This is a genomic window from Aquimarina sediminis (assembly GCF_002895435.1).
In the GTDB taxonomy this organism is placed as follows: domain Bacteria; phylum Bacteroidota; class Bacteroidia; order Flavobacteriales; family Flavobacteriaceae; genus Aquimarina; species Aquimarina sediminis.
Map to the genome: position 1 here is coordinate 1 of NZ_POYJ01000002.1, position 115,343 is coordinate 115,343.

Consider the following 115,343-nt stretch of genomic DNA (forward strand, 5'->3'; position numbering starts at 1 on the left):
CAGTAATTTTATCTTTAGAAATCATAAGCAGAATAATTTTAGTGAGTTGAAAATCAATGCCTTAATTTACTAAATATTCTGCTTTTTCTATGATTTAAAACTCAATTTCTTACGTCGAATTCAGGTTATAGGAACTTACATGGCTGTATTGATCTCTCTATTATCATTTATAAATACTAAGAGTACATATATTAGTTTCTTTGCTTTTTCCCTTACATTCTCAACTATAGCTTTTTTCTCATATTCAAGCTATAAATTGATAACCAATGTAAAATAAAAAACCCACAACATTTTACTGTTATGGGTTCTTCAGTGTTAATTTAATATTTACTCGTTATCGGGTATATATTCATACTCCTTTAACTCCTCTAACTCTTTGGCAATCTTTTCTTGCCATTTTTGCTGATTATCTTGTTTAACGACAACTTCAATATCATATAACTCATTCAATTCTCCGTTCGCTTTGAGGTTGTTATTAAACAAATCTTGATAACTTTTAAAGTCTGTCACTCCCTTTTCATTAAGTTCACAAAATGCCTTTCTAATTTTTCTTGCATGAAGTTCATAAATATCAAAATGTATTTGTTCGTGTACTAAGGACAAGGAATCTTTAGTCGATGTCCAAGAATCGAACTTGAGAAAATGACATCCTATTTCAAATCTTGGAACTCCATTAGACCAATACGTCTTGATAGTTTTTATTCTACCGTGAACTTCTGCAAGGGCATTTATCTTATCTTCTACAGGATCACCCTTAAAATCATCCCAAGTTAGTTGTCTATCCTTTTGCCATAAAATCAAACTATCATTTTCTATAACAACTTCTTGCGCAAAAGAACCACAAAAGACTAAAGATAGTATGACTATAAAAAATCGTATCATTGTTTAGGATTAATAATTCTAAAGTTTTGGGTATTTCTTCTGGTATTACCCTGTTTTCTTTTTTCAAAAATAACTTCTCCTTGTCTAGCTCTAACTCTATCAGGGCTAACCCCTCTACGTACTAAAAATTCAACTATCTTTCGACCTCTTTTGCTAGACTGACTTCTTGCTCGTTGTTCAAAATTAGGGTCATTTCGTAAAGAGTTCACCCCTGTATAATTTACATATACCTCTAATTTTACTTGTGGGTAATCTACCAAGGTCTTTATAATTGCATTTAAGGTACGTTTGGTCATAGCATCAATTGCAAGATCTGTGCCATCTCCTGTGAATTGAATATGCGTAGGCACATTTATTCTTGTTCTAAATTCTCTACCTTCAAATTGAGGGATAGCAGGTTGTCTAGGATTAGGTGTTTGTATATCAGGTAGCGATAATTGTGGTAACTCTAATGGCTGAGCTGCTATAGAAGCAGGATTAAAATTAAGATCATTCCCTGCTAAAATCGAGGTGTTCTTTGTTGGTAAGCCTAAAGGGTCAGGTCTATTTATCGTTCCTTTTTTCTTCTTTTCATTGTTTCTCCTATTCCCTGTGGCTCTTGAAAATTTCTTCTCCCGAGTACCATCAGGAAGTAGATTTTTTCCTCCGTATAGTAATCTGTTAATTGTTCTACACAACCATCCACATTTACCAAAACCAAAGTCGTCAACAAATTGTATTGGGTTGTTATTAGCTAATTGATAAGGGGATTGATTATTTATAAAATCTGCCATAGGATCAACGACCATAAATCTACCAATTGCAGGGTCATAGTGTCTTGCTCCTAAATCAAAAGTATTCAGATTTAAACTTTGCTCAAACTCCTTACCATTAAAAGTGTACGGATGCTCTCTACCAGTTATAGTATTATTGTAACCCTTGTGTTCAAGTCCAAAAGGATAATAATTCTTTTCCTCTACGATTTCACTTTGGGCTATAGAACCATTCTTATCAGCATCTTTGTAAGATAATCTAATATTACCAAGATGATCTTTGTATTGATAGATATACTTATACCCATCAGCTTCTTTTTCTACATAGCCTTCTGGATGGTTAAAGAACTCCAGATTACCATTTTTATAGACATAATTACCAGCATACTCTGTTTCTATTAAAGAACCTCCCTCTGTTACGATCTTTTTAAGTTTCGCTCCAGTGGCATCGTAAATATAGGTAATATTTCCGTTATGAGAAGTATTATTTATAGTTACTGTTTTAGGTAGATTTAAATGATTATAGGTAATCCCGGTAATCCCTTTGTTTTGATCTATAATTAAATTTCCATTTTCATCATACGCATAATCATTACCTGTTGTGTTTCCATCAATAAATCCCTTGGTTTTATCTCCCGCATCGGTAACTTTTAGTAATTTATTTCCTACTTCGTTATGACTGTAGTTATAGGTAAGTAAATCAAAAGCAGAGCCTTTACGTTTTAGAGATGTAATATTACCATTTTTATCATAAGATACTCCTCCTAAGCTATTGGTATCTGTATTTATCGCATAGGTAATTCGGTTTAGAGCATCATACTGATATCCATAGGCTCTTTTTACATTGTCATTGGCGGTTTTCCAGATTGTCTCAGAGATATTACCATTATATAAGACCGTTGCTCCCAAATTCTCGGTAGTGGTATTATAATTGATCTTAAAGGCAAATAAATCATTACCAAGATTATTTACATCATTAATTTGTTTTAACCACCCTCTAATGTTATAGGTATAATCTACGGTTTGTAATCCTCCTCCTGTTTGTTTGGATTCTAATTGCCCAAGGGCATCATAGGTATTAGTTACAATACTTTCTTGGGTCTGATTATTAATCTTTTGGGTTTGGCTAAGTAACCTTCCGGCATGGTCATAGGTAAAAGTATCCAATGTGATAATAGGAGAATTACTACCTTTAGTATGCGTTGTTTTTACTTGTATTGGTTTTCCTACAAAATCCAGTTCTGTTTCTACAACATCAATAGTGTTTAAATATTCATTTTTACTTACCACATAAATTGCTCTTCCTTTTTTATCATAGCCGGTAATGGTGGTGATCCAATCATTAGTGTCTAATACCCTAACTTTGGTACCGGTAATCAGCCCTTTGGTCTTTGCAGGGTCTGTGTTATCATAATTTATGATTTGTTGCCCAAAGCTTGTAACAGAGGGAAGATTAATCGATGCGTTATCAAAAGTATAATTATCATAATAATTGATGGTATGGATTTTATAAATGCTTCGACTATGGGGGTATCCTTGAATACTATAATATACTTTTGTACCTGCAATGGTAATCGGAGTTTCGGTTTTGGTTTCGTACTGAGGTAGCGTCGAAGAATTAGCCCTGTCTTGTATTACATTTCTAGTACTACCATTTAAAGCGGCTCCTGTATAAATAACTCTACCTAAAGCATCGTATCTGGTAAAAAGCCATTGATCCCAAAGTTTTCCTGAACCCTCCTTTCTTAGGATAGCATCTTGAGTAAGTATAGGTTGATCTAGTTTATTATATATGATATATTCCCAATCTTTACCTGGTATCTTTTTTTCAATCAGTCGGTTTTTAGAATCATATCTATATTGATAACAAAGTTCTGATAATTCGGTAATAGAAACTCCATCACTAGTAGCTACCTTAGGTGGGATCACATAGGCAAGGTTCCCATAATCATCATATACATAATGTGTATCATGTGCTACCCCTTGGTTATAGGTTCTTTTAAGGATCACTCTACCGAGTTTGTCTTTATACTCTTTGGTGGTATGATCATCTATATAGGTTTGATCGGGTTGCCAGTTCTCATCTTTGGTGATAGTTATGTATAATTCATTAGCTGGGTAATCAGTATTTCCTTTGTGCAATAAAGGTTTTTCAGGATCATTGTTTTCAAAGCTTACATAAAAGTAGTTAACTACTCCAGAGGTATTAGTTTCTTGATCAAATTTGATGGTATGATCAGTATCATTTAGTGGATTAACCGTCCAGGCTGCCCCAGGCGCTCCTTGTTTTTTTATTGTATTTAAAGGAGAAGATTCGAAAACTATTTCTGAATAAGGGTTACTGGTATTCTCATATTTTGGAGTAGTATAAAAAGATAAGGTTTCACTCTCAGCATTTGCATTAAAACTCCCGGGGGTATTCGCTATCGCATAAGGCAGATATTCCTTAGTTTTACGTCCATATTCATCATATCCTACATGGATAACTATATCATTTTTTACAGGAGATTGATCTATTTCTATTTGTTGTATCGCCCTACCTAATCCATCAAAATAGGTTACTTGCTGAAGTGAAGTGCTATCTTCAATAAATAGCTCCACTGGAGTTGTACTTTCTTTTTGATAGATACGGGTATATATATAATTCAAGTCGGTATTACACTGATTTATCTCAGATGTGACATCCGGGCATTGATCTGTATTATCACTTACATATCCTATTGGCTGGTTACAATCTAGTTTGGTATCATTAGGATCTCCCAATCCATCATTATCGGTATCCGCGTACCAGGTCAACTTTGGTGTAACATTTACTTTCACTAATGTGGTATATCTGATTTCTCCACAAGAATTTACTCCTCTCCTATACCACCTTGAGCTTGTAAGGCCACTAGGAGGGTTGTAATTTATAGCATTAGCCCCACTAATATTTTCCCAATGAGTATTACCATTATTAGAGTATTGCCATTGATAAGTATAGTTTCCATTACCTCCAGAAGGGGCTGAATTATTTGTTAAAACGCTAGGATCTTCACCTACACAAATATCTTGAGAGCCTTTAATGCTTCCTGGAGATACAACAGGATAAACATTTACTTTTACACTTCCTGTATATGAAGTATAACTACATGAAGTTACTTTTCTACGATACCATCTTGAAGTAGTAAGCCCACCGGGAGGGTTATAGTTTGCGGAGGTAGCGCCACTAATATTAGCCCAATTGCTACTACCATTGTTAGAATATTGCCATTGGTATGCATAATTACCATCTCCACCAGACGCAACAACACTATTGCTTAAAGTGCTAGGATCCCCATTGTAACAAACATTTTGTGAGCCGGTGATACTTCCGGGAGAGACAGAAGTATTAATAGTTACAATCACTGTATTCGAATATAAGGCTTGACCCATATACATAAACCGTCTACGATAAAAAGTAGTACTAGTAAGTACAGGAGGATTGTAGGAAGCTGCTGTTTGCTGAGGTATATCAATCCAGGCGCTAGTGCCGTAAGAATACTGCCATTGGTAACCCGCCCCACTAGAGCCAGTAGCATTAGAAATACTGCTAATCCTTTTAGGAACCTGTCCCGAACATGTTGGTCCACCACCAGTAATTGTTCCACCGGTAGGAGGAAAAACAGTAAGAAAATCAGCAATTTTCTCATCATTAGGTGTTCTATTGGTAGCATCAAATACTTCATTTACATATGTAGTATATATTGTTTCCTTGTCATTGGAAACAAAAGGAGCTAGTGATGGCGTTGCATCTATAACAGAGGAATGCAAAAAATAGATTCCTAATAGTAATATCTTTATATATGTTTTCATAATGTAATCTATTTTTTATAATGATATTTATTTTCTGATACCAGATTACCATCGGCATCTTTTACAGATTCCAGACGATTAGAACTATCATACTCATAGTACATCGTATATCCTTTGGGATCAGTCATACTGGTTACTCCCACTAATGGGTCATAGGTATAGGTAGCTACCTGAGCATTGGGTAGGCTATCTCTAAGGTTTTGCAAGGCTACTCTCAGGATTTGTTCTTTGCAGTTCACCGATCTGCAATTATCGGTATCAGCATCAGATTTTGTTTGTAGATCTGCAACATAAGTAGATACCTCTGCATAGGTTGCATTTTGGATCTTAGCGATAGGGTGTTGCTGCTGATATCCCCAGATATATACAATATGTGCTCCGTCTGCTTTTGAAATCTCTATAGGATTACCCTTAGTATCATAATTATAATATAGAATACGATCGGTTAGAGGGTTTGCAGTGGTAATAGCCCCCTTGGCTACTTGTATGCTTTTAGGGAAATAAGAATTAGCAACTGTTCCTTGTTTAAAAAGTGTACGCTGCGTAGATAGCAAAGTGCTACCTTTATACGCCTCGGTTTGTACAGGAGTTGCTATCCTATATTGCTGTTCTAATTGCGCATAGGTGTTTTTATCATCTATACTTAGATCAGCAAGGCTATTACGAGAATTAGGGTAAAATGTTTTGGTAGACATTACATCACCAAAACTGTTTTTTACAGTACTTTCAGTCAGGAAATGATTAGGATGATTATAGTTAAAGGTTTTTTCTGATACGACAGGGTTTTGCCCATTGGTATCATATGTTGTTTCTTTGGTTGTGGTTAAGAGTTTTTTACCTAAAGAAATATACCCTCTATTGTACATAAAAGTAGCATTGTAGTTATTACAAGGGAGGTCAATATCAAACATTTGTGTTTGTGTAGCCCAAGGTTGTACAGCGTAGATGTAATTTTTAAGTAAAGTGGTTTCGTTTCTCTCACTATATAAGTGCTCTATATCTCTAACCTTGGTGTAGGTATCATTTGCATTTCTTTTATAATATTTTTGCCTTTTTAAACTACCACTAGCCCAACTCTTAGTATAATAATTACTAAAATTACCATATCCCAAGGTTCTTATCGTATACAGCACAGACGATTCTGCATGAGGAACCTGTAATCCGGCACATGTACCTCCATAATATCCAGGATGAATAAACATCTTAAACTGAGAACCGGTACCAGCTCCGTTTCCAATAATACGATCAGAAGGAGTAAGCTCGTATTCATAAACTATTTTACCATTATCTTTTCCGGAGTGGTCATAGTTATATTCTGTAACCGTTTTATATTCTACAGCAGGGCCACCATTAATATTAAGAGCGTAAGAAGGAGTAGAGGAAACTGTATTCAGGAACCCTCCTGTCCATTGTAATGTTTGATAATCCTGATGGTTAATCGGGATTAGTTGTTTAGGGTTGCCGTATTCGAATTCTTTTTTTGTAGAAAATCCAGAACGTATGCCATCATAGCTTGTAATAGATTTGATCCTGAGTCCCCCCACTAGTCTTTCGACGACCTCAGAGCTATATCCTGTTAACTCTTGCCAGGTTACAGAAGCTGTAATAAAAGGACAACCGGCTGCTCCATTGGTTCCCACGCCATTCTCCCAGGCTTCGAGTGTATAGTTTTGGTTTTGACTTAATGTAATATCTTCATTATATGTTGTAGAAGGATATGGTAATGCATCGGTATGGGTTCTCCCATATCGTTTCCCTTTAAAACTAACATAGGATTCATACCCACCATTGCCTCCCAAAGCATCTGAGAAGGACACATTTATTTTTGCATTCAAAGGTACACCTGCCGGGCTAAAGGATACGGTTTGTTTTCCTGTCGCAGAGCACCAACTTTGCCCACTTCCCTGAGAGGATACACTTTTTCTGAACCCTTCATATATCGGAGACGAAACAGACTCATAATACTTGTTTGCCTCATACTCAAACACTGTATATCCACCAGTTGGGTAATGGATTTTTGTCAAAATCCCGGCTTTCATCTTGTTTTCATCTGCATTTCTGTTTCCGGTACCTACTGTGGCACTATATGAACCTACTCCATGCTCCCACAACCAATCTCCCGTATGATCCAAAAGATAGAAGGTAGCATTTCGCTGGTGAATATACCCTCCGGTATTCGCATTGGCATATCCCCAAAAATCTTGCTTTTTAGAATTTCTGGGAGGTAACTGCTGGCTGTTGTACTCAAAACGATATATTTCTGGTTGATTCATATGTGCATTGACAGTAACTTTATCCAGCATTAACCTACCATTGTAACTATAGGTAAATGATATTTGCTTTACCAAAGTATCTATACTGTTACTACTAGAATATACTTTTATAGTATTTAGTTTGGGAGAATCACTATCTGTTCTATCCAGGCTATACTCGAATAGCACATACCCATTATTGAAGTTAATTCTTCTTAATGTTTTTTCATACGAAGTATATGCTTTTGTACGAATCTCTGATGGTGGAGGAAGAGTGGTAACAGGAGTTCCTGAGCTAACACTTACTTGCTCTCCTATAATCTCAACATCTTTTTCGAATGTATGTTCATCATATAGGAAAGTAACATTATCAACCTTGTTGGATGATGTGATTTGAGTAAGAAAAGAAGCTGTTCTATATTCTCTATATCGTATGGGTAATTGATGATCCTGCCACTTATTCACTCTTTCGTGCGCTCCAAAATGAAGGTGTAATCCATTTTCTAACAGTGCCTCAAATGTATAGTTACCTGATCCGCTTGCGATAATTTTTACAGGTTTATAATCTTTAAACACAAACTTGGATTGCTGTTGGTTGTAAAAAAAGTTTCCTGATACTCCAGAATAGTTAAACAGATATTCATCTTGCTCATCATCGGCATGCCCTTTGGCTACATCTAGCATATAGTTATAATTGGTAAGGTTAAAATCAAAACTCCCCAAGTCGGGGATATCGGCAGTTCCCGGTTGTCCTTTTACATTTCTTACTATAGCACCTCCTGCATTAAGGGTCCATCCCAGACCAACCCAAGAGGCTTCTTCATTTACTCTAATTCCAGAGCTACCATTGTAACTAAGACTAATAGGGATTTCTATATCCCCTTGCTTAATGGTATAAAGAGGAACAGATATATTGGTAGTCCCCAAATTAGTATTTACAGGAAAGACTCCAAATTTACCTAAGCTTGCTGCTGTAGGTGATACAGGACTATAATTGTTAAGCTCCTGCCCAAAACTTATTCCTGCCAAGAGCAGAAAAAGATATATAACATGTTTTTTCATAAAAAGTAATTATAAAATATGTGACTGATTTGTTTTCATTGTAGTATGATACATTGTTTTCCTGATGCAATAATAAGGGTAGCCAGTTTCATTTTTCGGCATTGAGATTTTTTTTTGTTTTTTTTTGATTCCCGAAGTTGGGTGTCGAGTGGTCGGTGTTTGATGACAGAAGTTGTCTATCCCCAAATACTATTTATCGTTTTTCATTTAGTTTTTGTTATTAAAAATGAAGCAGAAGGTGTTCTGCTCCATTTTTACATTATTTTGTGGTCATTGGTGTCAATTTCCTACAATCACTCTTGCCGCCAAGTAACCGTTATAAAAAGTAGGGTCGGTTCGTTTGAAACGCTTTATTACTTTATCTAACTTGTTGGTAAGCAAGGTGGTGGTTTGATCAAAAAGATCTGACAGGTTGGTAGTAGCCTGTTTTTGAGCAATACGGTATTGTCGTGGTTCCCCGTTGAGAACCAAAAAACTATCAAAACTGGTTTTAAGATCGGTAACCTGATCCTCTGTCACTCCATAATCTCCAAGAGGAGCTACATTTTGATCCAATAGTTCGATGGTTTCGGTCATTACTGTTACAAAATCCTGATTGCGCAATTTATAAAGGTCGGTAAATGATTTTGCAGCTTTTTGCTCCAATACAGCATTACCTTCTACAGCAGCGTAGGCTTCTAGCGCATCGTTAAGGATATCTCCTTTTTCTGAGACAAAACGCTTTTGAGTGGTTTTATTATGACCCAAATACACTCTTGAAGCTTCTTGACTATCCTTGTTTTCATTTATCTGTATTAGTAACTCATCAAATTCATTTTTAAAATTTACTAATATTGGCACACTGTTCCAGATATTGGTATGGGTGTCCATAAACGTTTGTACTGCCTGATACATTTCTAATCGATTGATCTGTCTTTGATCCATAAAAATTGGTTTTTAAATGATTAATAATTTGTATGTCCCCATCTAATAGTTTATAGAATAGGTGTTTATATATGTAATGAGTTGAGATTATGTTACCGTTGATTATTGTTTTTTTTGAATAATCGATCATTTTTTTCTGCAGATGGTTCTTGCAATGATGTAAGGGTACATTTCTTTACCGTAGATCCTCATTTCTTTACTGTAAGCGTATATTTCTTTACTGTAGATGCTTATTTCTTGAACGTAAGCATACATTTCTTTACTGTAGATGCTCATTTCTTGAACGTAAGTGTATATTTCTTTACTGTAGATACTCATTTCTTAAACGTAAGTATACATTTCTTTATCGTAGATGCTTATTGCGCTAGTGTTGTCAAGGGGTTGAGTTTGGAAACCGAAGCTTGGTTGCGGACTACGTTTATTTATCGGATTTCAATTTTCTTATTCCACATCTTACCAACGTAAAATCACAATAAAGGCAAGACAAAACCCGATATAACTCCTTAAAAAATTGTATTTCAATACTATTTCAAATAGAGTCTCATTTACTTTCCTTTTCTTTGTCTTATGATCTCCAACAAAGCAAAAGCTCATATCGCTTTATTATGTGTTAATCTTATTTATGGCGCAAACTATCTTGTTGCCAAAGGATTAATGCCTAATAAAATAGAAGCTTCGGCCTTAGTATTTCTTCGAATTAGTGGTGCAGGAGCATTATTTTTGATTCTTAAGTTTTTTATTAAAGAAAAAGTCGAAAGAAAGGATATTCCTAAATTAGCATTATGTGGTTTTTTGGGGGTAGCAGTCAACCAATTTTTCTCGATGAATGGATTAAGCTTAACCTCTCCGGTTGATGCAGCTATTATTATTACTTCCCTTCCCATTTTTACTGTAATCATAAGTTATTTTTTGCTTAAAGAGCCCCTAACCCTGCAACGCATTTTAGGAATCTCTATTGGTGGTATCGGAGCTGTTTTATTGATTTATTTGGGGGATTCGGGCTTGGGAACAAGCTCATTATTAGGAAATATTTTTGTTTGTATTAACGCCTTGTCGTTTGCGTTTTATCTAGTGATTGTAAAATCTCTAATGATAAAATATCAACCGGTTACCGTAATTGTATGGACTTTTTTATTCGGGTTTATATCTATGTTCCCCTTTTGCATAGAAAAACTACTTCATACAGACTTCTCGTCTTTTGAAGTTTCAAACTGGATCTCTTTGTTTTATGTAGTGGTAGGTCCTACTTTTTTGGCCTATTTACTTAACATGTTCGCTTTACAATACGTAAAACCTACAGTATCGGGAAGCTACATATATCTGCAACCAGCCGTTGCCATGATACTGGTAGCTATTATATCTTATATAGTAGTAGATAGTCAATACAAAGGGGATCTTACTATTGCCAAACTATTATGTTGTATTTTAATTTTTGGAGGAGTATACTTAATCAGTAGCACTCCAATACGCTGGCTTAAAAACAAAAGATCATAAAATGTATTCCTATAGTAATAAGTGAATTATATATTCTTAAAAACAGGGATTCGATTAGTGGCATCCACAATCTGTACCTCCACAAGATTTTGATGATTTTTTCTTTGCTGAAGAAAGGGAAGATTTCCAAAAGAATTTTTTAATTAAAAATCCAACTGCAATAGCAAAAACTAAAATAACCAATATATTTTGTACAAGAATATTCATAATCTTTAAGGTCGTATAAAGATACTAAAACTAACTTTTACTTTAATACCTGATATGCAATTAATGCTACTCCATATGCAAAAATGCTCATAAAAACCAGTTGAGCCAATGGCCATTTCCAGCTATTCGTTTCTCGTTTTACAATTGCTAGGGTACTCATACATTGCATAGCAAAAGCATAAAATAATAACAAAGAAATACCACTCGCTAAGTTAAACAATGGACCTCCTGTTACAGGACTAATCTCTGCCGCCATTCTATTTTTTATGGTTTCTTCTTCATCACTCCCTACACTGTATATAGTTGCCAACGTACCAACAAAAACTTCTCTAGCTGCAAAAGAACTGATCAATCCAATTCCAATTTTCCAATCGTATCCCAAAGGAGCTACAACTGGCTCTATTGCTTTACCTGCATATCCAATAAAAGAATACTCGAGTTTATGAGAAGCAATCTTCTGATCTAACTCTTCATCAGATAAATTAGGGTATTCCTTATTAACAATCTCTTCTGCCATATCGAATTTCTCATTCGGACCAAAACTGGCTAGAACCCATAAAATGATCGAGATTGCCAAAATAATTTTTCCTGCTCCAAAAACAAAAGCTTTTGTTTTTTCGATGACATTGATGGCTACATTTTTGAATAACGGAATTTTATATCCTGGCATTTCAATTACAAAATACGATTTGCTTTTAATTTTAAGCAATTTATTAAGCACCCATGCCGATCCTACAGCCGTAGCAAATCCTAAAAAATATAACAACATTAATGTAAGACTTTGATAGCCAAATACCCAAAACACTTTCTCATCAGGAATCACCAATGCTATAATAATAAGATACACAGGTAATCTCGCCGCACAGGTAGTAAAAGGAACCACCAGAATAGTAATTAGTCTTTCTTTCCAGTTTTCAATATTTCTTGAAGCCATCACAGCAGGTATGGCACAAGCAGTACCGGATACCAAGGGAACAACACTTTTACCACTCAACCCAAACCGTCTCATCACCCTATCCATAAGAAAAACGACTCTACTCATGTAGCCACTTTCTTCTAATATTGAGATAAAAAGAAATAGAAACGCAATTTGAGGAATAAAAATCACAATTCCTCCTAACCCCGGAATAATCCCTTCGGTAATCAGATCTACAAATGGTCCTGATGGTAATGCTGCCTTTGCCGCCTCACTTGCCCAGGCAAAAGCCTCATCGATTAAATCCATTGGATAGGAAGACCAGTCATAAATGGCCTGAAATATCAGCAACAGAATCCCTAAGAAGATAAAATACCCCCAAAACTTATGAGTTAACACCCTATCCAACCTTGCTCTTAGACCGGTAGCTGATTTTTCATCAATACTCAGTCCATTTTTGAGCACATTATTAATAAACTGATATCGTTTGATTGTTTCTTTTTGTTGTAACCTCTTAAGTTCACTCTCAGATTTGATCTTAAAATCTGATGTAATAGATATATTCTGTTTATTTAATTTCCTAAAATTAACATCTTGTGTTATTACCAACCATAACTTATATAACGATTGATCCGGAAATGCTTTTTGCAGCCTCTCAAAATAATCCGAAGCGAAAGATAATGCATTTACACAAGGTTCTTTTGATAATACTCTATAGGATTCTATTAATCTTTTTAGTTCTTCTATACCTTCTCCTTTGCGAGCACTAATTAAGGCTATTTTTGTATTTAGTTCTTTTTCTAATAATGGAATATCTAATGAAATCCCTTTTCGGGTCATACGATCAGCCATATTGATTACCAAAATAACCGGGATTTCTAAATCTTTGATTTGAGTATAAAGAAGTAGATTTCGCTTAAGATTTTCTACATCACTCACTACCACTGCTACATCAGGGTAATCTTTATTGCTTTTATCCAGCAATAACTCAATAACTACATTTTCATCTAATGAAGAAGCATTAAGGCTATATGTCCCCGGTAAATCGAGAATATGAGCTTTTGTATCATTAGATAATTTACAGACTCCTACTTTTTTCTCTACCGTAATACCAGGGTAATTTCCTACTTTTTGATTAAGTCCAGTAAGTAAGTTAAAAACAGATGTTTTACCGGTATTTGGATTTCCGATAAGTGAAACTTTAATTTGCTCAGCCATAAATAGAATTGCTAATAAATAATTTGAACTTCAATTTGGGCTGCAATTTCTTTGCGGATCGCAAGATGACTACCATTTATATTAAGATACATAGGACATTGAAAAGGAGCTGTCTGTATTAATTCGACCTCATTTCCCGGTAAACATCCCATTTCTAATAACTTAAGTGGAATAGCATCTGAAGTAATCTCCTTAATCAAAGCACGTTGACCTCTCTTAAGTGTAGCAATTGTAGTATTCAAGGTTTATTTAGATTAATTTAAACTAAGCAAAAATAGTGTAAAAAAACGTATTGAAAAAGCCAAATTTTTAAAATCAACAATCAAAGCAAGTCCAAATCAGTTCTTACTTATCTTCTTTTTTTAAAACAGTGATATCCTCAATTAGTTGATCTATATCTTCGGAGTTAGTACCGTCATAAAATCCCCGAATACGTTTCTGTTTATCCACCAGGATAAAATTCTCTGTGTGCACCATATCATATGGTCCTCCATCACCATCAGATTTGGCTGCCAGATAAGATTTTCGTGCCAAATCATAAATCTGTTTTTTATCTCCAGTAACCAAATTCCACTTTTCGTCGTTTACTCCTTTCTCAATTGCATATTTTTTCAATCTTGCAACACTATCTATTTTCGGAGTTACCGAATGAGACAATAACAATACTTCATCATCATCTAATACCCGTTCCTGAATTTCTTTCATATGACCAGTCATAATTGGACATATCGTCTGGCAAGTGGTAAAAAAGAAATCTGCGACATAAATCTTATCCTTATAATCTTGTTGTGTTACCTCTTTCCCATTCTGATTTGTTAATCTGAAATCTGAAATCTTATGATACTTTCTAATATATTGTACCGTAGTATCCACCAATTCTGTATTTACCATATCGGGTTCATACACTGGTAACGTACGATTAGGTTTAAGAATCGAATATATTATAGAAATGATAATTGCTGATAGCACAAAAAGCACTACTGCAAAAAACTTATATTTTGAAAAAAACTGAAGCATAGCGATCTAATATGCTTGCAAAATTACAAGGATTATCCTTGATAAAAATGATGTTTTTCATTAAAAAAATACTAAATATTAGAACTGCATGGCAGATTTTTTTCAAATACTCTTCTAAAAGGTTACTTTTGCGTGATTTAATTTTGAAGAACGACCCATGAGTCCATTTTTTATAAAAGCTATACAACTACTATTAAGTTTATCTTTTCTTATCGTATTACACGAATTAGGGCATTTTATTCCTGCCAAATTATTTAAAACCAGAGTAGAAAAATTCTACTTATTTTTTGATGTCAAATTTTCTCTATTCAAGAAAAAGATAGGAGAAACGGTTTATGGGATCGGTTGGCTACCTCTGGGAGGATATGTGAAAATTGCTGGGATGATCGATGAAAGTATGGATACAGAACAAATGGCAGGACCACCACAACCCTGGGAATTTAGATCTAAACCAGCTTGGCAACGATTGATTATTATGCTAGGAGGTGTTACCGTAAACATCATTCTTGGTTTTTTAATTTATATGGCTATTATATTTACCTGGGGTACTAATTATGTAGGTTTTGATGATATGCCTAATGGATTTGCTATCGAAGATTCATTTAAAAAAATGGGCTTCAAAGATGGAGATCGAATTCTTAGTGTAAATGGCAAGCCTCTAGAAGATGTAACGCAAATTAATCACTATCTCTTTATGCGTGATGTAAAAGATATTAGTGTTTTGCACCAAGATGGAAGTAAAGAAACAATACAGATTCCTGAAGATATAGGAACAACCATGTTTGAAACAGGAGTATTACGACCTTTTGCCCCTATTATAGCACCAGTACTAGACAGTATTCAGGTTGGGTCTGCTGCAGATAAATCAGGACTTAAAAAAGGAGATAAGATATTAGCTCTTAATGGTCAAAAAGTTACATACTGGAGTGATTTTAACAGGTTAAAAATTGCTGATACTACCAAAAAGAAATTAGATATAAAGTATCTAAGAAATAATGTCGAAAATACTATAGAACTAACTCCAGATGAAGACGGGGTTGTTGGGGTATACCCTAAGGTAGATTACAAATACCAGCAAAAAGAATATTCTTTTGGCGAAAGCATCACCAAAGGATTTGATTTTGGATATTGGACACTACACGACTATATTGCCCAGTTCAAGTATGTATTTACCAAAAAAGGAGCCAGCCAGGTTGGTGGATTTGGAGCGATTGCAGGATTATTTCCTGATGCGTGGAATTGGAGAGCCTTTTGGGGAACCACTGCTTTTATATCTATTATATTAGCCTTTATGAATATATTACCAATCCCGGCATTAGATGGTGGTCATGTGATGTTTCTATTATATGAAATCATTGCGGGTAGAAAGCCAAATGACAAATTTATGGAATATGCACAACTAGCAGGTTTTATCCTTCTTATTGCTTTACTTCTATTTGCCAATGGTAATGATATCTATCGAGCTATTTTTAAGTAGCTATTGCTACTGTAGCATTTAAAAAAACAGTCGTCAAAAACTAATGTAGTTTTTGACGACTGTTTTTATTATAAATAGGTCACTTTACATTAGATTATTCTTTTTTCTCTACTGTAGTTATAATTTTAATCAAAATTATAATCCAATACGTTACTCTTGCTCAACGATGCACCTATCTTCTCATTTACAATAGGATAACACCTCATCTTTAAGAAACTATTATGTACTTAAAACATAGTATCTCAAGAATATATTGTAAAAATGATTAAAAAATTAAAAAAAACTTTTTGAGATCTAAAAAATAGTATATATTTGCACTCGCAAAAGGGAAAACACTCCATGTTTGCAGACATAAATTCCTCCTTAGCTCAGTTGGTTAGAGCATCTGACTGTTAATCAGAGGGTCCTTGGTTCGAGTCCAAGAGGGGGAGCAAAATGAAGCCTTAACTTTTAGTAGCTAAGGCTTTTTTGTTTTCTAAAACTATTTGCTTAGACTAAAAAAAGGGATCAAGACCAATTGTTGTGTTTATGCAAATATTCTAGTTAATCTAAAGAGAAAGAATTCTACATTTTTAAGTGTATACCCACTATTAGTAAGGTTTGAACATTTCCATTTTTATCCAATAACACGAGAAAGTCCCTAACACTCCCTTGTTTTATCAAATGATATTTTCAAAAATTTCACATTATCAAACAAACAATCTTGCTTAATCTAGTTCTAACAATAAGAATAAAATTACTTCAAAGAAGGTTTTCTTTTTAACTTGATGAAAATCTTAGGTTTCCAAACTTTCTTCTTAACCCCGAATCAGAGCCTCGAGGAATTCTATCGGTTAAATTGGTATAAATGGGAATTTTTTCCATTTTTTGGGAGTTTTTTCCATTTTTCGGCACAATAAATTGATGCAATTTTGTGATATAAAATTATTTAACACCATTTACAGCTTTGCTCTAGAAGATCATATAGAACGAATAAAGCCTAAACAAATTTTGTAAACCATTTCTAAAACTTAAAAATAAATTCACCCATTAAAAAAATACAGATGAAAAAATTAAATCATAAAAAAGCAATTATTACCGGTGGCGCAAGAGGATTAGGTAAAGCTACCGCAATCGCCTTTGCAAAAGAAGGTATAGATGTAGCCCTTACAGGTAGAAACGAAGAAGCACTTAAAACCACAATTGAGGAGTTAAAAACATACAATGTAGCGGCTATCTATACGGTTTTTGATGTTAGTGATTACCAAAGTGTTCAAAAAGGCATCAAAAAAATAATAGATGCTTGGGGCGATATTGATATTTTGGTAAACAATGCAGGTATAGCTGCCTTTGGGACGGTTAACGATATGGATGTAAATCTATGGACTCAAATTGTTACAACAAACCTTTTAGGGATGTATTATGTAACTAAAGAAGTATTACCTCATATGCTAAAAAAGAACGTAGGTGATATTTATAATGTTTCGTCAACAGCAGGTTTAAATGGAAACCCTACAACTTCTGCATATTCGGCATCCAAATTTGGTGTTATAGGCTTCTCCCAATCTTTAATGAAAGAAGTGCGTAAAAACAATATTAGAGTTTGCACCTTAACACCTAGTACAATTGTGTCTGATATGTCTCGCGATTTAGGCATTATAAACGAAGATACTCTAGAGCGCACACTACAACCAGAAGATTTTGCAGAATTAATTGTATCCAGTTTAAAACTACCAAGAAGAGCTATGTTAAAAGATGCAGCTTTGTGGTCTACTAACCCATAATTTAGATTAACACAAGTTTGGATTGTTATACCAAACTACAACTACCCCCTTTGCACTTTGGATTTTCTTATACAGTAAATTCAAAGCGCTAATAGTATCACTCATAAAACACAGTAAAATTATTACAAATGAAAAAAAATCTTTTAATACTAGCCATAGCCGCACTAGCATTTTCTTGCAAGTTTAACAATAATAAAACTGAAGCAAAACAAGAAACTAAACCCGTAAATACTAAAACCCACAAAGTGGGAACATTAGAAGTCATAGCAGAAATGGATATTAACCCTGGAAATGTTGCAGTTTCCAACGATGGTCGCATATTTACAACCATTCATCCATTAAGAGCTACAAACATACAACTGGTTGAAATCACCGGGAAGAACTCTTATAATCCTTTTCCGAACACTGAAATTCAATCAACAGCAGACACAAAATCTATTGATAAGTTTGATACACCATTAGGAATAATTTTTGACAATAAAAACAGATTATGGGTTATTGATCCGGGATTAAGCATTGGTAAAACACGTTTGTATGCCTTCGATATTACTTCGGAAAAAGAATTGTACCGATTTGATATTCCTTCAGATATTGCACCAAAAAATAGCTTTGTACAAGACTTAGCAATCGATGAAAAAAATGATCTTGTCTATCTAGCCGATTTTGGTAATCCAGGAATTATTGTAGTAGATATTAAGAAGAATACATGCAGAAAAATCACAGATCCATCTACCATGCAAGCAGAAGATATCGATATGGTAATTGATGGCAAAGTGCAACAATTTATGGGCAATCCTGCACGTATTGCTATAAACCCAATTACGCTTTCTACAGATAGGGAAACTCTATTTTTTGGAGCTATGAGCGGCACCAAATGGTATCAACTTCCAACAAAAAACATACGCAACAATGCTAATGACCAAACCATAATTTCGAGTATTACAACAGTTGGAGAAAAACCAATTTCTGACGGAATAGCCACAGACGAAAATGGAAATCACTATATTACCAATATTCAAAACAAGAGTATAGATGTACTTACTAAAGACGGAAAATTAAGCGTTTTAAAACAAGATGAATTATTAGATTGGCCAGACAATATACGTATCCATAAAGACTGGCTGTATATCTCAGTAAATCAACTACATAAATCACCTGCTTTTACAGGTGCTGAAGACATTGCAAAAGTACCCTATAGAATTTTAAAGTTGAAGTATCGTGATTAATTAAAACTATCTGAGCACAAGGCACCCTATGCGAAGTCCTTTTGGGTTAAATCGCTAGAATAGCAATCAACAGTTAGGGTATACATTTCAACTAGACGTACCTTTTGTTTCCTCGTTATGTTGTCAAAATTAAAAACTTTAAATAATCCTAACAAGATACAATTGCTCTTACGGATACAAATATACCGCAATATTTCCTTGACGTTATTTCCCAGGTTCTTCAGTATCACTTACAACACTAACAATAAAGCCATCCAAAAAATTAACATATATTGTATTCAAAACTAGGCATATGAGCGATCACAATAATCCCGTAAATAAAGAATATGATTTAATCTGTGTCGGAGGTGGAATTATGAGTGCTACTTTGGCTTTACTAACCAAGCTTTTACAACCCGAAATCAACATCCTTATTTTAGAGCGATTAGATCGAGTAGCCATGGAGAGCTCTGCAGCATGGAATAATGCCGGAACAGGGCATTCTGCTTTGTGTGAGTTAAACTATTGCCCAGAAAACGACGATAAATCGGTTGCTATTAAAAAGGCTATTTCTATCTGTGAGCAATTCGAAATCTCAAAACAATTCTGGACCTACCTTGTAAAAAAGGATCTGATCAAAGATCCTTCTACATTTATAAAAGCTGTACCCCATCACAGCTGGGTAACAGGAAAACAAAACAGCGATTATCTAGAAAATCGATATAAAGCCATGAAGGATCATTTTATGTTTAACACTATCGAGTTTACCCGAGATCATGAAAAAATGAAAGAATGGTTCCCTCTAATTATGGCAAACAGAACTGATGATGAGATCATGGCTGCCTCAAGGATTAAACGAGGTACAGAACTTAATTATGGTGAACTCACCAGGCAACTATACCATATTTTGGAAACAGAATTCAACACTCCTGTTCATTGTAATATGGAAGTGCAAGATATTGATCCCGATAAAGAAGCAGAATGGTCTGTAGAAGTAAAGAACTTAAAAACAAAAGAAAGACAGTACCTCGACGCACGACATGTATTTATTGGTGCCGGTGGTGGTAGCCTACTTCTTCTTCAAAAAGTTGAGATTGAAGAAAAAGAAGGCTATGGTGGTTTCCCGGTGAGTGGTGGATGGCTGGTATGCAAAAACGAAGATATTATTGCACAACACAACGCTAAGGTATATAGTAAAGCAGGTATAGGTGACCCTCCTATGTCTACACCTCATCTGGATACTCGTTATATCAATGGCAAAAAAGAGTTACTATTTGGTCCTTTTGCAGGGTTTAGCCCTAAATTTTTAAAAGAAGGATCCAATTTTGATTTAATAAAATCTATTAAATCCGATAATCTGGGCGCCATGCTAGGGGCTTTTTGGCACAATTTACCACTCACCAAATATCTAATCGAGCAAGTTTCGATGTCTTTTGAAGATCGTATGCAAAGTCTTAGAAAATTCATGAAAAATGCCCGAGATGAAGATTGGGAAATGATGGTAGCTGGTCAGCGAGTTCAGATCATTAAAAAAGATGAGTATGAAGGTGGTAAATTACAATTCGGCACCGAAGTCATAAGTAGTAAAGATGGGAGTATCACCTGTTTACTAGGAGCATCTCCTGGAGCATCAACCGCCACATCCATTATGATGCAAGTACTGGAACAAGCATTCCCCGAAATTTTGGAATCTGCAAACGGCAGCAAAAAACTTAAGGAAATCATCCCTATGTATACTACAGAAGTAAGCCCTGCTCTTTTTCAGAAATGCCTTGATAATGCAAAAGAAGTATTGAAACTATGATTAAATCCTGTTTTATTTTGAAATTGTATGTATAGAAATTGATGTTCTTTTTTTTACTAAAAATCAAAAAACTTTGGCAAGTACTATAATAAACAGGCTACCACTCTCTTATTTTTCCCTGATGCCAAAAAAAACCGCTTTTAGAACAACTATTTATCAAATTCTTAACATCTATTGCAACTTCAAAAGGAGCTCTTGAAGCTTCATTACCTCCCATATCTGTTTTAGTCCAACCAGGATCAATCGATGACACAATAATCCCTCGGCTTTCTAACCTTTTTGCCAATAGTTTTGTATACATATTTAATGAAGCTTTTGACATTTTATAATGAGGCTGGTATTTATCAAAGTTCTTTTCACTAAACGAACCCCAATCTGATGTAACATTGATAATATGTCCATTTTTATTTATAAATGGAAGCAACTTTTCTGTTAATTCAACCGTCCCAAAAAGATTGACATTAAAAGTCTCTCTTAATTGCTCTAAATTGATCTCTGAATCACTCCATTCTTCAAGTAAAACGGCTGCATTATTAACAAGAAAATCAATTTTTATATTCCCCAGATTATTGATAAAATCTGCTATCGACTGGCTATCGGCAAGATTTAGCTTGTTACCTTGAAAATCGACTCCAGAAATCGAATGCCTACCAGAAGTGGAGGTTCCAATAACTTTATACCCTTTACTTTCAGCAAATAATTTTGCTGTTGCCAATCCAATCCCTCTACTGCATCCAGTTATAATTCCTATTTTCATTTTTTTATAGTTTCTATATAAAATTGACGTTTTCTGTTTTCTCTATTTCTACTTCTAAGAGATACATAACAACTAACAGCTACTTCATTTTCATTCGTTCTTTAACGAGTCCATTTTTGCTTTAATCTCTATTATTTCCTGAGGAATCCAGTCAAAAGATTTATCCAGTTCATAAGCTTTTTGTTTTAACTCTAAGGCTTCTTTGTTTTTACCTAGTCGTAGCATTAGATCTGCTTTAGAATCGTAGGGATTACCATTTTTAGGCTCGCATCTTATGAAGTCGTCAAAAGCCTTGGCAGCCTTATTTAACTCACCATTATTCATATATGCATATCCTAAAATATTATATCCTGATCCATAGTTCTTATCTATTTCTACAGCTTTCTTACCTGCTTTGATAGCTAGATTAGGATTTTTTCTAAAAAGTAAAAAACAAATAGTATGGTGTAAATATTTATCATCAGGACATAGTTTAGCTAATTCGAATATTATTTCTTCTTTAGTATCTTCTGGATTATTTAACCTAAATTCTGTAGCATCAACCAACATTTGTTCTTCTTTAGAAACTAAGTGCTTATATTTCTTGGCTAGTTCGTGATTCAACTTTTTTATAGAATCGTGTGTTGAATAAATTGAAATATAATTATACATTCTTACAAAAGAGCTATCTAGTTCAATACCCTTTTTATAATGCTCTTCAGGGTTATTATTTAGCCCGTTTTGAACCAAAATCCGTGCTTCTTCAAAGTGTTCTTTCGCCTCTTCTGAGATCGTAGTTATCGGAATAGTTTTCAAAAGAGTTCCTTTTTCATTTATTTGATTGTTGTTTCCACAAGACAGCATTAATGATATAAGCAATAAAATGATTAGTCTCATATTTGGTATTTTAATTACTTAGCTTCAAATATATATTCACTAAAATCTGTATATATATATTCTACTCATATTTATTATTTCTTTAACATTAATCCTTCAGTTTCTACAATTTTATTTATCAAAGCTTTGGTTCATTTGGTTTTAAATACTTAAATTCATTAAGTATCTCATTAATCAAAATATTGTTGAACTTTTCTGGTTCTTCAAAAGCAGGGAAGTGAGCAGAGTTTTCAAATGTATAGAACTTCTTTTTTGGAGCATTCAGCTTATCATAATATTCTTTGGCAATAGAATAATTAGTGATAAAGTCTTTTTTGCCTTGTATAATGTATATCGGGATTTTAAAATCCCTAATTTCGGATATATTCGTTTTTAAAACTTCCAAAGTCATTTTTTTAAAAGGAGAGTTTAAAAAAGCTGATTTGCTATTACTCTTTACGATCTGCCACTTTTCTTTAATGGTATACTCATTACAATATAAGATCGGTTTTAAAAAGACCTCATTTGTTTTTTCAGAATCGGCTATAGCACCTCCAAAAACTGAAAGCAATACTCTTTGATAGTATAACCAATTTATGAAACCAATCTTTTCTATATTATGTTTAGAATAACTCCCAATTTCATCTAACTTGGTCAATGCTTTTTTATCATTTAGTCTTTGAGCGGTTTTTTTAATAAATTCATATGAAAGACTATCACTCTTAGGTTGATTTACCATTTGCCCTGTTCCAATAAATGCAAAGTAATCATCAGGAAATTCTGAAACTGTCTTAAGTCCCAGTAAGGATCCCCAGGAGTGTCCAAATAGAAATATTTTTTCTTTTTGATATTCTCTTTTGAGGTACTTTGTAAGTTCATGGGCATCAACGATAGATTGTTGAAGCGTGAAACTGTTTTCTAATATATCCGGACTTGTTGATTTACCTGCTCCTCTCTGATCCCAGTATGCAACGGTAAAATGGTTTTCCAAGACCCTGTTATGTTTTCTGAACATGGGAAGTTCTGGGGCACCTGGTCCTCCATGTAAGATCAACAACAAAGGGTTGTTTTTATTATTCCCTCTAATTAAGACAAATTGCTCCACACCACCAATGGTGATGTACTTCATTTCTGCAATACTATTTTTTATGACCCGTCCTTGCTCATCTTTGAATTGCGGAGTGGATTCTGTACTATTAAAATACAAGAAAGCGAATAAGATTGCGATAATGCCAATAACAATAAAACCTGTTACTTTCAAAAACTTTTTAATAACCTTCATTTTAATAATTTTACAAACAAGTTATAACTCTACCCATTGTGAATTTGTGCAACCTATGTTGGTTAACATTACAATAAGACAAGCTGTCTATTTATTCGTTTTTTGAAACCAATCGATTAACCTTTTATTAAAAAGTGCACTCTGTTCGTATTGTGGCGTGTGTCCACTTTCTTCAAACGAAAATATTGTTAGATCAGATAAATTAGCACATGATATATCCCAAAGTGTTGGTGGACCGATATAATCACTCTTCCCAAGTGCCACAAATATTGGGGTATCTAATTCTTCTTCGGATGAACACAGGTCATATTTCACAATACCATTATTACCAAATAGATGGTATAAAAAATGTAGATTGTAATTTATCCTTTTAAAGAAAGCTGTAGCATCCAAATTTGCATCATGCCACCTTTTTGGTCCAGAGGCTACAAGATTTTTAACAAAGGCTTCATTTGGATTTAGCTGAGTTAGTTTTTCTTCCTGCAATTGCTTTTGTTTTTCACTATACAATAACTTTCTTTTTTCGGGAGCTTTTTCCCAATATACTTTTACAGAGTCTCTATACGTGATGGTTCCATACGTTCTGGGAGTTCCCATCATTACAATATGAGAAACATATTCCGGGTGCTTTTTAGCATATTTATGGGCAATAGCTCCCATAACCGAGTGTCCTCCGATTATAAATTTTTTAATCCCTAAAACAGATCTTACAGTATCTATATCTTGAAGCAAATTATCAAATTCATACTTTGCTGTGTCAACAGGTTCGTACTTTTCAGCATTTAGCCTTGTTTCTATTGAGTAAACTTTGAAGTTATCATACAAATCTTTTGAGAAATATTCAGGATCAGATCCTATTACAAGAAAAGGTATCCCTTTTCCTTTAATTGAGTAATTCAAAGTAGTTCCCTCATCTACGGTAACACTTCCTGATTGATTATTATTATAAGCTATTTTTTTCTTATCCTCATTATTATTTTGACATGCTAAGAGGGGTAGAAAAAAAATTATACATAACTTTTTCATGTGGTTGTTTTTAATGTTGTATAGCAACTGTAGTATTTTCAAAAATCTACGGTCTTAATTTTTGCACACTCTACAATTGTAATATAACCTAATATTTCAACATCTTTTAATTGATCAAAACAGATTATCACCAATGCAATCAACTTTGTACGTTGATAAATTCTTCTCATTCAATATTCAGAAATCAAACATATATAGAAAACACTACACTCAAAAAAAAAGTTTCTTTCAATTTATGAATTGTAAGAAAATTGCCAGGATAAGATACCGCTAATAAGCTTATTACTTTTGACTTAACATTTTTTTTATATAATACGAAGGAGTAACACCTGTATTTTTTTTGAAAGCTCTATAAAAAGTATTACTTGAAGTAAAGCCCGATCTTTCTGCTATATCTTCTATGGTTAATTCTCTATAACTTGGGTTGACCTCTAATTTTCTTAAGGCAAATGATATTCTTAAGTCATTAATGAAGTTTGTAAATGATTTTCCGTGTTCTTCATTTATTATCTTAGACAAATAAGAAGTGTTTGTATCTCCTTCTTTAGCCATTTTTTGTAACGAAATTTCTTTATTTAAATAACCTTCGTTTTTAATAAAGACATTAATATGGTCAAGGATTCGTGTCTTGTCCAAAATCTCTGATGGTTGAATCCTATCATTTTTCTTATGCTCTTTACTACTTTCAATTTCCCCGACTAGTTGTCTATTTTTTAGATACAGTAAATGTTTTTGTCTATTCTGTTTTTTATAGAAATAAGTAATAAGGCTAATTGTGCATATTAATAAAACCAACAAAAGAGTCGATAATACAATTTGGTTCTTTTGATTTTTTATGACAGTTTTATTAAGAATATTTTTCTCTTTTAGATTATTAATTTTGAGTTGTTTTTTATCAGATTCAAACCGTTCAGTTATTTCTGCAATTTCTTGTTTAACCTTTAAATCATTAAGTGAATCATTTAATTTTAAAAACTTATCATTATAATACAATGCTAATTCGTATTGCTTTTTTTGCCTATTAAGTTCACTTAGATTTTTATAACTCTCCAACGTCTGTTCAGTGGAAGAAGAATACTTTAAAGCATTATTAAAATATTTACCAGCTTCATTGTAATTTCCTTTTAATTGATATGCTTTTCCTGCACTATTATTTAACCAGTCAAGTCTACAGTTCACATTATCTTTTAGCCCTTTCTTAGCAAAATAAATGGCACTATCTGCCATATTACTTTTTAAATAATACCGACTTAGCCCTGCAGAATAAGTAGGTAGCATAAGTTTCCAGTTGTTAGTTTCGGCTTCGTCCAAGGCATTTAGAGCATATTTTATAGCTTTACTTAAATCTTCTTTCTCTTCATATAATGATGAAATATCAAATAACAAAACACTTTTGATACTAGGATTAGGAGTAAATGGTAATGCCTTAATAAAATAATCTTCTGCATATTTATAATTCTTTAATCGTTGATTAATTTTACCAATACTAGCATAACAACTAAAAATTCTTGTATTTTTTTTTTGCCAATACGGAAGGCTAATCGCTTTCTCTTCAGCTTCTATAAAATGTTTTATTGCAGAAGTATAATCTTCTTCATAGCTATACACCTCTCCTAAGCATAAATTTATTAATACTTTGGTTGTATCGTTGACTCCCTCATGACAAACATAATGATTTAACTGTTTTTTTGCTTCAGTTATGTTAACTTGCCAGAATAAAGCTCTAGCATTGGCGGCAGTAACATATGCTACAAGGTTACTATCATTAGACTCTCTCGCCAATAGCATAGCTTTTTCTGAAAAGTATCCGGCACTGTCAAACTTTTTTTCAAGTCCATAACGATAGATTAAATCAACTTTTTTCTGTATATCTTTTTTTGTCTTCCCAATATGAGTACGAGTCACTTGAGCTATTGCAGACGACATATCATAAAACAGTACGAATACAGTAAACAAAAGGATGTAAAAATTTATATCTTTTTTTAATCTAAACATTATCGTTATTCGCTATCTAAATTTAAATGGTAGACTTAACTCTATAACTAAAATGGATCCTAGTTTTTTGAATATTCTCTAAATTAAACTAAAAAATGCTTCAAAGATATAGATCTGAAGCATTTTCAATACTTTGTTTTTATATTTAAATTAATAATTTGAAAGAATGCCCGACCTCTTTTCATAGTTCATAATTTACGACAAGAAGTATATAGACTAAAAGCTGACTCTTTCTATAATATACTCTTTCCATAATGTATCTTGATTGGGGTTATTTGGCAATAAAAAAGGTAAATAACTTTTTAAAACATATAGACCATCCTTTGTTAATGACATAGTTGTTGGAAAGCTGTTTTCAGCATCAAAACTCCCTATCACACTTCCATTTATCCAATTATCACTTGTAGAAATTCTATAAACCCTATCTAGTCCTTCACCTGCCCCATTACTTGCAACTGCAATTTCTGTACTACTTAAAATTTCGATACCATCAATTGTATTAACTGGCTCAGAAAGTTCTACCTTAATAATTTCATCGGGATTGGTAAAATTCTCAGGTATTTTATACAACGAACCCGAATCATAGTGTCCCACCAAAATATATCCATCTGGGTGATATACCAAACCATTAAGACCAAAACCTTGAATAGGGGTAAAACGTTCATCGACAACAAAAACTTCTGCTATTCGAGACCTTGGATCAATTTTATAAATTGCAGGAGTTACACTATTTGTTACATAGATATATCCATTACCTCCAACTACAGCATCATTTACTAAATTAGGGGTCTCTCCCTGCACCAAATCAGATAAATCGTAATCCGCCAACTTGTCTTTTGTATCTAAGTCGAAAATAAGAACATTAGCAAGTTTAAACAGTGTATTATCAGTAGAATTAACTCCAAAACCTGGATCCGTATTACAGACTATCAATCTCCTGTTTTGTTTGTCAATTGTTAGCCCGAGGGTTGATACCAATCCATTTTCGGTAATAAAATCGGTAGTTGTACCATCCAAAGCTACCTTACTTATTTTTCCTAAGTTTACAGAACTGGTGTAAAAAACTTTTTCTACATCATCATATACGATACCTTCTGGAAATAAACCTGAGCTGTTAATAGTAATACTTTGAGGAATTTCGATACTCGTAACGTTTTGGTCATCATCACTATTACAGCTAGATAAAGCTATTAATAATAACAAGACACTCCTATTAATAATTTTAGTCATCATTTATTTTCTTTTGATATAAATATTTCTAATTTTTCAAACGCTTTTTCTCTGTAAGGGAGTAAAAGATTGTATTCTTTAGATTTAAATATTTTATTAAAACTGTTGTCAGGGAACTCCATTATTGCTATAATATCTGGTCTTTCTTCACCTACTATCATTTCGTCAATAGAAAATTTATTTAGTAATGTTACATTGTTCTTTTCATAGTGCTTATTCATCTCAGATAGATAGTGATTCAACTCTAATTTTCCATCTGGTCGAATTTTTGCTACTATAATTACTGTGGTTTTTTTCTTCATAAAATTTCTTTTAATATTTATGAAGTAAAAGTATTTTGAAGTGTTTTAAATTCATTTGACAAATGTCAAATAAATCATCGTGCCCTAACCCGACTAAGTGTTTCTAATGAGATTCCAAGGTAAGATGCTATATGAGAAACTGGGGCTTTTTGAAGTACAACCGGGTTTTTTTCTTTGAGCAATGCAAAACGTTCTTTGGCTGTATAGAATTGTAATGCCGTTATGCGTTGTTGTAATCTTGTTAAGTGTTGAGTAGTTATTAATCTAAACCATTTTTCTATGGATGGGTGTTCTTTAGAAATTTCAGCTATTTTTTTTTTCGATATTTTACGAATTATAGTATCCTCAATGCCATGTATATATTGCTCACTCGGAAATCCGTTATAAAAGCTATGAATAGAAGTCATAAAAGTACCTTCAGTACCAAACCAATCGGTTACTTCTTTACCTTCTTTTAGATAGTATGCTCTTAGTAATCCTTTTTCTACAAACAACAAATCATTGCAATATTGACCTTCTTTTAAGAAAATTTCGTTTCGTTTTACAACCTGTTCATTAAAACGATTTTCTAAAGCTATTTTTGTTGTGTTATCTATTTCCTTTGATGACTCAATTACTTCTTTTAAAAGACTCATAGACATACTATTTTTATTGCTTCAATATACGGGATGTTTATAAACAAAAGCTTGATATATGTCAAATAATAATGCACCTCAACACGTATAACAAACTGTAATCCAACTACTAAATCAATTAAAGCTCTAATAATCTTAAGAACCTCATTTGCCCTTAATGAAGATAAAAAGTAGTCTAAATTAAAACAGAACCTAAACTATATTGAAAAACTCAATACCATAGGTATAATCAAAAAAAACACCTGTTTTCAATACAATTTTTATTTATTACATAGAAAAAAATTATGCTATTAGATGCGCAAAAATTATCATTAACACAATCTGATTACTGAATTTTCTTAAAACCCAATATCTTATAAGTATATTCAGCTCTTAAAAATTTTATATTTCTCAAACTATCACAACGATAGCTTTGTCGTTTGGCATTAAGAAAAAGTCCTGTCGTGTTTTCATATTTCATATTCTCGATATAGCTATATGTTGCTCCATGGTGAACCATATTACCAAGCAACTTATTAGTTTTAGCGTCAAAATAATACCACCAGGTATTTGTTTTCTCTCCACTATCGTCAAAATAATTAGCTTGTATAACATTTGCCCTTTTTTTACCAATGTTTTCCCTGCCAGCAAAACTAAGATTAACCTCTTTATCTAACAGCTTATAAGGCTGCCACAACACATAATTTGCTGCAATAATATCTTTGTAATACTTGTCTTGCAGAGCTCCTTCATTTTGAAGGGAATCTCCGTGAAAAACGGAAGTTTTATTCTCTGTATACACTACCCTTTTTTGAATTGAGTCTTCTAGCCACGACATCTCAGCAGAAAAGACAGGTTTAAATCTATTGATATGCTTTTGAGTAATTTTTTTCTCAACGTTTCCTAAACTATCATAAAGTATTGTAGTTTTTAGGTAAGAGATTTCTTTTGCGTTTTCCCAACTTTCTATACCACCGTGAGCTTCCAGAGATTTTAAAACTACCTGAACAGGTTCTAAATCAGTATTGCATGAGGACAAAAACGACATCAAACACAAAAACACTACTGACTTTTTATAAAAATGGTTCGTCATAAAACTAAGTATAGGATATAAATTTACATTTTTCAAGTATTTATCCCAAGAACATTATACCACCTATCTTCATATATACAGGGATAGATTCCTTTTTCAGAACAGAAATGCAAGGATAAGCGAATTACGTTAATACCTTAAAAAAAACAAGGTAATCATATATATGGGTTTGCTATATAACAACTAAATCACTAATTTAGCCCCGTCTAGCACTATACCATGTTCATTAGTAAGTAGGTATGTTCATATTTATAATGAGTACAGCGCTTAATCTCTTTTAAACCTGAAAAACCGAGAAAAATCTAACCTTCTCTAAAGTTACCCCTTAGTTTCCCCCGAAATGACCCTCCTGAGGTGTGGTTATTAGTTTTGAATATTATGTTTGATAATATTCATGTACTCTTTTGTATATGATATTCTTTTAGCATGATATGTAATAGATTAATTGTTTTAAATTATTTGTAGTTATGAAAAAACTATTACTCATTTGTTTAGTTTTCTTATTAGGAAATCAATTACTCTCGGCTCAGGCATCTTTTATAGATTGGGAGTTTAGAGGAGGGAAATTACTTGCAAATCCCGACGGAACCTCAACAGGTCCTGGTCCAGAACCTGCAGGGTTAGACATAGCAGCCATCCCCATCACGCCAATCTCTTATGGTCGACTTCCATCAGTTGTTTTGGCTGATCTCGACAACGATAATGATCTAGATTTTATTTCAGGAAGCCAAGGAGGAACAGTTCATTATTTTGAAAACAATGGTACTGTTACTGCACCCAACTGGGTATCGGCATCAATACCAACATTAGACACCATATGGATAGATAGAACCCGAACAAGTAGAAATCAAAATAGACCTCAGCTCGTGGATATCGATGATGATGGAGATTTAGATTTATTTATAGGATCACAATACAATTATGAAGGTCTAACTACCGATGATGTTCGTTTTTACAGAAATGTGGGCACCCCTGAAATCCCTGTTTTTTCATATGTCCCTGCCTGCATACCTGGACTTAAAGATCAGGATATTTCAGAATTTCCTGGTTTTGGATTTGCAGACCTAGATAATGATACCGATTTGGATCTGGTAGCACTCGGAAGTGATAAACTAACCTATTACAAAAATATTGGAACCAAAGAACTGCCAAATTTCGAACTACAATCAGAAGCAAATAGTCCATGGGCGGATGAAAATGAATATACTAATATGGATGTACCAATACCTGTATTTGAGGACTTTGATAAAGATGGAGATCTCGACATGTATTTTATGATTGATAGTGGTCATGTTCGCTGGATCGAAAACATTGGGACGGTTACAAATCCTAATTTTGTGTCTCCTCAAAAGACAATGAATGGAGAACTAACCAATGGAGATATGGGGAGTTTTCCTGTTGTAGATTTTGGTGACGTAAATGGTGACGGGCTAAAAGATGCTCTCTTAGCCAACTTCAACCCTCCCGCATTTGCCTGGTTTAGACAAGTCCCTGTTTGTGTATCTCCGACAATAACATCAGTTACGGCAACTCCAGTTACCTGTGAAGGAGAAACATCTACCATTACAATTACTGGAAACCTTAATATTGCCAGCACCTGGTCCATATACACTGATTCTTGTGGTGGCACTCTGGTCGGTTCTACAACTACATCTACATCAACTTTTACTGTTACCCCCAGTAGCCCGAGCACTACATACTATATAAGAGGTGAAGACGGAGCTATAACCTGTATAGATGAAACAACTGCTACTTGTACAACGGTTACGATTATTGCTCCACCTATAGATGATGCTAGTTTTAATTATTCGGCAGCTGCATATTGCACAAATGATACCGATCCTACACCAACCATTACAGGAACAATTGGTGGAAATTTCACTTACACACCACCAGGACTAAGTATGACTACCAGTTCTGGAGAAATTGACGTATCTACATCTACACCGGGCACCTATACAGTAACCTATACCACAACAGGAGCATGCCCTAACTCCAGTGATACTAGCATAACCATTAATGCACAGGACAACGCAAGTTTCAATTATGCTGCCTCTGCATATTGTGTAGACGATACGGATCCTACACCAACTATCACAGGAACAATTGGCGGAAGTTTTACCAGTACTCCTGCAGGATTAAGTATTACCGGTTCTGGAGAAATTGACGTATCTACATCTACACCGGGCACCTATACAGTAACCTATACTACTACAGGAATATGCCCTAACTCGAGTAACACTAGTATAACCATTAATGCACAGGACAACGCAAGTTTCAACTATGATGCCTCTGCATATTGTGTAGACGAGTCGGATCCTACACCAACTATCACAGGAACAATTGGCGGAAGTTTTACCAGCACTCCAACAGGATTAAGTATGACTGCCAGTTCTGGAGAAATTGATTTATCTTCATCTACACCTGGCACCTATACGGTAACCTATACTACAACAGGAACATGCCCTAATTCTGATAACATAAACATCATTGTTAATTCACTAGATGATGCTAATTTTGACTATGATCAATCATCTTATAGCATTGATGAGCCTGATCCTATCCCTACGATCGCAGGAGTAACAGGAGGTTCTTTTAGCAGCACTACAGGGTTAAGCATTAATACTACCAGTGGAGAGATAGATCTTTCTAATAGCGCTACAGGAACATATATTGTTACATATACAACAGCAGGAAACTGTGAAAACTCCACGGATCAATCTGTAAGTATTACTGATGCAACTGCAGAGCCAGAGCCCGTAAAAGCTAATATTTTGGTTCCCAAAGGGTTTTCTCCTAATGGAGATGGCATAAATGACACCTGGATAATAGAAGGAATTCATAAATTTCCCGATCACGAAATACAACTTTTTAATAGGTGGGGAAATGTTGTTTTCTCAGCAGTAAATTATCAAAATGACTGGAATGGAATCTCTAACGGAAAAAGAGTTCTAAGATCTAACCATAAGCTACCAACAGGACCATATTACTACATTATCGATACCGGAACAAAAACTACTCCTTTTTCTGGATGGATATACATAAACTACTAAATAATATATGATTTAAACAAGAAAGCGTTGCAAACTAAAAAACCACAAAACAACATGATTAAATTTTTACATTATATATTTTTTATACTCATATTGTTATCTGCAGTAAAGGTTCGTGCTCAACAAGATCCACATTTTAGCCTCTATAGATATAATATGAACGTTATAAATCCAGCCTATGCCGGAACCAACGGAAATCTTGAAGCTTTATTCGGGATCAGAAGTCAATGGTCTGGGATTCAAGATGGACCAGAAACACAAAATTTTAATATAAACTCTCCCTTAAATAAGAATATGGGAGCAGGATTTACTATCGTTAATGACGAGGTCTTTGTGCTAAAAGAAACTCATCTTTATGCTGATTTTTCTTATAAAATTCAGGTAGCAGAAGATCTAAATCTATATGCAGGAATCAAAGCAGGAGGAACATTTCTAAATATAAGCCTTAGTGGATTAGATATTGATAACGATCCACTATTCAATCAGAATGTAAGCAAATTTAACCCCAATGTAGGAGTTGGGTTTTATCTCAAAGCCGAAAATTACTATATAACCCTATCTGCTCCAGGGCTTATTTCTAATGACAGATTCGAAAAAGAGGGGGTAACACCTGTATCAGGAAATGAAAACTCTCATGTATTTCTTGGTGGCGGATACGATGTTGCGTTAAATGATGATTTTAAATTAAAACCCTCGATACTTAGTAAAATAGTTACAGGAGCTCCATTATCTATTGATCTAACCGCTTCAGCCATATATCGTGATCGATTAGAATTGGGTAGCAATTATAGATGGGATGAAAGCATTACATTCTTTATGATTGCAGGGTTCTCCAACAATGCCTTTAATTTTGGATATGCTTATGAGTCTACCACTACAGATATAAAAACGTACAACAATGGTACTCATGAAATCATTCTAAAATTTAGATTAAATTAGGTTCTCATTTTTTGATACAATAACTATTTTAATCTCAAATGATTCATCTTAAAAACCTAGTCTTTAGCTTAAAAAAAGTGCTCAAATCAAGTTATTCCTCACAGTATGATGTAGGAAAAATCCTCTAAAAATTGATTTTTTAGTGAAAACTTAGCCGTTTGCACTAAAGTTTTTCGTAAAAATTCTATGGTGTTGAAATCAATCTATTATCCTAAATTCGCCCCTAAACCAATCAATCTGCTTCGCCTTGAACATAAACTCTAATAATCTCAAAATCAAGCAGCCTAAAATTTCTTAAGCAAACAACATAGTGATCTCCACAAAGCCTTTGTTTAAGCCTGTTACAGAAGAATAGGCATATAGCTTGTCGAAGTAATACAAGTACTTTTCGATTTTTTAAACCTCGTATATTTTAAGTGATTTTTAGCAATATTATGCACAAGGCAACAAGCTATCAGGGTGCATAAAATATGATAATCCAAAAAAAACATATTAGTAATCAATGTTAATAATATTTTGTTAAAGAGAACGAAATTGTTAATTTGCGCCAAATTAGTATTATACCCGGTTCTTCACCAAATCCTCTTAATATGTGCAACAACTATAATACTATAACCCCTAAAACCTCAAAGAAAAAATATAAATTTCTTTCATATTACCCTATAACAGTCCCAAAAATACCCATTTGCAATGTAGTATAATTTAAAAACCCAAGTCTAAGTTATTTTCTATATAAAGAAGAGGAGATTAGAGAACAATAACTTTAAATTATTGCAATCATGAAAAAACTATTACTTATATATCTACTTATACTTTTAGGAAGCAAAATACTCTCCGCCCAAACCCCATTTATAGATTGGGAGTTTAGAGGGGGTCATCTTGTTTCTAACCCTGATGGTACCTCTATAGGACCTGGACCTGAACCTGCAGGATTAAATGGCGCATCAATCCCTGCTCCTAGTCGTCTTCCTTCTGCAGTATTTGGAGATTTAAATAATGACGGAAAATTAGATTTTATATCAGGAAGTAGAAGAGGTAGCGTACATTACTTTGAAAATACAGGCACAGTAACTGCCCCCAATTGGGTGATTGCTTCGATACCTACTTTGGACACTATAGACATTAGTACACTATCTAACAATCATGTTAGACCTCAATTAGTTGATATTGATGATGATGGAGATCTTGACTTGTTCCTTGGAAACAGATATAGTTATGAAAATACTACCACAGATGATATTAGATTCTACGAAAATGTAGGAACTCCAACTGTTCCAGAATTTTTGTATGTTGTTGCTGGATTGCCGGGACTTGAAGATCAAGATATTGCTCTATACAATGGATTGGGTTTTGCTGATCTAGATGATGATGATGATTTTGATTTAGTCGTTATGGGAAGTAATACCGCAGTATACTTCAAGAATACCGGGACCAAAGAAAACCCAGTTTTTGCAAGACAATCTGCAGCGAATAGCCCATGGGATCCCTCGGCAACTTTTCTTCCTACGTTTAATCCTATTCCTATTTTTGAAGATTTTGACAAAGATGGGGACTATGATATGTATTTTGCTATCGATAGTGGTCAGGCACGGTGGATTGAGAATGTAGGAACTCCTACTACTCCAGATTTTGCTCTGGCTCCTCAACAGACACTGAATGGGGAGTTAGAAAATGCAGATATAGGTGATTTCCCCAGTCTGGATTTTGGAGATGTGGATGGTGATGGTTTAAAAGATGCTATTATGGCAAATTTTAGTCCAGGTCAATTTGCATGGTTTAGACAGATTCCTGTTTGTGTAGCACCAGATGTACCTACGGTTACCGCAACACCTAATACATTATGTGTAGGTAACACATCTACGCTCACAATTTCAGGAAGCCTTAATAGTGCTGATGAATGGGTTATATATTCTGGTTCTTGTGGAGGTACCCTAGTTGGCACAACAACCTCTTCTTCTTTTGTAGTAACCCCAGGCTCACCAAGTACAACATATTACATAAGAGGTGAAGATGGTACCAAAACATGTATTGATGAGACTACAGCCACCTGTGGAACTGTTACTGTTACAGCCACCGCTCTAGATAATGCAAACTTTAATTATTCTGCTTCTGCTTATTGCGTAGATGATACCGATCCTACACCAACTATCACAGGAATATCAGGAGGAACATTCTCTAGTACCCCTACAGGATTAAGCATTACTATCGGCACCGGAGAAATCGATGTATCAACCTCAACACCGGGAGCTTATACCGTTACTTATACCACTACAGGAACATGCCCTAACTCCAGCGATACTAGTGTAACCATTAATGCACTAGACAATGCAGGTTTCAACTATGCTGCTTCTGCTTATTGTGTAGATGATACCGATCCCACACCTACTATCACAGGAATCTCAGGAGGAACGTTCTCAAGTACCCCTTCGGGCTTAGATATCACTACCGGATCAGGAGAAATTGATCTATCTACATCAACACCAGGAACATACACCGTAACCTATACCACGGCAGGAACATGCCCTAACTCTAGCAATACTAGCGTAACTATTAATGCACTAGATAATGCAGGTTTCAATTATGCTTCAGCCGCGTATTGTGTAGATGATACCGATCCTACACCAACTATCACCGGAATAACAGGTGGAAGCTTCTCTAGCACTCCTTCTGGATTAACTATAGCAGGTGGATCTGGAGAAATTGATCTATCAACATCAACACCAGGAACATACACCGTTACTTATACTACTACAGGAACATGCCCTAACTCTAGTAATACTAGTGTAACTATTAACGCATTAGACAATCCAAGTTTTAACTATGCTGCAACTGCGTATTGTATAGACGACACCGACCCTACACCAACAATCACAGGAATAACAGGAGGAAGTTTCTCTAGCACTCCTTCTGGATTAACTATAGCAGGTGGATCCGGAGAAATTGATCTATCGACATCAACACCAGGGATATATACCGTTACCTATACCACGGCAGGAACATGCCCTAACTCTAGCAATACTAGCGTAACTATTAACGCCCTTGACAATGCAGGTTTCAACTATGCTTCAGCCGCGTATTGTGTAGATGATACCGATCCTACACCAACCATTACAGGAATAGCAGGGGGAAGCTTCTCAAGTACTCCCACCGGATTAAGTATTATAACTGGGTCAGGAGAAATTGACCTATCTGCATCAACACCAGGAACTTATACCATTACCTATACCACAGTAGGAATATGCCCAAACACTAGTAATACCAGCATAACTATAAATGCTTTAGACAACGCAAATTTCAATTATTCTGCTCCTTCCTATTGTATAGAAGACTCTGATCCTACTCCGACCATTACAGGAATAAGTGGAGGAAATTTCTCAAGTACTCCTACTGGATTAAGTATTATTGCCAGTTCTGGCGAAATAGATGTATCCGCATCAACACCAGGAACATATACAGTAACCTATACCACTTCTGGAACATGCCCTAATTCTAGCAGCACTAATGTAACCATTAACACATTAGACAATGCGGATTTTGATTATGACACTGATACATTTTGTCAAAACGGGGCTGATCCTACCCCAATAATCATAGGCATAACCGGAGGAAGTTTCTCTAGCACTCCTACTGGGTTAATCCTAGATGCAAGCACAGGAAGTATTGATGTTTCTAATAGCGAAACAGGAACCTATACTATAACTTATACCACAATGACTTCTTGCTCTAATTCTAGTGATGTTACTATAGCCATTTCAGAAGCAGATGATGCTAGTTTTTCCTATAATGAGTCTGTTTACAATACTAATGAAACTGATCCAACTCCTGTCATCACAGGTTTAGAAGGAGGTTCTTTTAGTAGTGCTTCTGGATTAAGTATTAATACCTCTACCGGAGAAATTGACCTCTCTGATAGTGACCCAGGAACATATCCTATTACTTATACCACAGAAGGCAATTGCGAAAACTCCTCTATTCGATCTATAACCATAACAAAAACTCCTGATCCGGAACCTCCAATAACTAGTATTGTGATACCGGAAGGATTTTCTCCAAATGGAGATGGAATTAATGATACCTGGGTAATCGAGGGAATACAAAGATTTCCCAATCACAAAATACAAGTCTTTAATAGATGGGGAAATGTAGTGTTCTCGGATATAAACTATCAAAACAACTGGAACGGTGTATCTAATGGAAAAAGAGTACTACAATCAAGTGACAAACTCCCATCAGGGCCATATTACTACATCATTGACATAGGAACAAAAACCCTTCCTTTTTCGGGCTGGATATATATAAACTATTAAATGATAAAACTTTAAGTATGATAAGTACATAAGAGCATTATCGTAACGCTCTTACTAAAAAATATAAAAGAACATGGTTAGAAATTTACTATATGTATTTCTTGCATTACTGATATCGAATATAGCAAAAGTGAATGCGCAACAGGATCCGCATTTTAGCCTCTATAGATACAATATGAATGTTATCAATCCTGCATATGCTGGAACTAGCGAAAGCCTGGAAGCTTTACTAGGTTTCAGAAGTCAATGGTCTGGGATTCAGGATGGACCAGAAACACAAAATTTTAATATAAACGCTCCTATAAATAGAGATATGGGAATAGGGTTTACTATTGTTAATGACGAGGTTTTTGTATTAAAAGAAACTCATCTATACGCTGATTTCTCTTATAAACTTCAGGTAGGATATGATGTAAACCTATATGCCGGAATCAAAGCTGGAGGAACATTTCTAAACATCAACCTTAGTGGGTTAGATGTAGACAATGACCCACTATTTAATCAGGATGTAAGTAGGTTTAACCCCAATGTAGGTATTGGATTTTATCTCAAAGCTGAAAGCTACTACATAACCTTATCCGCTCCTGCTCTTATCTCTAACGATCGATTCGAAAAAGAAGGAGTAGTACCAGTGTCTGGTAGTGAAAACACCCATATATTTCTTGGAGGAGGATATGACATCGAATTAAATGATGATTTCATATTAAAACCTTCGGTATTAAGTAAAATTGTTACAGGTGCTCCTTTGTCAATTGACCTTACTTCATCTATCATTTACAATGACCGATTTGAGTTTGGCGGCAATTATAGATGGGATGAAAGTGTTACATTTTTTACCATTATAGGGTTTTCTGATAACTCTCTTAATTTTGGATATGCTTATGAATCAGCAACAACAGATATACAAACCTATAATAGTGGTACTCATGAAATAATTTTAAAATTTAGATTAAACTAAATTTTTACCTTACTTCAAAATAAGTTTAAAAAAACTTACTTAATGGCATCTTTTGCCCTTACCTTACTCACAAATTCTGGAGACAAATCCAGATATGATGCTATCATATATTGTGGGACTCTCTGTGCGAATACCGGATTAGAATGGATAAAGTCTTTGTACAATTTTTCTCCTGTAAAACTACGCGTATATTTTATTCTGTTTAAGTAAGCAATATGGGTTTTTTCCATAATTACTCTAAAAAAACGTTCTATTTTAGGAAGTTTTAGCAACAGCTCCTCAAAACAATCATTATGTAACTCTAACAATTCAGAATTTTCAATAGCCTGAATAAAGTTTTCTGATGGGTTCTGAGTTATCAAACTATTATAATTTGTAAACCACCACTTATCAATTCCAAAATCTAAAATTCTTTCTACTCCTTTTTCATCTATATAAAAGGAGCGTAGACATCCTTTTATGATAAAGTACCTAGCCTGACAGGTTCTGCCTTCGGTAAGTAAATATTCTTTCTTTTTAAGCTTTTTTACCCTTAAATATTTATAAAACAACTGCATCTCTTCATCAGAAATATCAATATAATTTCTAACATATGTCGCTAAAGTAGTAATCATAACCTTATACATTGTGAAATCTCAAAATACTACATCTGCAACATATTAGCAAGGAAAAAGAAGCTATCTAAAAAACCATGTTTAAAACCAAATATCAGTTTAAGCTTACTGAGGACTAATCGAATAGCCGCAGTATAAAAAATCAACAAACCGAGTTTAACAAAAAAACACTTTTTAGATAGCCTCTTATACATTTCAAAGATTAATATTTACTATAAAATAATCTTTAGTAAGGCATACAAGTCCCATAACCCCCATACGGAGATATAGAGCAATACCAATCCCATTCTCCTGTAGCTTCGAAACAATCTCTTTTGGTTCTACAGCCTATAGGATGTTGTATCCCTCCATTAATAGTTTCTTGTTGTTTTTTGTCCAATTGCTGAACATCTTTTAAATTTAGAATTTTTGATAACATAATTTGTTAGATTTAAAATGAATTATAAGACGTACCTACTCTATCAAAAGGTTTTCGGTTTCCCCTTTATCAAAATCTTCTTGTTAACAATACTTTGATTTTTATCCTAAGGTATTACCTAACAAAGGGATAGAAAAATACAACTCCCGTATATTAGACAAAATGAGGAGTAAGAAAACACTGTTAAGAACCTATAAAACCTAATTAAGTTTGGGATAGTTAAAAAAGGAGAACTAAAACACCCCTTGACCACTTTGGCAAACGCAATGACTCTCATGAGATCCTGTATCATCATCTGTAGGGTTACACTCTCCGCCTTTTACCATTCTCATAGTACTAAGATTAATTTTAGTAATAGTAATTTTTTTAAGACTGATTCTTTTGTTTTGATATTCTTTCATAATTGTTATAATTTAATATTTATGAAATAAGATACCTTCAATAAAATGTGGATCATAATTTGTTAACCGCATTTTAAATAAATTGCGGTAGAATTCGGACGATACTTATAAATAATATTACCCCAATTTTTCAATCTCCTTAATGTAGTAGGAAGGGTTTAAACCTGTTTTAGATTTAAAATGTTTTGTAAACGAGTTATCACTTTTATATCCAATTTCTAAAGCAATTGATTTAATCGAAAAAGACCTAAATTTCTTATCATTTTTCAATTTTTTTAATGCATATTCAATCCTTAAATCATTGATATAGTCATTAAAACTTTTTTCTTTATGTGTTTTGATAATTTTTGAAAGGTATGTGGTATTTGTTTTCACTTTTTTGGCCATTGTACTTAGACTACATTCAGATTTCAAAAAATATCCTTGCTTCTCTAGCCTGTTTAACCTTTTTAGTACATTATTGATTTTCTCATTATCAATTACAACCTCCTTAGTACCTCCTTTTGACTCTATTGTTTCTGTTTTTCGTTCAGACTCCAGATTGGATATCTTCATCATTAAATTATCAAATGTAGTTTTATTTATTTTTTGTTTTTTATAGAATAACCCTCCGATCATAAATAGCGATATTAATAAAGCCAATACTACTATTATACTATATTTTACTTCTTTTTGCTGTTTGCTTTCGAGTTTCTTTATGGTCTCTCCCAACTCCCGAGTATCCTTATTGTATATTTTATTAACAGTTTTATCCTTTTCATCCTGAAATTTCGCCTGAAGGACTGTGTGCTTATTAAGCCAGTATTTAGATTCTCTTTCATTTCCTATAGCGTCATTACAATCAGCCAATAATCGATACGCTTGCAAAACTCGATTATTCCTAGAATCTTTTTCTTCTAATAAACCTAATAAGCTATCCAAAGATGTGATTGCCTTTTTGTATGCTCCTTGTTTATAATAACAACGAGCAAGAAAATATTGAAGATTCATTATAGATTTTTTGTCTTTAATGTTATGAGTAAGCATAATGTTTTCTGCCAAATGCAAGTACTCAAATGCTTTAGGAATATTATTTCTATAATAAAATACTGCTCCCTTTTTAGTATTTAGATCAATAGCACCTATATGATAAGCTATAGGATCAGTGAGTCTCATTCCTATATCTGCATAATAAAGTACAGAATCGTACTTCTTTTGATCCAGATATATTTCACTAATAATCGTAATTAGGTTTACATGATTTTTGCCATTTTTGAAAGAAGAGTTTTCTGTTAATTTCAAGGAATGCTTACAGACCTCTAAGGCTTTATCTAATTGCTTCATTCTTCTACGAATCATAGTAATCCCAGAATTTGCTACAATTTCATGTTTTACATTACCATTTTTTTGCGCAATTTTCAAAGCACTGTAATAAGAGTCCAGCGCTTTTTGATTTTTCCAATCTTTGAGATAAGAATTACCAAGTTTTAGATAAATAACAGATAAAAACTGATCGTAATTCGCTTTTTTTGCCGCCTTTGCAGCATGATCAAAATAATATGCACTTCTTTCATATTTTCCTGTGTTGTAAAACGAAAGTGCTATATAATAATACTCATTAGTTTTTGCACTATCTTGGTTTTTGAGATTAGAAAGTGCTATTTCATATACTTTTGCCTCTTCGGGTGAAGATTTTTTTATAGATTCTCCTAATTCTTTAGATGATTTATTAATAAGGCTATCAGATATCTGTTTATTTTCTGTTTGAGCATATATTGCCATTGTTACGAAAACAGATAATCCTATTAAAAAAAACGGAGGTATTGGTAAAAGTCTTATTCGAAAAATCATTCTTCTGGATATAATGCACTCATCCAAATGTAATAATTCCTTTTTTAAGACTGCTTTTGAGCTAGATACTATAAAAAAATCCCCCAAAGAAAATTAAGGGGGAAAGTTATAATAGTTTAAACAAACTAAGTATATCTTAGAATGCACATACAGAAATCACTATGGGTCTGCCATTAATTATTTTTTCCACCCCACACATTCCTGAGCAACAATCACTATCATCAAGACATTTTCTTGCAATGTTTTGGCATCTGCCAGCACCACCATTAATTATCCTCTGATGATCTTTCTTTAAGAAAACGATACCTTTTATATCCAAAATATTATCAAACATAATTTCATGTATTATTACCTACTCTGTAATAAGGTTTTCGGTTACCCCTATAGACTTATATCTGATGTAAGGTCTTGCCAAAGCTAATACTTATTACTAGGCTAAACTATTTGATCATTTCATAGCAATGCCCAAATGAGCAATGACCCCCACAAAGTCTAAGACATTGATCTCCGTAGTAAACTCCGGCTTTAATTGATTTTTGTTCGTTTTTCTTTAGTGTAGTAACACCTTCCAAATCTAAAATGTTATTAAGCATAGTTTAAAGTTTTAATTACCTACTCTTTGTTAAGGTTTTCGGTTATCCCTTATAAAATCGACGATTAACAATATGTTAATTTTGAAACCAATGTAGGCAGGAATCAAGAGTAAGAAAAAAGATGCATCACCAGATTGAACAAAATAGGGATAAAAAACCCTACAAAGATTGCAGGGTTTTACACATAAACTTTTCAATCAGTGAACATCGTAACAAATACTATCTCCATATTCTTCAATTACAGATGGCTGTACCTGAGCAGTAGTAGGACGACTTGTTCCTCCTTTAATTTGATGTAGTAATTCTACGTTAATCCTTGCTATGGTTACTTTTTTAATGCTTAGATTTTTAGATTTGTGCTTCTTCATTGATTAGTAGTTTTGTAAATTTTTTATAGATTTTATAATCAATCTATATTCATATTTACGGTTAGAGTTTTTAAGATAATTTTTCAATAGAATTAATACTAAAAAAGCTACCCTATTTTGTTCAAAATAGGGTGTGTTTATATTGTTTTTTCCATGCTCTTCTCTTGTTTCTCAATATTTCTTATATAGTAGGATGGATTTAAGCCTGTTTTTGCTTTAAAATGTTTAGAAAAAGAATAATCACTTTTGTACCCAATCTCTGTTGCAATAGATTTAATAGAAAAAGATCTAAACTTTCTATCTACCTTAAGTCTCTTTACCACGTAGTCAATTCTTAGATCATTGATATAATCATTAAAGTTTTTCTCTTTATGCGTGTTAATAATTCTAGATAAATACGTGGCATTTGTTTTCACTTTTTTGGCTACTGCTCTTAGGTTACATTCTACTCTTAAAAAATATTCTTGGTTCTCTAACCCATCCAATTTCTTAAGAACCTCAATAACCTTGTCGTCATTAATCACCATATTTGTGGTTTGGGCAATACTTGATTTCTGTTCATGAGACTCTAAATGGTTTATCTTTTCCATCATATCATCAAATCGCCTTTTATTGTTTTTTTGCTTATAAAAGTACCAATACACCACACCTACTAAGATGACTAACAAGATAACAAACCCAACATATATATATCTTTTACTTTTTTCACTTGAAGCTTGTTCTCTTTTTAAATTCACAATTTCTCTTTCGAGTTTTTCGGCTTCTTTTTCATAAATTCTATTTATTGTTTTATCCTTATTCTTTTGATAATTCTCAGTTAATTTCACATATTCATTATTCCAATACAGAGCTTTTTCATAGTCTCTTTGTTCTACAAAGCAATTTGCAAGTAACAAATACGACTGAATCACCGGAGGTTTAATCAAATCTTTTTCTTCGAGAGAATTTATAGTCATAAACAATTGATCAATTGCTTTATCATACACCTCTTGTTCGTAATAACAGCTGGCTAAAAAGTAGTTGATATTTACAGTCGGAAAGAACCTATTCATAATATCATGATGAGTCATTATGTCCTTTGCCTCATAGAGGTATTTCAAGGATGTATCGTATTCTTTTTTATAATAGAATATCATCCCTTTTTTGATGTAGAAATCAACCAATCCTTCTTTGTAGTCAAGTACTATACTAAGTTCTATCCCTTTTTCAGAAAAAAGTAACACCGAGTCATACTGCTCTCTAGCCAGATATATATCACTAACAGTAGTCAGAACATTCACATGATTTTTAGTGTTTATAAAAGAGGTTTTATCAATTGATTTTATCATTTGTAAAGCAATCCTGTACGCTTTGTCCAACTGATTCATTCTCTTTAAAACAAGGATAAGTCCAGAATTAATCATCATTTCTCTATCCAAATCTTCTATTCGTTGTGAGATTGTTAATGCAGTATAGTAAGCGTCCAGTGCCTCCTTATTTTTTCCACTTAACATATAGGCATGCCCTTTTTTTGCATCGACAATACACATAAGTGTATCATTTTTTATGGTCTTTGCAATAGCTCTCGCCTTATCAAAATACACAATGCTTTTTTCATATTGATCTGCATCGTAAAAAGAATTCCCTTTTTGAATATACTGCTCTATTGTATCGATAGTAGTATCCTGACTAAAAACACTTATAGTGCTTAGTACAAATACAACAATCAATACAGAAATGTTTACGGATAGAGCTCGTGTAATAGAGTAAGTCATTCTATAGGATATCACATTATGATTTATCCAAAAATAAGAATTCCTCTCTAATTCAACTCGTTGGGAGTTTGAACGTAAGTTTTAACATATCTTATTAGTTGAGAATACTTATATAGCTCATCTTTTCTTACTACGTTTTGCCAAAGGATTAAAGTCCAAACACAATTGTATCCAATACTCCAGATCCTTATCGAGATCAAAACCATCGGGAGTAATAAAGACAAAACCCTTCATTGGTCTGCCAGTAAAGTCCATAGGTTGGCAGCCTTCTTTTTTCATTGCTTCTTCAGTAGCATCTACTCCAATTCTAGCCATCAATAAATCCATTTCTTTTTTCTTACTAAAATGAATACCGCAACACATCTTATCATCTACCATAAAACACAGACCTCCCATCATTTTTTTTTCATAAAAATTAGCTTTTCTTTCTTTAAAGATTCTCCGAATACGATCTGCTATATACTCATTATATGCCATGGTTATTGAATTACTTTTGATAAATAGTCATTAACTGGGCGCATAATCTCCCAATATTTTATAATTTCTTCAGCCAAAACTTGGCTATGTATTAAATCAGGAGCTTCTTCCCCAACAAAATAAAACTGTTTATTGGCTATTAAAGGCTCTTTTTTACAAGCTTCCTGCCATTCTTTCGGAATTCGCTTCATTTTATCACCTCTAATTTCACCAAATTTTTGAACAAAATCTTTATTATCCAATAACTTCTTAAATTCTTTAGGAGATTTCTTGACCGCCATTCTTATTTTATGCAACTGCTCTTTTGAAGGACCAAAGCACCCTCCCATTATTCCTATCATCTCTGGTGAAAAACGTAAAAACAAACCTGGTATGCTTTTGTCTTTACGCCCACCTTTAGATATAAAAGCTGTGTAGTGTAAATTATATGGCGATTTATCTTTAGAAAAACGAATATCTCTATTAATTCTTAATACACAATCTTTGGGTACTACATCTAAACTTGAATCCTGTTCTCTGATTTTTTCAATCATAGTTCCAACAAATATTTCAAAAGGTTTTTTAACACTACCTTCATATCTTTTTCTATTTTCATGAAACCATTCCTTATGATTGTTTTTTGAAAGCTCTTCAAAAAACGCCACAAAATCTTCAGTAAAATATTGCATTTATATGATTATTAGACATTAATACTAAGCGAATATTTTCTACCACATTGAGTGTTTAAAAATGGTTCAATGTGGTAAAAAACACAATACATTACTTCATAGAATGAAAAGCTACTCTATTTCCTTCAGTATCAAGAAAAATAGCCATATATCCATTTTCTCCTAGCGAAGTTTTTGGCATCAAAATTTTCCCTCCTGCCTTTTCTACTCGTGCTAAAGGAACAGATAAGTCATCTCCTCCATTAAGGTACGCAAACGTCCCTTCTTGAGAAGGCTTATTACCATTGCCATGAGTAACACAGCCTCCTACTCCTCCATCTTTATAAGGAAAGAAAGCCATTTTAAAATCCATTTCCATAGGCTGAAGTTCTGCCTCTAATAATTCATTATAAAATTTTACAGCTCTTTCAAAATTAGTACTAGGTATCTCAAACCAGCTAATCGCATTTGACATGATATATTATTTATTGATTACTAATATCTCAAAGGTAAGTGATCATATGAATCAAAAAAATTATATTTTTGAAAAAACATAGGTTTCTAAAATGAAGAAAAACGAGGAGTTATTTTATTTAATCAAATCATTATCTAAAAGCGAGAAGAGGCATTTCAAACTAAGTACACAAGGAAATGACTCTACAGAGTATCTCAATCTTTTTGAAGCAATCGAAGCTCAAAAAGAATATAACGAAACGCAAATAAAAGAGCTCTTCAAAGACAAAGCGTTTATAACCCAATTAACCACACTCAAAAACTATTTAAAACAACGCATCTTACAATCTTTGCGCAGTTATCACTCCAAAATTTCAAAAAATGCAGAACTTATGGATATCATTCGCAATATAGAAATTCTATATCACAAAGGGCAATATACTATTTGTCAAAGTGAAATAAAACGAGCAGAAAAGAAAGCTGAAAATTTCCAGCAAGATGTACTATTGTTTCATATCCATGACTGGAAAAGAAAAGTACACCAGGCATTACACCCTCAAGATTTTGATACTTTTAAAGCAATCATCCAGAAGCAAAAAAACGCACTAGAGTCTACCAATGAGTATATCGACCTTCTTCTTGCCAATATAAATCCCGCTCAATTCTCATTGTCTCACAAAAAAAGTGTCTCCCTACAAAACAGAACCCTAAAAACCCTTCACAAATACAGAAAACAACTGCTTACCAAAAACTCTGACAAAGCTAAATTTATCCTAGAAGAATTAATTAAAGAATGGGAACAGCATCCCGAATTACTAAAAGAATACTTCCCCATGTATTTCTCTATCAATAACAACCTTCTAGCATATCTGGTATTCAAAAAACAATATAAAGAAGCTTTTGTAAGAATACTACTTGTAAAACAAAAAGCACTTACTATCAGCACAGTATCCGCATCGTTAATCAAAGAAAAATTACGCCTTTACAACATAGAGCTCGAAATCCACAGAAACCTAAAAGACCTACACACCACTCACGAAGTCATTGATGAAATACAAGATTTTATCGAACACCACAAAACTCTTGTACCTAATAACTATTGGCTTTCTTTCAGATTTCAATTTGCAAATATTTATTTCTTAAAAAAAGACAACAAACAAGCCCTAAAGTGGATAAATGACATCCTAAACCACCAAACCAAAAAAGACAGGCAAGACCTGATTACCTATACCTATTGGCTAAACCTCCTTATTCATTACGAACTAGGCAACGGATTTACGCTACGATATCTAATAAACACTATGAAGAAACTGCTTAAAAAGCAAAAAAACATAGATTTCTATGAAAAAACTTTATTAAAGTTCTTATCAAAAACTGTTGAATATAGTATTTCTGAAAAAAGAAAAGCTTTCCTAACTATCAAAAAGCAACTCGAAGAAGATCCAATCCCCAATCAAGTTATTGGTTATGTTGATTTTAATGAATGGATTCTTAGAAATTGCTAGCATATGCATATTTTACTTATATTTCTAATAATCCTTGACATATGCTAAAGCGTCAGAATTACAGAATATATCTTAATTTTTAAAAACCATATAATTCGAGCAACAAAAACAGATGCCAATAGAAAACATACCTGAAATCTATATCAAAAAAAATAGCATAACTCCAGATGTGTTTGTTTTTGATTTTAAAATGACCAATGATGTCGTAAAAAGCAAGATTAATCTAAGTATGAATATGTTTAGCTTCTTACAAGTAGGCAAAAAACAGGTGCATTTTGCAGATACATCGGTAGCGGTAAATAAAAAACAATCTTTACTTATCAAAAAAGGAAACTGCCTTTGGACAGAATTACTAGACACAGAGGATATTTATTATTGTAAATTGTTATTTTTCTCAGAAAAAAAGCTCACCGAATTTTTAAATAAACATACTACTCATATACCATCAAGCAAGAATGAAACCCCCTACTTTATAATCGAAAACGACTCATACATCACTTCTTTCTTAAACTCATTATCCACAATCGGCAATGCTCCAGCAATTTTTATGGAAAATCTACTTTCTGTAAAATTTGAAGAAATAATGCTTTATCTTATCTATAAATACGGTCGCACTTTTGAATTATACCTACACTCCCTAATTGTAGAGGAAATCTCCCCATTCAAAAAAACTATAGAAAACAACATCTATTCTAACTTAAAGCTTGAAGAGATTGCATTTTTATGTAACATGAGCATTTCAACTTTTAAACGACACTTTATTACAGAGTATAATGTATCTCCCGGAAAATGGCTGCAAGATAAACGCCTTCAGAAAGCTAAAGAAATATTACAAAAAGGCAAGCAAACACCTTCAGACATCTATTTAGATTTTGGATATAATAACCTTTCTAATTTCAGTACTGCTTTTAAAAACAAATTTGGAATCAGCCCAAAAGAAATTATGTAATGCTCTTTCACCAGCTAACACCTTAGTTTTCTACATTTCGATTTCAGCTCCTAATTAATTCAATAAAAAAATGACCTTTTTTCATAAGTTTATGAACGGTATTAATAACACCGCAAAGGTCTAATAGCATTAAGTTTGCACTAAAACTAAAATAGTATGAATATTACATTATCACAAGCTGAAAAAATAATAGCAATAGCCAAAGAAAAATCTATTGCTTTAGACACAAAAATGAATATTGCTATTGTAGACGCAGGGGCAAACCTTGTAGCATTTGCACGTATGGATGGTGCATGGCTAGGTTCTTTAGACATTTCAATAAAAAAAGCAAAAACTGCCCGTTACTTTGATATGAATACCGGGATCATTGGAGAACTATCTCAACCCGGAGGCTCTTTATATAATATCGAACACTCTAACAATGGGCTGATCACTTTCCCTGGAGGCGTACCCATTAAAAATGCAGAAGGAGAAATTATTGGAGCAATTGGAGTAAGTGGAAGTTCTGTTGAAAATGACCATGCTGTAGCAGAAGCAGGAGCTATTTCCATCTAAAAACTAGTATTTACCCTGTATTTAAAAAAACAATACAGTAAAGTGAGAATTGATATCCAATGATATCAGATTAATATGTGGATTTAATAGCAGTTTGAGTAGTAACTTTGACTGCTATTTTTTATATTTTAGTAAATTACTCACTAAAATATAAATACTAATTCTCTATTATCAAGCTACACCAAAAATTCGCATGAAAATCAAATTTATTAGGGAATTATTTATAAGAAGCAACAAAATCCACATGGGTTAAATAGTCACATGAGAAAAATAATATTCATACTTTCCTTATCCCTAATAGTTGTTTCTTGCCAACAAAAGCAAGATCATAATCTAAAAATTGCTGTAGCAGCAAATATGCAATTTGCTATAAAAGAATTAGCAAAAAAATTCACTCTCCAGACAGGTATCAAATGTGATCTAATTATAAGCTCCTCTGGCAAGCTTACTGCACAAATTAAAGAAGGGGCCCCTTTTGATATATTTATATCTGCCGACATGAAATACCCTACAGAATTGTATAATGCAGGCTTCACAGCCGGGAAACCAAAAATTTATGGCTACGGAAAACTAGTATTATGGTCAATGATTGATACGCTAGAGCCATCTATCGATATTCTCAAAAACTCAAAGATACGTCATATTGCAATTGCTAACCCCAAGACAGCACCCTATGGCAAAGCTACCATAGAAACACTAAAACATTATGGTATTTACGAATCTGTTAAAGATAAATTGGTATATGGAGAAAGTATATCACAAACCAATCAATTTATTGTTTCAAAATCTGCAGGAATAGGTTTTACTTCAAAATCCGTAGTTTTATCTCCTCAAATAAAAGAAAAAGGAAAGTGGATCGCTATTAATGAAACGGTTCACACTTCAATCTCACAAGGAGTAATAATACTCAAAAGCAATGTGGTAAGAAAAAATGAAGCAAAAAAGTTTTATGATTTTATATCCTCTATAGCAGCAAGAAAAATTCTAAGAGATTTTGGTTATTCGGTAACATCAAATTAATTTATGAATATCCTTAAAGGAAAAATAAAAACTATAAAAAGCAGCGGTAGCTTATCATTGGTTACAATAGACATTCAGGGTATCTTTTTTAGTACCATTATATTAGAAACCCCAAGTACAGCCTCTTATTTAATACCTGAAAATCAAATTAAGGTGATTTTTAAAGAAACAGAAGTAATTATAGGTAAAGATATAGAGCACGCTATTAGTATTCAAAACAAAATAGCAGGAAAAATTCTTGAAATAAAAAAAGGCGACCTACTTAGCAAACTTACTATTGAGACAAGAATCGGACGACTAATTGCAGTGATTACTTCAGACATTCTCTATCAACTTCAATTAGAGATTAATGAAAATATAATTGCAATGGTCAAAACCACAGAAATAATGTTATCAGAATGATGGATTGGGAACCTTTACTACTAACATTTAAACTAGCGCTAGTAACCACCTTGTTGCTATTGGTTATCTCCATTCCTTTGGCATATTGGTTAGCGTATACGAAATCTCGAATCAAACCAGTATTAGAGACATTAGTAAGCATGCCTCTTGTTCTGCCTCCTACAGTTTTAGGGTTTTACCTACTAATTGCTTTTAGTCCTTCCAATACTTTTGGAAATTGGCTAAATGAATACTTTGGATTACAACTTATCTTTTCGTTTGAAGGGCTTGTTATTGCCTCTATTTTATATAGTTTACCATTCATGGTCCATCCAATACAGGCTGGTTTTTCAAACCTTTCTTCAACAATTATAGAAGCTTCCTATGTATTAGGAAAATCCAAAATCATAACTCTTTTCAAAGTATTACTTCCTAACATAAAACCTTCGTTGCTCACAGGAATTGTACTTGCTTTTGCCCATACTATTGGTGAGTTTGGTGTTGTACTAATGATTGGAGGTAACATGCCCGGAAAGACAAAAGTAGCCTCTATTGCAATTTATGATGAAGTTGAGTCTCTTAATTATGATGCCGCAAACTGGTATTCTCTTATTCTATTTATAATTACATTTAGCATCCTTCTAATTGTATATTTGGTTAATGGAGGTTATCTAAAAAGATTTTGGAAATGATACATATAGCTTTGCAAAAAAAACTAACTGCTGCAAATGGCACAATGTTACTTGACATCAACATCAATATTGAGCAAGGCAAATTAGTTACATTATATGGAGAATCCGGGGCAGGAAAAACTTCTATCTTTAGAATAATTGCAGGTTTGCTTCACGCAGATAAAGGGATAATTACTGTTCATCAAAATACTTGGCTTGATACAGATAAAGGAATTTGTTTGAAACCACAGCAAAGAAAAATCGGTTTTGTATTTCAGGAGTACGCCTTATTTCCTAATATGACCGTAAAAGAGAATCTTCTTTTTGCCCTTGAAAAAGGTCAGGATCGCCAAATCATAAAGGAGTTAATTGATATTATCGAACTAGGTGAACTACAAAATCGAAAACCCAAAAATCTATCTGGAGGGCAAAAACAAAGAGTTGCTTTGGCCAGAGCTATGGTGAGAAAACCAGAAATTTTGATGCTGGATGAACCCCTCTCTGCTCTGGACACAAAAATGCGGGCAAAACTGCAAGACTATATTCTTAAGATTCATAAACAATTTAACCTTACTACTCTTCTTATAAGCCACGAAATAGGTGAAGTTATAAAAATGTCTGATCACATATTTAGCATCAAAAATGGAAAAGTAGTCAAACAAGGAAAGCCAATCGACGTATTTAGCACCAAGCAAGTAAGTGGAAAATTTCAATTTTCGGGAGAAATAATCGAGATCAAAAAAGAAGACGTTATTTATGTAATTACTATCCTAATAGGAGCAAATTTTGTAAAAATAGTTGCAGATGAAACCGAAGCACAAACAATGGCTATTGGTGATAAAGTAATCGTTGCATCAAAAGCTTTTAATCCTTTACTCCAAAAAATCAATTAATCGCTATAAAGCCTCTAATCTTTTGCTCTATATGAGGTCGATAAACGTTAAGAACACGGTTCAGTAGCATTTTAATTACCGAAGATCAAAGATCTTTTTTGGTTGCAGTAATAAATACCCTATTTTTGAGTCCTTACAAAAAAATACAAAATGCGAATATTTCTTTTTTTAGGAATTATACTAGTTTGTTTTGCATGCCAAAGTGAAAAAACAACCAATACGCAGGAAAAAACACCTGTTATCAAACTCGACAGCCTATCTAAGGAAAAAAGCAAAGTAGAGCTTCTAAAACTTTCTCCAGAGGCAGAAAAAAGTCTTGAGAGCTTTGATGATTTTCAAAATGTAAGGAGCATGATTATATCTATGAATAATGCAAATCCTTTTTACATTAACAAGCATGCAGATAGCATTGATTTATTGATTGGTATTTTTTCGGAAAGCCTAACTGAGGATCTCAATACAAATACTATCAATTCAAGATTAAGTGTTCTGTCTACCGAAACAGGTTTACTAAAGTTAATGGCAGAAAAGAAAAACCCGGATCCTAAGGAAGTTATAAAAGGCAACATCAGGTTAATCAATGCCTACAATAGCCTAATCATTCAATTAAACGAGTTATCGTTGGCTATTCCAGAAAATATAGAAAAAGAATTATTGAGAGAATTAGACGACAAAGAAGATCAACCCTAGGACTTATGCAAAAAATAATCTTATCCATTGCGCTACTTATCTGCAACCTTACAGTTGCTCAACACAATATTGAAATCAACACGACTTTGGAACGATGGCACAAAGCAGCTGCAGACGCAGATTTTGATGCTTACTTTGGTCTTATGACCAAGGACGCTGTCTTTATAGGAACCGATCCTACAGAAAACTGGACTAATACAGAGTTTAGAACATTTGCCAAGCCTTATTTTGATAAAGGAAAAGCTTGGAGCTTTTCTACTTTAGAAAGAAATATCTTTGCTCAAGATAATGACAATACTGCCTGGTTTGACGAACTATTAGACACCCAAATGGGAATATGCCGAGGTAGTGGTATTATTAAAAAGATTAATGGAGACTGGAAAATAAAACACTACGTACTATCTATTGCCATACCAAATGAAAATGTAGCAGAAATTACTAAACTCAAAAAAACCTTTGACACAAATTTAATGCAAAAACTAAGAGCTAGTAAAGACTAATTAACGAATTCTTAAAATCCGTCAGGTTTGCAAAACAATTAGTAGCTCCATTTTCTACAAGGGTTGCTTTGTTATTATCGCCTATGCCCACAAAATCGAGAGATAGATTTTGTGCTGTTTTCAAATCCCAAATCCCATCACCCACAGATATAATCCTTTCAAAACCTTCTTTTTTGTAAAAAGTTTTTGCCCTCTCTATCGCATCCATTACAAAACCTTCTCTTGACTCATGTGTCTTTGAAGTTGCTAGTAATCTCTCATCATACCAAATATCACACTGATTGAGCTTAATTATAGCGGGTTTTGGCAATGCTCCAGTAGCGAAGCAAAAAGGAATCTGCTCATCTCTAAAAAATTGAATTAACGACTTAGCTCCCTCAATTTCTTTTACGGGATCGAATGTACTCATCTGATAGATCAAATTAGTTTCAAAATCATGTAATAATCTATCCGAGTATTCTTTTTTAAAATTGCGTTCATAGTTATAACGCAATGCATAACTATCTGTATGATGTTTATAGCTATTATAATCCGTATCAATATTAGAGATACCCATAGCCATCATCGATTTTGTAACCGAAATCAAATACATAGGCACACTATCTGTAAGCGTTCCATCTATATCGAATATAAATAATGTATTTTTCAAAAAAATAAAATCAATTAGATTAAACTATTTTAGAGCGTATATTTTAATGATACTATAAAATTTCTTCCTGCCGCGGCAATCCCAGAAGAATAAGGTCTATATCGCTGATCAGTAATGTTTTCTATAGAGAATATACTTCTTATTTTCTTAGTCACTTGATATTGGGTTCTTAGATTAAGCGTATACCAGGATGGCGAATATGGATTTCCATTTTTATCTACTGCGTACAAATAATCTTTGCTCTGCTCTGATGGAGATAGATCTTGGTAATCTAACCCACCATTATATAATGCAAATACATCTATTGTTAAGTTAGGCAACGTATAACTAACTTTTGTTGTTCCAAACTGCGGTGACACATGTCTAGATGGTTCAGAAGTACCATCATCAGACTTCTCTTTTCCACCAACAAAGGTATATTGGGAGATTAGCTTAGCATTTTTAGCAAATTTGTATTCCAGACCTGCTTCAAAACCATAAACTCTGGCATTTGCTGCATTCTGAATAGCCTGTACATTACTCAATTCACCTCCAAAATCAATTTGTGTTTCTCCATTCAAATTATAATCTCTTCGTATCAATGCATCATTAAGATATGTATAGTAGGTTGACAAATCCAGCGAAAAGTTCTTATCAAGATTTAATCTTACTCCTAATTCTCCATTATAGGCATATTCTGATTTGATATCTGGATTAGGCACAACAACAGACCCTGGTTCTGAATCAAAAATCTTACCTACATCGTCAATATTGGGTGCTCTAAACGCAGTAGAGAAATTCAATTTCCATTGGATTATGTCATTAGGCAACCAACTTAGACCAGCAGTTCCGGTAAGAGCATCAGTATCAATATTCGCTTCAGTAAACGGAAAGTTAAAAAAAGTGTTATCAAATTCTGAATACAGGATAATTCTATTGTATCGTAACCCTCCTTGAAATCTTAATTTTTCATTTAATTTGTGTTTTAGACTAGCATAAGCAGCAATAGATTGCCAGGTAGATCCATTTGGATATCTGGATGGAGCATCAACACTAATATCAGTTTCTATATCACGTTCAAATCCATCAGAGTATACTTGATTTAAAACATACTCGAGCCCATAATAGAAAACCGTTCTATCGCCATAATTTTTTTCAAAATCCCAATTAAACGAATAAGCATCTACCTGCTCTTGAGTTCTTGATAGCATTGTACTTCTAAAATCCCTGTCATTTCTACTTTCTTCAAAATATTGATAAGCTGCAGTTATCTTCATTTTATCATATAACTTACTACTAGATTTTTGAGATACTTGTAGATTCCCCATAAACCAGCGTTGCGGTCCATAAAACCACTCTGCAGATCTCAAATTTCCATCTCTAGGTCTTATCAAGCGGTCATATCTTGGGTAATCTGACGTTTCGGAATACATAAGGCTTGCATTAAAATCCCAATTTTCATTAGGCATAAAATAGACTTTCTGCAATAAGTTGATTTGATCATACCCTGTGAAAACCTGTTCTTTCGGGTCATCATTTTGAATAACAAAATCTTCTCCATTGACACTTCCTACATATTCATTTCTCAGATAATCCTTAGGACCATGACTCCCCATTTTTAGATTATCAAAATCTGTATAACTGGCACTGGTTAAAAAAGCCCACTTTTCTAGCCCAATGTTAAAATCAATATGCCCCGTCTTTTCATTACTGGCACTGGCATATCTAATTTGTGCATTACCACTCAACTTATCCTTACCACTTATAGCAAACTTTGGTTGTTTGGTATAAAAATTCATTACTCCTCCGACAGCATCACTACCATAAACAACAGAACCTGGTCCTAGTATTACCTCAGTTCTATCAACCGTAAAAGGGTCAACTGATATTACATTTTGAACATTTCCTCCTCTAAAGATAGCGGTATTCATACGCACTCCATCAATGGTCAATAGCAATCGATTTGTAGAAAAACCTCTAATTATGGGACTACCACCACCAAGTTGACTTTTTTGAATAAATACTTGCCCACCACTCTGTAAAAGATCCGCAGATGTCTGAGGAGTGGCTAATGCTATTTCGTTTGAAGAAATACTTACTATTTTTTGCGTAACATCTTCTTGCTCTTGCTCCCATTTGGAAACAGAAATAATAACTTCAGAAAGTTGGTTTTCTCCTGGTTCTAAATACACAGAATTTGATAGTAACACTTTAGATTTAAGCACACTAGTACTTGCATGTGAAATATGAACAAAATACAATTCTTCTGTATCAGAAAATACTGAAATATTGGCAACACCATCAAAATCAGTACTTGTACTTTTTGATCTGTCTTTATTAGAAATTGCTACATTAGGAATCGGCTTATTATTAGATGTACTGTAGACTATTATCTCTTGAGCGCTACTGGGTAACGCAAAAAGCATAACCAACAAAAAAAGTACAAATAACCGCATAATATTAATTAAAAATTTCGTTTAAAACAGATAGTGATTTTGGCTTCTTAAAACCGTGCAAATGTAGTTCAAAATATACTAATAGCATAGCAAGAATATCACTTCGTACGTTCTTTGATAACCCAATATCCATACTTTCCTCAAATGTTGTGCCTAAAAATCGTTTGAGTTGTACTACACGCTCACCATTTACACAATACGTATTATTACTTTGGGACTGAAAAACCCCATCCAGCATATTAAAATACTCTGATTCTATATTAGAAGTATCGGGATAACATCCTAAATATTGTGTAAGCTTGATCAAAAAAGCAATATGAAAATTTCTAACCACATTATGTGTATCCAACCACAATAAAGTCGTTTCGAGATATTCGAATAAAGCAGTGTTAGTTTCTTCTTCATGTATAGCATTTTTGAGCACTTCAGAAATAAAAAAAGCCAACGCACTTTTTACATAGTCTGTGTGAAGTGTTTTATACATCGTTTTTACTTTAGCTTCTTTAATCCTTTCTAACGACCCTTTATCTCTGTGAACTGCTTGTATCTCTAATATTGTCAGTGGCTGAAATAATGATGATCTAAGTTTTCCTCGTTTTGATTTCAAAATCCCTCGTAATAAATAAGATCGTAACCCGCTTGTCTTTGTAAACAAAGAAACAATTAAATCTGCTTCACTATATCGTAAAGAATGCACTACTATCGCTGGGGAGGTAATTATCATTATTGAGCAAAATTGGTGTAAATATTTCTATTTCCTTTTCTTTGGCGGATATTTACTTAACGATTTTTCTATAATTTTTTGAAAGAAACTTGTATGTGCTTCAGGAGAGGCATTAGGATAAAATCGTTTTTCGACAATTGCCTGCCACACTAATTCATCTCTTTCAACATCTACAAAATCAATAGTAAGTTCTAGATATGTCTCTGGCCCTCCTATAGGAATTGAACCTCCAATACCAATATTAACCCCGCGACCACCACTACCAACACCCACACCTATGCTATTACGAGAAGGTGTTCTACTCATAATTGTTTTAAAGTTTATATAAATATCAGGTGTATTAGATCTGGTAAGTCCTTTAGTATGCATTATTGTTTCTGTCACTTTCAATAATCTCTTCTGATTCAATTCATTAAGTTCGGAGCTCATTTCCGGATAGAAACCATAGGTTTTATACACTGAGAAATCCTGCTGTTCATCATAATCATATACCGTCGGCACAACACCACAAGAGATCAATACTATTAACATAACCAAAAGCACTACATACTTCATCAGAACAAGTTTAACTATAAAAATACACAACAAAAACCATATAAAGTCAAGTTCAATCCAATCATTTATTCTTAAAAGGTTCTTAAACAAGAAACAAATTGAGTTAAAAATTAAAGCCGTTTAGATATTTCTAAACGGCTTTTTATAAAAATAGTTTATATTATTGTTTGCCTTCCAGTCTAAAATTAAAATGCCATGGGTGATCAAACCAAACACCCCAATCTTCTAAACTTGTGTTATCTTTTTCCCTGGATTCTCCAGCCCAACCAATGGCACCGCAAACTCCAGAATCGCTATTTGCATTCCCTGATGAACCACTAGAAACTCCAAGCCTTTCCCCATCTACTAAGTACCAAGTAAAATTATAAGCCTTTCCCTTTTTAAGAAATATATTTAATGAAGACAAATCAAAATCTATCCAACCTCCATTAAATGGTCCGGATACAATTGTACTTATCGATTTTTCTATCCTTCCATCTGCATTTCTAATATTTAATTTTATCTCAAAATCACCAGAATAAATAATATTAGTTAAATCGCTCCTAAACGGATCCCTTAGAAAAAAACCAAATTTTGTTGGATAGGTATCCTTTTTCAAATTTATAGTTTGCCCAGTACCTACATTTCTAGGACCTATTTCAGGATAATCAGGTATTACTCTATCATCTCCACCAAACCATTTTGTCGCATTTCTAATATCACATTGTACAGAAAAATCTTCATTCATCAGCTGAAGCGCAACTCTATATTCCTTACTTTCTCCATTTTCTGCTGTAACCGTATACAAAACTGGATTTGTATAGTCAGAAATTGTTTTTGGATCAGGGCTTATTGTAGCTCTATCAGAAATTACTGCAATAGTTTCAATAGAAGTCAGTACGGTATTTGGAAGCACTGTTTGATTAATTGTCCCTGTTTCATTATCAATATCAGTATTTGCTTCAAAAAGAGCTGTTTTTATTTGAAAAGATACAATAGTATTTTCAGGGCTTAACTCCCTCTTTATATCTACCACATAATTCTTTTTTTCTCCATTCTCTGCTGTAACCATAAAATTAACAGGTTCTTTGATAGAAGTAATAGTACTTGGATCTGGCGTTATCGTTGCTTTATCAGAAATAGTAATTACCAATGTAATATCTAAATCATCAATTGTATAAGGAACTACACCATTTACTTCGTTATCTTTAATTTCAAAATCTTTTGTAAAATCTGCACTTGTTAGTTTAATTGATTCTATAATATTTTCAGAGCTTAATTCTCTCTTTATATCTACTACATAATTCCTTTTTTCTCCATTTTCTGCAGTAACAGTAAAATTAATGGGGTTTTTGATAGAGGTAATAGTCTTTGGATCTGGTGTTATCGTCGCTTTATCAGAGATAGTAATTGTCAGTGCAATATCAAAGTCATCAATCGTTGAAGGAACTACACCATTTACTTGGTTATCCTTAACTTCAAAATCTTTGGTAAAGCCTCCACTTGTTAACTTAACAGATGTAATAAAATTACTATTATTCAAAGCTAGTTCGTCGTCTTTATTACAAGAAGCATTAATCATTAAAATAAAAAGCATACACGCTCTCCCTAATACAATTAGTTTTTTTGTCATTCGTAAATCGGAATTTTAAATTGATTATTATTTAACGAGGGTAGGACTTTTCGTAAAATGACTGTAAAGATATTCATTTTTATTTAAAAAAAGCCGCCTAGAAATATCTAAACAGCTTTAATTTTATGTTAAAAAAATCTTGAAATACTTAGATCACTCCTTGCGCCAGCATAGCATCAGCTACTTTTACAAAGCCAGCAATATTTGCTCCTTTAACGTAATCTACATATCCATTACCATCGCTACCATACTCAAGGCAAGCAGAGTGGATATCTTCCATGATTTGTTTTAATTTGTTATCTACTTCTTCACGTGTCCAGTTATAACGTAAAGAATTTTGTGTCATTTCTAAACCAGATGTTGCTACCCCTCCTGCATTAGAGGCTTTACCTGGTGCAAAGAATATTTTAGCTTCATGAAAAGCTGATATAGCTTCTGGAGTACTTGGCATATTAGCTCCTTCACTAACACAAACACATCCATTGTCAATTAGTGTTTTTGCATCTTCTCCGTTTAACTCATTTTGAGTTGCACATGGTAGAGCAATATCACATTTTACTCCCCAAGGAGTTTCTCCTTTATGAAACTCTGCAGATGGATACTTATCGGCATACTCACTAATACGCCCTCTTTTTACATTCTTAAGCTCCATTACAAAAGCAAGTTTTTCTGCATCTACTCCATCTTTATCATATATATATCCAGATGAATCAGAAAGCGTAACTACTTTTGCTCCTAATTGAGTTGCTTTTTCGGCTGCATATTGGGCTACATTTCCTGAACCAGAAACGGTTACAATTTTACCTTCAAAAGAACCTCCTTTAGTTTCAAGCATGTTCTTTGCAAAATATACAGTACCATAACCTGTTGCTTCAGGACGAATTAACGACCCTCCCCATGTAAGTCCTTTTCCGGTAAGAACACCAGTAAATTCATTACGCATTTTACGATACATACCGAATAAGAATCCGATTTCACGTCCTCCTACTCCTATATCTCCTGCAGGAACATCGGTATCGGGACCAATATGTCTGAAAAGCTCACTCATAAAGCTATGGCAAAAACGCATAATCTCATCGTCAGATTTCCCTTTAGGGTCAAAATCAGACCCTCCTTTACCACCTCCCATAGGAAGTGTAGTTAAGCTGTTTTTGAAAACTTGTTCAAAAGCCAAAAACTTTAAAATACTTATGTTTACAGAAGGGTGAAAACGTAGTCCTCCTTTATATGGTCCTATTGCAGAATTCATCTGAATACGATATCCTCTATTCACATGAATCTCTCCTTTATCGTCTACCCATGGCACACGAAACATAATCGCTCTCTCAGGCTCAACCATTCTTAACAGGATATTTTTCCCGTTATAAATTTCTTTCGTAGCTATGTATGGAATCACAGTCTCGGCAACTTCTTGTACCGCCTGTAAGAATTCTGGCTCATGTGTATTACGAGTCTTCACTTCTTCCATGAATGCATCTATCTTTGCTTGCATATGTTAATTGAATTAATAGATTCTTATCTAAAGGTTGAAATATCATGTCAAATATATGATATTCCTAAAAAAACAAGTTTATTTTTTTGATTTAATAATAAAGTTATCCTATGGCTTGTTCTAGATCCGCAATTAGATCATCGACATCCTCTATTCCTACACTTAATCTAATCAGTGAATCCACCACTCCAGTTTTCTCTCGCTCTTGTTTTGGTATCGAAGCATGTGTCATACTTGCCGGATGCCCTGCAAGGCTTTCTACTCCGCCAAGGGATTCTGCCAAAGTAAAAATCTTTAGTTTCTCTACTATTTTTATTGCCTGATCATAATCATTCCCTTTTGTCACAAAAGAAATCATACCTCCAAATCCATCCATCTGAGACTTAGCAATTTCATGATTAGGGTGATCTTCAAAACCAGGCCAGTATACTTTCTCGATCTTAGGATGATTCTGTAAATACTTTGCAATAGCCTCTCCATTTTCGCAGTGTCGTTGCATACGTATATGCAATGTTTTGATTCCTCTAAGCACCAAAAAGCTATCCTGAGGACCACAAACAGCACCACTTGCATTCTGGATAAAATATAGTCGTTCTGCCAACTCAGAGTCTTTTACTATCAATGCTCCCATAACTACATCACTATGCCCTCCAAGGTATTTGGTTGCACTATGCATTACGATATCGGCACCAAGATCCAAAGGTCTTTGCAAATAAGGAGTTGCAAAAGTATTATCTACAGCTAATAAAAGATTGTGTTTCTTTGATACCGCAGCTACCGCTTTAATATCAATAATATTCATCATTGGATTGGTCGGTGTTTCAACCCATATCAGTTTGGTGTTTTCATTTACATAATCGGATATTTTATCCGCATTTTCCATCCCGATAAAGTGAAACTTGATTCCAAAACCTTCAAATATTTTGGTAAACAAACGATATGTCCCTCCATACAAATCATTTGTAGAGATTACCTCATCACCAGGTTGTAATAATTTTACAACGGCATCTATTGCTGCTAACCCTGACCCAAAGGCTAATCCAAATTTTCCATTCTCTATACTTGCAAAAGAATCTTCTAGTGCTTTTCTGGTAGGATTATGTGTTCTACTATATTCAAATCCTTTATGCCCGCCAGGTGTTGTCTGAGCATAGGTAGAAGTTTGATATATTGGAGGCATAACCGAACCATATGCTGGATCATGTTGCTGACCTCCATGAATTGTTTTTGTGTTAAATTTCATCTATTTATTAGTTTTTGACAAGAATAAATTAACTTGCTTGTTTTATGTTAAAAAACGTAGCAAATGTATGATTTAATTCGCTCTAATCATATTTCATTCAATACCTTTAGTAGATGATTAACACAAAAACTAACACTATCCCAAAATACATTTTTTTACTTGTCATTTTGTTGGGTTTATATAACTGTAAAGACAGAGAACTTTTTACTTTTGAAAAGAATAGTTTAACAACAGACATGTTATCGGATTGCAGAAATGAAGATTGCGCTCTATTAGAAATCAACCTACTAAAAATCATTGACGATAATCAAGTAGCACAAAGCATTAATAAAGAAATAGAACGCGTTGCCTGTGACATCCTAAATACTAGTGAATACGAATCAGCATTAACTATTGATAAAGCAATTACTCAATTCAATACTTCGTACCAAAGTATTTTGGAGGAATTTCCGGATGAAACTATCCCCTATGAAGCCAATATTGATTGCAAACTTGCTTTTCAATGTAAAGATCTGATCTCTGTAGCAATCGATTCATACATGTTTACAGGTGGTGCACATGGGTATGGAGGGGTCTCTTATATTAATATCGATACAGAAACAGGAAAACGTCTTCCTAACAAAATGCTATTTGAAAATTCTGATAAGTTTACTGATTATATCGAAAAAATATTTAGAGCTCAAAACAAAATCCCTTCAAATGAATCTATCAATAGTACAGGCTTTTTTTTTGAAGATGATGTTTTTAGCCTTCCAAAAAATATAGGGTTTACAGACAAAGAAGTGGTTCTACACTACAATCAATATGAAATCAGTTCATACGCAGATGGACCGATAGAGCTAAGAATTAAAAAAGAAGATGTCGCTTCCTTTTTTGCTTATACCATTTTATAATGATTTTTTGAGCGCTAGAATATACCCTAGATGAATTCCTTCATGAAAATTATTAAAATTCATTGCATCATCAACAGATTTTAAAACAAACCCCGTACTTGTTTCATAGTCGCTATAACTTTGAAATATGGCATCTCCCATATCTTTTTCTGTTTTATCTAATGTAGTAAACAACAACTCTTTTATCATTTTGACCTCTTCAATCGTAACTGGTCTTTCTGTTTTTGTACCTTTTTTATACAAATTAACCATTTCATCATCAATCATCATAGGTAATCCACTTAGCTTATACACCAATAATTGCTGAGTTACCACAACATGTGCTATATTCCAGATTAAGTTATTTTTGAACCCCTCAGGAACAATATTAAGTTGTTCTAAAGAATAATTATCCAGTATTTTTTCTAACATTTTTCTATTAACACGAGTAATTGTAAGAGAATTTTGCATGGTATTTATCTATTATTTTTTTTGCTTTTCAAAGGTGGGATAAAAATCGTCAATAATGATGTTGTTTAACAACAACTTTAGTTTTTTAATTCATTTCATAATTTTTAGCCAAAAGTATCAGTTTTAATTGTGAAATGATTTTCCTTTGCGGTGATTTTGAAACTAAAAAATAATCAGCTGTGAAAAAGATTTATCATTTATCTACCTGCGATACTTGTAAACGTATTTTAAAAGAATTAAACCCTCCTTCAGAATTTATTTTACAAGATATCAAAACCGAGGCAATTACTTCTGAGCAAATCGAAGAAATGCATAATCTATCAGGAAGCTATGAAGTTCTATTTAGCAAAAGAGCCCGATTATATAAAGAAAGAGATCTTAAAAATCAGAACCTATCTGAAAAGGATTATAAAGAGCTTATTCTTGAACATTACACATTTTTGAAACGCCCGGTTATTCTGATTGATAATCAAATTTTTATTGGTAATGCTAAAAAAACAGTAGAAGCGGCTAAATTGGAAATGTAATTAATGAGTAAAAGAACTTTAGCGTTTATCGCGGCAAGTTTTGTAGCCATATTTTATGGAGCAAATTATACCATTGCCAAAGATGTAATGCCTCACTACGTACAACCTTTTGGGTTTATAGTTCTTAGGATTCTAGGAGCTACTATTCTATTTTGGGGAATTAGTTTTTTTGGTCCAAAAGAAAAGATAGCTCGAAAAGATTTTACTAGAATCGCTGCTGCGGCACTATTTGGTGTAGGGATAAACATGCTAGCTTTTTTTGAAGGACTAAACCTTACTTCTCCTATTAGTGCATCGGTTTTGATGGTTACCTCGCCTATTATTGTACTAATTCTGGCGGTAGTTTTTCTAAAAGAAAAACTACGTATTTTAAAAGTACTAGGAGTCTTAATTGGGTTGTCTGGGGCTCTTCTTATTATTCTTTATGGGACAGGTAACTCAACGACCTCCACAAATCCAACTTTAGGAAATTTTTTAATCTTTATTAACGCCGCCTCATATGCGTGTTACATTATTATAGTGAAAAAAATTACACAAAAGTACCACCCATTTACTTTTATGAAATGGATGTATACTATCGGTTTTCTGTTTGTCTTGCCTTTTGGATATTCACAACTATTAGAAGTCCAACCTAGTTTGATCCCTCTAGAAGGATATTTAAAAATTGGTTACGTCGTCTTATTTGCCACTTTTGGCACTTATGTCCTAAATATTTTTGCTATTAAAGAACTAAAGCCTACGACTGTAGCTGTTTTTATCTATCTACAACCTCTGTTAGCATCTATATTTGCTATCGGTTTAGGAAAAGACACCTTGGATATTATTAAAGTTACGGCTACATTATTGATTTTTGCCGGAGTATATCTGGTAACAAAAAAACCAAAAACATTACACTAAATCGGTAGGAGTTTTAGCGAATTTCCTGGTATCTTCTTTGGTCAACACTTTAAAATCATCAGGGCGTTCTACCGTATCCATCAATTGATGTATTTCTTTAGGTAGTGCAATTAATTTTCGAGTGTTTAAATCCATCCAGGCACCCATCATCTCGCATTGGGCAAAATTTCTACCTTTATGATCATAGTAGTTATGTCTGAATTCAAAAAACTTACCATCTTCACTTAATCCCGAAATCTCTAAAGAAACTTTTACTGGTCTACCATAAAAAACTTCCTTAAAATAATAGATATGTTCATAAAACACTACTGGACCAATATTAAACTTACCTAATAAACGTTGATCAAAACCTTTTTCTGACAAAAATGACATTCTAGTATGCGCAGCAAATTCTATATATGCCTTATTTGCCAAATGACGATTCGCGTCAATATCATTCCATCTGATTTCGAAATCTTTTAAATACATGTTTCCTTTTTTTTGAAAAACAAAAATACAAAACATTCACTATGCGCGCATAATAGATAAAAATTAAATATATATCTTTAGCTATCCATAAACTATGTCGAGATCTATACCAAACTTCAAAATATGAGCGCCAATTAAGGTTTTGAAAATGTAATGGATCTTCATACTAAAAAAACAATTAATGTACATCAAACGAAATATTAGTTGGGGGCTTATTCTCAGGTTTGCCTGGAAGAATATTGTTTTCTTTACATTCTATACCGCAAGTATTTTTTCAATGTATCATTTTACCAGTTGGAAATTTATAGATATCCCTTTTCAACCTCTTACTGTAATAGGCGTTGCTGTTGCTTTTTATATTGGTTTCAAAAACAGTCAAAGTTATGATCGATTCTGGGAAGCCCGTAAAATATGGGGAGGAATTGTGAATTCTTCTAGAACTTGGGCTAATCAGGTGTTATGCTTGGTTGAAGATGATCAAAAAACAAAACAAATTCTTATTTATCGACATATAGCATGGATCAATGCATTAAGAATTCAACTTAGACAACCTTCATCTTTTAGTCTTAGGGAAAATAATGCTGTAGAAGGTCTTTTTAAAAAACATGGTGAACAAACTCCTGCATGTGATGCCAGTAAAAAGTTTATTTCTGAAGAAGAATATAATGACCTTTTGCTGCGAAAAAACCCTGCAACTCATTTAGTAAAAAATCAGGGACTACATCTAAAACAGCTTCTAAATCAAAATAAGCTCACAGAATTCGACAAACAGCTTTTTCATAATACATTAGAGGAGTTCTATACCTTACAAGGAAAATGTGAACGTATTAAAAACACTCCTTTTCCCAGACAATATGCGTATTTTAGCACACTGTTTACCTGGATTTTTCTTCTTTTACTACCTTTTGGGCTACTTAATGTTTTTGAAAGTAAGTTAAATGAAATAACAAGTGGTATTGAACAATGGTTTATTTTTTTAATGATACCCCTGTCTGTTCTAATAAGTTGGATTTTCTTTACTATGGAAAAAATTGGAAGCAATAGTGAAGATCCCTTTGAAGGCAGAATCAATGATGTTCCAATGACAGCTCTATGCAAAACAATAGAAATTGATCTGCGTGATATGCTAGAAGAAAAAGATTTGCCAGAAAAAGAACAACCAAAAGATAACATATTATATTAATGCCAATAATACAATCTCCCTACACCCCACCCTTTTTTTTCAGAAACGGTCATGTATCTACTATTTATCCAAATTTATTAAGAAAAGTAAAAGGGATATCCCAAAAAAGAGAACGAGTTGAACTAGATGATGGAGATTTTATAGATTTAGATTGGAGTTACTCTCCTGAATCTAAGACTAAAAAATTAGCAGTTATCATCCATGGACTCGAGGGAAATGGACAGCGACAATATGTTCTTGGGCTAGCAAAATATCTAAATTATAATCATTGGGATTCTGTGGCTATCAATCTTAGAAATTGCAGCGGAGAGGTAAATCGCCTTTATAAATCTTATAATGCAGGTGCAAGCGATGACTTAGATCTTATTATCAAACATGTCTTAGCAAAATATGACTACACCAACATTTCTATATGTGGGTTTAGTCTCGGAGGTAATTTATTACTAAAATACTTAGGAGAAGGCAGAACGATAGCCCCCGAAGTGAGAACCGCGATGGCTGTTTCTGTTCCTTGTGATTTGTATGACTCACTCGCTGAAATCAATAAACCTCAAAATTACATCTATCAAAAGCGTTTTCTTAGACACCTAAAGGCTAAATTATTTGATCGACAGTCATTATTTGCCGACATCATAAGCACCTCAGATATCAAAGCTTGTAAATCCCTTATAGATATCGACAATCTGTATACAAGCAGAGCTCATGGCTATAAAGATGCTATGGATTATTATTCTAAATGTAGTAGTAAACAATTCCTAAAAGAGATACAAGTTCCTACACTCGTTCTTAGTGCAAAAAATGATTCCTTCCTAGGAAATCTTTGCTACCCAATAGAAGAAGCCAAGGCTAATTCTAATCTATTTTTGGAAATTCCAAATTATGGTGGACATGTCGGGTTTTATCTTCCGTACCAAACCTATTATAATGAACAGAGAGCATTGGAGTTTTTTGAAGAAATGAGTTTATAGCATAAAACTAAAGACAGTTTTTTCTTACATAAGAATAATTCTAAACGAATGTAAAGCCCACGTTAAGTATTTGTTAATGTTTTATGACATGATTTTACACCACTTAATCGAAAAACTTTTTTTTATTGCGAATGTTTTAAGAATTTTGAGTGTTTTCTAATAATTTTTTAAGAAAACAAGGCTAACACTAACTCAAATATAACAAAAATGAAAAAAAGCTACCAAAGCCCAATTTCTTCATTGGGTTTTACTAGCAAAGTGGCTCCTGTAATGAGCACTTTTGCTTTTATCACTATGGTTCTGTTATCATCTGGTCTTTATGCTCAGAATGTTCAACAAAAACAAAAAATTTCACAACAAAGTAATCTAACAAAATTAAACCAATTGCAATCTGTATATGCAAACAAAGCTGCATTACAAAAACAGGAAGCAATACAAGCTGCCAAACAAAATGGATGGTCAGTTAAAATGAATTCTAATGGAAACTATTCTGAATTGCAAAAAGTAGTTACCTATGGCAATAAGAGCTATCCGATTTATTATACTACCAGCAATGTTGCTGCTGCAAAATCGACCAGAACAAATCACATTAATAGTGGTGGATCTTTAGGATTAAGCCTAGATGGTCAGAATATGACTGCATATGTCTGGGATGGGGGTCATGCCAGAGCATCCCATCAAGAGTATGATGGTCCAGGAGGAAGCAATAGAGTTACTATCGAAGATGCAGGTTCTGAAGGAGGTTTAGATCTTAATTTCCACGCTGCTCACGTAACAGGAACCATTATGGCTTCTGGAGTTCAAGCCAACGCCAAAGGAATGGCATCTCATGCAAAAGTTAAGGGGTATAAATGGAGCAACGATGCTGCAGAAGCTACTACAGCTGCTGCAAACGGAATGTTAATCTCTAACCACTCCTATGGGTTTAGAGGTGATTTGGTACCGGATCATTATTTTGGAGGGTATATTGACGAATCAAGAGCTTGGGACGAAATCATGTATAATGCTCCGTTCTATCTAATGGTAGTTGCTGCGGGTAATGATGGTAATCAAAACTCTTACAATGGGCAACCACTAGATGGAAACTCGTCTTATGATAAACTTACAGGGCATTCTACTTCTAAAAACAACTTGGTTGTTGCCAATGCTCAAGATGCTAATGTGAGTAGTAATGGTAATTTAAATAGTGTTACTATAAACAGTAGTAGTAGTGAAGGACCAACTGATGATTATAGAATCAAACCAGATATTACTGGTAATGGTACAGGTGTATACTCTACATATGCAAGTAGTGATACTGCATATAATAGTATTACTGGTACTTCTATGGCTTCTCCTAATGTAACAGGTTCTCTTTTATTATTACAACAACACTATAACAATATCAATTCAAACTTTATGAAGGCAGCTACCTTAAAAGGTGTAGCATTACATACTGCAGATGATATTGGACCTTCTGGACCAGATGTGGTTCACGGATGGGGGTTATTAAATGCTAAAGCTGCTGCAGAAGCAATTACTAATGCAGGAAGTGCTTCAAAAATAGAAGAGTTAACCCTAACTAGTGGTCAAACATATACTATTACAGTGGACTCTGATGGAACTAATCCGTTAATTGCTTCTATCTCATGGACAGACAGACCAGGTACTGCCAATACATTAGTTAATTCTAATACTCCAGTACTAGTAAATGACTTAGACATTAGAGTATCTAAAGGATCAACTGTTTACAGCCCTTATAAATTAACAAGTATTACTACTAATGCTACTGGAGACAATACTGTAGATCCATATGAAAGAGTTGACGTTGCCAATGCATCAGGAACTTATACAATTACAGTTACAAATAAAGGATCATTAACCGGAGGAAGTCAAAACTTCTCTCTTATTGTTACTGGATTAACAGGCACTACAACACCATGTGTGGCGACAGTACCAACTGGTGTAAATTCTTCTAATGTTGCAGCAACCTCTGCTACCATTGGATGGACTGCTGTTCCTTCTGCAACATATGATTTAAGATATCGTCAAACAGGAACTACCTCTTGGACAACGGTTTCTGTAAACGGAACTTCTCATAATATTACTGGATTATCAGCTAGCACCGGATACGAAGCTCAGGTAAGAAGTAAATGTACAGATGGTTCAACGTCTAACTATAGTGGTTCTGTAAACTTTACGACTACAAACGTCCAGTTAAACTATTGTGATTCTAACGGTAGAAATACCTCTGATGAATACATAAGTAAAGTTATGTTAGGAACTATAAATAACTCATCTACAGCTGGTACAGGTGGATATAGCGATTTTACTTCAAAATCTACTGATCTGGCAAAAGGAAGTTCGAATACAATTACCATAACACCTACATGGACAGGAACTGTTTATAATGAAGGGTATTCGGTATGGATTGATTATAACCAAGATGGTGATTTTGCTGATGCAGGAGAACAAGTTTGGACTAAAGCTGCATCAAAAACTACTCCGGTAAGTGGTAGTTTTACAGTACCCGCAACAGCAACAGACGGAAGTACAAGAATGAGAGTTTCTATGAAATATAATGGAATTCCTACTCCTTGTGAATCTTTCTCTTATGGTGAGGTAGAAGATTATACCGTAGTGATCGGTGGATCAGGTGGCGGAGACACTCAGGCACCTTCTGTACCTACAGGATTAGCTGCGTCAAATGTTGCACAAACTACATTAACCCTATCTTGGAACGCTTCTACAGATAATGTTGGAGTAACTGGATATGATGTATATCAAGGAAATACTAATCTTGGATCTGTTACAGGAACTACAACAAATATTACTGGTTTAACAGCTAGTACAGCATATCAATTTAGTGTAAAAGCTAAAGATGCTGCCGGGAACGAATCTGCTGCTAGTGCAACGTTAAATGTAACTACTGCAGGGATACCAAGTACTTTTGATGTTAAACTTCGTATTACATTTGATAGATACCCTGAAGAAACAAGCTGGGAGATCAAAAATTCTAACAATCAAGTAGTACACTCAGGAGGAACTTATGGATCTCAACCAGATAACTCTACTCTTAATATCACTAAGACACTAGATGCAGGTTGTTATACCTTAGTGTTTAAGGATTCATACGGAGATGGGATTTGCTGTAGATACGGTAATGGTTCTTATGAGTTAACCGACGTTGCTTCGGGTACTTCACTTGCTTCTGGAGGATCTTTTACAACACAAGACACTAAAAACTTCTGTGTTGGTACAAGCACTAATCAATTCAACAGTGTTAACAATGACACCAATGCAATAACAGATATAAGAAACTCTGAATTTGTTATCTACCCTAGTCCTGCAAAAAGTTTCATAATGATTCAAATGAATGATGCTAATAATTCTACATATAGAATCGTTAATCAAATTGGTCAGGAAGTAAGAAAAGGTAATGTTTCTGCAAACAAAATAGAATTAAATGAACTACCAGCTGGAATGTACTTTATTTCGGTTACGTCGGATCAAAAAACTCTGACAAAAAGGTTTATCAAACAATAAAACAAAATCAATAGATTTTATAAACCCCGAAACTAATTGTTTCGGGGTTTCTTTTTGAAATATATCTCCTTAAAAGCATATTCAAAACTAACTGTTCACTTATTCGAAAAAAATAGACCGGTTAAATTGAGTAAAACAGTTTCGATACTACACATATTTAAAAAAGTATTGTTACCTTGTTTTTAATATATTTATGAGAGTTCTTGCAATTAAATCTTCGTAATGGATTATTTCTTAATAGTAACTGTTTTAGTTTTTCTATCTGCTTTATTTGGCTATATAAATGTCCGCTTCGTGAAGCTTCCCAATAGCATCGGGTTAATGCTCATCACCATTATTTTCACTCTAGCGGTTTTTGCTTTAAGTTATTTTGACAACACCCTTTTGAATGCCGAAAAGTACATTATTACCCAAATAGATTTTAAGACATTATTACTAGATACCATGCTAAGCTTTTTGCTTTTTGCCGGTGCATTACACACTAATTTTGAGCAATTGAAAGTTCAAAGATGGCCAGTATTTTTGTTTTCAACTTTAGGGGTTTTAGTTTCCACTTTTCTAATAGGAACTATTTTATCATACATTTTACCTCTTATTGGTTTCAAAATCGATTATATCTATTGTTTACTATTTGGTGCATTAATTTCTCCAACAGATCCAATTGCCGTTTTAGGGATATTAAAAAAAGCAGGAGCTCCCAAAAAACTGGAAGCAAAAATTGTCGGAGAATCACTATTTAATGATGGTGTTGGTGTAGTGGTCTTTCTAACCATATTTCAAGTAGCATCCTTAGGAACAGAAACTCTAGAATTATCGCACGTTTTTAAGCTTTTTTTTGAAGAAGTAATAGGCGGCATAGGTTTAGGTCTTGTATTAGGGTGGCTTGCTTATCGACTAATGAAAAAAATAGATGACTATCAAATAGAAGTTATCATTACACTTGCCGTAGTTATGGTAGGTACTGTTATCGCCCAACATTTTCATCTGTCTGCTCCATTAGCCATGGTTACTGCAGGTCTAATGGCAGGTAATGATCGTGTTAGAGAGCATACTATGTCCAGACAAACTGAAGACTATGTTGACAAATTCTGGGAGCTTATAGATATCTTATTGAATAACATTCTATTCGTATTGATTGGTATGGAAATGTTGGTATTATCATTTGAAATCCCTCTCCTAATAGCAGGCTTAGTGGCTATACCTATTATACTTCTTAGTAGATACATCTCACTTTTATTACCAATAAATATTTTTAAGAAACGATTAAATTTTGTTCCAAAAACAAATCTTGTTATGACATGGGGAGGTTTAAGAGGAGGCATCTCTATTGCATTAGCACTAAGCTTAACAGATACTATGGAAAGGGATTTATTCTTGTTTATTACCTATATAGTAGTAATCTTCTCAATTTTAGTTCAAGGCTTAACAATAGAAAAAATGGTAAAGAGAATTTACGGTTCGGTTAACCCTACTAATAAACCTTAAAACTGTGTTTAAAAAAAGTATCTAAAAACAAAACGTGCTTTTAAAAATTATATATTGGTTTGCGCGGACACACATAGACGTAAAGAGATCGCAAAAAAATCTCGAATTGGCAACTCTAAATAGTAAAACCTCTTTAATAGCCTTCTTAATATTCCTACAGAAGTCTAACCTACAAACGTAAAACACTCTAAATCAACATTTAACACAGCAAACAATCACCACTCTCATCAATTTTCTTACACATTCGCACATAGTTAATCATACAACTAGAACTGATTTGGTTTTATAAAGAGTATTTACAACTAATTATCGAAAAAATTTTTGTTTTTAAAGATAATTCATCACTTTTACATTATAATTGATATTATTTCAACAAACAACAACTAACTCAACTAAAAATGAAAACAACCCAAAGACTTCTCCTTTTCGGAAATAAGATTTAAAAGTTAAGATTCGAAGATTTATAATCTTAATACAAATTTGGTACTCTTTATTCTACAGAATACCATTAAGACAATTTATCACACAAAATATAATCAAGGTAAGACTTAACTAATCTAACTTAAATTATATTATGCATTTTTCTATTACTCCACAAAACATATAGGACAGTTGTGATATTCATTACCTATACCAAAAGAACTGTGAATCCCTGATTCATTATGTTCTAAAAATCAAATTTTCATTAACACAAACTCAAAAAAATGAAAAAATCACTAATTATTTTGATTGCATTAATGAGCTATATTGGGCATTCTCAATATAACTCTAACGCCCCTTGGATGGAAGATTTAAACCAAAACAAAAGTTCTTCTGGACAAGAAACCTCTCTAGAATTCCAAAAAATCACCAATGCATTTAATGCATATTGGAAAGACAAAGATTACAAACAAAAGGGAAGCGGATACAAACCTTTTATGAGGTGGCAAGAATACTGGAAAAATGCTTTACTTCCGGATGGAACCTTACCTAGCCCTAAACACATATGGAAAGCCTGGGAAGAAAAAAACAACATGCCAGTCTCTTCTTCCAACGCAGCTGTAAACTGGACACCTATGGGTCCTTTTGATCATAAAGTAACGGGGTCTTGGTCTCCTGGACAAGGAAGGGTAAACGTTGCCATAATTGATCCAAACAATCCAAATACATTTTATATTGGTGCTCCAGCAGGAGGAATCTGGAAATCTACGAATAAAGGTTCTAGTTGGACCTCTTTATCCGATCATCTCCCTCAAATAGGAGTTTCGGGTATTGCCATTGATCCTAACAACTCTAATATTGTATATATATCTACAGGAGATGACGATGCAAGTGACTCTTATAGCATAGGGGTTCTTAAGTCTACTGATGGAGGAAACACCTGGACCCAAACTGGCTTAAAGTTTTCTGATTCGCAAACAACTGGTAATGATATTTATATTGACCCTAGTAACTCTAATACACTATGGGTTGCAACAAGTAAAGGGGTATATAAAACTACAAATGCCGGAAACACTTGGACTCGAACACTTAATGCGGATGTAAAAGATATTAAACTAAAACCAGGTAATGCAAATATAATATATGCAGCCACCAAAGATTCTTTTTACAAATCTACTAATGGAGGAAATAGTTTTTCTAAAATCCAAAGTGGGTTACCCTCGACTTCTGGAAGACTAGTTTTAGAAGTTACACCGGCAAATCCTAACTATGTATATGTCCTAAGTGCCAAAACCAGAAGTAGTAATTACAGTTTTCAAGGATTATACCGCTCTACTAATAGTGGAGATAGTTTTTCAAAAACCCAAGAAACTTCCAATATTTTAGAGTCCAGTCAAGCATGGTATGACCTTGCCTTAACCGTTTCGGACACAAATGCTAATACCATTTTTGTAGGATGCATCAATATATGGAAATCCACAAATGGAGGGAATAGTTTTTCCAAAATTAATAATTGGTCAAGTCCACAACAAGCAACTTATACCCATGCAGATATCCATTTCTTACGTTATTATAATGGCAAGTTATTATGTGGTAGTGATGGTGGAGTTTATCTCTCTGAGAATAATGGAGGAAGCTTTACTGATTTAACAAAAGGATTACAGATTGGTCAGTTTTACAGAATATCTGTAGCTTCAAATAGTAGCTCTAACTATTTAGTTGGCGGTCTTCAGGACAATGGAGGATATGCTAGAAAAGACAATATCTGGAATAATTTTTTTGGAGCTGATGGGATGGATTGCGCAGTAAGTGGTACCGATCCGAATACTTATTATGGATTTATACAAAACGGAGGTGGTTTATACAGAACAACCAATAGAGGAACAACACAATCCCGAGTTGCGGCAGGACCAGAATCAGGAAACTGGATTACACCATTGGTTTCTGATAAAAATGGAAATATTTACGCCGGATATTCAAATTTTTATAAACTATCTGGTAATTCTTTACAAAAACTCTCAAGCTATAACTTTGGTGGTAAACTAGATCATATCGAAGTAGATCCTAGCAATACAAATACTATTTATGTTTCCAGAAAGAACAATTTATTTAAAAGTACAAATAAAGGAGTTAACTGGACAAAAATTCATACTTCTACAACAAACATCACCTCTATAGAAGTGCATAATGGTAATTCTAACACTATATACATTACAACTAGTGGGCATAGTACATCCGGAACCTCTAATGGTGTTTTTAAATCTACAGATCAAGGAGCGAGTTTTTCTAATATCACTGGTAATCTGCCAAGCGAAGCCAAAAATGTAGTGAGACACCAAAAAGGTACAGAAACAATATATGTTGGTACCTACTTAGGGGTTTACTACAAACAAGGCAATGGTAATTGGGAAAATTATTCTCAGAGTTTACCTAATGTTTCTGTCAGAGACCTTGAGGTTAACTATGGTGATAAAGTATTATTAGCCGGAACATATGGTCGTGGTGTATGGAAAATTCCTTTGGTAGGATCCGGTTCAACAGACACACAAGCTCCTTCTACTCCGACAAATTTAACTGCCTCGAACCCTACTCAAAATACTATCGACCTTTCATGGACTGCTTCAACAGACAATGTTGGAGTAAGTGGGTATGATGTATATCAAGGTAATACAGTTATTAGTACGGTTACAACTACCACATACCAAGCTTCGGGATTAACTGCTGATACAGCTTACTCTTTTAGGATAAAAGCTAAAGATGCTGCCGGAAATCAATCTGGCTTTAGTAACACCGCCAGTGCAACCACTACAGGTGGTGGTAACCCAATTAATTACTGTGCCTCTAACGGAAAAGACACTTCTTATGAATATATAGGCAAGGTATCTTTGGGTACCATTAACAAGACCTCTAATGCAGGAACCGGGGGGTATAGTGATTTTACAGCAGAATCTACAACTCTATCAAAAGGTAGCTCCAATACTATATCTGTAACACCAAGCTGGCCAAGAACAACGGCATACAATGAAGGATACTCCGTATGGATTGATTATAATCAAGATGGTGATTTTGCCGATTCTGGAGAGCAGGTATGGACCAAATCTCCTTCTACAACGACTCCTGTCAGCGGAAGTTTTACCGTACCCTCAACTGCAAAAGACGGAAAAACCAGAATGAGAGTCTCAATGAAATATAATGGTATTCCTACTCCTTGTGAATCCTTTTCTTATGGAGAAGTAGAAGATTACACTGTAGTTATTGATGGATCAGGAGGATCTGACCCATGTGAAGGGGTTCCGCCGTACAGTAGCACTCAATCATACAAACCTGGTGACAGGGTAACGTATAATGGATATTTATATGAAAGAACAAACAGTAACGGTTGGAAACGAATTGGTCCTTGTGGTGTACCGTCCCCTAATTTTGCAACAACAACTTTATCAGATGATAGTATACCCTTGCATGATTTAAACAACTCTGATTTTGTTATCTACCCTAACCCTGTAAAAAATGCTATCATGATTCAAATGAATAACACTAATAATTCTACATATAGAATTGTTAATCAAATTGGTCAGGAGGTAAGAAAAGGGAATGTTTCTAAGAATAAAATAGAATTAAATGAACTCCCATCTGGAATGTATTTTATTTCGGTGATGTCCAACAAAAAAACTTTAACAAAAAGATTTATCAAGCAATAAGACAAAATCAATAGATTTTATACCCCAAAAAACGATATGTTTTTTGGGGTTTTTTTTATTATGTAAGAACCTTATTATCTATCTAACTACGATTTTAAGCCTTAGTCTCTTGAGCTTTCAAAATAAAATTCTATCTTCACCTCACCCCTATCAAAAATACCCCTTTCATTGTCAAAAAGTATACAAGTAACTTTCATTAAGTTATTTCCCTCTAGAAAAACAAATTTGGCATCAATTTTATAGTAGTAGCTACCCACTAACAAAAACGTTTACTAATGAATAAGGTATTCTTAAATGGTCAGACAATTTTAAAACTCTCATCGGTTTGTTTATACGCTGACTCAATTCATACTGAGAAGCATGCTTATGAAGATTTAATTTATTCTCTCAAACACAATCATGATCTATTAGATGAAAACTTGCATGCATTGTACAATTTCTTAATTGAAGCTGTAAGTCATGGGGATGGCACTATTAGATTTGAAGACATAGGCGTTTATTCAAAATTCAAAAAAATAAACACCAAGTACGCTATAGTCATAAAAAACAACAAGTTAGACTATTTAAAAAAAGAATCTCTAAAAACTCAATTGATTGAAGTTTATAAAAATTTAATCCAAGAATGTGTAAAGAATAATTGGAATCCAATTATAGAACTTCATGACAGAGAATTAGAAGATACAACTCAAACAACCTTAATTACTGAAATTCCACAGTTAATCCCTTCTCCAAAGACTCCCTATAGTAATGTCATGCAATTCAAACAAAAAAGACGAGATGAATTATTACGCTTTAGACAATGCGCTAATAGTTTTCAAAGTGCAATTACTATAGCAGAGTCCAAAGCTCATGTTTTAGATATTATGCATCAATACAGGGATGATTTAGAATTGAGTTTATTTGATTTAACCAGAGTTGCGGGCGAATCTAGAATGAGAACCTCCATATCCAGCACAGGCACTTTATTAGAAGCCAAAAACCCCGCACTTATCAATTCATTTATTAGTAGAAAAGCAACGGTTGGTCGGATTACAGGAAATAACATAGGTGCTCCTCTTGCCGGAACCATATTAGGAGGTGTATTAGGAGTAGGAATGGCAGTTGGAGGCGCATACTTAAACGCCAGAGAAAAGATTAAAAACTCAAAAGTAGCTTATATTCTACATGCAGATAAAAAAACCATATTAAATCTAAATGATAATTTCATCGAATGGCAAATTAGCCAAGAAGAGAAAAAGACATCGAAAGAAAATTTGACCTTTGTACATAATTTAGAAAAAAGAAATAGAAAAGAAGAGATACAGAGGCGTAAACAACAAAAAACCAAATACAAATTACACCTGATCGGAGATAGCTATGCCATTGCTAATAAAAATAAAGAGGCAATAAAGGTTTATTCAGACATTATCTCATTACAGTTGTCTGATTACAGCACATATAAAAAGAGAGGATATCAATATGCATTAGTCCAACAATTAGAAAAATCATTAAGCGATTTTAATAAAAGTATTTCCTTAAATGACTCTGATGCCCAAACATATAATTACAGAAGTGCTGTAAAAATATTTTTGAGACAAGAAGACGCTGCATTATCAGATATAATGAAGGCTATTCAACTAAATCCATCAATAATAAATGAGTTGACTGATCAGCAAAAAAAGATAATCAACACAAGAAAATAAAGAGCTCAATAAATTAATTTTAGACCCTACAACAATCCATATAGGATATCGAATGCTATTTTTTCGGATTTAATCCTGAATCCAAGTATATTTGATTAGAGAACAGACACTAAAACGTTTTATGTCAAAATCGTTATCTCTATATTTCAAAATGGACGACAAAAAAACAGCATTAATTGACTTAATAAAACAAACCACCCATCTAGACACAAAATCTGCTACCGAAATTTCAAATTCTTTTAGTATTAAACGATTGTGTAAAGGAGAATTTTTAGTTAAGACAAATCAAATAAGTGATGATTATTTGTTTTTGGCAGATGGTTTTCTGAGAACATTTTTGCATGATACAGGAGGTAATGAAATTACCACTAATTTTTATTCAAAAAACAGTATTGTTTTTGAAGTAACTTCTTTTTTCCAAAGAGTTCCTTCAGAATTAAATATTCAAGCAATTACAGATTGTTTTTGCTTTAGGCTTTCTTATGAACAATCAAATGAGTTATTCCATCGCAAACCTGGTTTCAGGGATTTTGGTAGGGCAATTCTGGTTAAAGAGTTTATTTCATCAAACCAAAGAACGATATCGATGATTAATCAATCTGCCGAGCAACGCTACATATCATTTTTAAAATCAAACCCAGAAGTTTTTATACATTCTCCATTAAAATATATCGCTTCGTATCTAGGTATAACAGATACGAGTCTTAGCCGAATCAGAAGAGATTTTTCAAAAAAGTAATTCCCTTATTCTGATTGCATTGGTAAATTCTATTTTGGCAACCAGACATTCTAGGTTTTCAAAAATCTTTATCCAAAAAAAGTTAAATTTACATATACTAAATAAAATTTGTCTGAATCCTATTTTAAAAAATCACAAACCGTTAGACAACAGAAAATCTTATGAAATTCGAGGAAATCTGGAAAGAAAATAAAAACCCACTACTTAATTTCATCAAAACGAAATTGAATGATAAAAGTATGGCTGACGATATTTTACAAGAAATCGGTATAAAACTATATCATAATTTAAACCAAAAGAATGATATTAAAAACTACAGAACTTGGCTTTTTCAAGTAACTAGAAATACAATAGCAGATCATTATAGAAAAAACAAAAAGGTATATCAACCTTTCAAACATGCACCAGGGACTAGTGAAAATTCAAATGTGTGCGTATGTGATTTGTCAGGCTTTATAATTCAAAAGTATCTTCCCGAAAAATATGGTAAACCACTATACCTGAGTGATATTGAAAAAAAATCTCAGAATGAAATTTCAAAAATTTTAGATTTAAGCGTAACTGCCACAAAAACGAGAATACAAAGAGCTCGAAAAAAGCTTAAAAACCTGATTACCGACTGTGTAGACATATCTTACAATAACAAAAATCAAATAATAGATTATCAAATCAAAGATAATTGTGAACTCCCTCAAGAATTAATAGATCAAATTGAAAAAATAAATTTAGTTCTATAAAAGTGCGTCTTTTTCTTTCATTATGACGACTACACAGTAAAATAAAATAATGAAATATTCCAAAATTTTACCTGTCGTAGTAGTTCCTCTATTATTAGTAATTACTAGTACAATCGCTTATTTTACAATTAACAAAAACTGGAGCTATGAAATATCAACTTATATCATTTTTCTTTTTACTGCATTATATATTTTGTTCTTTGAACGAATAATCCCTTTAAAGCCCCACTGGGAAGCCAAAAAAAATGAACTTTGGTCAGATTTAAAACATTTGATATTATCAGCTTCACTATTTGATGCATTAGGTAAAACCGCATCATTAGCAATTGTTATATATCTACAGCAATTTTTCTCAACACCATTTAAAGTATGGAATGATCTCCCCTTTATAATCGTTATCATAATCGCAACTATACTTAGTGAATTACTACCTTATTTTTATCATAGAATAAGCCATATTGGCAACTCTAATTCCCTCTACAGTTGGTTTTTATGGAAAATTCACTCCATACACCACCTACCTACATCATTAAATTGGTTTAAGACAAGTTGGATCCACCCTATCAACATTTTTTTAAACACTACTCTCAAGATGGTTCCTTTACTATTTCTGGGTTTTAATGATTCAATAATCTTTCTGGTTGTAGTGACACATATTGTAATAGCGTACATCTCTCATGCCAATATCAAAACCAAAACAGGTTTTTTAGATTACTTGATTACCACTCCCCAAATTCATCATTTTCATCATAGCTTAATACTAGTAGAGGCTAAAAATTTCGGTAATATTACTCCCTTCTGGGATTTGATTTTCGGAACATATTATAATAGAAAAGGAGCGGTTAACCAGATTGGGGTTATTAAAAATCATATCCCATTCCCAAAAGAAAAAAACTATATACATCAACTACTATTTCCATTTTTGAAATCTTCGAAAAAAAAGGTCACTACAAAGCACATTCTAAATAAATCTTAAAAAAACGTTAATAAAAGTATGTTTTTTTAAATTAAATCTATATATTCGCCACTTACAGTGCTCTTCACACACTTTATTCACACATTTTTTTAGTATTAGGCTTATAATATAATTAATACAGATGAATCAATATCTGACGTCTATGATGTCTTTTGATATCTCTGATAATGAATAGTAACCATATTAATGGAGCGGAAATAAATTTCCGCTAGCTTGCTAGTAATTATATAATAGGGAATTCTTTTAGAATTTTGATCTATCTAGTATAGATTTATAATTCGACTTGTGTTGGGGGACACAAAAAGTATATAATTACTTAATCCTCTTTCTGTATAGAAAGAGGATTTTTTTTGAATCTATTCTGTATTTAATAGTAGTTTTATTGTTACATCTTTAAAGTTCTGTTTCTATACTCATTCCCTTAGAAACACTAAAACAAAAAGCGGAAATTTCCCTAAAAAAGTTTTTCAAAACCACTTAAAAACCTTCTTTGTATTATTAATACAACCTTTTGTGTTGTTACTTTTACGTTTCATGTAATCCCACTAAAACATAAACTATTACTAAGATAATTTTACCTCAGACATAATAAAAACTCAATTACAAAAGACGAAAAGGCAAGGTTGTTTGTTCTAATTGTCTTTCAAGCTTACTTTTCTAGTCTTAACTAAAAAAGAAAAAATGAATAATTATCTAAAGATTTAGGTATTTTCTCCTGCACATTTTTCTTCTTCTTAAACTGTTATTTCGGGAATTGAACAGATCTGAAAAAAGAAAAATGTGTAAAAGCTCTGATCTTTGAAGAGAACTAAGAAATTTAGTTTATTGGGTTATTCTTTATTTCTGTTATACTAAATGAAACGACAGAAACCAGAAAATTAGTTCAAATCAGATAAATCAGAGTTAAAAAGCCCCGTTATTCATAAAGCGGGGTTTTTCTTATCTTTCAAACAATTCAATATTTTAATAGTAAAATCATCTGGATAGCACACCAGAAAAACCACAACAACACAAAGGCATAACCATTATCACAACACTAATACATTGTTAAAAACCAACATTTTATCATTAAAAAAATGTATTTCGCACTTCAAATAATACATTTCACACTTCCAAAATAGCTCTACATGTAATACAGCTAAAATCTCATGATTTATTAAGATAAATTTACAATTGCTTAACGCAAACTCACTTAACAAGACAAGAAGTAGGGCTAAATGTCGATATTCACTTTAGCATTTGGTCTTATTTTTCTTGTCAAATTACACATGCAAACCGAACCTATTTTGTATTTCAACACTTCACCCTTAACATCTCAAAAACAATTATTTACACACTAATTATTGGGTTTATATGGATTATTAAAATATCTTTATATGATATTAAAAACACACAATAAAACTCAACGTAATGAAAAATTTTAGCAAGAGGTTTTCTCTCCAATCAATGTATCTTTTCTTATTCAATTTCTCTCTAAAAAAAGAAAAGCAGTACCCTCCCCCTTTATAACTCATATAATTCATATTTAATTCTTAGATATTAACAACCTGTTTATATCTGACGAGGCTAATCCAAGGAAATACGCTTTTCTTCAACGAACATAAGTGTATTTCACAGATCGTCTATGCTATCATTTATAAAAAGCGTATAAAAACTAACTCTTAAAAACACAAACGATGAAAACTAACATTAATCTCCAAAAATCTCATACCCCATGGATATTCATTATTTTCTTTATATGTAATGTCATTTTAACCCAAGCTCAAGAAAAATTCTATCGAGTTATTTTTGACACAAACAAAATTCAATTAGAGACTCTTCAGGCAAAAGGGCTCGAAGTTGATCATTTTCACTATGAAAACGGAAAAGTCACTGCAGAAATTTCTCATAGCGATCTCAAATTATTGAGGAAAAGCAACATCAAATACAAAGTAAAAATTCGTAATCTTGCCAAAAAAATTCCCAGAATCAATAAAAGGATTAACAAAAGTAATGCACGGAAATCTGGGAATATCGATTCACAATTAGTTCCTTCTCCCAGTAATTTTACTTTAGGTAGTATGGGTGGGTTTCATACCCATGATGAGGCTATTGCTGCTTTGGACAAAATGAGACAATTATACCCTCAATTAATCACCGCTAAGTCGTCTATTGGCACAAGCACACAAGACAGATCAATTTATATGGTCAAAATAAGTGATAATGCAGACACTGATGAAAACGAAGACGAAATGCTATACACTTCTATACATCACGCCAGAGAACCTGTAGGGCTTTCGCAAAATCTTTTTTATATGTGGTATCTATTAGAGAATTATAATTCTGATCCGGAAATAAAAATATTAGTTGATAATACAGAATTGTATTTTGTCCCTATTATTAATCCTGATGGTTATATCTATAACCAACAAACCAATCCTAATGGTGGTGGATACTGGAGAAAAAACAGACGTAACAATGGTGGAACATATGGAGTTGATCTCAATCGTAATTACGGTTACCAATGGGCTGCTCCAGGTGGATCATCTTCTAACCCAGGTAGTGACTCCTATCATGGAACATCAAAGTTTTCTGAGCCAGAAACACAAGCTATGCGAGATTTTGTAAATCAGCATAATTTTGTAGCAGCTCTAAACTATCATTCTTTTAGCAATCTTTTAATCCATCCCTGGGGATACAAAGCCAATACCTTTACTCCTGATCAGAATACATTTGTAAAAACTTGCACCTATATGACAGAAGAGAATTCGTATGTATACGGTACTCCAAATCAAACTGTAGGATATACAGCTGGTGGAAGCTCTGATGATTGGATGTACGGAGAACAGAGTTCTAAACCCAAGATTTTTGCTATGACTCCAGAAGTAGGATCTTCGAATGATGGATTCTGGCCTGCTTCTAGTAGGATTATACCACTTTGTAACGAGGTATATCCTTTTAATATCAAGATACTACGAATGGCTACAAAATACGCAAAAGTAACTCCCGACAATGCAAACCAAACGATAACAACTACGTCTGGAACAATAGGATATTCTATCAAAAGATTTAGTCTTGCTCAAGCCAACTGGACTGTTAGTTTATCTTCAAACTCTTCATATATATCTTCTCTGGGTCAGCCAAAACAATACACTAATTTAACTCTTTTAGGAACTGATACCGGAGCCATTGATTTTCAATTAAAAACTACTACACCAACAGGAACTCAAGTCCCTATAACTATTACTGTACATAATGGTACCTGGGAATATACCACAAACGTTACTATTACTTATAATGGTGGATCAAACACTTGTACCGCTATAGTACCCACGGGAGTAACTTCTTCTAATATATCCGCCAATGCAGCAACGATCAACTGGAACACAGTATCTAATGCAATTTATGATCTACGGTATCGCCAAATCGGAACTTCTTCTTGGGTTACTTCTTCTGAAAACGGAACTTCTAAAACTATTTCTGGTTTAACAGCTTCAACCTCTTATGAGGTACAGGTAAGGAGTAAATGTGCAGATGGAACTACTTCTAATTATAGTAGTTCTGCAAACTTTACAACTACCGGTGATAATCCAATAACCTACTGCCCATCGAACGGAAAAACGACTTCTGATGAATATATAGGTAAAGTAGTTCTAGGAACTATCAATAAAACATCTGCTGCAGGAGCTGGTGGGTATAGTGATTTTACAGCAGAATCTACCAATCTCACTAAAGGAGATTCCAACACTATAACCATTACCCCAACATGGACAGGAACTCGATACAATGAAGGGTATTCTGTATGGGTTGATTACAATCAAGATGGTGATTTTGCTGATACAGGAGAACAAGTATGGACAAAAGCCGCCTCTAAAACTACTCCTGTAAGTGGTAACTTTTCTGTACCAGCCAATGCCAAAGAAGGAAACACCAGAATGAGAGTATCTATGAAGTATAATGGAATCCCAACTCCTTGTGAATCTTTTCAGTATGGTGAGGTAGAAGATTATACTGTTGTAATCGGTGGATCTGGTGGTGGAGACAATCAAGCTCCTTCTATCCCTACTGGAGTAACGGCCACTAATATTGCAGAAACATCACTTACACTATCCTGGAACGCATCATCGGATAATGTAGCTGTAACTGGATATGATATCTATAATGGAAATACCGTTGTAACTTCTGTTTCGGGGACAACTGCTAACATTACTGGCTTAACAGCGAATACAGCTTATCAGTTTAGTATCAAAGCCAAAGATGCAGCAGGAAACGTATCTGCAGCAAGTACTGTGGTTAATGTTACTACTATAGGAGGACCTAGCAGCTTTGATGTAAAATTGCGGATTACTTTTGACAGGTATCCAGAAGAAACCAGTTGGGAAATCAAAAACTCAAACAATCAAATAGTGCATTCTGGAGGAACCTATGGATCTCAGCCAGATAATTCGACTATTAACATCACTAAAACTTTAGATGCCGGATGCTATACTTTAGTGTTTAAGGATACATATGGTGATGGTATTTGTTGTAGTTACGGTAATGGTTCTTATGAACTAACCAATGTAGCTACCAGTACAATCTTAGCTTCTGGAGGATCTTTTACATCTCTAGACACCAAAAACTTCTGTGTAGGAACAACCTCAAACAAGTTTAATGATGAGTTAAAAACCGATACGAAAAGTCCGGACTTTTTAATTTACCCGAGTCCTGCAAAAGATTTTATCATAATCCAAATGAATAATGCTAATGATTCAACCTATAGGATAGTAAATCAAATTGGGAAAGAAGTAAGAAAAGGGAACACTTCTGACAGGAAAATAGAATTAAAAGGGTTGTCGTCTGGGGTATACTTTATTTCTGTTTCAACAGGTGCTAAAACCCTAACTAAAAAATTCATTTTACGATAATTTAATCTCATATTCTGTTTTAAAACATGATATACAGCCCCATCTACTCCCTAGGTGGGGCTTTTATAACATCTAAAAATAATTTTGCTTAAAAACATTTGTTCATATCTATAGAATCAGTATCTTAGTTATGTTACTTCGTAGACACTTTCCCTTCCGTCATATTTATGTTAACTATGTAATAGGATTTGTTTTCTTTTATCATATTATGCGTTTTTTAACCAACTATGTATTCTACATAAAAAAACTAAAAAAATGATCACACCACCTATAGAAAAGCTACTTACCGTAATGGATCAAAAAGGGTATCGGGTATACAATACTCCAACGGTAGATTGGAACCTTAATATTGTAGGGATTCGGAATAAAAGCCTTGTTCCAGACAAATTTGACGACACCTTGATCATTTTTCATAATTTTATGGATCATTGGTATATTACCTATTATCCTATCACTACAGATCCTAGTGTCTTTTATCTAAAAAAACCACTAAATTCTAAAGGAACTGCTATCCTACTTGAGGGTCAATATAAGGGTGTGTATAAGATTGACAAACATAATAATAGATATTATGCTCTTTGCCAAAGATTAGGAGATGTTTCTGTCTATAGAGATAACGACAAAAATGGCACTTTAGCATTACAGCCCGAAACCATACAAACTGGAAGTTTTGGCATAAATATTCATAAAGGACCAAAAAACGGAAATTGGGGCACTGATAACAATCCGGCTTACTCAGCAGGTTGTCAAGTATTTGCAGACTCAAGACATTTTAATGAATTTATGAATACTTGCAAGAATGGTAAAAAAGCTTTTGGAAACAAATTTACCTATACCCTTCTTAATGAAAAAGATCTGGAATAAAGAACTATTACCCCCATCTTCAACTTGACTTCGTATACATTACGTCAAAATCAGAAGCCTTATGGAATAAGAAAGGACATGCTTCCTTTCTTTTCCATTGTAAGATCATTTTTTTTCATTATTAGATTATACAGAAATAACTTCATCTTCCTGTAGCAATTCCTCTTGTCTCAAACGAAGCAAAATCTGCGCAACAGCAACAGTATCCTTCTCACAATAGATAATAATACGATCGATATCTTCTTCTTCATAAAAAACATCACGCACCTGACTCCCATCAATATCATCCTTTGGCGAAGGGATTCCTAAAATGTTAGTCAGTAGTTTTAAAGAGGTATAATGCTTATAATCTCCAAATTTCCATAAATCTAATGTATCTAGATGAGCTACTTCCCATGGTTTTTTCCCAAATAAATTAAGCTTGTTAGGTAATGCTATGTTATGAATAATCATCCTACGGGCGATATAGGGAAAATCAAATTCTTTTCCATTATGTGCACAAAGTAAGTGATGTGGTCTGTTATAATGTGTTTCAATGAGGTTTTTAAAATCTAGTAATAGTTGCTCTTCTTCTCCATAAAAAGAAGTTGTTCTAAAAGATCTGATTTCTCCTTTAAAGGTAAAATACCCAACCGATATGCATACAATTTTTCCAAATTCTGCCCATATTCCTGCTCGCTCATAAAACTCTTGGGGAGAAAATTCTTCTTTGCGCTGATATTTGGTCTTTTCAGCCCATAAATATTTTGTTTCTTCATCTAGGTTTTCAAAATCCTTATGTTCAGGAACTGTTTCTATATCCAGAAACAGAATATGTTCTAAATTAAGTTTAAGAAGCATTTTTTAACATTTTATAGGCTTCTTCAATATATACATAAAAATCCTCTGTAAAGGGTTTCCCAGGCACAAAACTACCTCGATTATGACCCAATCGTACAATCATGATATCATCTTCGGGGATACAAATTACATATTGCCCCAAAATACCTCTCATGGCAAATATTTTCTTACCCAAATGATTCGATAGCCAAAATCCGTACCCATATTCAGGATCTTCTTCAAATCTTGGTTTTGTTGCCATTTCAGTAAATTCTGCAGGCAATAATTGCTCTCCTGCAAAGACACCTTTATTTTTAAATAGCATCCCAAAGCGTGCAAAATCTCTTGCATTACTCGTTATACAACAATATGCTTTTTCCATTCCACTATCACTACTATCCAGTTGCCACATTGCCGGTTTATGCATTCCCAAAGGTTTCCAAAAGCTTTGGCTTAGATACGATGATAAACTTTGCCCGGTTGCTTTCTCGATCACCATACCCAAGAGTTGAGTATTCCCGCTTAAATACTCAAATCTTTGCCCTGGTTCTTTAATAACATCCAACCCTAACATTACATCCCTGATATTAGGATCATAATATGCTCTAGCTGTAATAGAAAATGGGCTGGTATAATGCTCTGTCCAATTGAGTCCAGATGACATAGAGGAGAGATCTCCTACAGTTGTCTTTGCTGCCAAACCTTTAGAAAATTCTGGTAAAAAATCTCCAACTGGCTGATTCAGGTTTTTTATATGCCCATCCATTATGGCTTTTCCTAACAAACCTGTTACTATACTTTTTGCCATAGAAAAAGAATTGGTCTTAGAATCTGCATCAAATCCTTCGGCATAATTCTCATACCATATGCTATCATTCTTAACAATCATAAATGCTACCGTACCTAATTGTTCATTAACCGCATTGAGTCTTTCTGTAGATTGTACCTTGTTATATGCTTGATGAGTTGCCCAGGCAATTGTCCCATTCCCTTTTTCTACGGTACGGTTATCAAAATAAGAGTAGTCATCAATGTATGCTGTAGTATGCCCTGTCATATACACTACTCTAACTCCTTTGAGGATATAATCATAATCAAAAATATACAACAATGCCACACAGAGTAAAATAACAGTGAGGAGTCCTTTAATAAATTTTTTGAGTATACGTTTTATCATTTCTGTAGAAATTATGTTGGTATGAAAGTATAATACTGGTTTAGCTAATGTATGAAATTTAAAAACATTTTCTAACCTCAGAAATCGACCTATAAAATTTTAAAAAATTACATAGATCAAAATGACAAAAATTCCTTAAAATAGAGACTGTTGTTTTACAGGATTCTCATGATTAAGTAACCATTTTTTTCTCCATAGCCCACCTGCATAACCGGTTAAAGAGCCATCACTACCAATAACTCGATGACAAGGTACAATAATCCATAATGGGTTCTTCCCATTAGCACTCGCTGCTGCACGTATTGTTTTTGGATCTCCTAATCTTTTGGCAATATCAAGATAGGATACTGTTTTACCAAACGGGATTTTGAGCAACTCATTCCATACTCTTTTCTGAAAATCGGTTCCAGAAGGGTTTAAGGTAAGGTCAAAATCGGTACGCCTACCTTTAAAGTATTCATTAAGTTGGGAAACCGCTTTTTGCAAGTGTTCTGGAATCTCTGTAGAGGGAGTATGTTTTGATTCTTTGGTAACAGAAACACTTGTAATGCCATTTTTATCACCGGATATAGTGGCAATTCCTAGTGGGGTTTCTATACATACCTCATCAATCATTCTTCGGTCTTACCTTCTTCTATTATCCCCAGACGTCTTGCCCGGTTTTCCCAATTTTTACGTGCCAGATCCTGCATATTAGTATCAGTATCACTTTCATCAACGATTTCTAATCCTAGTAGTGTTTCTATGACATCTTCCATAGTTACCAAACCACTTACCGATCCATATTCATCAACTACCAATGCCACATGTTCCTTTTGTTCTACTAGTTTTTCGAATAGGTTTGGCACTGCAACATTACGATCTACTACAAATATTTGTCGTTTAAGATCTCCTAGAATTTTACCATGATGATCTTCTGCCATTTCTTTATACACATCATCCTTGAGGACATATCCGCTAATGTGATCAGGGTTATCCTTATATACAGGTATTCTGGAGAATCGTAATTTTTTATTCGCTTCAAAAAACTCAGCAATATTTTCATCCTCAGAAGCTAGTTTGAGTACGCTTCTAGGGGTCATAATATCTTTGGCCAAAACGGCTTTAAAGTTTAAGAGATTCTTAATTACTGTGGATTCTGACTCTTCAAAAACTCCTTCTTCATGAGCGATATCAGCCATAGCCGTAAAATCTTCTCTACTTAATACAGAACCATGATGTCCTTTGCCCCCAATAAGTTTGGTTGTAAGACGTAGTATCCATAGAATCCCTGTGTATTTTAACGGAGCTATTAGGATAACCAATGCTTTTGATGTAAAATTTGCTAATTGTTTCCAGAAGGTAGCCCCAATAGTTTTAGGGATAATTTCGGACAATACCAGGATCAGCAATGTCATAATAGTGGATACTATACCCACCATATTTACTCCCAATATTTCTACTTTATAAGGCAACTGCTCTGCTTGTACTCCAACCAAAATTGCTCCTACTGTATGTGCAATGGTGTTTAGTGTAAGGATAGCAATCAAAGGTTGATCTACATCTTTTTTTAAATTTTCTAATGTGGTGGCATATGCCTTTCCTTCTTTCTTTTTAACATTAATAAATGTTGGTGTTACACTTAGCAATACTGCTTCTAGTATTGAGCATAAAAAGGAAAAGAAAATAGAAAGTACTGCGTAAATTATTAGTAAGGTCATTTTGTCTAAAATATGGTACTAAAGTACGGATTTTTGAAATGTATTTTTAATATGATAGATTAATAAAAGAGATCTTGGATATAAAATTTTTATGTTAGCATAATTACACCTCTTTTATTTGTCAGGAATTAAACCAAAATCCTTCCTGCTCAGAACAATTACCATCCCACATACCGAGGTGGTTTAATATTATTTAGGTTTAGGTATACTATTAATTGTCCTCTATGATGAGTCACATGATCTTGTAACAGATTAAGGATTTGAAGTTTTGATTTTCTGCCTGCAAAAAAATCCACCTTCAACTGTAAATCATTATCATTTGCATTTTTAACTTGGGCATAAACCTTATCAAAAGCCTTATTTAATACTGTAATGATTTCTGCCTTAGCTTCAGGAAGGCTCTCTTTTATTTTTTCTCTATCAAACTTTTTTTCAGAAAAATAAGTAGTACCCAGCCATAACATATTTTCACGAATGTGGAATAATTGATCTTTAAAGCTCATTTCTCTGGGTGTAGGTTTATATTCAAAGTTTTCTTCAGGCATCTGTTCTACAATATTTAGCAGATATTCCTTAGAGTTTTTCCATTTTTCGAGGAAAGCTGTCTTAGGGGTGAGTTGTTGTGACATCACTACTCCTGAGACTAAAAAAAATAATATAAATATTCTATTCATTATTTGGTGTTATCGGTGCTTACTTTGTTCATATATGTAACTACCGCCTTAAGCTCTTCTTCTGTAAATGTTTTGATAATCGAAAAATTAGTTTTCATTACTGAATAGGTTTCTGGATCTACGATGGGTCCAGTTTCTTGTTTTAAGAATGCTATTAAATCTGCATCTTTAGCCTTATAAATTTTCATGATTTCTTCAACTCCAGGGCCAATAGATTTTTTATTGATTTTGTGACAAGAGTAGCATCTTCCTTTTCCATTAAAAACCTTCTTTCCCAAATCATATGGAGATATTTTTTCCTTCTTTACCCCTATTTTAACCTCTTCTTTTTCTTTTTTTTCAGATTGACAACTTGTAGAAAGCAGTACTATTCCAGCAAGGAGTAAAACTATTTTTTGCATATATAATTAGGTATTAGCTATATTTTTCTTTTATTTTTTCGATATCATTTTTAAATCGTTGCAGCAAATCACCAGAAAAATTAGTAATCATTTTTTCTTCTTTCACATCCATTCCTTCACTTGCATCAGCAATTTTTGCCAATGCATACATCATAAAATCATATTCTTCATCAGGACCGTTGTCAGAAAATACTTCGATAACTTTTTTATACAAGGTTTCGATATTATTTTGATGCTTATTTTCATAATCAAAAGACCATTTTATTGCTGCTGCCTTTGGATGTCCTTTCAATATTTCTTCGAGCGTTTCTACCTCTTCTTTCTGTATAACACCATCACTCATTGCAACAACATATAATAGCTCTCCAAATGTCTGATATAATCGATCTCTACTCACCATGCCCTTATGATTTAAGTTTATAAATTCACTATCGTTTTAGTTACAGTTCCTATATATCAATGTAAGTTTGTTGAAAAATGTTACCTTTTATTTTTCAGATTACCTTGACGACCTCATCAAAAAAGAGACACAATCTCTGTTACTAAATATTATTCGTATTGAATTTACAAAAATTAAATCTATTCTCCATTTTTATACCTGACACTAATTTTGGTATAAAAAATTACCCTAAAAGTTTTACTACATCTTTAGCAAAATAACTGGCGATAATTTGTGCTCCGGATCTTTTAAATGCCATTATCTGCTCTAACATTACAGTATCGTGATCTAGCCATCCTTTTTCGGCTGCAGCTTTTAACATAGCATATTCGCCACTTACCTGATATACTGCAACAGGTACATCTACTGCATCTCTTACATCTCTTACAATATCCAGATAACATAATCCAGGTTTTACCATCACAATATCCGCGCCTTCATCAATATCCATTAATGTCTCTTTAATTGCTTCATCGCGATTAGCAAAATCCATCTGATATGTTTTCTTATCTCCAAATCCAGGAGCAGAATCCAGTGCATCTCTAAAAGGACCATAAAATGCCGAAGCATATTTGGCACTATAGCTCATAATGCCGATGTTCTTAAAATTCTCTTTTTCAAGAAGTTCTCGTATTGCCAAAATTCGACCATCCATCATATCACTTGGCGCTACAAAATCAGCCCCAGCTTGCGCATGAGACAAAGCCATTTCTGCCAACACCTTACATGTATCATCATTAATGATTTGACCATTTTCTACAATCCCATCATGACCATAAGAAGAATAAGGATCCAAAGCAACATCAGTCATAACCAACATATCGGGAGTTGCTTCTTTTACAGTTTTAATCGCTCGTTGCATCAATCCAACAGAATTTATCGCTTCGGTACCTTTATTATCCTTAAGATCATCAGGCACCTTGACAAAAAGTAATACTGATTTTAGACCTAAAGACCAAAGCTCCCTGACCTCATTACCCAAAAGATCTAAGCTATATCTGTAATAGCCAGGCATAGAGGATATTTCTTCTTTTATATTTTTCCCCTCTACTACAAATATCGGGACCAAAAAATCATTGGGTGTAATTGTATGTTCTCTAACCAAAGAACGAATAGCATCATTGGTTCTTAATCTCCTGTTTCGGCGAAGTTGTTGCATTCCTTTAAATAAAAAATTGATCCCTGCAAAGATACTCATATATCTATTAGCATAGATCATTAATAATTATGCAGCTAAAGGTAAATTGACTAAAAAAATATATCAAATTATGTAACAAAACCTTAACAAATTCTACTAACATTGCAATATCTAATGTTGCAAATTTTAAAAAGTATGCTTACCATAAAGAATCTCAATAAAACATACCCCAACGGAACGCAAGCGTTGAATAATGTTAATCTAACTTTAGAAAACGGGATGTTTGGGCTATTAGGTCCCAATGGTGCTGGTAAATCTTCATTAATGAGAACCATTGCCACCTTGCAATTAGCCGACACGGGTACAATAGAATTTGATGGTATTGATGTTTTTAAACAACCAGGAGAGCTACGAAAAGTTTTAGGGTATCTTCCACAGGATTTTGGAGTATACCCAAAAGTTTCTGCCGAGATGATGTTAAATCATATTGCAAAAGTAAAAGGAGTTACCAATAGTCAGGAGCGTAAAGGCTACGTCGCGGATCTATTAAATAAAGTAAATCTTTATAAATTCAGAAATCGTAATCTGGGAGATTACTCGGGGGGGATGCGCCAACGTTTTGGAATCGCACAAGCGCTGCTAGGTAATCCAAAACTAATTATTGTAGATGAACCCACAGCAGGATTAGATCCTTTGGAGCGTAACCGTTTTCATAATCTACTAAGTGAACTAGGTGAAAATGCAGTAGTTATTCTAAGTACTCATATTGTGGATGATGTTACCAATTTATGCCAAAATATGGCTGTATTCAACGAAGGTAAAATACTGGTGCAAGGTAACCCGCAAGTGTTATCAGATACGCTTAATGGCAAAGTATACAAAAAACATATTGACAGATCAGAATTAGGTAGCTACGAAAACGAGTTTACCATATTATCTAATTACCTTAGAGGAGGTCAGTTTTATGTTAATATCTATAGCGACACTAATCCGGGAGAAGGGTTTGAGCAAGTAAATAATGATCTCGAAGATTTCTATTTCTACTGTATTAACAAAAAAGAAGAACAGGAAGAGGCTACTATATGAAATAAGCATACATAAGAGTTTCAAAACCAAATTGAAATAATTATGATGCAATTATCACCTCACCTCCAAAACAATAAATACAATTTGATGAAAGAAATATTCATATTCGAATTACAATATCGATTAAAAAGACCAGCTACCTGGATATATATGACATTGGGGTTAGCAATTGCACTTTTGATCGCTATCCTACAGAGATCATCGACAGCAGAATTCGTAAATAGCCCTGATACTATTACTGGTTTAATGGGCAGGATCTCGATTATATCCATTTTCTTTTATGCGGCTATTATGGGTGTTCCTATATTTAGAGATCAGGATCACAAAACTGCACAAACCTATTTTACATTTCCGATTGCTCAAAAATCATATGTGCTGGGTCGGTTTTTAGGAAGTTTTACTATCGTTACTCTTCTTAACGTTTTTATTGTTCTAGGAGCCATTATAGGATTTGGGATCGGTGAATTTTTGGCTCGCCCGGATTATGGAGATTATGACACCTTTACACTATCCTCATATATATTACCTTTTATATTTCTGTTACAAATTAATGCATTACTGGTAGGTTCCCTATTTTTCTGTTTAATGGCTTTTTTTAAAAAAATGCCTATTATTTATCTGGGAGGTATCTGCCTGTTTTTGCTAAACACATTGTCACAAAGCCTTCTGGGAGATATCGACAACCAATGGCTAAGTGTATACCTAGATCCTTTTGGATCACAAGCTTATCGTTTTATCAAAAAATACTGGTCTATCAATGAGCTTAATACAAATCAACTGCCAATCTATGGTAAGTTTTTACTTAATAGAATGTTATGGTTAGCTGTAGGTATAGTATTGTTCTTGGTGACTTTATTTAGATTTGACTATAAAAAGTTTTTACGTTCTGGTAAAAAAGAAAAAAAGACAAGTAATGATCTATACAAACCATCTTTTGTGACCTCTATAACTCAGGTTTTTTCTAAAAAAACACAAAGAGAAAATCTCCTTTCTCTTAGTAAGATTGAGTTTTTATCTATAATAAAAGATCCTGTATTTGTTATTCTTTTAATCATAGGAGTCATTATTGGTATAGTTGTTCTTTTTCTTGCCAATGAAACTTACGGTACACCTAATTTGCCATTAACCCGATACGTAGCTGTTTTTGTTTCTGGAGGAATCTCCTTGCTATCTGTCATTATATTAGTAATTTACTCTGGTGAGGCAGTACATAGAACTAGGAAAAATAAGACATTTGTATTTTATGACGCATTACCAATCAGTAATACCAGCTTATACTTTTCCAAAATTATTTCTTTACTCGGAATCTCAATAATACTTGCTCTGGCAAATATTGTAATTGGTGTTTTATTTCAGACTTTTACTGGTTATTTCACTTATGAACTGGATACATATCTTATCTATAGTTTTGGATTAATACTTCCTGGTTTTATAATAACAGTTTTCCTTGCTTTTTTTGTTCATGTATTAGTCAACAATAAGTTTTTAGGTCATTTTATTGTCATCCTTATTCATATAGGGCTGCCTTTATTAATTACACTGGCTTTTAAAAGTGATAATCCGATGTTGATTTATGGAGCTACACCACCATTTTTCTTAAGTGATCTTAATGGTTTTGGGCACTACCTTACTGGTATAACCTGGTTAAATCTCTATTGGATCCTAATGATGAGTATTCTCGTGGTTATCGGAAAATTATTCTGGACCAGAGGTTTCTTTTCTACAGCCAAAGAGAGGTTAGCACTGGCAAAGCAGCGATTTACTCCCAAAACTATGATAGGTCTTACTTTGGTTGTATTAGCCTTTGTATCTGTTGCAGGGTATAGCTATTATAACCTTATGGTTCTTAATTCTATAGTCGATGGAAACCAGTCTGAGAAAATACAAGCCGAAGCCGAAAAAAAATACGCAAAATACATTGGCAAAGCACATTCGCAAGTCACTGATCTAAAAGCTTATATCGATGTTTTTCCTCAAGAACGTAATGTAAAAGCCAAAGGAGAATATAAAATCATTAACAATAACAACACTCCCATAGATACTTTATTGCTCGAAGTACAGTATCCAACAAGTGACACCAAGCTAAAAAAAGTACTTTATAACGGCACTGAACTCATCCCTGTAGTTACAGATCCTGTATACAGAATGTTTTTTTATAAACTACCTAAAGCAATGCAACCTAATGAAAAGGCAAATTTAACCATAGAAGTATTCGCAGAAACCAAAGGTTTTGCCAATAGTAGAGAAACAGAAGTATTGTATAATGGTTCTTTTTTTAACAGTACGCTATTTCCTAGATTTCACTATGATAGAAGTCTCATAGAAAATGGAGTTCGAATAAAACATGGTTTAGAAAAATTGGACTATCTCTACCCCCCTCGCACGGATACTATTGCAGTAAAGAAAAACTTATTTAACGAAGATGCCAATTATATTAATTTTGAAGCTGTCGTAAGTACTAGCGCAGATCAAACTGCTCTGGCTCCTGGTAAACTAGTTAAAAAATGGCAAGAAGAAGATAGAGCCTATTATCATTATAAATTAGAATCCCAGACTGATCTTTTCTTTAATGTGGTATCGGCAACCTATGATGTAGAAAAATCCAGCTGGACTGCCCCGAGTGGCAAAAAAGTAGACCTAGAGATTTATCATTCACCAAAGCATAAACGTAATTTGTCCTATTTTAAAGATGGGTTAGTAGCTGGATTAGAGTATTGTTCTAAGAATTTTTATGAGTATCCAAATTCTGTGATCAGGATTGTAGAGTTCCCTGCACATGCTACTTTTGCACAGTCATTTGTAACTACCATTCCTTATTCTGAAGATTTTGGGTTTGCCGCCAACTTTGATAAGGTCGAAGATTTTAACTACGCCTTTAGGGTTACCACCCACGAGGTAGCACACCAATGGTGGGGACATCTCGTTACCCCCAGTAAAACATCTGGAGCCAATATTATTTCTGAAACTCTTGCAGAATACACCTCCCTTATGACTATGAAACATCAATACGGGGAGAATGGGATCAAAACTTTCCTTAAATATTCGTTGGATGAATACTTAAGAAGCAGAGCCTTTAGTTTTAAACCCGAACGCTCCTTAATCAATGTAGAAGTTGGTCAACATATATGGTACAGAAAAGGATCTATGGTAATGTATGAACTTCAGGATCTTATTGGCGAAGACAAGATGAATACTGCGCTAAGAGGTTTTATGAAAGAATATAAAAATTTTGAAAAAGGAGTCTATCCTACATCAGAAGATCTCTATAATGCAATCTACGCAGCAACCCCAGATTCACTACAATACGCAGTCGAAGATGGCTTTAAGAAAATAGCTCTTTATGAAAATAGAGTTATCAAAGCTAAAACCAAAAAATTGGATACTAGCAAATACGAAACGACATTTACGCTGGATTCAAAAAAAATCTATTACGACGATAATGGTAAAGAAGAACGAACAGATCATACCACCAATTATATCGAAATTGGATTATTCGGTGAAGATATTATAGACGAACAAGAAGTTCCTCTTAAAAACCCATATTATCTAGAGAGAAAATGGCTTACCCCTGGTGAAAACACTTTTACTATAATTACAGATAAAAAACCCATAAAAGCTGGTATTGATCCCTATAATAAACTTATCGACAGAAACTCTGACGATAATCTTAAATCTATAGAGGAAGATTAGATTTATCTTTTTGGGGTCATTTCTAAAACCACGATCAAGAAGCGCTATTTTGATTGTGGTTTTTTGTTTACAAATTTCTATTCGTTAGAAACATGCAAAACTGCTGAGTATTTCAATCCAATATTTATCAGATTATACCATTACTTAAGAATAATCCAAAGAAAAGCCTTGAAGAAACTAGTTCTCAAGGCTTTGTTGCAAAGCTCCCTTTCCCATAAGAGAGCGATACTATTACAAATAACCTAAAAATAAACCAAATAGCATATCGCTTTACTGTAGATATTTACTTACACAATACTGTCAGTAACGGATGACTACACTAACAAATATAAATCTGAAAAAACCGACATAAACCCTAGTAAAATAAAGCTATAAGGGAAGTTTCTATTTCAGTACAGCAATATCTTTTTTAATACCCATTCCAGATTTTTGCTTCAAAAAAAATGGGGATTTTACCCCGTTTTTATATGATTTCTAATCTAATTCCCGGATAAAAATCCGGTATCAAGAGTCAGAAGTTGTCTGTTGTCCCCAGTATAAGCTACCCTCCTACTGTTTTCATTGGGCTCTATAGTAGCAACCTTAACTATAATAATCTTTGCCACGCAAAACTTATTGCAGTGCAATATAATTTGTTTTTGCTCTTTGATTATCTTCTTAACATCTGCCACCTAGCTTTTTTATCAAATATGAGAGCAAAAGTTCTTTTTCCTTTATGATTTTTAAGAGTATTTTTAGCTTACAACCTCATTATCTTAGCATTAAACAAAGGTTTTTACTCATTTCTGTTGTATATTTAACCCTCCATTTAAATTATGATATAAACCATATTAAAGTTATCGTGTGAAAAAACAACTACTATGCATATGTAGCTTTATACTTCTGGCTTCTTTTATTGGATTTGGTCAAACTGGTCCTGGAGGAGTCGGTACTACTGATGGTTCTTCTTCATTAAGAGTTTGGTTAAAGTCAGATGATATTGATGCAGATGGAGACATTACTGATAATCCAACTAATGGAACTCCCGTTTCTACATGGTCTGATTATAGTGGAAACGCCAATAACTATACACAGACAGGAGGTAACCGACCCACTTATAATACCACTGGAACTTTTGATGCCGTTAATTTTAATTCTGCTTTGGCTGCTCCACAATTTATGAATGGTTCAATTGCAGGATCCTATACTAATGCAAGTGCATACTTTGTATTAAACCCTGTAAACACCGGTAATTCACACTCTTTGTTTGACAATACCACTGCTTCAATGAGAGTAGAGCAATGGCTTAATACCAGCAGAGTTGGTTTTACCCGATATGGGGTAGCCGATTATTCCACCACAATTGCCTCTCCATTTGGTACAAACGCTATACTATCGTATCATAAAGCAGCGGGGTCTGCAAATCTTAATGTAAGAGTAAATGGAGCTACTCAAACTTTAAATATAGGCTCTACCACTGCTGGTATTCCCTATGACAGAATAGGTAGAAACTCGACCGGAGCAGATGAGGCCAGTGGAGATTTTCTAGAAATACTGCTTTACAACAACCGCCTTAACAGTGCCCAAACCATTATCGTAGACAATTACCTAAGTGCCAAATACGGAAGTATTGCCATCCCAACTAATGTCTATAATGAGGATGATGTAGCCGCAGGAAACTACGATCATGATGTAGCGGGAATAGGAAGGATTGATGCCAGTAACCTACATAATGACGCCCAGGGAACAGGTATTGTAAGAATGCTGAATCCTTCTGGATTGGGTAATAATGAATTTTTGATGTGGGGGCATGATAACGGAGACCTTCTTATGAGCAATACTACAGACATCCCATCACGCATAGATTCAAGACTAGATCGGGTATGGAGAGTGAGTGAGGTAAGCACCACTGGGGCGGCAGTAGATGTGGGTAGTGTTGATATTCGATTTGATATCACTGCATTGACTGGTGTGGTTGCGGCACCTTTTTTAAGACTATTGGTGGATACTGATAATGACGGTTCTTTTAGTGATGAGACTCCAATCTCATGGCCCACACTTGTTAGTGGTAATATTTATAGTTTTACAGGAGTAACGGCGCTTACTAACAATGTGAGATTTACCCTGGCAACTGGTAAACAAACCGTAATTACTAATAGAAAAATCACGTATCGCGTTAAAGGGAATTAGTAAGTATTACCGTCGTAAAAATTCATTTTACAACATATATCATTACAAGCTTTAATCAAACACAAACTACTCTAAGCATGCTAAACTGCCTGATATTGATATCCCAATGTAAAGAAAAATGAACCAAGTACAACTGCAATAAATGGCAACCATAAAATTGTGGTAGTGGTGACCGGGCTTATCTCTTTTGTTATATCTTTTATAAATCCCATCTCATATCTTTGTTTTACTGATTTTACATTGCCATGAGCCTCCCTAACGCCTCCCCTTTTTCAAATAAAAAAATAGTAATGATAAGAAGTACTATACCACTAATGACATAAGCCCAAATAAGTTTATTCTTTTTATTCATTCTCTTCTAGTTTAATTTTAGTTTATAAAAATCATTAATGTATCATATGATAAAAGTCTTTTCCTAACTCATATCCCAAATAAAAAAAGGGCACAGTAATAATACAAGACCAAATAACAATATTGGCTGTTTTTTCTGATGTATTCATACTTGTTTATATCTAATTAGTACCTATTACATTCTTGCATAGACACGACCAAGTTCCCAGCCAACATACATAAGTCCCATTGCTATTGCGATTACATATAAAGCTATATCAACATCTTTAATTTTATTAATTTTTGCTGCCAATTTGTTTAGTATTATGTTTTTCATGTGATACATTTTAGTTATTTAGTGTAAAAATAGATTATGCCAGTTTCATTTTTCGGAATTGAAGAAAAACTGTCAAAAAAAATCTATTCTCAACCAAATCTTTTATTCTTATTCACTTAGTAAGGACATGAAATGTTCAACATACAAAAAATCACCCTTTCCTTCTATTAGATACTCAAAAAACACACCCTTTTATGTAACAATTTTGGGTGTATACAGTCTTCTTTTTATCCGGATGATATTAATTAAATTCAAAATTATAAATAGTATCAGGCAACCTTAAGGCATAAAATACTGTCTATAGGTATAGAATGTTTACCATCAAAACTTCCAATTATGAAATCTACACATACTGTCTTGGCATTGCTTATATTTTTATCCTTAGGTTCGGTGATCTCTGCCCAAACGATTTCTTCTAGGGTAGTTGATAAAAAAACTAATCAACCTATCCCCTATGCTACAATTCTGTTTGCAGAGAATCAAGGGGTAATTACAAATGAAGAAGGAATATTTAATTTACATCTGGATGGTTCTCTCGCAGAAATCGATTCAATTTATATCTCTTCTATGGGATATGAAAAAATAGGAATTGCAGTCTCAAAAGCTACAGATAGTATTATCTATATCGAACCCAAAGCAATAGAACTAAAAGGAGTCTTTGTTTCGAACAAAAACCTTACAATAGATCAGATTATAGAGAACGTAAAAGATCGCGTTACCCAAAACTATAACCTCGAGTTATCGCAAAAAAGATTATTTTTCAGGGAATCAGAATACAACACCATCAAAAAATTCGGCATCGATTTTAAAAAATCGACTATCAAAGAACTTAATAAAAAATTACTAGATAGTGTTGTATCTATTATCCCAAGAAAAGCTGAGTATTATACAGAAATCTTATGTGATTTTTATGGAGATTTTGAAAAAAGAAAACTCAATATCATTAAAGCTGCAGAACTGTATGATAAAAACAATATTGGTTCTATGGATGCTTTATCCAAAAAAATGGAAAAAATATTTAAAGACAATGTAAAACCAGATTCTTATCTCAAGATCAAATCAGGTTTGTTTGGGACCAAAGTACAGGTAGATTCTATACTAGAAAGCAATGATGACGCCACTGTGGTTAAGGATGAGATTGATAATCAAAAAAAGAAAGATGATAAGAACCAGTTCTTAAAACATCGTAAATCTGAATTAAAAAGTATATTATCCAGTCTTTTTTTTAATGAAGATGTAAAATCTAATTTCCTGAACAAATCAGGGCGTTATAATTTTAAACTGGTAGATTATACATATATCAACGATAATAGTGTATACATCATTGATTTCGAACCTAAAAGAAAAGAAGATTTTAAAGGCACTTTATACGTAAATACCGAAGATTTTGCCATCGTAAGAGCGGATTATCAAAACGTAAAACTTCTAAGAAACTTTAAACTTTTAGGAATCAAGTATCAAGATAATATGTACCGCAACAAGGTGATATTTACCAAAGGACCAAATGGTAAATACAACTTAAAATATCTTGAAATGCGTAGAGGCAACCTTTTTGGGTTTGATCGCCCAATTAAAGTAATTGAGAAAAATAAATTTGTAAAAGGCAGACGCAAGCAAAACGAACTATCTCTGGGTCTGGATGTAGTAATGACCAACATCAACAAGTATGAAATTGTAGTATTTGACACCAAACAATTAACAGAAGGAGGTTATAAAAGCAGTAAAGAAAATAAAGGAATTAAGCCTCAATATTTATCTCGATATAACCCTGATTTCTGGAAAGGGTACAATATTATAGAACCAAATTCTGCTATAAAACAGTTTACTGCTGCTCCTGAAGTCGAGTAGCTATTAAAAAAATAAAAAAAACCTTTTCTGAATATTTATTCAGTTAGATAAATTTAATCATAATGGTAATCCTGTTTAGTAAAAATAATATTTGATAAAATCTCAAAATTTAGTCGCGAAGGGCAAATAAACAGGCACTTTTACTTTCAGGTTTTCAAAAGAAGGTGGTGAAGACAAATGTTAAATATGTTAATATTTTGCAATTGTTAAAAATAAAAAAAATGCCACTAAAAATTAACGAATTATAATTTCACGTACAAAACATTAACAATAGTTTAATATTTTTACTAAGTTTGTTCTAATAAAAAGAAACTAAAATTTCTTTTCGATGGCAAAGCCGAATAAAAATATAGTAAATAAAGCACTAGTCAAAGCTTTGAAAAAAGGAAAGGTAGATGCTTTTGAGACCATTTTTCGTCTTTACGAAAGAAGATTATATCACTTTGTTTTTGCGTATACAAAATCAAAATATATCTCTGAGGAAATTATTCAGTATATTTTTATTAAAATTTGGGAAGATCGAGAACAGATAGATCCCAAAAAATCCTTCCACTCTTATCTTTTTGTTTTAGCAAAAAACAGAACTTTTAATTATTTAAGAGATGCCAAGAACAGAGAGTCTATAAAAACTGAGCTGTGGAACAGTAGATCAAAAAGCTATGAGCAAATTGATAGTGATATCAACTATTCAGATTATGGAGCAATAGTCAAGGATATTGTACAATCATTTCCTAAGACCGAACAATCTGTATACCGCCTTTCTATCGAAGAAGGCAAAAGTCATATAGAAATTGCCTCCATATTAGGCATCACGGTAAAAACTGTTAGAAATCATTTATGGAAGATAAAATCTTCTATAAGATCTCAGTTATTACCATATCTATACAATATTACTATATTTTTGTATTATTACTCTTATCCATTTATAAAATAAGTAAACACTTCTTTTTCAACAACTTACACCTGTATTTTTAATAAAAATTGAGCTTTACTTAGCAATATTTTAAAAAAAATAGATGTTTTTGAAGGACATTTAGGTTTTTCATGTGTATTACTTATATACCCCTAGATTTAAATTAAATATTAATTAATCAAATACTAAATGGGCAAACGCCAACATGTAAAAAATTTGTTACAACGGTTTACAGACAATACGATTAGTAAATCAGAATTTGAAGAGCTTTCTAATTTAATAGAACAATCTCATTTTGATGATGAAATCGAAGACTCTATGATCCAACAATGGGAAAAAATCAATTTAGAATTTTCTTCTAATGACACTATCAATTTATCTGGGAATGATGAGTTATTCGAAAGTATTCTAGAAAAAATAGAAAATTCAAAACAGGTTAAGAAACCTCGGTTAATACGGAATACACAAAAATGGTATCGGCTTGCAGCGATATTCATACTATTATTAGGTTTAGGGTATTTTTATTTTAACCCCATAAATCCTAATCCAGAATCATTACTCAAGGTTCCTACTGAAAAAATTACTCTAATTATGGGCAATGGTGATATAAAAGTAATTTCTGAAAAAGAGAATATTCTAATAGCAAACCACGATGGTTTGGTAATTGGCACACAAACCGGTAATACTATTGCATATAAAAAAGATACTCCTGATAAAACACTCACATACAACACCTTATCTGTCCCTTATGGAAAACAATTTCTAGTTGTATTATCGGATGGTACAAGGGTGCATCTTAACTCGGGTACCACATTAAAATATCCTACAAAGTTTATAACAGGTATAAACAGAGAAGTCTTTTTAGAAGGTGAAGCCTTTTTTGATGTTACCAAAAATACCTCCCATCCATTTCTTGTAAACTCTGAAAACCTTAAAATAAAGGTATTAGGAACAAAATTCAATGTTACGTCCTATCCTGAAAATAAGCAGATAAATACTGTATTGGTTGAAGGTTCTGTTGAAATATTTGAAAAAGACAACTCTAAACGAGTTCTTTTAAAACCCAATCAAAAAGCTTCCTTGCACAAAAAGACTAAAAAGTTAGATGTTGTCAAAGTTGGTGTCGAAGAGTATGTTGCGTGGAGGGAAGGAAAATTGATATTAAATGAAGTTCTTTTTGAAGATATCCTAAAGAAATTAGAACGTAAATATAATGTAGAATTCACCAATAATAATACTACTCTAAAAGGTAGGTATTTTACGGCTAAATTTGATAAAGAAAATATCAACGAAGTTGTACAAAGTTTAAGTATGTCCGCTTCGTTTAGTTATAGTATTAATGGTAATCAAATAATTATTAACCCCTAACCCCTAACTTATGTAATGGCTATTTTAATTCTCTTAACTAGAGGATAACGCAAACTCAATTTTTCAAAGCTCCTTTTCTAATAGGTTAAAGGAGCAAAAAAAATCGGAAAATGTTCCCGCATTTTCCGATTTCAACAAATGATTTAAAACTGAATAACTAAATAATTTAAATCTTCCCGAAAGTATGAAAAAAAACACTTCTGGCAAGGGGTTAGTCTCCTATTTTCCAAAAACAAGTTTAAAACTAAAGCTTACGTACTTTTTTCTTATAGTATCTTTCTTTCAATCTCATGCAAATTCGTATACGCAGAATACCATAATTACATTGGATATGAAAGAAGTAACTATCAAATCTGTACTTAATGAAATAGAGCGCAAAACGGATTACAAATTTCTGTATGAAAAAGATATTTTTAAAACTGATGAAGTTGTAGATATATCCGTAAAAAAAGAAAGACTTTCTACTGTACTTAATATACTACTTAGAAAATTTGATGTATCCATTGAATATTTAGATAAACAAATCATCATTAGCAAAACACGTTATGATAATATAGTTACTAGAAACAAACCTGTAGTAAAAAATGAACCTCAACAACAAATTACCGGGCAGGTGACCTATGAAGATGGATATCCATTGCCTGGTGCAAGTGTATCTATTAAAGGTACTACTATCGGCACGGTAACTAATTTTGATGGCGAATATACTATAGAAGCTAAAGAAGGGCAAACCCTTGTCTTTAACTATTTAGGTATGAAAACTGAAGAAAAAAGAGTCTATAGTTCTACAGGTAGGATAGATGTAGTACTGTTTACTGACGATAGTATTCTTGAGGAGATTGTTGTTGTCGCTTATGGTGTACAATCAAAAAAGTCACTGGTAGGATCTGTTAGTTCTATTACTTCAGAAACTATCTCTAATCAACAAGTAACCTCGCCAGTAAGAGCAATCCAGGGAGCCGTACCAGGAGTTAATATACTCACTTCAGGAGGGCAACCCGGTAACAATCCAGATATACGAATTAGAGGTTTTGGTAGTATCAATGCTGCACAAGCTCCTTTGATAGTAGTTGATGGAGCTGCATTTAATGGTAATTTAAACACAATTAGCCAAGATCAAATTGAATCAATCTCTGTGTTAAAAGATGCCTCTTCAACCTCATTATATGGATCAAGAGGAGCAAATGGTGTGATTCTAATTACCACCAAAAAAGGTAGAAAAGAAACTGCACCATCAATAACGTTTAGATCACAGATAGGTTTTTCTAATCCAGCTGTAGGAATTCATGACTTATTAGGTACCGAAGATTATATGAAACTCACCTGGGAAGCACTAAAAAACACAAACCAGTATGTTAATGCACAAACTCCTTCTATAGCAGCTCAAAATGCATCTGCCCAATTAGTGGATCATCTGGGATATAATCCCTATAGCGTCTCTAACCCCATTGATTCTGATGGTAATTTGGTTTCTGGCGCCAATCTATTATGGGAGACAGATTGGGAAAAAGAAGTGATTAGAAGAGATGTCCTTAGGACGAATCATAACCTTAACCTTTCTGGTGGTAGTAAGAAATCTACATACTTTATGTCAGTAGATTACTTAAACGAAGAAGGTTCTGTGATCTCTTCTGATTTTGAAAGAATATCGGCTCGATTAAACCTGGAATCTCAGGTTACGGATTGGTTAAATGTAGGGCTTAATACCAGTTTTTCTCGTTCTAATTCAGGAAATCCTGATCAGACCAGTAATAGTGTCGTGCAAGCCATTTCATGGATCTATGGTGTTTCTGGAATTTATCCTGTTTATGCTAGGGATGCTGAGGGAAATTTTCATAGAGATACAACAGGTAATTTAGTTTACGATCTTGGTAGTGGCTATGTTACAGGGCAACCCGTTAATAGTGTTCGAAGTGCAAGAGGAGGTGAAAATATTCTTTCATATATTCTTTTGGGTAAAGAACAAAGAAAAAGAACAAACTATCTTGGAAACGCCTTTGCCGAAATTAAAATTGTAGATGGATTAAAGTTTAAAACCCAGTTTAGTTATGAGAATTATCTTTTTGATTCTTTTAGTTTTACTGATGACCTATTTGGTTTTGCTTCTAATGTTGGCGGTAGAGTCAGCCAATCAAGAAATATTACCTCTACAGTAAATGCTGTACAAAGTTTAAACTATAAAAAAACTTTTGGCAATCATCATATTTCAGTAGATGCAATTACCGAAGCCTATACTTATGAACTCGATTGGTTATCAGCATCCGGAACCGGGTTTTTACCCGATATAACGAATCTTGATGGTAGTACCACTCCAGAAAGTGTATCAGGGAATACTGAGACAGAAAGATTAAATAGTTATATGGGAAGGGTTGCTTATAACTTTGATCAAAAATATTTTACCGAATTTTCTGCCAGAAGTGATGGCTCTACAAGGTTTTTAGACGAAAGATGGGGTAATTTCTTTTCTGCTGGTGCCAGTTGGATTGTATCTAATGAGAACTTTCTGTCTGATAGTAACACCATATCACTCCTTAAATTTAGAGGATCCTATGGTGAATTAGGTAACAATAGAGGAATTGGATTATTCCCATATCAATCTACCTATATTGCCGGATGGAATAACGAAGGAAACAATGGTGTTTTATTAGATGGTGTTGCCGATCCATTTATAAGCTGGGAAAAAACAGCTTCTTCCAACCTAGGAGTAGATTTTGAGCTATTCAATGGTAAAATTTCGGGTATCGTAGATTATTATAGTAAAGAGTCTGTAGATCTAATTTATAATAAGCCCATAACACCTTCAGCGGGAGTTGAAAACGTTACTACTAATGTTGGCGCTATCAAAAACTCCGGATGGGAAATAACCTTAAACTCTACTAATGTTAATACAGACAATGTTACCTGGACGACAGGAATTAACTTTTCTTTAAACAAAAATGAAATTACCGAACTAACTCAAGATGAATTCATTAGTGGTACAAAACTATGGAAAGAAGGTAATTCTTTATTTGATTTTTATATTCCAGAATGGGCAGGAGTAGATCCTGATGATGGATTTGGAATGTGGTATATGGATGTATTAGATGATGATGGTAATGTGATAGACAAAGTAACTACCAAGGATTATGAAGAAGCTACACGATATAATAATGGTTCTGCATTACCAGATGTAACAGGTGGTTTCACTTCTTTTTTAAGAATTAAACAATTTGACTTAAATATCTTAACCAATTTTAGTTTTGGAGGAAAATTGCTGGATACAGATTATGCAAGTATTATGATGGGATCATTTAACAGTCCTGGAGCATCTGCTCATCCAGACAACTTAAACAGATGGCAAAAACCGGGAGATATAACTGATACCCCACTATTATTAGCGAGTAACAACTCTCATAGTTACCAGTCTACCCGGTTTTTATTTAAAAACGATTTTGCAAGATTAAAAAGTTTGACTCTTGGGTATAATTTCCATCAAGCTGTATTAGAAAGAATGGGATGTAACAGGTTAAGACTTTTTCTACAAGCTGATAATGTATTTACATGGCAATCTCATAAAGGGATTGATCCAGAACAGAGTTTTGATGGTACAACAAGTAATCGATCTCCTCTTTCAAAGACCATTACAGGTGGCTTAATAGTTGAATTTTAATCTAATCAAGAGAAAAATGAAAAAATCAAAAATTAATAATATAAAAGTTAAACTAACATTTGTTTTTCTGATTTCCTTATGTACAATAAGTTGTTCCGAGGATTTTTTAGAGGAACCAACAAATACACGCGGTTTATCATCTGATGTCGTTTTTTCTAATAGGACTATTGCAGAATCATATGTTTCAGGAATATTAAGAAATTTCAGAGCTATTTACGAAAATCTGGATACAGCAGGATTACATTCTATATACTTTGCCAGAACAATCAAAGGGAATGATCTAATTCAGTCCCCAAGTTGGTATATGTTTGATTATACTCATGAGAATAGAGACCCTAATTTTAGAAGAACAATTTTTACCTGGGATTATCTATATGAAAATATCAACTATGCCAATGTGCTCATTTTTGAAATTACCCATAGTGATCTGGATGAAAATACAAAAAAAGAGTTTATTGCCGTTGGTAAAACTTTGAGAGCATTTCATTATTTTCAATTAGCCTTAGAATTTGCCCCTAACTATAAAAATAATGTGAATGTTGCCAAACTTCCGATATACACAACTCCAGCGACAGGAAAAACTGAGGGTAACCCACCAAGCACTCTAAAAGAGGTTTATGATTTAATTTTATCTGACCTTAAAGAGGCTATCGTAGATTTACCTGAAAGTAGGTTAGGAAAAAGTTACATTAATAATGCCGTTGCCAATGGTATTCTTGCCAGAGTGTTATTAGTAACCATGGATGATTGGACACTAGCATCTTCTTCTGCTAGAGCTGCTTATGGAGGAGATGCTGCTTCAGCAGTTCCTTCTTCAAATTACGGAATAGGGTTTTTGGATATGACCGATCCCGAATGGATTTGGGGAATGTACCAAGATGAAGTTGAAACTAACGGGTACTACTCTGCCCCTCACGGAATGACAGATCATACCTTAGGTTTTTATAAGGCTACCTATGTTAATGCCAATTTTGTTAATCAATTCTCAGATACAGATTCAAGAAAACTATTCGCCAATATTTATGGCTCTACCACACCATATAGAGAATATGTAACCTCCAAATTTTCATTCGTATTTGAAGCAGATGTTTCACTTATGAGAAAATCTGAAATGGTACTTATTGATGCCGAAGCTCAATATCATTTGGGTAACGAAAGTGCTGCTCATACTCTACTTTTTGCTTTACAGAGTGATCGAGATCCTAATGCTATTATGTCCACTAATACTGGGCAAGCATTATTAGATGAAATCTTATTAGAACGACGCAAAGAACTTTATGGCGAACTTGGTGTAGAATGGTTTGATGCCAAAAGATATCGTTTACCCATTGATAGAGACCCTAATCATAGAGTTGAAGTAGATGTTCCGGTAGACAGCGAATTATTCTACTTAAACATCCCACAAAAGGAAATAGATGCGAATCCTAATATCAACAATAACATAAACAATTAATTGTCTATTAATCAAAAGTAAACATGTAATTTTTTTTTTCTTAATAGTGTGTTTCCTTATTGACCCTCCTGTCACTATGGATAGTTTACTCTGACAACAAGAAACTTGAAATAGAAGACCTTTTATTATACCCCCTTAAAAGGGATTCATCGGCAGGGGGTCAATACTTTTAATGGTTGTGTATTAGCCAATCTTTTTAAAAGCCTTTACTACAGATGTAGATAAAGGCTTTTTTTTGAAATTTAATATTTATAGTGCTTTTTCAACCTCAATATTCCTACCAACTTTAAGGTTCTATACAATCTCTCCATCAAGCAAGTTAATCACTCTTGATCCATAGTTCATATTTTTCTCAGAATGTGTTACTTGAATGATAGTCACTCCCTCTTTATTCAATTGTGTAAAAATATCCATGATTTCTTCTCCTTGCTTAGAATTTAAGTTACCCGTCGGTTCATCTGCCAGAATCAATTTCGGACTGGCTATAAGAGCTCTGGCTACACCAACTAATTGTTGCTGCCCACCACTAAGCTGCGAAGGAAACAAATCTTTTTTCCCTACAATATTAAAACGATCCAACATATCTGCTACAAGAGCCTTGCGCTCAGAAGCGCCATATTTCTTATAAAGTAATGGCATCTCCAGGTTTTCTTTAACCGTTAATTCATCGATCAAATGATAGGCCTGAAATACAAATCCTATATATTGTTTATATAAATTCGCTCTATGCTTTTCTTTAAGAGAAAGTACCGATTCGTCCAAAAAAGTATACGATCCCTCATTGGCATTATCTAGCATACCAATAATGTTTAACAGAGTAGATTTTCCTGATCCCGAAGGTCCCATAATCGAAATAAAGTCACCTTCATTTACCCAAAAATTAATATCCTTTAACAGAAATACTTTTTGTCCTCCTGATTGTACCCATTTTGATATATTTTTTAATTGTAAAAGCATTTTTTGATTTTTTTAAGTTTTTTAACTCGCTATAACATTGTCATCTTTATCTTACCAAAGGATCAGTATTAAGCGATATTATTCTGTTCGTAAACTAGTTACAGGATTTGCTATTGCAGCTTTAATGACCTGAAAACCTACAGTAACAAAGGCAATAAACAATGCCACCAAAGCAGCCGACACAAACAGTTGCCATCCTACATCTACCTGATAGGCAAAATTCTGAAGCCATCGATTACCCGTGTAATAAGCCAACGGACTAGCAATAACCATAGCAATGAGTACTAGCTTTAAAAAATCTTTTAATTGCATGGTAGTAATACTCATGATAGATGCCCCCAATACTCTGCGGATACCTACTTCTTTTCTACGTTGTTCTGTAGTGAATAAAGCCAATCCAAATAAACCAATACAAGCTATAAATATGGCAATAAACATAAAGCAAAAGATAACATTAGAAGTTTGCTGTTCTCCCCTGTAGTGATTATCAAAATTCTGATCCAGAAAAGAATACTCAAACGGAGTATCCGGGTTAATATACTTCCATGTTTTCTCTATCTCTACCATTGTATTTTTACCCCCCCCTTCTCTTAATGTTGCAATAAAATAATTTGGCTGATTCTGACCAAGACTTCGCAACCCATATGGTGTAACCGGTTCGTGCAAGCTTTTAAAATTAAAGTCTTTAATCACTCCTATAATTTCTAGATCGTATTTCTCATTATTCCACTCATAATAAATCTTGCGACCAACAGCATTATCAGTTTTATATCCCAATTGCAAGACTGCCATTTCATTAAGAATAATAGACAATGAGTCTTTATTACTGTTTTTAGAAAATGTTCTTCCAGATAAGAGCTCATACTCCAACGTTTCAAGATAATCATCTTTGACCATGCCATAGCGGGTGTATACATTATCTTCAATTGTTTTTCCTTCACCATAAAACGAATTGTCACTGGTGACTTCAAGACCTGGATATGAGTCTCCTGCTGTAGCAGAAATTACATTTGGGTTTTTTAAGATTTCAGACTTAAACGCAATATAGTTTTCTGCAGCTGTAGAACTTCTATAGGGTATCAGTAATTGTTGTTCTTTTTTAAATCCCAAATCCTTATTTTTCAGATAATCCATTTGTTTCCAAATAACACCTGCTACCAATATAAGTGAGGCTGATATAGCAAACTGAAAAACAACCAATCCTTTACGAATAGTCTTGGCAGAAATAGAGTTTACCAAAGTTCCTTTTAAAACAGTAATAGGTTTAAATGATGACAAGTAAAATGCCGGATATAATCCCGATATAAGACCTGTTAATAATGCCAACCCAGCAATAAAGATTGTGATCCCTGGATGGTGAAAAAGAAGTAGATCTTTATTAGTTATTGCATTAAAAAGGGGTAACGATAAGATCACCAAAATCAGTGCAATTGCCAGCGCAATTAGACAGATGATCAACGACTCTCCCAAAAACTGAAAAACCAACACTTCCTTTTTTGCCCCCAATACTTTCCTCATTCCTACCTCTTTAGCTCTTTTTTGGGAACGTGCTGTAGATAGATTCATAAAATTAATACATGCAATCAATAGCAAAAAAGCCGCTATTGCGCTAAATATGTATATATAAGTCATACTACCATTAGCAGAAATCTCCCACATCATGTCTGATTTCAAGTAAATATCAGATAAGGGTTGCATAAAATAATGCCGCTCAAAACCAATTTCTCTAAGTTGATCTCCGATATGCCTATCCACAAATTCTGGAAGCTTATCTTCTACACTAGCAATGCTGGTTCCTTTTTTAAGTTTAATATAGCTATGGAAAAGATTATTACCCAGTAAGCCTTCTTGAGCATCTACCCATTCTCCTATATCAGTATTTTTCATAGAGAGCAATAAATTGGCAGCAATATGAGATTTGTATTTATTATCCCTAAACACTCCTGTTACTGTATATTTTGCTGTTCCATAAGGAATTTCAATATCAATAATTTCATTTAAAGGGTTCTTATCTCCAAACAGTTTATAAGCTACTTTTTCTGACAGCACCACTTTATTAGGACCGTTCAAAGCTGAAGCATCTCCGTATTTAAAATCATAAGTCAGTATTTTAAAAAAGGTAGAATCCACATAATACCCATTAGTCTCATAGAACTTGGTATTCTTTTGGTTGTTCTTAAGTAAATATTTATCAACATTAGGAAATTTTAAGAGTCTTGTTGTCATTGCTATTTCTGGAAACTCATTTTTAAGAGTCTCTGCCATTGGTGCCGAAGAAGTCGCTAGTTGTTCCCCTGCCGACTCCATTACAATTCTATAAACCCTATCTGCATCTTTATGATGGCTATCATAGCTCGTTTCGTCCATTATATATAGTGTTAGTAACAAACATGTCGCTAACCCAACAGATAAGCCAAAAATATTGATAAAAGAGAACGTTTTGTTTTTTAACAAGTTTCTCCAGGCTATTTTTATATAGTTTCTAATCATAACTTTTACTTTATTCTGTTCGTAAACTTTTGATCGGATTAGAGTTTGCAGCTCTAAAAGCATGAAAACTAATTGTCAAAACTGCAATTATTAAAGCAATAAGACCAGATACAACAAATACCCACCAATTTACTTCTACTTGATATGCATAGGCTTCAAGCCACCTATTCATAGCATACCACGAAAAAGGAGTGGCAATCACAATAGCAATTAAAACAAGTTTGATAAAATCTTTTGACAAAAGCCTTATAATACTAGAGACCTCTGCTCCTAATACTTTTCTGATTCCTATTTCTTTGGTTCTTTGAACTGCGCTATAAGTAGCTAATCCTAATAAGCCCAGACAGGCAATTAAAATAGCAAGGCAAGAAAATAGAGTAAAAAGCTTTTTAAATCTAATATCTGCCTCATATTGCCCATTAAAAGACTGATCCAAAAAACTATACAAAAAAGGTCGATGTGGCACTATAGACGACCAAATACGACTGATCTTATCAATGGTAGCTTGCAAATCTTTTGATTGAACCTTTAATGTAATATATCTGCTACTTAAGGGCTCTAATCGTAACGCCAAGGGTTCTACTTTTTGATGCAAGGATCGAAAATTAAAATCTTTTACCACTCCAATCACCTTTCCTTCTTTACCCCATTGAGAAAATCGTTTCCCTATAATATTTTTAGGACTGGCATAACCAAATAGTTTTACTGCTGCTTCATTGATCACCATAGACGAAGAAGTATCTGTAGGAAAATCTCTTGAATATGGTCTTCCGGCAACCATTTCTATATTAAAGTGGGGAATAAAATCTACATCTACCTCAAAAAGCGCTGGGGTCTTCATGTTCATACTACCATCTTGAGATTCAATTTCTGTACCTGCTCCAGGAAAATATCCTCCTGGAATACTACGCGAAGCTGAAATAGATTTTACATCTGTATGAGTTAAAAATGCATTTTTAATCACATCTAGATTTCCTAGAACCTGATCATCATAGTTAAAATCTAGAACCAACATTTTCTCCTGGTCAAACCCCAAATTCTTATTTAGCAAATACCCTAACTGAAAATAAACAATTGCAGTACTAGCTATAAGAGCGATAGATAAGCTAAACTGAAAAATCACCAGTCCTTTTCTTAAGTTTGCACCCTGTGGTGAAGTTCTAAAAACTCCTTTAAGTACACTAACAGGTCTAAAACCAGACAGGATCAATGCTGGGTAACTACCCGATAACAGCCCTGTAAACAGCATCGTTATACTATATAGTGGTAGAATTAATCCATTAAAAATGTCTGCTGAAACAAAGTTTTTCCCAGTAAATTCTTGCATCCAAGGAAGACAAAGCATCACTATAATTATTCCTATGATGGCTGATAGGGACACCATCACCATTGCCTCTCCCAAAAATTGGTAAATCAACCCTTTCTTTTCGGCTCCAATTACTTTCCTAATACCTACTTCTTTTGCTCTTTCTAACGACCGAGTAGTAGCTAAATTAGTAAAGTTAATACACGCAATAACAAGAATAAAGAATCCTATAATTGCAAAAATATAGATATTGGAAAGACTACCTGTGACACCTGGTTGTCTTCCAGACTCAGAATACAAATAAGCTTCGAGTAAGGGTTCAAAAGTGATATTATAATAATATTCTTCTCCTTCTTG

General features: G+C 33.6%; 89 protein-coding genes and 1 tRNA gene (1 of these 90 running past the window's edge). 42 read left to right on the plus strand and 48 right to left on the minus strand.

Features of this window, described 5'->3' with window-relative positions; all coding sequences use genetic code 11:
- Nucleotides 1-327 precede the first annotated feature (327 nt).
- The 4 genes from C1X07_RS04525 to C1X07_RS04540 all read right to left on the minus strand — a co-directional run bounded on the left by C1X07_RS04525 (nt 328) and on the right by C1X07_RS04540 (nt 9,703).
- Nucleotides 328-882, minus strand: coding sequence for a hypothetical protein (locus tag C1X07_RS04525; protein ID WP_103068806.1), 555 nt, complete (start codon nt 880-882; stop codon nt 328-330).
- Nucleotides 879-5,465 (minus strand): DUF6443 domain-containing protein, encoded by a 4,587-nt coding sequence (locus tag C1X07_RS04530; RefSeq protein ID WP_103068807.1) that lies wholly within the window; start codon nt 5,463-5,465, stop codon nt 879-881. The genes C1X07_RS04525 and C1X07_RS04530 overlap by 4 nt, the downstream gene beginning before the upstream one ends.
- Nucleotides 5,466-5,473: 8 nt before the next feature.
- On the minus strand, nt 5,474-8,779 hold the full coding sequence (locus tag C1X07_RS04535) for an RHS repeat domain-containing protein (RefSeq protein ID WP_103068808.1): 3,306 nt from the start codon (nt 8,777-8,779) through the stop codon (nt 5,474-5,476).
- Between the two features lie 279 nt (nt 8,780-9,058).
- Nucleotides 9,059-9,703 carry a hypothetical protein gene (locus tag C1X07_RS04540; protein ID WP_103068809.1) on the minus strand — a complete coding sequence of 215 codons (645 nt, stop codon included), beginning with the start codon at nt 9,701-9,703 and terminating at the stop codon, nt 9,059-9,061.
- A 114-nt stretch (nt 9,704-9,817) separates the two neighbouring features.
- On the opposite strand from C1X07_RS04540, the gene C1X07_RS24755 reads away from it, so the two are divergent.
- Nucleotides 9,818-10,168, plus strand: coding sequence for a hypothetical protein (locus C1X07_RS24755; protein WP_128755196.1), 351 nt, complete (start codon nt 9,818-9,820; stop codon nt 10,166-10,168).
- A gap of 102 nt (nt 10,169-10,270) precedes the next feature.
- Nucleotides 10,271-11,197, plus strand: coding sequence for a DMT family transporter (locus C1X07_RS04545; RefSeq protein WP_103068810.1), 927 nt, complete (start codon nt 10,271-10,273; stop codon nt 11,195-11,197).
- Between the two features lie 244 nt (nt 11,198-11,441).
- On the opposite strand, the gene feoB is transcribed toward C1X07_RS04545, so the two are convergent.
- The 3 genes from feoB to C1X07_RS04560 all read right to left on the minus strand — a co-directional run bounded on the left by feoB (nt 11,442) and on the right by C1X07_RS04560 (nt 14,555).
- The gene (feoB, locus tag C1X07_RS04550) at nt 11,442-13,538 is read right to left on the minus strand and encodes a ferrous iron transport protein B (RefSeq protein WP_103068811.1); all 2,097 of its coding nucleotides are present in this window, start codon (nt 13,536-13,538) and stop codon (nt 11,442-11,444) included.
- An 11-nt stretch (nt 13,539-13,549) separates the two neighbouring features.
- The gene (locus tag C1X07_RS04555) at nt 13,550-13,780 is read right to left on the minus strand and encodes a FeoA family protein (RefSeq protein WP_103068812.1); all 231 of its coding nucleotides are present in this window, start codon (nt 13,778-13,780) and stop codon (nt 13,550-13,552) included.
- Nucleotides 13,781-13,883: 103 nt separating this feature from the next.
- On the minus strand, nt 13,884-14,555 hold the full coding sequence (locus C1X07_RS04560) for an SCO family protein (RefSeq protein WP_103068813.1): 672 nt from the start codon (nt 14,553-14,555) through the stop codon (nt 13,884-13,886).
- Nucleotides 14,556-14,712: 157 nt separating this feature from the next.
- Between C1X07_RS04560 and rseP the strand changes: the two genes are divergently transcribed.
- From rseP to mqo, 5 genes are all read left to right on the plus strand, one after another.
- A complete protein-coding gene (gene rseP / locus C1X07_RS04565; protein WP_103068814.1) occupies nt 14,713-16,032 on the plus strand; it encodes an RIP metalloprotease RseP in 1,320 nt (439 codons plus the stop codon).
- A gap of 357 nt (nt 16,033-16,389) precedes the next feature.
- Nucleotides 16,390-16,463: transfer RNA gene (locus C1X07_RS04570), tRNA-Asn, on the plus strand.
- Between the two features lie 612 nt (nt 16,464-17,075).
- Nucleotides 17,076-17,795, plus strand: coding sequence for a 3-ketoacyl-ACP reductase (locus C1X07_RS04575; protein WP_103068815.1), 720 nt, complete (start codon nt 17,076-17,078; stop codon nt 17,793-17,795).
- A 128-nt stretch (nt 17,796-17,923) separates the two neighbouring features.
- A complete protein-coding gene (locus C1X07_RS04580; protein WP_103068816.1) occupies nt 17,924-19,021 on the plus strand; it encodes an L-dopachrome tautomerase-related protein in 1,098 nt (365 codons plus the stop codon).
- A 292-nt stretch (nt 19,022-19,313) separates the two neighbouring features.
- The gene (gene mqo / locus C1X07_RS04585; RefSeq protein WP_103068817.1) at nt 19,314-20,804 is read left to right on the plus strand and encodes a malate dehydrogenase (quinone); all 1,491 of its coding nucleotides are present in this window, start codon (nt 19,314-19,316) and stop codon (nt 20,802-20,804) included.
- A gap of 97 nt (nt 20,805-20,901) precedes the next feature.
- Here the strand turns inward: mqo and C1X07_RS04590 are convergent, their stop codons facing one another.
- From C1X07_RS04590 to C1X07_RS04630, 9 genes are all read right to left on the minus strand, one after another.
- Nucleotides 20,902-21,561, minus strand: a complete 660-nt coding sequence (locus tag C1X07_RS04590; protein ID WP_103068818.1) for an SDR family NAD(P)-dependent oxidoreductase — start codon at nt 21,559-21,561, stop codon at nt 20,902-20,904.
- Between the two features lie 90 nt (nt 21,562-21,651).
- Nucleotides 21,652-22,437 (minus strand): tetratricopeptide repeat protein, encoded by a 786-nt coding sequence (locus C1X07_RS04595; RefSeq protein WP_128755197.1) that lies wholly within the window; start codon nt 22,435-22,437, stop codon nt 21,652-21,654.
- A 118-nt stretch (nt 22,438-22,555) separates the two neighbouring features.
- Complete coding sequence (locus C1X07_RS04600) at nt 22,556-23,698, minus strand: alpha/beta fold hydrolase (protein WP_103068820.1); 1,143 nt, start codon at nt 23,696-23,698, stop codon at nt 22,556-22,558.
- An 87-nt stretch (nt 23,699-23,785) separates the two neighbouring features.
- Nucleotides 23,786-24,724, minus strand: a complete 939-nt coding sequence (locus tag C1X07_RS04605; protein ID WP_103068821.1) for an alpha/beta fold hydrolase — start codon at nt 24,722-24,724, stop codon at nt 23,786-23,788.
- A 282-nt stretch (nt 24,725-25,006) separates the two neighbouring features.
- Nucleotides 25,007-26,719 carry a helix-turn-helix domain-containing protein gene (locus C1X07_RS04610; RefSeq protein ID WP_103068822.1) on the minus strand — a complete coding sequence of 571 codons (1,713 nt, stop codon included), beginning with the start codon at nt 26,717-26,719 and terminating at the stop codon, nt 25,007-25,009.
- 216 nt (nt 26,720-26,935) lie between these two features.
- Nucleotides 26,936-27,952, minus strand: coding sequence for a hypothetical protein (locus C1X07_RS04615; RefSeq protein WP_103068823.1), 1,017 nt, complete (start codon nt 27,950-27,952; stop codon nt 26,936-26,938).
- The gene (locus C1X07_RS04620; RefSeq protein ID WP_103068824.1) at nt 27,949-28,251 is read right to left on the minus strand and encodes a DUF1330 domain-containing protein; all 303 of its coding nucleotides are present in this window, start codon (nt 28,249-28,251) and stop codon (nt 27,949-27,951) included. Before C1X07_RS04620 ends, C1X07_RS04615 begins: the two co-directional genes overlap by 4 nt.
- A 74-nt stretch (nt 28,252-28,325) precedes the next feature.
- Nucleotides 28,326-28,886, minus strand: a complete 561-nt coding sequence (locus C1X07_RS04625; protein WP_164914088.1) for a Crp/Fnr family transcriptional regulator — start codon at nt 28,884-28,886, stop codon at nt 28,326-28,328.
- 325 nt (nt 28,887-29,211) lie between these two features.
- A complete protein-coding gene (locus tag C1X07_RS04630) occupies nt 29,212-29,958 on the minus strand; it encodes a hypothetical protein (RefSeq protein WP_128755198.1) in 747 nt (248 codons plus the stop codon).
- 467 nt (nt 29,959-30,425) lie between these two features.
- On the opposite strand from C1X07_RS04630, the gene C1X07_RS04635 reads away from it, so the two are divergent.
- The 4 genes from C1X07_RS04635 to C1X07_RS04650 all read left to right on the plus strand — a co-directional run bounded on the left by C1X07_RS04635 (nt 30,426) and on the right by C1X07_RS04650 (nt 39,215).
- Nucleotides 30,426-33,011, plus strand: a complete 2,586-nt coding sequence (locus C1X07_RS04635) for a T9SS type B sorting domain-containing protein (protein ID WP_103068827.1) — start codon at nt 30,426-30,428, stop codon at nt 33,009-33,011.
- A 54-nt stretch (nt 33,012-33,065) separates the two neighbouring features.
- Nucleotides 33,066-33,950 carry a PorP/SprF family type IX secretion system membrane protein gene (locus C1X07_RS04640; protein WP_103068828.1) on the plus strand — a complete coding sequence of 295 codons (885 nt, stop codon included), beginning with the start codon at nt 33,066-33,068 and terminating at the stop codon, nt 33,948-33,950.
- 779 nt (nt 33,951-34,729) lie between these two features.
- Nucleotides 34,730-38,257, plus strand: a complete 3,528-nt coding sequence (locus C1X07_RS04645) for a T9SS type B sorting domain-containing protein (protein WP_103068829.1) — start codon at nt 34,730-34,732, stop codon at nt 38,255-38,257.
- A gap of 73 nt (nt 38,258-38,330) precedes the next feature.
- Nucleotides 38,331-39,215: a PorP/SprF family type IX secretion system membrane protein gene (locus C1X07_RS04650; RefSeq protein ID WP_103068830.1), complete on the plus strand. Its 885-nt coding sequence runs from the start codon at nt 38,331-38,333 to the stop codon at nt 39,213-39,215.
- A 35-nt stretch (nt 39,216-39,250) separates the two neighbouring features.
- Here the strand turns inward: C1X07_RS04650 and C1X07_RS04655 are convergent, their stop codons facing one another.
- The 10 genes from C1X07_RS04655 to C1X07_RS04690 form a co-directional block, all read right to left on the minus strand.
- Nucleotides 39,251-39,829, minus strand: coding sequence for a Crp/Fnr family transcriptional regulator (locus tag C1X07_RS04655; RefSeq protein WP_164914089.1), 579 nt, complete (start codon nt 39,827-39,829; stop codon nt 39,251-39,253).
- Nucleotides 39,830-40,055: 226 nt separating this feature from the next.
- Entirely contained in the window at nt 40,056-40,247 is a 192-nt protein-coding gene (locus C1X07_RS04660) for a hypothetical protein (protein WP_103068832.1), read from the minus strand.
- Nucleotides 40,248-40,480: 233 nt separating this feature from the next.
- The gene (locus C1X07_RS24915; protein ID WP_164914090.1) at nt 40,481-40,648 is read right to left on the minus strand and encodes a class I lanthipeptide; all 168 of its coding nucleotides are present in this window, start codon (nt 40,646-40,648) and stop codon (nt 40,481-40,483) included.
- Nucleotides 40,649-40,765: 117 nt separating this feature from the next.
- Nucleotides 40,766-42,478, minus strand: a complete 1,713-nt coding sequence (locus tag C1X07_RS04665) for a helix-turn-helix domain-containing protein (protein WP_103068833.1) — start codon at nt 42,476-42,478, stop codon at nt 40,766-40,768.
- A gap of 440 nt (nt 42,479-42,918) precedes the next feature.
- On the minus strand, nt 42,919-43,071 hold the full coding sequence (locus tag C1X07_RS24920; protein WP_164914091.1) for a hypothetical protein: 153 nt from the start codon (nt 43,069-43,071) through the stop codon (nt 42,919-42,921).
- Nucleotides 43,072-43,268: 197 nt separating this feature from the next.
- On the minus strand, nt 43,269-43,439 hold the full coding sequence (locus C1X07_RS24925) for a class I lanthipeptide (RefSeq protein WP_164914092.1): 171 nt from the start codon (nt 43,437-43,439) through the stop codon (nt 43,269-43,271).
- Nucleotides 43,440-43,576: 137 nt separating this feature from the next.
- Entirely contained in the window at nt 43,577-45,193 is a 1,617-nt protein-coding gene (locus C1X07_RS04675) for a helix-turn-helix domain-containing protein (protein ID WP_103068835.1), read from the minus strand.
- Between the two features lie 117 nt (nt 45,194-45,310).
- A complete protein-coding gene (locus tag C1X07_RS04680; protein WP_103068836.1) occupies nt 45,311-45,670 on the minus strand; it encodes a TfoX/Sxy family protein in 360 nt (119 codons plus the stop codon).
- Nucleotides 45,671-45,672: 2 nt separating this feature from the next.
- The gene (locus C1X07_RS04685) at nt 45,673-46,338 is read right to left on the minus strand and encodes a DUF2461 domain-containing protein (RefSeq protein ID WP_103068837.1); all 666 of its coding nucleotides are present in this window, start codon (nt 46,336-46,338) and stop codon (nt 45,673-45,675) included.
- Nucleotides 46,339-46,429: 91 nt separating this feature from the next.
- Nucleotides 46,430-46,792, minus strand: a complete 363-nt coding sequence (locus C1X07_RS04690) for a VOC family protein (protein ID WP_103068838.1) — start codon at nt 46,790-46,792, stop codon at nt 46,430-46,432.
- Between the two features lie 91 nt (nt 46,793-46,883).
- On the opposite strand from C1X07_RS04690, the gene C1X07_RS04695 reads away from it, so the two are divergent.
- The 9 genes from C1X07_RS04695 to C1X07_RS04735 all read left to right on the plus strand — a co-directional run bounded on the left by C1X07_RS04695 (nt 46,884) and on the right by C1X07_RS04735 (nt 53,934).
- Entirely contained in the window at nt 46,884-48,275 is a 1,392-nt protein-coding gene (locus C1X07_RS04695) for a hypothetical protein (protein ID WP_103068839.1), read from the plus strand.
- A gap of 112 nt (nt 48,276-48,387) precedes the next feature.
- Complete coding sequence (locus C1X07_RS04700) at nt 48,388-49,224, plus strand: helix-turn-helix domain-containing protein (protein WP_103068840.1); 837 nt, start codon at nt 48,388-48,390, stop codon at nt 49,222-49,224.
- Nucleotides 49,225-49,380: 156 nt separating this feature from the next.
- Nucleotides 49,381-49,779 (plus strand): GlcG/HbpS family heme-binding protein, encoded by a 399-nt coding sequence (locus C1X07_RS04705; RefSeq protein WP_103068841.1) that lies wholly within the window; start codon nt 49,381-49,383, stop codon nt 49,777-49,779.
- Between the two features lie 261 nt (nt 49,780-50,040).
- A complete protein-coding gene (modA, locus tag C1X07_RS04710) occupies nt 50,041-50,799 on the plus strand; it encodes a molybdate ABC transporter substrate-binding protein (RefSeq protein ID WP_103068842.1) in 759 nt (252 codons plus the stop codon).
- Nucleotides 50,800-50,802: 3 nt separating this feature from the next.
- Nucleotides 50,803-51,201 (plus strand): TOBE domain-containing protein, encoded by a 399-nt coding sequence (locus tag C1X07_RS04715; protein ID WP_103068843.1) that lies wholly within the window; start codon nt 50,803-50,805, stop codon nt 51,199-51,201.
- A complete protein-coding gene (modB, locus tag C1X07_RS04720) occupies nt 51,201-51,872 on the plus strand; it encodes a molybdate ABC transporter permease subunit (RefSeq protein ID WP_103069587.1) in 672 nt (223 codons plus the stop codon). The genes C1X07_RS04715 and modB overlap by 1 nt, the downstream gene beginning before the upstream one ends.
- On the plus strand, nt 51,869-52,744 hold the full coding sequence (locus C1X07_RS04725) for a sulfate/molybdate ABC transporter ATP-binding protein (protein WP_103068844.1): 876 nt from the start codon (nt 51,869-51,871) through the stop codon (nt 52,742-52,744). Before modB ends, C1X07_RS04725 begins: the two co-directional genes overlap by 4 nt.
- Nucleotides 52,745-52,894: 150 nt before the next feature.
- Entirely contained in the window at nt 52,895-53,434 is a 540-nt protein-coding gene (locus C1X07_RS04730) for a hypothetical protein (RefSeq protein ID WP_103068845.1), read from the plus strand.
- Nucleotides 53,435-53,439: 5 nt separating this feature from the next.
- The gene (locus tag C1X07_RS04735) at nt 53,440-53,934 is read left to right on the plus strand and encodes a nuclear transport factor 2 family protein (RefSeq protein WP_103068846.1); all 495 of its coding nucleotides are present in this window, start codon (nt 53,440-53,442) and stop codon (nt 53,932-53,934) included.
- Here C1X07_RS04735 and C1X07_RS04740 read toward each other — a convergent pair.
- The 7 genes from C1X07_RS04740 to C1X07_RS04770 form a co-directional block, all read right to left on the minus strand.
- On the minus strand, nt 53,921-54,583 hold the full coding sequence (locus C1X07_RS04740) for an HAD family hydrolase (RefSeq protein ID WP_103068847.1): 663 nt from the start codon (nt 54,581-54,583) through the stop codon (nt 53,921-53,923). The genes C1X07_RS04735 and C1X07_RS04740 overlap by 14 nt on opposite strands.
- A 29-nt stretch (nt 54,584-54,612) precedes the next feature.
- Complete coding sequence (locus C1X07_RS04745) at nt 54,613-57,018, minus strand: TonB-dependent receptor plug domain-containing protein (protein ID WP_103068848.1); 2,406 nt, start codon at nt 57,016-57,018, stop codon at nt 54,613-54,615.
- 4 nt (nt 57,019-57,022) lie between these two features.
- Nucleotides 57,023-57,742 (minus strand): DNA repair protein RecO, encoded by a 720-nt coding sequence (recO, locus tag C1X07_RS04750; protein ID WP_103068849.1) that lies wholly within the window; start codon nt 57,740-57,742, stop codon nt 57,023-57,025.
- 27 nt (nt 57,743-57,769) lie between these two features.
- Complete coding sequence (locus tag C1X07_RS04755) at nt 57,770-58,297, minus strand: DUF4136 domain-containing protein (RefSeq protein WP_103068850.1); 528 nt, start codon at nt 58,295-58,297, stop codon at nt 57,770-57,772.
- Nucleotides 58,298-58,457: 160 nt separating this feature from the next.
- Complete coding sequence (locus tag C1X07_RS04760; protein ID WP_103068851.1) at nt 58,458-59,909, minus strand: DUF5018 domain-containing protein; 1,452 nt, start codon at nt 59,907-59,909, stop codon at nt 58,458-58,460.
- Between the two features lie 148 nt (nt 59,910-60,057).
- Nucleotides 60,058-61,401: an NADP-specific glutamate dehydrogenase gene (gene gdhA / locus C1X07_RS04765; protein ID WP_103068852.1), complete on the minus strand. Its 1,344-nt coding sequence runs from the start codon at nt 61,399-61,401 to the stop codon at nt 60,058-60,060.
- Nucleotides 61,402-61,504: 103 nt separating this feature from the next.
- Nucleotides 61,505-62,644: a cystathionine gamma-synthase gene (locus C1X07_RS04770; RefSeq protein ID WP_103068853.1), complete on the minus strand. Its 1,140-nt coding sequence runs from the start codon at nt 62,642-62,644 to the stop codon at nt 61,505-61,507.
- Nucleotides 62,645-62,757: 113 nt separating this feature from the next.
- Here C1X07_RS04770 and C1X07_RS04775 point away from each other — a divergent pair, with 113 nt between their 5' ends.
- Nucleotides 62,758-63,537: a DUF3298 and DUF4163 domain-containing protein gene (locus C1X07_RS04775; protein ID WP_103068854.1), complete on the plus strand. Its 780-nt coding sequence runs from the start codon at nt 62,758-62,760 to the stop codon at nt 63,535-63,537.
- Here the strand turns inward: C1X07_RS04775 and C1X07_RS04780 are convergent.
- The gene (locus tag C1X07_RS04780) at nt 63,532-63,987 is read right to left on the minus strand and encodes a DinB family protein (protein ID WP_103068855.1); all 456 of its coding nucleotides are present in this window, start codon (nt 63,985-63,987) and stop codon (nt 63,532-63,534) included. The two genes, C1X07_RS04775 and C1X07_RS04780, sit on opposite strands and share 6 nt — an antisense overlap.
- A gap of 179 nt (nt 63,988-64,166) precedes the next feature.
- Here C1X07_RS04780 and C1X07_RS04785 point away from each other — a divergent pair, with 179 nt between their 5' ends.
- Both C1X07_RS04785 and C1X07_RS04790 read left to right on the plus strand, forming a co-directional pair.
- Nucleotides 64,167-64,514 (plus strand): arsenate reductase family protein, encoded by a 348-nt coding sequence (locus C1X07_RS04785; protein WP_103068856.1) that lies wholly within the window; start codon nt 64,167-64,169, stop codon nt 64,512-64,514.
- Nucleotides 64,515-64,517: 3 nt separating this feature from the next.
- Nucleotides 64,518-65,411, plus strand: a complete 894-nt coding sequence (locus tag C1X07_RS04790; RefSeq protein ID WP_103068857.1) for a DMT family transporter — start codon at nt 64,518-64,520, stop codon at nt 65,409-65,411.
- On the opposite strand, the gene C1X07_RS04795 is transcribed toward C1X07_RS04790, so the two are convergent.
- Nucleotides 65,403-65,879: an acyl-CoA thioesterase gene (locus C1X07_RS04795; protein WP_103069588.1), complete on the minus strand. Its 477-nt coding sequence runs from the start codon at nt 65,877-65,879 to the stop codon at nt 65,403-65,405. The two genes, C1X07_RS04790 and C1X07_RS04795, sit on opposite strands and share 9 nt — an antisense overlap.
- A 181-nt stretch (nt 65,880-66,060) precedes the next feature.
- Here C1X07_RS04795 and C1X07_RS04800 point away from each other — a divergent pair, with 181 nt between their 5' ends.
- The 11 genes from C1X07_RS04800 to C1X07_RS04850 all read left to right on the plus strand — a co-directional run bounded on the left by C1X07_RS04800 (nt 66,061) and on the right by C1X07_RS04850 (nt 87,042).
- Nucleotides 66,061-67,062: a bestrophin family protein gene (locus C1X07_RS04800; RefSeq protein ID WP_103068858.1), complete on the plus strand. Its 1,002-nt coding sequence runs from the start codon at nt 66,061-66,063 to the stop codon at nt 67,060-67,062.
- Nucleotides 67,062-68,030, plus strand: a complete 969-nt coding sequence (locus tag C1X07_RS04805; RefSeq protein WP_103068859.1) for a YheT family hydrolase — start codon at nt 67,062-67,064, stop codon at nt 68,028-68,030. The genes C1X07_RS04800 and C1X07_RS04805 overlap by 1 nt, the downstream gene beginning before the upstream one ends.
- Nucleotides 68,031-68,237: 207 nt before the next feature.
- Nucleotides 68,238-71,555 (plus strand): GEVED domain-containing protein, encoded by a 3,318-nt coding sequence (locus C1X07_RS04810; protein WP_241507192.1) that lies wholly within the window; start codon nt 68,238-68,240, stop codon nt 71,553-71,555.
- A gap of 222 nt (nt 71,556-71,777) precedes the next feature.
- The gene (locus C1X07_RS04815) at nt 71,778-73,040 is read left to right on the plus strand and encodes a cation:proton antiporter (RefSeq protein ID WP_103068860.1); all 1,263 of its coding nucleotides are present in this window, start codon (nt 71,778-71,780) and stop codon (nt 73,038-73,040) included.
- Between the two features lie 704 nt (nt 73,041-73,744).
- Nucleotides 73,745-77,158, plus strand: a complete 3,414-nt coding sequence (locus C1X07_RS24930; RefSeq protein ID WP_164914093.1) for a GEVED domain-containing protein — start codon at nt 73,745-73,747, stop codon at nt 77,156-77,158.
- 275 nt (nt 77,159-77,433) lie between these two features.
- Nucleotides 77,434-78,840, plus strand: coding sequence for a DUF6236 family protein (locus tag C1X07_RS04825; RefSeq protein ID WP_103068861.1), 1,407 nt, complete (start codon nt 77,434-77,436; stop codon nt 78,838-78,840).
- A gap of 121 nt (nt 78,841-78,961) precedes the next feature.
- Nucleotides 78,962-79,579 carry a Crp/Fnr family transcriptional regulator gene (locus C1X07_RS04830; RefSeq protein ID WP_103068862.1) on the plus strand — a complete coding sequence of 206 codons (618 nt, stop codon included), beginning with the start codon at nt 78,962-78,964 and terminating at the stop codon, nt 79,577-79,579.
- Nucleotides 79,580-79,740: 161 nt separating this feature from the next.
- On the plus strand, nt 79,741-80,316 hold the full coding sequence (locus tag C1X07_RS04835; protein WP_103068863.1) for a sigma factor: 576 nt from the start codon (nt 79,741-79,743) through the stop codon (nt 80,314-80,316).
- A gap of 49 nt (nt 80,317-80,365) precedes the next feature.
- Nucleotides 80,366-81,292 (plus strand): sterol desaturase family protein, encoded by a 927-nt coding sequence (locus C1X07_RS04840; protein WP_103068864.1) that lies wholly within the window; start codon nt 80,366-80,368, stop codon nt 81,290-81,292.
- A gap of 1,676 nt (nt 81,293-82,968) precedes the next feature.
- The gene (locus tag C1X07_RS04845; RefSeq protein WP_103068865.1) at nt 82,969-86,178 is read left to right on the plus strand and encodes a M14 family zinc carboxypeptidase; all 3,210 of its coding nucleotides are present in this window, start codon (nt 82,969-82,971) and stop codon (nt 86,176-86,178) included.
- A gap of 255 nt (nt 86,179-86,433) precedes the next feature.
- A complete protein-coding gene (locus C1X07_RS04850) occupies nt 86,434-87,042 on the plus strand; it encodes a hypothetical protein (protein WP_103068866.1) in 609 nt (202 codons plus the stop codon).
- A 126-nt stretch (nt 87,043-87,168) separates the two neighbouring features.
- Here the strand turns inward: C1X07_RS04850 and C1X07_RS04855 are convergent, their stop codons facing one another.
- The 8 genes from C1X07_RS04855 to hemB all read right to left on the minus strand — a co-directional run bounded on the left by C1X07_RS04855 (nt 87,169) and on the right by hemB (nt 93,411).
- The gene (locus tag C1X07_RS04855) at nt 87,169-87,882 is read right to left on the minus strand and encodes a 3'-5' exonuclease (protein ID WP_103068867.1); all 714 of its coding nucleotides are present in this window, start codon (nt 87,880-87,882) and stop codon (nt 87,169-87,171) included.
- Nucleotides 87,872-89,038 carry a serine hydrolase domain-containing protein gene (locus tag C1X07_RS04860; RefSeq protein ID WP_103068868.1) on the minus strand — a complete coding sequence of 389 codons (1,167 nt, stop codon included), beginning with the start codon at nt 89,036-89,038 and terminating at the stop codon, nt 87,872-87,874. The genes C1X07_RS04855 and C1X07_RS04860 overlap by 11 nt, the downstream gene beginning before the upstream one ends.
- Nucleotides 89,039-89,173: 135 nt before the next feature.
- Nucleotides 89,174-89,653: a methylated-DNA--[protein]-cysteine S-methyltransferase gene (locus C1X07_RS04865; RefSeq protein WP_103068869.1), complete on the minus strand. Its 480-nt coding sequence runs from the start codon at nt 89,651-89,653 to the stop codon at nt 89,174-89,176.
- On the minus strand, nt 89,650-90,738 hold the full coding sequence (locus tag C1X07_RS04870) for a CNNM domain-containing protein (RefSeq protein ID WP_103068870.1): 1,089 nt from the start codon (nt 90,736-90,738) through the stop codon (nt 89,650-89,652). Before C1X07_RS04870 ends, C1X07_RS04865 begins: the two co-directional genes overlap by 4 nt.
- A gap of 158 nt (nt 90,739-90,896) precedes the next feature.
- Nucleotides 90,897-91,412 carry a DinB family protein gene (locus tag C1X07_RS04875; RefSeq protein ID WP_103068871.1) on the minus strand — a complete coding sequence of 172 codons (516 nt, stop codon included), beginning with the start codon at nt 91,410-91,412 and terminating at the stop codon, nt 90,897-90,899.
- The gene (locus C1X07_RS04880) at nt 91,412-91,813 is read right to left on the minus strand and encodes a c-type cytochrome (RefSeq protein ID WP_103068872.1); all 402 of its coding nucleotides are present in this window, start codon (nt 91,811-91,813) and stop codon (nt 91,412-91,414) included. The genes C1X07_RS04875 and C1X07_RS04880 overlap by 1 nt, the downstream gene beginning before the upstream one ends.
- 13 nt (nt 91,814-91,826) lie before the next feature.
- Nucleotides 91,827-92,213 (minus strand): tellurite resistance TerB family protein, encoded by a 387-nt coding sequence (locus tag C1X07_RS04885; protein WP_103068873.1) that lies wholly within the window; start codon nt 92,211-92,213, stop codon nt 91,827-91,829.
- 223 nt (nt 92,214-92,436) lie between these two features.
- A complete protein-coding gene (hemB, locus tag C1X07_RS04890; RefSeq protein ID WP_103069590.1) occupies nt 92,437-93,411 on the minus strand; it encodes a porphobilinogen synthase in 975 nt (324 codons plus the stop codon).
- Between the two features lie 174 nt (nt 93,412-93,585).
- On the opposite strand from hemB, the gene C1X07_RS04895 reads away from it, so the two are divergent.
- The 3 genes from C1X07_RS04895 to C1X07_RS04910 all read left to right on the plus strand — a co-directional run bounded on the left by C1X07_RS04895 (nt 93,586) and on the right by C1X07_RS04910 (nt 100,335).
- Nucleotides 93,586-94,476, plus strand: a complete 891-nt coding sequence (locus C1X07_RS04895) for an ABC transporter ATP-binding protein (RefSeq protein ID WP_103068874.1) — start codon at nt 93,586-93,588, stop codon at nt 94,474-94,476.
- Between the two features lie 87 nt (nt 94,477-94,563).
- Nucleotides 94,564-98,166, plus strand: a complete 3,603-nt coding sequence (locus C1X07_RS04900) for an ABC transporter permease/M1 family aminopeptidase (RefSeq protein WP_103068875.1) — start codon at nt 94,564-94,566, stop codon at nt 98,164-98,166.
- 843 nt (nt 98,167-99,009) lie between these two features.
- The gene (locus C1X07_RS04910) at nt 99,010-100,335 is read left to right on the plus strand and encodes a hypothetical protein (protein WP_103068877.1); all 1,326 of its coding nucleotides are present in this window, start codon (nt 99,010-99,012) and stop codon (nt 100,333-100,335) included.
- Between the two features lie 80 nt (nt 100,336-100,415).
- Here the strand turns inward: C1X07_RS04910 and C1X07_RS25360 are convergent, their stop codons facing one another.
- Entirely contained in the window at nt 100,416-100,547 is a 132-nt protein-coding gene (locus C1X07_RS25360) for a hypothetical protein (protein WP_262494901.1), read from the minus strand.
- 314 nt (nt 100,548-100,861) lie between these two features.
- The gene (locus C1X07_RS24935) at nt 100,862-101,002 is read right to left on the minus strand and encodes a hypothetical protein (protein WP_164914094.1); all 141 of its coding nucleotides are present in this window, start codon (nt 101,000-101,002) and stop codon (nt 100,862-100,864) included.
- Between the two features lie 336 nt (nt 101,003-101,338).
- Between C1X07_RS24935 and C1X07_RS04915 the strand changes: the two genes are divergently transcribed.
- The 5 genes from C1X07_RS04915 to C1X07_RS04935 all read left to right on the plus strand — a co-directional run bounded on the left by C1X07_RS04915 (nt 101,339) and on the right by C1X07_RS04935 (nt 110,233).
- Nucleotides 101,339-102,850, plus strand: coding sequence for a carboxypeptidase-like regulatory domain-containing protein (locus tag C1X07_RS04915; RefSeq protein ID WP_103068878.1), 1,512 nt, complete (start codon nt 101,339-101,341; stop codon nt 102,848-102,850).
- A 328-nt stretch (nt 102,851-103,178) separates the two neighbouring features.
- Entirely contained in the window at nt 103,179-103,784 is a 606-nt protein-coding gene (locus tag C1X07_RS04920; protein ID WP_103068879.1) for an RNA polymerase sigma factor, read from the plus strand.
- Between the two features lie 168 nt (nt 103,785-103,952).
- Nucleotides 103,953-105,131 (plus strand): FecR family protein, encoded by a 1,179-nt coding sequence (locus C1X07_RS04925; protein ID WP_103068880.1) that lies wholly within the window; start codon nt 103,953-103,955, stop codon nt 105,129-105,131.
- A 184-nt stretch (nt 105,132-105,315) separates the two neighbouring features.
- Nucleotides 105,316-108,780 carry a SusC/RagA family TonB-linked outer membrane protein gene (locus tag C1X07_RS04930; RefSeq protein WP_103068881.1) on the plus strand — a complete coding sequence of 1,155 codons (3,465 nt, stop codon included), beginning with the start codon at nt 105,316-105,318 and terminating at the stop codon, nt 108,778-108,780.
- A 16-nt stretch (nt 108,781-108,796) separates the two neighbouring features.
- Entirely contained in the window at nt 108,797-110,233 is a 1,437-nt protein-coding gene (locus C1X07_RS04935) for a RagB/SusD family nutrient uptake outer membrane protein (protein WP_103068882.1), read from the plus strand.
- A gap of 294 nt (nt 110,234-110,527) precedes the next feature.
- Here the strand turns inward: C1X07_RS04935 and C1X07_RS04940 are convergent, their stop codons facing one another.
- The 3 genes from C1X07_RS04940 to C1X07_RS04950 all read right to left on the minus strand — a co-directional run.
- The gene (locus tag C1X07_RS04940) at nt 110,528-111,190 is read right to left on the minus strand and encodes an ABC transporter ATP-binding protein (RefSeq protein WP_103068883.1); all 663 of its coding nucleotides are present in this window, start codon (nt 111,188-111,190) and stop codon (nt 110,528-110,530) included.
- Between the two features lie 78 nt (nt 111,191-111,268).
- Complete coding sequence (locus C1X07_RS04945; protein WP_103069591.1) at nt 111,269-113,680, minus strand: ABC transporter permease; 2,412 nt, start codon at nt 113,678-113,680, stop codon at nt 111,269-111,271.
- A 10-nt stretch (nt 113,681-113,690) separates the two neighbouring features.
- Nucleotides 113,691-115,343: the 3' portion of an ABC transporter permease gene (locus C1X07_RS04950; protein WP_103068884.1), read on the minus strand. It continues 756 nt past the right edge of the window; the window shows 1,653 of its 2,409 coding nt (coding positions 757-2,409); its start codon lies off the right edge, out of view — the gene reads right to left on this strand; its stop codon occupies nt 113,691-113,693.

Coding starts and splice junctions, on each gene's coding strand:
- C1X07_RS04525 (WP_103068806.1), bottom strand. CDS start 882: ATGATACGATTTTTTATAGTCATACTATCTTTAGTCTTTTGTGGTTCT.
- C1X07_RS04530 (WP_103068807.1), bottom strand. CDS start 5,465: ATGAAAACATATATAAAGATATTACTATTAGGAATCTATTTTTTGCAT.
- C1X07_RS04535 (WP_103068808.1), bottom strand. CDS start 8,779: ATGAAAAAACATGTTATATATCTTTTTCTGCTCTTGGCAGGAATAAGT.
- C1X07_RS04540 (WP_103068809.1), bottom strand. CDS start 9,703: ATGGATCAAAGACAGATCAATCGATTAGAAATGTATCAGGCAGTACAA.
- C1X07_RS04545 (WP_103068810.1), top strand. CDS start 10,271: ATGATCTCCAACAAAGCAAAAGCTCATATCGCTTTATTATGTGTTAAT.
- feoB (WP_103068811.1), bottom strand. CDS start 13,538: ATGGCTGAGCAAATTAAAGTTTCACTTATCGGAAATCCAAATACCGGT.
- C1X07_RS04560 (WP_103068813.1), bottom strand. CDS start 14,555: ATGCTTCAGTTTTTTTCAAAATATAAGTTTTTTGCAGTAGTGCTTTTT.
- rseP (WP_103068814.1), top strand. CDS start 14,713: ATGAGTCCATTTTTTATAAAAGCTATACAACTACTATTAAGTTTATCT.
- C1X07_RS04575 (WP_103068815.1), top strand. CDS start 17,076: ATGAAAAAATTAAATCATAAAAAAGCAATTATTACCGGTGGCGCAAGA.
- C1X07_RS04580 (WP_103068816.1), top strand. CDS start 17,924: ATGAAAAAAAATCTTTTAATACTAGCCATAGCCGCACTAGCATTTTCT.
- mqo (WP_103068817.1), top strand. CDS start 19,314: ATGAGCGATCACAATAATCCCGTAAATAAAGAATATGATTTAATCTGT.
- C1X07_RS04590 (WP_103068818.1), bottom strand. CDS start 21,561: ATGAAAATAGGAATTATAACTGGATGCAGTAGAGGGATTGGATTGGCA.
- C1X07_RS04595 (WP_128755197.1), bottom strand. CDS start 22,437: ATGAGACTAATCATTTTATTGCTTATATCATTAATGCTGTCTTGTGGA.
- C1X07_RS04600 (WP_103068820.1), bottom strand. CDS start 23,698: ATGAAGGTTATTAAAAAGTTTTTGAAAGTAACAGGTTTTATTGTTATT.
- C1X07_RS04605 (WP_103068821.1), bottom strand. CDS start 24,724: ATGAAAAAGTTATGTATAATTTTTTTTCTACCCCTCTTAGCATGTCAA.
- C1X07_RS04610 (WP_103068822.1), bottom strand. CDS start 26,719: ATGTTTAGATTAAAAAAAGATATAAATTTTTACATCCTTTTGTTTACT.
- C1X07_RS04615 (WP_103068823.1), bottom strand. CDS start 27,952: ATGATGACTAAAATTATTAATAGGAGTGTCTTGTTATTATTAATAGCT.
- C1X07_RS04620 (WP_103068824.1), bottom strand. CDS start 28,251: ATGAAGAAAAAAACCACAGTAATTATAGTAGCAAAAATTCGACCAGAT.
- C1X07_RS04625 (WP_164914088.1), bottom strand. CDS start 28,886: ATGAGTCTTTTAAAAGAAGTAATTGAGTCATCAAAGGAAATAGATAAC.
- C1X07_RS04630 (WP_128755198.1), bottom strand. CDS start 29,958: ATGACGAACCATTTTTATAAAAAGTCAGTAGTGTTTTTGTGTTTGATG.
- C1X07_RS04635 (WP_103068827.1), top strand. CDS start 30,426: ATGAAAAAACTATTACTCATTTGTTTAGTTTTCTTATTAGGAAATCAA.
- C1X07_RS04640 (WP_103068828.1), top strand. CDS start 33,066: ATGATTAAATTTTTACATTATATATTTTTTATACTCATATTGTTATCT.
- C1X07_RS04645 (WP_103068829.1), top strand. CDS start 34,730: ATGAAAAAACTATTACTTATATATCTACTTATACTTTTAGGAAGCAAA.
- C1X07_RS04650 (WP_103068830.1), top strand. CDS start 38,331: ATGGTTAGAAATTTACTATATGTATTTCTTGCATTACTGATATCGAAT.
- C1X07_RS04655 (WP_164914089.1), bottom strand. CDS start 39,829: ATGATTACTACTTTAGCGACATATGTTAGAAATTATATTGATATTTCT.
- C1X07_RS04660 (WP_103068832.1), bottom strand. CDS start 40,247: ATGTTATCAAAAATTCTAAATTTAAAAGATGTTCAGCAATTGGACAAA.
- C1X07_RS24915 (WP_164914090.1), bottom strand. CDS start 40,648: ATGAAAGAATATCAAAACAAAAGAATCAGTCTTAAAAAAATTACTATT.
- C1X07_RS04665 (WP_103068833.1), bottom strand. CDS start 42,478: ATGATTTTTCGAATAAGACTTTTACCAATACCTCCGTTTTTTTTAATA.
- C1X07_RS24920 (WP_164914091.1), bottom strand. CDS start 43,071: ATGCTTAATAACATTTTAGATTTGGAAGGTGTTACTACACTAAAGAAA.
- C1X07_RS24925 (WP_164914092.1), bottom strand. CDS start 43,439: ATGAAGAAGCACAAATCTAAAAATCTAAGCATTAAAAAAGTAACCATA.
- C1X07_RS04675 (WP_103068835.1), bottom strand. CDS start 45,193: ATGACTTACTCTATTACACGAGCTCTATCCGTAAACATTTCTGTATTG.
- C1X07_RS04680 (WP_103068836.1), bottom strand. CDS start 45,670: ATGGCATATAATGAGTATATAGCAGATCGTATTCGGAGAATCTTTAAA.
- C1X07_RS04685 (WP_103068837.1), bottom strand. CDS start 46,338: ATGCAATATTTTACTGAAGATTTTGTGGCGTTTTTTGAAGAGCTTTCA.
- C1X07_RS04690 (WP_103068838.1), bottom strand. CDS start 46,792: ATGTCAAATGCGATTAGCTGGTTTGAGATACCTAGTACTAATTTTGAA.
- C1X07_RS04695 (WP_103068839.1), top strand. CDS start 46,884: ATGAAGAAAAACGAGGAGTTATTTTATTTAATCAAATCATTATCTAAA.
- C1X07_RS04700 (WP_103068840.1), top strand. CDS start 48,388: ATGCCAATAGAAAACATACCTGAAATCTATATCAAAAAAAATAGCATA.
- C1X07_RS04705 (WP_103068841.1), top strand. CDS start 49,381: ATGAATATTACATTATCACAAGCTGAAAAAATAATAGCAATAGCCAAA.
- modA (WP_103068842.1), top strand. CDS start 50,041: ATGAGAAAAATAATATTCATACTTTCCTTATCCCTAATAGTTGTTTCT.
- C1X07_RS04715 (WP_103068843.1), top strand. CDS start 50,803: ATGAATATCCTTAAAGGAAAAATAAAAACTATAAAAAGCAGCGGTAGC.
- modB (WP_103069587.1), top strand. CDS start 51,201: ATGGATTGGGAACCTTTACTACTAACATTTAAACTAGCGCTAGTAACC.
- C1X07_RS04725 (WP_103068844.1), top strand. CDS start 51,869: ATGATACATATAGCTTTGCAAAAAAAACTAACTGCTGCAAATGGCACA.
- C1X07_RS04730 (WP_103068845.1), top strand. CDS start 52,895: ATGCGAATATTTCTTTTTTTAGGAATTATACTAGTTTGTTTTGCATGC.
- C1X07_RS04735 (WP_103068846.1), top strand. CDS start 53,440: ATGCAAAAAATAATCTTATCCATTGCGCTACTTATCTGCAACCTTACA.
- C1X07_RS04745 (WP_103068848.1), bottom strand. CDS start 57,018: ATGCGGTTATTTGTACTTTTTTTGTTGGTTATGCTTTTTGCGTTACCC.
- recO (WP_103068849.1), bottom strand. CDS start 57,742: ATGATAATTACCTCCCCAGCGATAGTAGTGCATTCTTTACGATATAGT.
- C1X07_RS04755 (WP_103068850.1), bottom strand. CDS start 58,297: ATGAAGTATGTAGTGCTTTTGGTTATGTTAATAGTATTGATCTCTTGT.
- C1X07_RS04760 (WP_103068851.1), bottom strand. CDS start 59,909: ATGACAAAAAAACTAATTGTATTAGGGAGAGCGTGTATGCTTTTTATT.
- gdhA (WP_103068852.1), bottom strand. CDS start 61,401: ATGCAAGCAAAGATAGATGCATTCATGGAAGAAGTGAAGACTCGTAAT.
- C1X07_RS04770 (WP_103068853.1), bottom strand. CDS start 62,644: ATGAAATTTAACACAAAAACAATTCATGGAGGTCAGCAACATGATCCA.
- C1X07_RS04775 (WP_103068854.1), top strand. CDS start 62,758: ATGATTAACACAAAAACTAACACTATCCCAAAATACATTTTTTTACTT.
- C1X07_RS04780 (WP_103068855.1), bottom strand. CDS start 63,987: ATGCAAAATTCTCTTACAATTACTCGTGTTAATAGAAAAATGTTAGAA.
- C1X07_RS04790 (WP_103068857.1), top strand. CDS start 64,518: ATGAGTAAAAGAACTTTAGCGTTTATCGCGGCAAGTTTTGTAGCCATA.
- C1X07_RS04795 (WP_103069588.1), bottom strand. CDS start 65,879: ATGTATTTAAAAGATTTCGAAATCAGATGGAATGATATTGACGCGAAT.
- C1X07_RS04800 (WP_103068858.1), top strand. CDS start 66,061: ATGTACATCAAACGAAATATTAGTTGGGGGCTTATTCTCAGGTTTGCC.
- C1X07_RS04805 (WP_103068859.1), top strand. CDS start 67,062: ATGCCAATAATACAATCTCCCTACACCCCACCCTTTTTTTTCAGAAAC.
- C1X07_RS04810 (WP_241507192.1), top strand. CDS start 68,238: ATGAAAAAAAGCTACCAAAGCCCAATTTCTTCATTGGGTTTTACTAGC.
- C1X07_RS04815 (WP_103068860.1), top strand. CDS start 71,778: ATGGATTATTTCTTAATAGTAACTGTTTTAGTTTTTCTATCTGCTTTA.
- C1X07_RS24930 (WP_164914093.1), top strand. CDS start 73,745: ATGAAAAAATCACTAATTATTTTGATTGCATTAATGAGCTATATTGGG.
- C1X07_RS04825 (WP_103068861.1), top strand. CDS start 77,434: ATGAATAAGGTATTCTTAAATGGTCAGACAATTTTAAAACTCTCATCG.
- C1X07_RS04830 (WP_103068862.1), top strand. CDS start 78,962: ATGTCAAAATCGTTATCTCTATATTTCAAAATGGACGACAAAAAAACA.
- C1X07_RS04835 (WP_103068863.1), top strand. CDS start 79,741: ATGAAATTCGAGGAAATCTGGAAAGAAAATAAAAACCCACTACTTAAT.
- C1X07_RS04840 (WP_103068864.1), top strand. CDS start 80,366: ATGAAATATTCCAAAATTTTACCTGTCGTAGTAGTTCCTCTATTATTA.
- C1X07_RS04845 (WP_103068865.1), top strand. CDS start 82,969: ATGAAAACTAACATTAATCTCCAAAAATCTCATACCCCATGGATATTC.
- C1X07_RS04850 (WP_103068866.1), top strand. CDS start 86,434: ATGATCACACCACCTATAGAAAAGCTACTTACCGTAATGGATCAAAAA.
- C1X07_RS04855 (WP_103068867.1), bottom strand. CDS start 87,882: ATGCTTCTTAAACTTAATTTAGAACATATTCTGTTTCTGGATATAGAA.
- C1X07_RS04860 (WP_103068868.1), bottom strand. CDS start 89,038: ATGATAAAACGTATACTCAAAAAATTTATTAAAGGACTCCTCACTGTT.
- C1X07_RS04865 (WP_103068869.1), bottom strand. CDS start 89,653: ATGATTGATGAGGTATGTATAGAAACCCCACTAGGAATTGCCACTATA.
- C1X07_RS04870 (WP_103068870.1), bottom strand. CDS start 90,738: ATGACCTTACTAATAATTTACGCAGTACTTTCTATTTTCTTTTCCTTT.
- C1X07_RS04875 (WP_103068871.1), bottom strand. CDS start 91,412: ATGAATAGAATATTTATATTATTTTTTTTAGTCTCAGGAGTAGTGATG.
- C1X07_RS04880 (WP_103068872.1), bottom strand. CDS start 91,813: ATGCAAAAAATAGTTTTACTCCTTGCTGGAATAGTACTGCTTTCTACA.
- C1X07_RS04885 (WP_103068873.1), bottom strand. CDS start 92,213: ATGGTGAGTAGAGATCGATTATATCAGACATTTGGAGAGCTATTATAT.
- hemB (WP_103069590.1), bottom strand. CDS start 93,411: ATGCAACAACTTCGCCGAAACAGGAGATTAAGAACCAATGATGCTATT.
- C1X07_RS04895 (WP_103068874.1), top strand. CDS start 93,586: ATGCTTACCATAAAGAATCTCAATAAAACATACCCCAACGGAACGCAA.
- C1X07_RS04900 (WP_103068875.1), top strand. CDS start 94,564: ATGAAAGAAATATTCATATTCGAATTACAATATCGATTAAAAAGACCA.
- C1X07_RS25360 (WP_262494901.1), bottom strand. CDS start 100,547: ATGGGATTTATAAAAGATATAACAAAAGAGATAAGCCCGGTCACCACT.
- C1X07_RS24935 (WP_164914094.1), bottom strand. CDS start 101,002: ATGAAAAACATAATACTAAACAAATTGGCAGCAAAAATTAATAAAATT.
- C1X07_RS04915 (WP_103068878.1), top strand. CDS start 101,339: ATGAAATCTACACATACTGTCTTGGCATTGCTTATATTTTTATCCTTA.
- C1X07_RS04920 (WP_103068879.1), top strand. CDS start 103,179: ATGGCAAAGCCGAATAAAAATATAGTAAATAAAGCACTAGTCAAAGCT.
- C1X07_RS04925 (WP_103068880.1), top strand. CDS start 103,953: ATGGGCAAACGCCAACATGTAAAAAATTTGTTACAACGGTTTACAGAC.
- C1X07_RS04930 (WP_103068881.1), top strand. CDS start 105,316: ATGAAAAAAAACACTTCTGGCAAGGGGTTAGTCTCCTATTTTCCAAAA.
- C1X07_RS04935 (WP_103068882.1), top strand. CDS start 108,797: ATGAAAAAATCAAAAATTAATAATATAAAAGTTAAACTAACATTTGTT.
- C1X07_RS04940 (WP_103068883.1), bottom strand. CDS start 111,190: ATGCTTTTACAATTAAAAAATATATCAAAATGGGTACAATCAGGAGGA.
- C1X07_RS04945 (WP_103069591.1), bottom strand. CDS start 113,680: ATGATTAGAAACTATATAAAAATAGCCTGGAGAAACTTGTTAAAAAAC.